We start from the raw sequence: 115,343 nt of genomic DNA on the forward strand, positions 1-115,343 counted from the left end.
ATGAATTACTAAGTAAATTCTCTTCATATAATAGGCTACTCTTAAATGGGCGTAGCGAATGCTTTGATTTCAATAGATTCATGTGTTGATGGTAGGCTTCAAACTCTTCAAAATTTTGCGACATAAGCGCCCAATTATTATTGAAATCTTCATATACATCCATCCTTGTAGGCAGGGTAATAAGAAATTTATTGACTTGTTCAATAGTCGGACGCTCTTTAGGTAGGCTACTTTGTAGCTGAATCAGTAACGTCTTAATATCATCTAAAAGATAAGGATCGATTTTGGATACATCATAACCTGTAAATAAACCATCAAAACAATAGGGAGCTCGAGCTAAATCCCCCAAATTTGTTGCTAATTCCTTATATTTTAAAATTTTCGTTGCGCCAAAAATCTCACCTAAAATTGCTGCTAAAGCATACATATCTGATTGATAAGTACTACCTTTGCCCAGAATAACCTCCGGAGCGATATAATATGGTGTGCCTGAGCACTTTAGATTATTCTTTGAATCAATGTCTTCTGCCAATCCAAAATCTATAAAAATAATATGAAAATGCCCGGTATCAAGCTTTTTATAACAGATGTTCGCTGGCTTAAGATCGCGATGCACCACGTTTTTTTGCTGTAACAAAAGCTTCTCGCTCGCAATGCGTGCAGCAACTTCCAACCGGAAGTTAAACGAATAATTGTTGCTAGGCGTAAAAGGCAATATCTTATCAAGGCTAGTACCACAATCCTCTAGGATTGTAATCACTTTATCTCCAGTCCCAACAACACCTACAACATTTACCCCATGCTTTCTTTGTTTTGCTGCTTCTTGTAAAGTCTGCTCCAAAAGTTTAGGATAGAGCGACTCTTCTCTAGGCAGTTGTATTTTGATTACATCGTTAACAGGGATTAATTGAGCTTGATAACCCTTAATTTTTGATTCATGAGTTACCATTATTTTATATTTTGATTCATTTACTGAACCAAAGCCCCCTTTTCCCTTATGGGTATTATCAATAATATGCCATTGATTGTTCCCCGTTCGGACTAAATCATGACTAAAGGTACATTCGGGAGTACTCGAAAAAAAACTTAATTTTGACGATTTTCCTGAGATTGGACTATTAAGCAGGGAGGGTAAAAATTTTACGCCCTCTTTTTGTTTGAATAAAAATTTGGCAACTTTTTTATGTAAGAAAATGGGACCGCACTTATTTTTCCATACTTCTGCAAAATCAGTAAACTTCATATTTTGTCCGTAACACTTGAAGCAAAAACAGGATGTTCATACTAGCAGTTTCTTCTTCTAAGAAGAAAAAAAATTTAAATCCACTTACGAGAATTTTCGATTCGGGTTAATATAGACCTTTTACAGCATTCGCGTACTATTAAACCCAAAAATGTCCATATCAGTACCTCATAAAAAACGTGTTTCCTGCGTTGTTCCCGTTTACAATGAAGAAGCAGGAATAGCAGAATTCATTGCGGCATTGACTGATACCTTACAAAAACTTGGTTATGCTTATGAAATACTTATTGTGGATGATGGCAGCCAGGACAACACGCCGTTGATTATTCAGCAGTTACGATCTCAATTTGTGCTTCGTTGCATTCGTTTTAGTCGAAATTTTGGGAAAGAAAATGCCATAAGCGCAGGCCTTGATCATGCCCAAGGTGACGCCGTTATCCTTATGGATGCGGATTTCCAACACCCGCTTGAACTATTAGGCCAATTTCTTGCCAAATGGGAAGAAGGCTATGATATGGTTTATGCTGTCCGGCAAAATCGTTCCGACGAATCCTGGTTAAAAAGAACATGCGCCAAAGCATTTTATCAATTTACCTCGCGAATTAATCGGATCAACATTCCAGCAAATGCTGGGGATTTTCGACTGCTGGATCGGAAAATCGTAAAAGCACTGCAGAAATTACCTGAACGCAATCGTTTTATGAAGGGCTTATACAGTTGGGTGGGTTTTAAACAAATTGCAATTCCTTTTGAAGTCCAACCTCGTAAAACCGGTACGTCACAATGGAACTTTTACTCGCTTTTGGATTTGGCAATCACCGGAATTACATCCTTTACAGCATTTCCGTTACGAATGATTGCTATTGGTGGAATTAGCGTTGCAACTCTGGCAATACTCTATGGCCTTTGGATTATTATCAGTACCATGATTTTTGGTATCGAAACGCCTGGTTGGGCAACTATAGTCACCACAATTACTTTTTTTGGTGGTTTGCAATTGTTTGCCTTGGGAGTAGTGGGTGAGTACATTGGTCGAGTTTTTGATGAGGTCAAACACCGCCCCCATTACGTTATTGATGAGGAATCCAGTTTTGATGACAACCCCATTAAAATTAAGGCATAGACTAATTTATTTTATAGGTATTGGTGGTTTTGCTGCTTTATTCCATCTCTTCACTGTATTCAATTTAGTGAAATTTATCCATGTGCAAGCACTAATAGCCAATGTTTTTGCCTTTTTACTTGCCTTTAATGTCAGCTTTTTAGGACATAAATATTTAACCTTTTCTCAGTTGCATGATGAAAAAATCTTGAGCTTGCCGCATTTTTTTCTAGTAGCGGCTTCTGCGGGACTCATTAATGAAATGCTTTATTTTTTATTATTACGTTACACTACTTTAAATTACCTGTTTGCTTTATTTCTCGTCTTGGGATGTGTCTCCGTTTATAGCTTCATCATTTCAAGATTTTGGGCCTGCCGTCAGATTGCAAAATAGCCCCCATAGTCATGTCATCCTAAGATTTTCTCAACCCAGGTCATCCTAAGGCGTTCCCGATCTCATTCCCGCGCAGGCGAGAATCTATCCATCAGGATCGAGGTAAGTTATTGTTCGAAGTAAGATATATAATTTTAAGAGATCAATTCTCGAGAATGCCTAAAAAGGAAACCATCCAATTAAATTTCCACTTCACTTTGTTTCAGTATAATTTCCTCTTCGCCGCGAATGCATTGAATTGTTCTCTTTTTTACATCAAAAACATATTGTAACCTGCAATACTCTCTAGGGTTTGAAAGTAAATTGGGATTAAACACAACGAGATTAATCCCCTGTAGATGTCGAGCAGACGGAACAATCAATAAGGGATGTCCTTCTTGAGCTACCCGTCTGCCTGTTTCTTGGCATTGAGTATAATTATCTGGATCAACAAGCCAGGGGAATTCTGCTTTCTTTCCAGTCAGATCAAGTCCCAATCCCTGGCAATAAACCTTGGCAACTCTTCTGTCAATGATGACCGTATCTTGGGTTTGAAAAACTTCCCAGGAGTCCTTTATTTCTTGAATAAAATGATGGTTTGTTTCATAAATTGTCGTTTTCAATGTTTCTGAACCATACCAACACGCAATTGCACCATCGCTGTAACGCGAGCTGGTTATTTTTTCAAATGGATAGTCAATAAAATCATTCTTACTATAGTCAAATGCGCGTTGAATTAGCGATTGGTGGGTTAATTCAGGATGGGTATAACTTTCTATAGTATTGGCTGCGTCCCAATTTACTGGATCATCACTGAGATCATCAAATAAATCTTGGGATACCTTTATGCCCCTTATATTTCTAAAAACATCTTGTGAGTATTCCCTGACTGTATCAAACAAAGACACGTTACTGACCTCGCATAAAATCCGTGAGCCGTCTTATTTGGGCAATTCCAATATAACCTTGCTCCAGCATAAGGTCTAAAGGGCGAAGATTATGAAGTTTTTGATTTCTCCCTTTTATCCATTGATAGACTACCTCTCGATTATATGGATACAGAATTCTCAAATTTTTGTGAATACCTAAGAGATTGCCTACCCGCTCGATTGTGTCTCTGCCTGATATATGAGCGGTTCCTTTTTTAAATTTGGCAAGTTGCGCAGGACTGATGCCCCCTAATAGTTCACACTCTTCTTCATTTTTCAATTGCCAATGTTTAAAAAGTGCAACCACATTCTGGGTATTGCGTTTTAGAACATCCGCACTTAAATCTTGAGATGTAAAAGGTGCCAAATGTAAATGATTCATGTCGTAAACCCTCTATTTATAGATAATTATAGTATATAAATAGATTTTTACAATAAATTATAATAGATAGAAATTTAGGGCAGAAAGAAAATTGAACCCTATCGTAAAATCGACAGTGAATTGTAGCGATCGTTTTTTATGGATTCCCAAGGGGCTCATGGGTTATCGGGAAGAGAATCGGAATAAATGCCATTCACAATTTCAACAGGCTCACGAACGATGAGACGATTTCCAACCATTTCTTTCACTTTAGGTAATATTGCGTCCACCTTTTCCACGGTGTCGACGAATTGCACAATTAAAGGAAGCTTGCTTCCTATATCCACCAATGATGCAGAGACAATAGGATTGTTATACGTGAATCCGGCAAGTGCACGTAATACCGTCCCCCCTACGATTTCATGCTTATCAAGCATACTTAATAGCTCAAGGTACAAAGGACGATGCTGCCATTTATCTGCTTCATTAATATAGACAGAGACGTTTACATGATTCATATTAGATTGCCCGAGCGAGCACCATGCCCGCAACAACAGCCAATAATGAAAAAAGATTATTGCAAATAAAATTTAGCGCAGCAAGTGCATAATCACTTTGTTCTACCAATACATAAGTTTCGTAACTGTAGCTTGAAAAGGTTGTATAAGCACCACAAAACCCAACAGCTACAAATGAGCGCCATCGTGGATCAACTTCCACTCGCTCTAGAGTCCAGGCAAGAAAAAAACCTAAAATGAAGCTTCCAGTAAGATTAACGATGAACGTTCCAAAAGGAATATCTGCTGATAAATACTTAACAGAAAAACGTCCCACGAAATAACGTAAATTCGCACCAATGATCGCACCACAAGAGATCCAAAAAACGTCATTCAAGGGTTTATTCCTTTTTATTAAAATAGATGATGATTGACAAAAAAGATAATACATTAAAAAGGATAAACGAGTAAAATTAACCTAAGGTTGCTTTAGGAATACTCTAGATGCTCATGTTGCTCTAACTGAATATGAAACTCTTCGCAATCCTTTAAGAACTCATCACTTGAAAAATAATTAAATTCTTTGATCCGCGCTTGAGTGATAGGATCTGAACCATCTGAGTTTTCACCCGGGTGACACATAATTAACGTATTGTCTCTCGCAAAATGCATCCATTTTCTAAATAATTCTCTATAGTTTGTATTGGGTGCAAAATCATAAATCCCAGAGAAGTATCGATTATGTGGGATGTTTAATTGGATGAATTGTTTCATTAAGGCCTTGCCCCCAGTAATACGCAGTACTTTCGCTTTAAACCGATATTGTGGCAAATTAATAGCAGGCCAGGTGGAACGAATAAAGGTTCCATGTTTTTTCAATTTTTGTGTATAAAGATCCAACATCACTTTTCGTATAACGGGGAATTGATGAACATGCTGATGGCCATCAATAAAATCAGGTGGTTGTTGCATGACCTGGGTAAATTGCTCCAGTTGCGCTAAAAATTCTTTTGCAATGAACGATAGTTTCAGTGAGCGCATATGCGTTTTTATCAACAATTCAGCTAAGGTGAAGCTCGATTTTTCAGGAATTGAGGTCAAATTGCCTTCTGTTAGATTGAAATGTAAACCAATTTTGATGCGCTTGCTTTTTTTTAAGGCAAGCAGTTCGGGAGCATAAGGAATAAAATCTGGCATATTCACCATGCAACTTACAGCGGACAACCGACCCATGCGTACTAACTTAAGAATCCCTTCTGAAACCCCGGAATCTAAGCCAAAATCATCTGCACACAAAGTTATGGTTTTCGAATCAAGCACAATGGAGACCAATAGTTAAATAAAGGCATATGATATATCATTTTGTTTATGAAGTCGTATTCTGGATGAACAAACTGTCACTTGCTCGATGTCTACGCTTTGCTGCATTACTAAGGGACCCAACAATTTTTATGCAGTTTCCGACTGTACTTTCACGGCAAAGAAGCGTGCGCCTAAGATATTGATACACAAACCACCGATCACCAATAATCCTGCGGCAAGTTTCCATAGCTGAAACGGCTCACCCAATACTAAAACTGAACTAAGGATAGCAACAATAGGGACCAATAAAGTAAATGGAGCAACAACGCCAACCGGATAGCGAGCGATGAGCCAGTTCCAAACCCCATAACCTACCCAAGTTGAAGCAAACACAATGTAACACAACGACAGAACACCGCGCCAACTTAAATGTTCATAGGTATAAACAAAACGAGCAGGTCCCTCAACTATTAAAGAAAGAAGAAACATAGGTACACATGCAACAAAACTTCCCCAGGCAATAATTGCCATCATATTGTCGGTACTTCCTTTAATTTTCTTAGTGATAAGGTTACCAAATCCCCATGTTGCAGCAGCAGCAAGAATAAAGACGAAACCTGGCAAAGAGATTTCACTATCAAAATGCATGGCAACCAATCCAATTCCAAATGAAGCCACCAAAGCCCCAATAATCTGCCCCATATTGGGTTGTTCACCTAAGAAAATCCCAGCAAAAAACATACTGAAAAATACCTGTGTTTGCATGAGTAAAGATGCCATTCCTGGGGGCATACCAATGTTCATACCCATAAAAAGAAAGGCGAATTGCAAGGCAAACATAACAAAGCCATAGAGGACTATCACTCTGAATGAACCTTGTGGAATTTTGATGAACAATATAGCCGGAACACTCGCCAATAAAAAACGTAGGGCACAGAGCAACAACGGTGAAATTTCTTCCAGTCCAAAAGAAACAAAAAGAAAATTTACCCCCCAAATTACCACAACTAAAAGAGCCAATAAAAGATGTGTAATAGGCATCATTGAGTGATCCGACAAAAACCTTATTTTAGCCTAAACACTGTAATAAAGCCATTTGTTTAGTTTATTTTTTAATCACTTAAGTGATCAAAAAAAGTAAAATTTGCTTACTAATAAGTAGATATATTTGTCATAAAAAATTTAATTCCTATTTTTAATCCATCACGTTAAACTGGCTTACTTTTCTAAAAGAGTTGAAGAAGCTCTGTTAACTGCCATAGAGCCGCCTATTCGAGGTTCCACTGTGCTTCACTTAAGCTGTTCTATGTAATTCCACATTTTATGGTTTAAATTATGAAAGAAATTATTCTTGCTACCAGTAACTCCGGTAAAATTAAAGAATTGCGCGATTTATTAGCTCCTATTAATTGTATTCCTCAAACCGATTTGGGAATTACAGATGCAATAGAAAATGGCTTAAGCTTTGTTGAAAATGCGCTCATCAAAGCGCGTCATGCCAGTTTACATGCAGGAAAACCTGCATTAGCTGATGATTCAGGGCTCGTAGTGCCTGCATTAAATGGCGAGCCAGGAATTTATTCGGCGCGTTATGCAGGTACCCATGCAACCGATGCGGAGAACATCCATTTGTTATTGGAAAAAATAGCCCACGTTCCTGCAAAACAGCGCGAAGCTTGGTTTTATTGTGCCATCGCATTGGTACAACATGCAAAAGACCCTACTCCTATTATCGCAACGGGTTTATGCAAAGGAATGATTCATGACCGCCCTCTTGGGGAAGGTGGATTTGGGTATGATCCCATATTTTATATTCCTGATTTTCAATGCACGGTAGCACAATTACCTGCTAAAATTAAAAATAATATCAGTCACCGCGCACAAGCTTTAAAGCAATTGCGTGATCTACTTAAGAATTGATGATGGATACGGATGCACTCTTTGCGCAAGCATATAAATTTCAGTATGAAGGTCAACTGCCCCAAGCCATTAGCCTTTATGAGCAAATATTGTCCCAGGAGCCCAAGCATCTAAATACCTTACATTTTTTAGGGCTCACTTATGCTCAACTAGGTGACATGGATAATGCAATTCTCTATCTGTTACAAGCACTCTCCTTAAGTCCAGATAATGCCAGCCTGCTTAATAACCTGGCGAATGCATACAAAAAATTACATCAACTTGATAAGGCAGTAGAATATTATCAACAAGCCATAAAACTGCAGCCAGATTATGCCCAAGCTCATAATAACCTTGGAACAGTCTACGCGTTGCAAAATAATTATGCACAAGCATTATTACATTATACTCGTGCAGTACATGCTCAACCTGACTTTAGTGCAGCACATTTTAATTTAGGCTTATTATTGCTGCAAAACAATCAATTAGATGCGGCTAAAATTCAATTTAATAATGTCGTATCCTTAAATCCTTTTCATACAGAAGCACTGTTCTATCTCGGTGTTCTACATCTGGAAAAAAATGCACTTGCTGAAGCAGAAAAAGCCTTTCAAAATGTATTGGAGCAAGACAGTAGACAAATAGAGGCGCTTTCTAACTTAGGTGTAATTGCTTTAAAAAGACAACAAAATCAATTGGCAATCGATTATTTCAGTAAAGCATTAGCCTTGGATAATGAGAATATCGAAGCCCGTAATAATTTAGCCGCTACCTTTATGCATCATGATCGTTTTGAGAATGCGCTTATGCATTATGATGTCTTACTGCAAAAAGACCCTGACAATATTGAATATTTATATAATTCAGGCGTAGCGCAAATGGCTTTAGGCCATTTAAATGAAGCGGTTATTCTTTTCGACCATATACTCGAGTTAGAACACTCTCATACCTCTTCACTCAATAATCTGGCCGCAATTTACATTAAGTTGGAACAAAGAGATAAAGCAAAAGAATACCTCGAGCGTGCGCTAGCGATTAATCCCCAGGATACAATCAGTGCTCATATGTTCCACGCCCTTACTGGAGATGAACAGGCAAAAACCACTCCGGAATATGCACATAATTTATTTAATAACTATGCGCTTTATTATGATCAACATATGAAAGGCACACTGAATTATTCCATACCGCAACACATGGCACGTGTAGTCCACCAACTCGAATTACCAACGAACACCCACACTTTAGATTTAGGTTGCGGAACTGGTTTAACCGGAATCGTTCTTCGGGAGCTCAGTAAACACTTAACCGGTGTTGATATCTCAGAAAAAATGCTGGCTCAGGCCAAAGAAAAAGAAGTTTATGATAATTTGGTTAAAGCTGAAATCAATCAATTTCTGCAGCAAAATAAAGCATTTTATGATCTCATTGTCGCAGCCGATGTGTTACCGTATTTTGGGGAACTTGACACACTTTTTCATACCATTTATCACCACTTAAAACCTAAAGGATATTTTATCTTTACAACGGAGATTGGTTCGACTATCCCCTGGTCGCTTGAAACAAGTGCGCGTTTCAGCCATCATCCTGACTATATTAAAAAATTAGCCGAACAAAATCAGTTTCGGCTGGTAATGCAGGAAAAAATTCCAGCACGCATTCAAAATAAATGTATTTTGGAGGTTATGCTCTATGTTTTAACAGTTTGAGCAACTTAAAGCAAGAAAATAAAATAGTAATATACTATATATAGGGGTTTAGGAAATGACTCTATCGATTTTATGATAGAGCAAGGAGCTTATATGTCAAAGCCCATTAAAGGACTTAAATTTGTCGAAGCGCCGCAACTAACTTCCAGCGAACAGCGCGAGATCGATCGTAAAATTGAGTTTGAAACAGCCAAGTCCTTTCACAGCATGGTCAAACTTGGTGCATTTGCCAATATTTTGGGTGCGTTTTTTTACGTTCTAGCAGTTTATAATACAACCCGGCCTGTATTAATTATTTCATGGTATAGCATTTTGGTGCTTGCAAACTTGCTCAATGTCTTATGGGCCTTTCGTTTCGAATACAAGCACATAACCCGTGAAGAAATTCTTAAATGTCGAAAAGGATTTCTCTATCTGGTTGTTTTAATCTGTCTGATATGGAGCAGTATTGGGATTTTGTTTATGGATGATGGAATGGATCAACGGATGACCACCATTATCTTTTTGTCTGCTGTATTGATTTGTTTTTCCTTCTCAACTGCAATTGATTTAACAATGGGGATCACTAGTATTGTTTGTTTACTTACCCCAACAATTTTATATCATCTGTATCTAATCATTGATTTATTTCATACTGAGGTCAGTCACATTAGCATGTCAGTTGTGGGCTCTTTTCTTGTACTTGGGATATTTATGCTCGTTGCTTGCTTTGTAGGAAATAGAATCATTTTAAAAGTATTTCGTTTAGGTTATGAGAATGCATTACTTAGCCATAAACTAGAAAATATGAATACTTTATTAGAACAACGAGTCAAAGAGCGTACTGAAGAATTAGAACAATCGCTTAAATTAGTCACCTACCAGGCAACCCATGATTTATTAACCGATTTGCCTAATGAACGTTTTCTTTACGAACACATTCAGAATTCCACGGAACGAGCAGTTAAAGAGCACCAAAAATTTGCCATTGCTTGTTTTTCATTAAACAATATGATGAAAATTAATGATAGTATCGGTCATCAAGCATCCGCAACAATAATTCATCGTGTCGCCCAACGTTTTGCTCAATTAGCAGAAAATAATAAAAAATATTTCATTTCTTTATTACGCAAAGATGTATTTGTTATTTTAATTGATCCCATCATTGATCCACTGGAAGCTGAAGACAGCGCTCAAGAATTGTTTGTTGTATTAGAAAATCCTGTGTATGTTGCCCAACAAGAATTAAACTTAACAGCAAGCGTTGGCATCAGCATATTCCCGAATGATGGCCGAGATGTAGATACACTGATTACTAACGCAGAGGCAGCACGAACCTTAGCCACCGAGCGTGGAGGAAATAGCGTGCGTATTTACAATACCGTCATCACTGCAGATGCCTCCAGACAATTGAATATTGAAAATCAACTATATCGTGCCATTGAAAATAATGAGCTCATCTTAAATTACCAACCCTTTATTGATCTAAGAACGGGAACAGTTTGTGGTGCAGAGGCTTTAATACGTTGGAAAAACCCCGTTCTAGGAATGCTCTCTCCATTGGAGTTTATTCCTTTAGCAGAAGCTAACGGTATGATTCTTCCTATTGGTGAATGGGTGTTACACACCGCATGCCAGCAATTGAAACAATGGCATGACAGTGGCTTTAAGTTAGTTATGTCGGTTAATTTGTCAGCAAAACAACTCGTCCAACAAGACCTAGTTGAACGTATCGAGAAAATTTTAGAGCAACTGAAGCTATCCCCCAAGCATCTTGAACTTGAGCTAACAGAGTCCAATGCATTTCAAAACGACGCCATCCCAATTATTAATAAATTTACCGAAATGGGTATCTCACTAACCATCGATGACTTTGGTACGGGTTATTCTGAATTTGGTAATCTGAAACTATTTAAAGTGAATAAAATAAAAATTGATAAAACCTTTATCCAAGATGTTGACGTCAGTATTGATAGTAGAAATATTGTAATTAACACCATAGCCTTGGCCCACCGGATGAACATTGATTGTCTGGCTGAAGGTGTAGAAACGCTTGAACAAATTAAATTTTTAAAAGAAAACGGATGTTACATCATGCAAGGCTATTACTTCAGCAAGCCCTTGGATGTTAAAGATTTTTCTGAATTCTTAAAAGCCCACTCCACAAATACCTATGAAGCGTTAACCAACTGGTAAAAAATAAACATCTATAGTCTACTCCAGGCTACAAATAATATCTCTTAAGATATGGATGACATTATTTACGAGTATTGATAGCATGGTGCAACCAAACGGTGATTTAGCAAATGGAAGTTGCTCATGCAGAACATTGTTAATGTATTACAAAACAGAGCGCAAAAAAATCCTCATCAAGAAGCACTTCTTTACCTAGAAGATGGTGAACATAAAACAGCAGGACTTACCTTAGCAGAGTTGGATTACCAAGCCAAAATTATTGCGGCCCATTTACAAACCCAGAAAATGACGGGCAAATGCCTCATTCTTCTTTATCCTACAGGTGTTGAGTTTGTCACAAGTTTAATCGGATGTTGGTATGCCGGCATCATTGCTGTACCAATCCCCTGCCCTAAAATAGATGAGTTTGCGAAACATGAGGCATTCCTAAACACCATTGCAGAAGATGCTGATATTGCCGCAGTCTTAAGCCTATCTCGATTTTATTCAAGTATTAAAACCACTCTAAAGAGAAAGGTACCGATACTGACTACTGATACGATTAAAACTACATCTGCAAAACATTATCAATCAACCTCTATTAGTGATGAAACCGTAGCCTATTTACAATATACCTCAGGGTCAACTTCTACTCCCAAAGCCGCAATCATCACCCATGGAAATTTACAGCATAGCTTGCAAGAAACGATTAAAGTTTGGCATTACACTAAAAAGAGCATTACCTTAACCTGGGCTCCTCATACTCATGTGTATGGACTAGTATGTGGGATATTAGTACCGCTATATCACGGAACAAAAGCTATTATTGTGCCCCCGGCCGCATTCATTAACAAACCTATTACCTGGTTATCTGCTATATCAACCTATCGAGTAACCCATAGTGGTTGCCCAAACTTTGGCTATGATATTTGCGTGCGAGATATCAAAGAAGCGGAACTTGCACAACTCAATTTAAAACACTGGAAAGTAGCAATTAATGGGGGCGATATTGTTCAATATCAAACGCTTATTGATTTTTCTACTAAGTTTCGCTCTTGTGGTTTTTCATTAAAGCAGTTTTGTTCCGCATATGGCATGTCTGAATTATCAGGCGCTATTGCAGTAACTTCTTTTGGTTCTGAGCCACATTCCTTGTCCCAGCAAAACGATGCGAATCCTCTTCAACGACGATTAGTCAGCAGCGGTAATTTATTAGGAGGATTACAGGCAGTTGCTGTGGATCCTGAAACGAAACTACCTGTTACTGCTGGAGAAACTGGTGAAATTTGGTTATCTGGAAAATCACTAGCTCATGGATACTGGCGACGTCCTGATGAAACACAGGCCGCGTTCCATGCAACCATTCCTGGCAGTGATCTCCACTATTTCAGAACGGGCGATCTTGGATTTATTCTAGATGATGAAATTTATTTAACCGGCAGATTAAAAGAGGTTCTCGTGATGTATGGCAAAAAATATTATCCTCTTGATTTGGAAATCACAGTTGCCCATGCACTCTCTCAGTTCAAGATTAAACTTCCACAAGTAGCCTTTTCAACAGAAATTGCAAACAAAGAAAAAATTATTATTGTACAGGAGCTGGGAGAGGAAACACCTAAATCACTATGGCCTGAGATCAAGAATGCAATTCGTCATGCAATCACCAAACATCATGGTGTGGATATCCATGAAGTGGTTTTAAGCCCTAAAGGAGCCATTCCTAAAACCGGCAGTGGCAAATTACAACGAAAAAAAGCGCAATCATTATTTAATGAGCAAAATCTGGCAGTTTTGGTGCAGGATCTATCTGAGAAGCCAACATCAAGTTACAATGAACATCATAGTAAGCAAAATCACTTCATCACTTTAGTAGCCAATGTACTGAAAATAGACGAGAACGACATCGACTTATATGCGCCCTTGAGTCGCTATTCCTTCGATTCGATTAATATCATTCATCTTACAGCAGTGCTCAATGAAACCTATCAACTTACCTTATCTCCAGCCGCTTTGTATGAATATGCCACTTTGGCAGATTTTTATACTTCTCTATTAGCAGAACGCGGCGTTGAAACAGTGCTTAACGAAGAAAAGCAATATCGTGATGAAACAAATGATGTTGCCATTATCGGAATCAGCGGTGTATTCCCTCAAGCTCCCGATGTAGATACCTTTTGGGATAATTTATCTCAGGGAAAAGATTGCATCAGCGAAGTCCCCTTATCACGCTGGAACTGGCGTGATTTGACGATACAATGGGGTGGTTTTATTGATCATATCGATCAATTTGATGCAACGTTTTTTAATATCTCTCCACGCGAAGCCGAGTTAATTGATCCACAACAACGATTATTTCTCCAAACCATTTGGAAAACAATTGAGGATGCCGGATACAGCACACCAACTCTCGCCACATTGAAAACAGGTTTGTTTGTAGGTGTATTTAATCATGATTACGCCGAACTGCTGCAAAAAAATGAGGTTATGGACGCCTATCTTACGACAGGTACGATGAATAGCATGATTGCCAATCGTATTTCCTACATTTTAAATTTGCGCGGACCAAGCGAGGCAATTGATACAGCGTGCTCCAGTTCTCTCGTTGCTGTTCATCAAGCAGTCCAGGCGCTGTTACACGGTGATTGCGATCTTGCGCTTGCAGGCGGAGTGAATACTTTGATCACGCCCACTTCATTTATTGCCGCCAATCAAGCGGGGATGTTAAGTGTAGATGGACGTTGCAAAACTTTTGATAAAAATGCCAATGGCTATGTACGTGGTGAAGGCGCCGGCGCCATTTTATTGAAAAAACTTCCTCAGGCATTAGAGGATGGCGACAATATTTACGGGGTAATTAAGGGCACTGCCGTAAATCACGGTGGACATGTTAATACGCTTACCGCACCCAATCCTAATGCACAAGCTGAAGTGATCATTGCTGCATGTCAGCGTGCGCAAATACCTGTCGATAGCATTCAATACATCGAGACACATGGAACCGGAACGCCATTAGGTGATCCCATTGAAATTAATGGCTTAAAAAAAGCATTCCAACACCTGGCTTTGGAACAACACCTTGAGTCCTTACCCAAACAATTTTGTGGTTTAGGAGCAGTGAAAACACATATCGGTCATTTGGAATCTGCAGCAGGAATAGCGGGGATCATTAAAACCTTGTTAGCGATGCGTCATGAACTGATACCCGCTAATTTACATTTAAGTGAATTGAATCCTTATATTGAGATTGAGGACAGTCCATTTTATCTCGTGGATCAGCCCACCAAATGGCCAAAGACGGCTAACACTCCGAGAAGAGCGGGCGTGAGTTCCTTTGGCTTTGGCGGTGCCAATGCTCATATTATCCTTGAAGAAGGTCCAGAGCGTACCCAATCCTCATCTCTCAATCACTCTTCTTATCTGATTAACTTATCTGCGATGACAACATCCGCATTACATCAACGAGCAGCTGAGTTGCTCAAATGGTTGGAGCAACAACGAGAGCTACCCTCTTTAGCTTCCCTCAGCTACACTCTGAATGTAGGCAGGCAACATTTTCCCAAGCGTTTTAGCGTGATTGTGAAGACGATTGAAGAATTGAAGGGCTATCTACAGTCTATTTCATCCAGTGAGGATATCGAGCAACACCTGCTCGCAGCAGAACTATCCAATGCAAATAAGCATCCTGCTGATTTAAATCAAATACGCAGTACCTATCTGCAAGGCAAATCAATTGATTGGCACGCAATCTATGGTGATTATCAGGAGAAAATATCGCTCCCTACTTATCCCTTCGCCAAAGAATCACATTGGGTAGAACTCAAAAGTAAATCGCATCAGAGTGTGCATCCATTAATCGATGAGAATATATCTACGCTCTCTGCATCTGTCTTTAGTAAGCACTTTTCAGGAAATGAATTTTATTTGCTCGAGCATCGGTTACATGATGAAGCGGTCTTGCCTGGTGCGGTGTGTTTGGAGATGGTTCGCGTTGCTACCAGTCTAGCTTCAAATAATCAGCACGTACTCACGTTAAGTAATATAACATGGAAAAAGCCGATAAAAACCCTGGACTTGTCCTCTCCCCTGCATGTCCATTTAGCTCCTGAAGCTGATTGTGTCTCGTTTGCATTAACTGATAAAGATGGAACTATTTCCTATATGAGTGGTGAGGTCCATTGTGCAGACAGCGCTCCCAATGCCCATCACATCGCACTTAACATTCAGGAATTAAAATCTGCACTGCCCCAAAATCAAAACCCCGATGCTATTTATGCCTATTTTAAAAATGTAGGGATAACCTACGGCCCGGCTTTTCAGGTCATTGAAACCCTGAATTTTGATGAGAATAACCTGTTGGCAAAACTTACCCTGCCAACAACACTGCCCATTAAAAGCAATGAATTTGTGCTACATCCCTGCTTGTTCGATGGGATTTTGCAGACCACTCAGGTACTACTTAAAAATCGTGAACGGCAATACCTACCCCTTTCTATAAGCCAAATCGATATTTACCAGGCTTTAACCAATACCTGTTATGTACGTGCCAACTTGATTTCTGCTGTTGATAATCAGCATATGCCTGTATTTAATATTCAAGTGACCGATACAGAAGGAAGGCTCTTATTAGTCATTACGGGATTTACCTTATGCGCGGTACAGGCCGCTGTTACACCTGAAGCAACGGTAGCATGTTATTCTCCCCAATGGGACATGCAATCTCTACGTGCCTCAACAAAGGCCCCAGAATCCATCCTGATCTTAGGAAGTAACCTACAATCAATACACGCAATTAAGGAACATGTTTCAGCTCAGACTATCTCATGCCAACTTATACACGATTCTTATCGTGCAGATATCCTAATCGACTCATCTTACGAATGTATTGTTATTGCGCTAGAAGAGGCCAATGATGAGCCCTATTTAGTGAACTCGATTCAAAAACATTTGGAGCAAACCTATTATCTGCTCCAAACGCTAACACGCCAAATGTGTCAATTAAAGCCCAAACATCGAGTGCAATTCGTTTGTATCAGCAAAAACCCTTCAGTTTATTCACGTGCTTTAGTTGGCTTTGCAAAAAGTCTGCATCAAGAACAATCTAATATCTCATGCCGTTTTATTGAACTACATGATCTTAGCCTACTTGCGCAGGAACTAACTCAAAATGAAATTGAAGTTCGCTACGATACAAAGAACCAGCGATACGTTTGTCGTTATGAATCGCTTCCTACACCAAAGGCAATGCTGCCGACGCTTAAGAAGTCTGGGGTTTATTTAATTACCGGAGGAATGGGAGAACTCGGTTATTTGTTTGCCACCTATTTGGCAGAACATTATCAGGCCAAAATCGTATTAACCGGTCGTTCACCTTTGTCGGAGCAGCATCAAAAGCGGATGGCAGCACTCGAAAAAAAGAATGCCTCCGTCGCTTATCTAGCCGCGGATATATCATCCCACGAAGAGGTCCAAGCCCTCATTCAAAAAACTAAAAAGCGTTTTGGGGCAATTAATGGCATTATTCATGCCGCGGGGCTTACCCATGATGGATTTATTGTTAATAAAACCATTCCCGAAATAACCAATGTATTAGCACCTAAAGTGTATGGGACTTGCAATTTACATGCAGCAACTCTTAATGAACGTTTAGATTTCTTTGTGCTGTTTTCGTCTGTCGCTGCTGTGTTCGGCAATGCTGGACAAAGCGATTATGCTTATGCCAATTGTTTTCTCGATGAGTTTGCCTGCGAACGCGAACAACAAAGAACGCTTGGTCATTGTTCCGGGCATACTATTTCGATTAACTGGCCTCTTTGGGAAGAAGGGGGATTACGCATTGCTCCTGAATACCAACAGGTGCTTGAGCAAAACTTAGGTATTATCAGTTTATCTACACAACAGGGATTCACTGCATTCTTGCAGGCATTACAGCATAATACTCCAAATTGTATTGTACTCCCGGGTTACCAACAAAAACTCATGAGTGCCTTGCAAAATAACGCGATGCTCAACCAATCAACAGCGCCTCAACGCCCCGTGCTCAACGCAAATTTTCGAAAACAGACCGAGGATTTTTTAAGGAACATACTGGCTGATAGCTTGAAATGTTCGTCAGAACAGATTGATCCCAAATCGTCTTTCGAAAAATATGGCATTGATTCATTGATGATTATTCAACTCAACCAGCGCTTAGCCCGTGAGTTTAGTGCATTACCTAAAACATTATTTTTTGAATACCGAAATGTAGCCGATTTAGCTGAATATTTCATGGAACATCATGCCCATGAATTAAGGCCCTATTTATCTGATATTTCAACTCATATGATAAATTCAGTTCGTCCCTTGGTCATCTCGCCCAGTGTGCCAAAACATACACCCAAGTCTGAAGATATCGCCATTATCGGGATAAACGGACGTTATCCAGAGGCAAAAGATTTGAGCGCATTTTGGCAGAATCTCTACACGGGAAAAGACTGCATTCGCGAAATTCCCAAGGAGCGATGGATTATGACGGATTATTTTGATGGGGATCAAAATAATCCGGGAAAAACCTACAGTAAATGGGGTGGTTTTTTAACTGATGTGGATCAATTCGATCCTCTGTTTTTTAATATTTCGCCACGCGAAGCTGCATTGATGGATCCCCAGGAGCGATTATTTTTAGAAACAGCCTGGAAAACCATAGAAGATGCCGGATATGCCCATGATGCATTAGCCGGGAAAAAAGTGGGCGTTTACGTCGGCGTGATGTACGGGCAATATCAGTTATTTGGTAATGAATCGACTCACGCTCATCCATTTACAGCAACAAATTCAATATTTGCTTCCATCGCCAATCGAGTTTCCTATTTTTTTGATTTTCATGGTCCGAGTATTGCATTGGATACAATGTGCTCCTCTTCGCTTACTGCAATTCATTTAGCCTGCCAGAGCATTCACGAAGGCGAATGTGAGATGGCACTTGCAGGGGGCGTGAATCTTTCTTTGCATCCCAATAAATATCTGTTGCTAAGTCATGGGAAATTTTTGGCCAGTGATGGGCACTGCCGCAGCTTTGGTGAGGGCGGCGATGGCTATGTACCCGGTGAAGCCGTGGGAGCAGTACTATTAAAACCCTTAGATAAAGCATTAGCCGATGGCGATCTTATTTATGCAGTGATTAAAGGCAGTCAGCTTAATCATGGTGGAAAAACAAACGGTTACACAGTACCTAATCCTAACGCACAAGCTGAATTGCTTGCCGAAACCTACCAAAAGGCCCATATTAACCCAACGCACGTAAGTTATCTCGAAGCGCATGGTACCGGAACTTCACTGGGCGATCCTATTGAAATTGCCGGATTAAATAAAGTATTTCAGAAACAAATGCCGTACCATTGTGCTATTGGTTCAGTAAAATCCAATATTGGTCATTGTGAATCTGCGGCAGGAATTGCCGCAGTCACCAAAGTGGTATTGCAATTACAACATCGCACCTTAGTGCCTTCTCTGCTCTCAGAAACGTTGAACCCCAACATCGACTGGTCTACCACACCATTTCGCGTACAACAAACCGTAAGTGAATGGCAGCCACCATTACCCAATATCCCGCGAATTGCCGGGATCAGCTCTTTTGGTGCAGGAGGCTCTAATGCGCATCTGATTTTATCTGAAGCGCCTGAAGCACTTCCTTCATCTACAAGAAATAAATCGTATTATTTGCTCACCGTATCTGCCAAAACAGAATTGGCCTTAAATCAACGTCTCGATGATTTATTGAGTTGGTTAGAACAAAACCCTTCTGCCCAACTGGAACAAGTAAGTTACACCTTAAACGCGGGCCGAAGTCATTTTGATTGCCGTTGCGCTATGGTGGTAAGCACGCTTGGTGAAGCAATTCAATTAATCCAACGATTTAAAGCACACCAACAAACCGCTGCATTTTTTATTCAAATGAATGCAGAAAAGAATGCTGAAAGCACCCTGATTCATTCCACGGTCCTACCTATAATGATGCAGCAATTGTTGCAACCCAATCAATATAAAGAGACATTACTCGCGTTGGCAAAATTCTATGTCGAAGGTGAGAATCTTGATTGGCAACAAATCCACGCCGATGAATCCAGGAAAAAAATCTCCTTACCTACTTATCCTTTTGCTAAAGAACGCCATTGGTATTCCGATGAAGCACAACTGAACTCTACCGAGAATAGACCAACCAATTTGGCATTAACCCAAAATGCACTCATTGATAAGATTCATTCTTATCTTACGCGACAAGTAGTCCAAATATTAAAAATAACACAACACCGAATTGCACTGGAAAAAAATCTTGGTGAATACGGGATGGATTCCGTGCATTTTATTGAATTGGCTAAAAAGATCACCGAGTACTACCAAATCGAATTTACCCCTGCAGTGTTCTTTACACACAGTAGTGTGCACTCAATTAGCGAATACCTGATTAACCAATTTCCTAAAGCAGTAGCTCAGACTCACCAAGAAATAGCTCATCTGCAAGTGAATGCTCCTAAAATAAAACCAAGACGTATTGCCGCCAGCGACACGGAATCAGTCGCCATTATTGGTATGCAAGGACTTTTTCCACAATCCGATGACCTTGCCACCTTTTGGCAGCATTTAGTTGAAGGCCATGATTTAGTGACCGAGATCCCCAAAGAACGCTGGGACTGGCGTGATTATTATGGAAATGAAGCCCATCAAAGCAATTCCAAATGGGGTGCTTTTATCAACACGTTTGATCAATTCGATGCGGGATTCTTTAATCTTTCGGCCCGGGAAGCGAATCTTATGGATCCGCAACAACGACTCTTCTTGGAAACCGTATGGAAAACCATTGAAGATGCGGGCTATGATCCTTTTGCATTACCCTCACAAAATGTTGGAGTTTTTGCAGGTGTTGAGTTTAGTGAATACCAGACTTTAATTGCCAAACAACAAAAAGAACACCATGGATTTATTGCTACAGGGAACTCGCACAGCATGATTGCCAATCGTGTTTCCTACTTTTTCAATTTCCAAGGGCCGAGTGAAGCCGTCGATAGTGCCTGCTCAAGCTCATTAGTTGCAATTCATCGCGCAGTACAAGCAATTCGCCAAGGCGAATGCGATTTAGCTATTGCGGGTGGCGTAAGCCTTATCTTGAGCCCAGACACCATAGTAGTTACTGGACAATTAGGCGCCCTATCTGCAGATGGTCGTTGCAAAACCTTTGATAAAAACGCAAATGGCTACGTTAAAGGCGAAGGAGTTGCCAGTCTTTTACTCAAACCGTTAAAGCAGGCCCAAGAAGACGGAGATCATATTTACGGGGTCATTAAAGCTTCAACAGTAAATCATGGTGGTAAGGCCCAATCTTTGACTGCACCCAACGCAAAAGCACAAAGTGAGTTGTTGATACGTGCCTACACCCAGGCCGATTTCGAACCAGATACGGTCACCTACATTGAAACTCATGGAACAGGGACCGCTTTAGGTGACCCTGTGGAGATTGAAGGTTTAAAACTTGCATTTTCCTCTTTAATTGCAACGAGAACAAAGCAAAATTCGATTGGGTTAGGTTCTGTAAAGACAAATATCGGTCATTTAGAACCTGCATCGGGAATTGCAGGCATTATCAAACTACTTTTGGCCATGACCCATGAAACACTACCCGGTATTTTGCATTTGCATGAATTAAACCCTTATATCAATTTAGAAAATACTCCCTTCACCATTGTCAAAGAAACTCAGGCCTGGCAACGTATCAAAAATGAAAGCGGAACAGATATCCCGTTGCGCGCTGGAATCAGCTCATTTGGATTTGGTGGAACTAACGCTCATGTCGTGCTTGAGGAGGGTCGCCCCCATCAACGCATTATGGAGAACCAACAGGCTAAACCTTATTACCTAATCACTCTCTCTGCCAAACAGCAGGAAAGCTTGCAGCAAAAAATAATCGACCTGCAGCAATGGCTTAATCAGAATAAAAAAATCATTTCTTTGCCCTCGCTTAGTTTTACCCTCAATATGGGACGAGCTCATTTTGTTTACCGCTGTGCTTTGGTGGTAGATTCTGTGGACTCCTTGTGTCATGCATTGAGTTTATTAATCGACCATGAAATTCCTGAATATTGCATGATGAATGAAGGCCAAACCTGGACGCTCCAAGGGCCAGTATTTGATGAAGTATATCAAGCCGCAATCAAAACCCTGCACCAACCAGAAAATTCCGATCAATATCGGCATAAGTTATTTATTCTGGCTGATTTATACACGAAACATTATGTCATTGACTGGCGCCAAGTGTATGTCGGAGAAAAAATACAACGCGTGGGTTCGTTACCTGCCTATCCATTCATAAAACAACGCTATTGGTATGATCTGGAAACACATTCCATAGCAACACCCCAATCCTTAGATCCAGCTCCAATAGTGAATAAGGGAGCAATGGATTTCTCTAGCCAGACTTTAGCTTATTTACAACATATATTCGCAGAAAAATTGCGTACCTCTCCTGAACTTATCCAAGCGGATGAGACCTATGAAGTTTATGGCGTTGATTCTTTAATTGGTTTAGAAATTACTAATCGGTTGGAAAAAGACTTTGGTACCTTACCCAAAACCTTACTCTACGAACGCAATCGATTAAATGATTTAGCCAAATATTTTATTAAAAATTATAAAGAACCATTGTCAGCGCTCGTATCCAAGAACGATGCTCTGCCGATGGTAGCCCCCCTTGAGGTTGAAACAGTTAAACCAATAACATCTACCTTAAAGCACGCGCCCCATTCATCTCAGGACATTGCCATTATTGGTTTAAGCGGCACATTTCCTATGGCTAACTCCATGGATGAGTTTTGGCAAAACTTAAGTTCCGGACAAGATTGTGTGGGCGAGGTTCCTGCTGATCGCTGGAATTATAAAGATTATCCTGTACTGATCGGCGGTGAAGAACATTATTTCCCCCATGGAGGCTTTATTCCCGATGTCGATAAATTTGATCCATTGTTTTTTAATATCTCGCCCCGCGATGCAGGACTTATGGATCCACAAGAACGTTTGTTCATGCAATCAGTATGGACCACTCTAGAAGACGCAGGTTATACACGGGACAAATTAAAACGAAAAACCAAAAACTCAGTCGGCGTTTTTGCTGGAGTGACTTATAATTTTTATCCATTGTTTATCGCAGAAGAGTGGCAAAAAGGAAATCGGGTGCCATTGGATATCCAATCATTCTCTGTAGCAAACCGAATTTCTTACTTTCTTGATGTAAATGGTCCAAGCTTTGTGGTCGACACAGCGTGTTCTTCCTCTCTAGCAGCAATTCATCTGGCGTGTGAAAGCCTCTTGCGTGGTGATTGTGCCATGGCCATCGCCGGCGGTGTGAATTTGTCATTACATCCGAGTAAATATCACTTTCTGGGTAGTTTTAATTTTATGTCCGAACAAGGCCGATGTGCGAGTTTTGCTGAGGGAGGCACCGGTTATGTACCCTCTGAAGGCGTCGGCTCTGTCTTATTGAAACCTTTAGCGGATGCGATTGCTGATAATGATATGATTTATGGGATTATTAAAGGCAGCAGCATGAACCATGGGGGCAAGACCAGCGGTTATACTGTTCCCAATCCTAATGCTCAAGCAGCGGTGATTTTGCAAGCGTTAAAAAATGCCAATATTGATGCACGAACCATCTCTTATATTGAAGCGCATGGCACAGGAACCGCCTTAGGAGATCCTATAGAGATTCGTGGTTTGCAAGATGCTTTTGAACACTATACGGAAGACAAGCAATTTTGTGCTGTTGGTTCAGTCAAATCCAATATTGGGCATCTGGAATCTGCAGCAGGCATATCCCAATTGGCAAAAGTACTCTTACAAATGCGCCACAAAAAATTAGCGCCTACATTACATAGCACGCAATTGAATCCTTTTATTGATTTTCAAAACTCCCCTTTTTATGTACAACAAGAATGTACTGATTGGCTGCCTGATAATAATGTACCACGACGGGCAGGAGTAAGTTCATTTGGTGCAGGCGGCGCGAACGTCCATATGATTATTGAAGAGTACATACCCCCAATAAAGCAACAGAACACGATGCAGGTTCCATATATCTTTTTATTATCGGCATTAAATGAAGAGCGTTTGACAGCACAAATCCAGCAAATGCATCGTTATCTACAGGGGAACAGACAGCTAGAACATAAAGAATGGCTTAGAGATGTATGCTTTACATTACAAACTGGACGTGAGCACATGATGGCACGATTCGCGGTGATTGCAACAAACACCGGTGAATTACTTGCGGCTCTGGCAACCCATCCTCATCCCCAAGGTACAAACACCTGGATAAATCATCATGCTCAAATTAATCCCCAAAACGTTGATGAATTAATCCGTGATGCACGCTATGAAGAATTAGTCCAGCATTGGGTTAATGGTGCCAAAGTGGATTGGGAGCAATTATACCCAAAACAAGTGCCGAATATTGTTTCTTTACCCACATACCCGTTTACTAAACGACGCTGCTGGATACCTACAAAAGAAGTAGAACCATTACCTGTGGTTCAACCTGTTATGCAACCAGCAATTGAACCCGTGGTTGCTAGCCCTGAAATGATTGATCTTCAAGAGTGGCTTTACAGGACCCAGTGGGAGAAAAACCCTCAAGCAACCCAGCCTGGATTAATGAATAGCGAAGGAAAATGGCTTATTTTCTGTGAACCAGAATCAGTACCTTTCTTGAAACAAGAACTTGGTGCCCATGCAGGTATTTATTGTTTCATTGGCAATCAATATTCCATGATTGAGAAGAATGAATTCGCGCTCAATGCGTCACAAAAAACTGATTATGAAATGCTCCTGGCCACCATTCACGAACAGCACAGAGATAATTTAAAAGGCATCATCTATCTATGTCCAGCGATAACTAACCACGATCATACTACGTCCCGCGGCTCGTCCGCGGGATCCAACGAGACTATGATACTTCTAGATCCCGCGGACGAGCCGCGGGATCTAGGCAGGAGTGAGCCTATATCTTCTGTATATGGCTCAAGTAAAGAAAACCAATCGGATCCTGCCCATTCCTTACTTTATCTGTTGCAAGCCATCGTGCAGCATTCGTGGCCGCAACAATTAACATTTTGTCTCGCATCACAATCAGCACAACAGGTTAATCCTTCTGATACCATCAATATCTGGCAGCATCATCTCTGGTCCATGACCCGTATTTTTGCAGCCGAACAAGCAAAGTATCACGCATTATTGCTTGATTTGGATGTAAATGAAGGTATGGAACATAATACCAAGATCCTAGTCAAGGAATTGGGACGTTATCAAGCAAAAGAAAACCATATTGCGTATCGTGCCAACGAACGCTATACCATTCGCTTCGCTCCTCATGAGGCGCCACAAAGTCATGAGATACCCCCTTCCTGGAAAACTCCTGTTGCTGCATTAGTTACTGGAGGCTTGGGAGCCTTAGGTTATGAAGTAGCAGAATTTATTGTCACCCAAGGAACTCGTTTTGTTTTGCTTACTGGAACAACAGAATTATCAGCAAAAACATTAGAAAAAAATACCTGGCTCAAACAGTTAGAAGCGAAAGGAGCGCAGGTTAGGTATGCTGCGGTGGACGTAGCGAATCAAGAACAAATGCGTCAGGTCATTATAGAGGCCGAAAAAGCATGGCAACAATCCATTGATGGCGTTTTTCATTTAGCAGGGGTCACTACTGATAATGTCACCATTGCCGAGATGGATGAGGCATTATGGCATGATGTGTTACGCGTAAAAGTACAGGGTTCCTTGGTATTGCATGAACTCTTTTTGCAGGCGCCACTATCGTGTTTCGTGCTGTTTTCTTCCATTGCAGCGGTTCCCCATTTTGGTATGGCAGGACTCAGCGCTTATGCAGCCGCTAATGAATTTATGAATGGCCTTGCTTTATATCGTCGTAGTTTGCAACTACCCGCATCAAGTATTAACTGGGTCGCCTGGTCAGAAAAAGGAATGAGCCACAGACATAATCATGATGCCTTTTTAGATGCTGTAGGTATGGCTTCTTTAAGTATTAAAGAAGGCATTGCATTGTTGCATATTCTTCTCAGACTAAATCCTGCTGAAATTACAGTCTGTAAAATTCAATGGAAGAAATTTTTACAAGTAAATGCCTCTGCCAAGCAACTTGATTTCTTTACACATTTTGTTGCTGAATATGCTTCAAATACGCAAGCAACTGTTGTTTCTTCATTAAATCAGGAGGAAATCACAGCATTAGTCCTGAATCTCTTTGCTGCGGTATTAGGATTGGAAGTCACTGAAATTGACAGCGAATCCCCCTTCCAACAATATGGGATGGACTCCATTACTGGCATCGATTATACCGAGCAACTGGGTAAGCATTTCCCCGATGTAGTCGCCCCCATGGACTTATATCGCTACCCTACACTAAAACAACTTACCGATTACATCATGCAACGCGTGCAAATTAATATTGAGCCTGCTTCTGCACCTCTTTTCAAGGTAGAGGAAACGCTTGATCTGGATCAATTAAATGAGGCGCAACTGAATGAATTGCTGGAATTGGAATTAAAAGAATTAGAGCTGGCTTATGAATGATACAACTACTTTAAAAAAATCATTATTAATGATCCAAAAGCTCAAGAAGCTTTTGCAAGAACAGAACGACAAATTATTTGATCCAGTAGCAATTATTGGTATGAGTTGTCGTTTACCCGAAGCGAATAATCCTCAAGAGTTTTGGGAGTTATTATGCGAGGGCAAGAACATCATTTCGCCAATACCTGATGAACGTTGGGAGCTTTTGCAAGGCACTCGAGAGGTCATTCAGCGTGATCCCAATTTGCCTTATTGGGGAGGCTATCTGCGTCAAATTGAAGCGTTTGACGCTTATTTTTTCGGCATTAGCCCTCGTGAAGCAATGCGAATGGATCCACAACAACGTATCTTATTGGAAGTAGCCTATGAATCCCTTGAAGATGCCGGTTTAACCGTTGATGATTTGGCTGGATCCAATATGGGCGTTTTCTCCAGCTTATATGCAAGTCAGTTTAGTCACCTGCAAAAATTAGACTCAGATATGGATGCTTTGTTTATTCCTACCGGCAGCGCCATCAGCATGGCAGCCAATCGTTTATCCTATTTGTTCGATTTACGCGGCCCCAGCTTAGTATTAGATACGGCCTGTTCGTCTTCGCTTATTGCCATTCAATTAGCCTGCTTAAACTTACAAGCCAAACTATGTGATACTGCATTAGTCAGTGCAGTAAATATCAATTTATTACCCTCCATTCATTCTGTTTTGGCTAAAGCAACCATGCTTTCTCCTACCGGACAATGCCATACTTTTGATGCCAAGGCGGATGGTTATGTACAAGGAGAGGGGGCAGGTTCTATTATTTTAAAACCGCTTGCCAAAGCATTGCAGGATAAAGATAAGATCTATGCAGTAATCACTGGTAGTGCGATGAATCAAGACGGTAAAACCAATGGTTTAACTGCGCCTAATGGCTTGCAACAAGAACAATTATTGCGATCCGCTTATCGAATGGCTAAAACAGATCCGGCCCATGTTTCCTATATTGAATGCCATGGAACAGGGACATTTCTAGGGGATCCAATTGAAATTCAAGCATTAGGTGAAGTAATCGGCAAAAATCGTGATGCGAAACAACCCTGTTGGATTAGCTCAGTAAAAACCAATGTAGGGCATTTGGAGCCTGCCGCGGGTATTGTGAGTGTCATTAAAGTTGCTTTAGCTTTAAAAAATGGTTTAATTCCACCCCATCTTAACTTTGCTAATGCGAACCCACATATCCCGTTTGATCGCTATTCTTTGAGTATTCCTACTAAAGCAGAACAATTACCCAGATACAGTGATGTCGGCATTGCCGGAGTGAGTGGTTTTGGTTTCGGTGGTGCCAATGCGCATCTGGTGTTACGTGAATCTCCTTTAAATGAGCAACCCACTTTCACAAACACCGCTCTTAAGGATAATGAGTTATTTACACTTTCGGCAAAAGAGTCCGCTGCGCTAGCTGATTTAATCGGCCGCTGGTGTGATTATTTAAAAAATCATCCTGAGACCAATTTGGCACTGCTTTGTTATAACCTCCACACCAGGCGTTCTCATTATGCAAAACGTTTGGCAATAATTACTGATTCAGTTGCTGATCTTTATCAAAAATTAGTTGCATTACGGACAAATCTTGATGCCCCAATTGAGTCTGTTTTTATCAATGACGAGCAAAAAAAATCCAATCATTCAACTCCAATAACCGAGTTTGCCACCATGGATGTGGCAACCTTAGCAAAAAACTATGTAAATCTTGTACCAATTGATTGGAAAAAATATGAAGCAGAACGCTCTTTTGCACCGCTGGATATGCCGTTTTATCCATGGCAACGTAAACTATATTGGCCAGCCTTAGATCAGGGCTTTAATGAAAGAATCTCTATAAACTACCCTATGCGCGGTAAATCCCTTCCCTCACCTTTAGCAGCACGACAATTTGAATTTGTCTTTGATACAAAAGTGATGCCTGAGGTACAAGATACTTTTTATGTTTTGCATGCAGGTTACTACCTAGAAATGTTGGCCTATGCAGCAAAACAATTACAGCAAACCGTTTCGTTTAAGGTACAAAACCTTAAGTATTTATCGCCTATATTGGTTTTGGAAGGAACCACTATTTTGGTGCATCTCATCATCGAAACCGATAATGAAAGCAACACATCATCGTTTCGCTTTTACAGCAATGATGGCAAAGAAAATTGGATAGAACATGCGACCGGTACTTTAGTCTTGAATAGTTCTACCCCAGTCAACCCACTTGAAACCAAGACTGAACGCATACAACGACTTCCTGTTTCAGGAACTATGGAAACGTTTTATAACCGAATAACAGGCATGGGTATGCCTGCTGGTGATACCATTCGCTGGGCCCATCAATATTGGGCAAATGGTGATGAATTGTTTTGTGAGTTACGCGAACCTAAATCCTCCGAGCGCGGAAAGCAATTTACAACCCGAATGCATCCAGGAATTATTGATGCCTGCATCCAAACAGTCTTTTTATTATTACCTCAACAATTCAACAAACCCTATATTGCATCCCATATGGGTACTCTTGAATTTTATGGATCAATAGAAGACCAGAAATATATATACACCGTATTAAAAGAACTGCATCCCGATGGAAAACACATTATTGCTGATTGGTACTTACTGGATAAAAACTATAATGTCATCGCCATGTGTCATGACCTATGCATGAGTGTCCTCAATGATACGATCCAAATTAATCAAATCATGGATATTCAATCTCAATTTCAGCTCGATTTATCATTGCCCTATGAGGTATGTAAAGACAAATTGATTCATCATTTAATGGAGCGATTTGCCACTATTTTTTCGATGCCTCAAAATGATATCAATCCTTTTCAGTCCTTGCATGAACTAGGAATGGATTCGCTAATGGCTCTGGCAGTAATCCGAATCATAGAAACAACCATGGGGGTCACTTATTCTTTACCCTTGATAATGCAAGGTCCATCAATCAATGAAATTGCAGAGTATGTGTTAGCAAGCCAATGGACAGGCGAAAAACAAGAATCCCCTGAACCCAAAATCCAGATTGATACGCCTTGGATAGCCAATCGAAAAATACAAGCCAATGCCCAAGTACGGTTGTTTTGTTTTCCCTATGGCGGTGGCGGTGCTTCAATTTATCGCGAATGGCAACAGGAATTTCCTGATTCCATTGAAGTATGTCCGATACAGTTACCAGGCAGAGAAAACCGAATGGAGGAGCAACCCCTTGATAACCTCAATACCCTGGTTTCATTATTAGCCAATCAGCTAAAATCTCAATTCAATTTACCTTTTGCTTTTTTTGGCCATAGTTTTGGATCACTAATTGGATTTGAGTTAAGCCGCTATTTACGCATTCATCAGCTCCCCCAACCCATTCATCTTTTTGCATCAGCCTATCCAGACCCACGTGTACCCTCCAAAAGTTTGGATAATCTGCTAAAAAACCTACAACAAATGAATATCAATTTATTTGATTTAACCTCGGAGCGAATCAGTGCCTTGGATGATGAACAATTAACCGCTTTATCCATCGTGTTCAAAGATAATGGGATTGTTGATTACAGCGATGAACGGATGAACAAGAGTATCATCAAAGTGTTATTGCCCATTTTTATCGGCGATATGAACATCGTTAGAAACTATACTTATCGTGATGAGTCGCCCTTAACTTTTGGCACTACGGTATTTTTGGGTAAACAAGATACCTGGGTCTCCCCTGAAGATCATTTTGGATGGGCTGATCATTCATTAGAGCATTGTGAGTTCCAACAATTTGAAAGTGGGCATCTTTTTATAAGAGAAAAAGAAATAAGAACAAAAGTAATCAAAAAAATTACCGAAAAACTTTTGTGTTTTAATGCTGCAGAATGTGAGGTTTAATTCCCAACTTAATAAATCATCCATGTTTAAGTATGCTTGCATGAAAATTATGAACACAAGCATACTAAGATACTATAAAGAAGAAGAACAATTAGCCCAAAAATGATGGCTAAATGGTAAACTTCGAATGTTCTATATTCTTAATCTCTGGTGCATGCTCACGAATACTTCTACAAAGATCACTTATATCTCGGGTCGGTCCTTGAATTGACAACCAACTTAAGATTTGAGGATTGTGAACCATTGCATCGTGGATTCTGTGCCTTCCGGTTTCACCACCAAAAGAATTGTCAGTCAAATCCATATAAACTTCAGCTTGCAGTTTATTCGCACGAATAAAACTTGATAGCATTTCAGCGCCCTCTTGTGTAATTGCATTGTATGCCAAATGAAGCTTTATTTTTAAGCCCTCAGGCATGTGTTCTAAAGCCTTTAGAATAATGGCAAAGCCCTCATCTTTTAGTCCTTGCTCACTTAAATCAAGCTCCAGTTGACACGGAGTCTGTATTGTCTTTAAGGCTTCAAATAATATACTAACTTCTGTTGTAGTGAGATGCTTGACTCCAAATTGTAATGATAATTCCTCGGGGCATTTATTGGATTTTAATGTATTAGCTAAACTACAGATAATGCCTGTTCCATGTTTACTAAATTCATAAGTTAGATTTAAACCATCCTTTTGTGAACCACATTCCATGCCTTCAATTAAAGCTGCAGAACCAAGCTTTGTTGTAGGATTAAATAATAAATTTAACGATAACTTTTTAGTACTTCCGGGTAATTTAAGCATCTCTGCTAATTCAATAACCCCTTTATCTGAAATCTCATTATTGGCCAAGTTTAGCGACACTTTTTCTGGGCTATGTTCTGACTGCAAAGCATGAGCAAACAAAACGGCGCCTTCATTTCTTAATCTATTGCCGCCTAGTCCCAATTTAACTTCAGAAGCATGACAACCTTGAGTAATAGTAGCTGCCAAGATCTCTAATGATTTCATACTAAGAGAAGTTTTGGCGAGTATTAGGTTTATAGAATTTGGACATTTATCGGATTGTAAAAAGGTGGCCAGTTCAGAAATATCTTTATCACTGAGCGGATGATTAGTGAAGTCCAAGCAAAGACTATCCCTTGGATTTTCCATAAGCACTTGACAGATCTCCCCCATCCTATCGGTGACTGGACAGGCCAAAGAGAACTCAAATCGCACACCCTGCTTATTTTTAGATTGGTTAACTACAACATCAAAACCATCAATGTCTTGTACTTTAATAATTCCTGGCATGAGTACATTCCTTAAGATAAATCATAAAAAGATATTTAATCAATAATCAAAGTATATTACAACGCCACAGTGAGTCAAATTAAATCAATTCTGTCATCAGTTTTTCAAGAGCAACCACAAGGAAGTTTAAATTATGTGCTAAATTTAAATTAAGGGAGCAATTAGAATAATTAATGTGCAAGCTAACTAATGAGCATTTAGCTAAATTAATTTAATTGGGTATTTGAATGGCAACTAATAAATTTCATTATATCTGGATGGGTCGTGTGCCTAGTGGCAAATACGAAGATGCATTTAAAAATGGTCCTAATGCTTTAGCCCAACAATTAAAAGATTATGTGATGGACATAAAGAAAAATAGAGATCCAAATGCTCCGAATCCTCAAGATCAAGAAATAATAATGTGGGTACCAGAGGCCATAATTGAAGGAATTAAAGAAGCTGGATATCTCGATCCTGACATTACGCTAAAACCCATTGAAGATCTTTATAAAGATGCCAAACATTTAACTCAAGAAGAACGAGAAAATCTAAAAAAAACAGTGGATTTATTGGGAGAACATAACGCATATTCCGCTCAAAAAGATATTCTGGAAGCGGCAATACTCGAAGAATATGGCGGATACTATTTGGATACTACCTCAATCGTCACATCAATTGAATACTTGATCAATAATCAACCCCAAGACATATGGTTTCCAAGAATTACAGAAGAGGCTGAAAAGTATTATGACGGAGAGACCTATGTCCTGCCTGATGTTTGGGCTATGTATAATCCAACACCTGGTGAAGGTACTTGTAAGGCGATGCTCAATGGCTATATCCAAAGATGTCAGTTTTATTTTCCAGAACACTTTGAAGGTGTTCAACTTGATGTTGAGAAATTAAAAGATAGATCGGGATATAGTCTTATGGAGGATGAATCTTATGGAGCTGGAAGTGAAATTATGTCCTCGGATTATAGAGATGACTTGATCGGACAACTTGTTATTTTTGCGTTATATGATGGACTGCAACAAACAAAAGGGCCCTTAAATAACGCGATAATGCGCCGTTTAAGCTCGTATGCTGAAGATACATCAGAAGGTAAACACATTGAAAAATTCGGCATTGATAAATTCCATAAGGGAACATGGCGACAAGAAGCGATTGCAGATAATTTCGAGGATCGAAAAGAAGAGCATCAAACACAAGTAGCGCTAGACGATCAAATCCAAGAAGTAGCCCAAGACGAACAAATCGAGGAACTCGTCAAACTCGAAATTACATCTCCTTCTCAAGAAATTGCATCCACCCCTCAAGACCGTTTCCATATATTTACAGTACAAGGCGATGATTTTGAAAATTTCAAGGCAAAATATCAATCGTTAAAAGGAGATATTTTGAAAAGTCAGATTATAAGGGATTTTGAAAATAAACTATCCGAAATAGACGATAAAGACACATTAAATCATTTCGTAGCTGATTTCAAACAAAGTACTTCTTATGCCGTGTTGTCGAAAGGACAAGGTTTAACAACCAGGTTTTTTTCATTAGATACAGATTCTGTAACTAAAATTGATGAAATGATAGATGCCAAAATATTTGAGCTAGATGGAAAAAAACTCTCTATTTCCTAGAAAAGGGGCAAGCGTTCGTTAACGTCATGCTCAATACGTTCTTGTCCCCCATCAGCAAAAAAAGCACCCGTTGCCCCCTTCTCTAGACCGAGATAGTTGAAAACTAAGCAAAACTCCAGTTAATTTGTCCGCCAATGGCTGTTGTTTGTGTGTGAGTATGTCCTTTAAGCGCAGTCAAAGGAGTAACTAGATTCACCGACATAGGATTAAAGAACGAATGTCCAACACCCACATCATAGCTTAAGTGCTCATCTTGTTGATAATGAGCACCTGCAGCCAAAATAGTAGCACTCCCCACAGGATCAGCGATGCCGCGATCGCGATCATTGGAGGGAGTACTCATAAATTTAATCCCACCACGTAATAATATTTTTTCAGTGGCCTTATAGGTTGCGCCAACTGCGTAATCAAAACAATTGTGATAATTAAAAGGAATCGTTACTGGTAGTGTTACTCCCATTGGCGTTTCCGTATTTTCCATCGTTATTTGTTTAAAGGTACTCCAATGGGTGTAAAATACTGTGGCCATTCCTGTCCAACGTTTTGTGAAATCATGTTGCAAACTCAAATCGCCTCGGGCTGGTAAAGCCGCCTTTGTTCGTTGTTGGTTGGTTCTAAAAATTGCTACTTCAGGTCCAATTGCAGGAGCATGAACGGTACTATGTCCCGTTGTGGTAAGTGAGATTCGCGAGTAATAACTAAACCCAATCCGTGTTTCTGGGGTAAAATCAAATAAAGCACCACCATGCCAACCATATCCCCAGCCACTTAAATGATTCTCAAGTCTTGAATCAAAAGGAAAAGAAACAGGGGGACCATACATATTATTTAGAGTGAATGCCAAATGCAGCGCATCAAATCCCGCTCCAACAGAAAACCGGTCGGTTATTTTAACCCCTAAGCTTGGGCCTGCATCAATTCCCACAACTTGAGCACGGGTTGTAGCATAACGTGCTATAGAGGATCGCGTAGAACCATAATTCGTGCCCAATCCGAATGGAGTCGTCAGATTAAAACCAAAAGAAATGCGCTGGTTTAGAGGTGCCGAATAATAAAATGAAGGGAGAAAAGCCTTAATTTGGCTCTTCGCTTCTCCCGACTGGACCACAGGGAATGGAAATGGAAATGTCGGGGTCGTTGCGGTTCCTGTGAATCGAGCAGTACCTATGATCCCTAATGCATTACCGACTATTTGTTGATGAGTCAGTTTAACCAGCCCCGCCGGATTTGTATAAGCCGTACTCGCATCACTGGCTGCACTAGCCCAATCGGCATAAGCCACTCCCAGTCCTGATGTATTAACAAAAGGCAGATTAAAATCAGACGTCGCTAAGACTGGTGCAGCCATGAAAAATGAAGAAAGCGTTAGGTATAAATGAGACCGACGCACGTTTTACTCCTTTATATTTTACTATCCCTCAGTAAATTGATAATTAGTTCAATTTCTTCTGTCATCGGCCTACAGTGTTCTATTTTTGGAGAATACTGACGAACCGTGTGATAAATAGATTGTGCTTTTTTACTTGCTTTTTCAATACCCCGTAACTCAAGAGCCTGTGTTGCAGCAAGAAACAAAATTGCGGTGAGTCGCTCCAAATTAGCGACTGACTCTTGAAAATCCAGAGCGGCATGAGTTCCTAAACTATTTACATCCTGATTATCACCCTCTGTAGGTAAAGTAAATGACTGATGTGACTGAGCAAATTTACGATTTTGTACTGCCAGTGCCGCTGACAACAGTTGCATCGAACGAAAACCATTATGCGTTCCTGGATTAGGGACTAAGTTTACCGGTAAATTATGATTCTTACGAGGATGTACTAAGTTTGCAAGTAATGCATGCATCCACGTAGATGCCTGGGCAATATTCATTTTCAAAATATCACATGCATCCGTAATATAATAGCCCATAAAATTTGCACTATGATGAATATTATTCGCTGCGACATCAATGACAGGATTATCATTAACGGAGTTCATTTCATTTTCTATCCATCTAATCGCACGTTCTAAGTTTTCTTGAAAGGGGCCAAATCCTTGAGGAACAGAACGAATAGAATAATAATCTTGCACGGGTTTATAGGTATAATCTGTGGTTCGTAATTCATCTAAATCGGTCAATAATTGGCTGCCTTCCCAGAAATCAATAAAAAATTGATTGATTGTCGTTTCGCCCTTTTGTTTTTTCAGTTGATGCACCATGGGATGATAAGCACTGCTTATTACCAGCAAAGACTCTAAGGTCATCGCAATGGCAGCCAACATTTGATTGAATAGACGGTGCAAATCATAAACGGCCAAACTGGCTATTGCAGTCATAAATGATGTGCCGTTAATGAGGGCAAGACCATCACGCATGACAGGTTTATAAGCCTTAAGCCCTGCTAATTGAATCGCTTCAGGCGCCCGCATTACTTTATTTTGGTAAGTAACCGCAACCGGCTCTCCAATAAGCGCTGCGGCAATCATGGAAAGGGGAATAAGATCACCACTGGCACCAATGGAACCATAGCAACGAACTACGGGAGTAATACCAGCATTTAGAAAATCTAACAGTGAGTTAATTAGTTCGGGATGAACACCAGAATAACCTTGTGCCAAACAATGGGCACGCAGCATCATAGTCACTCGAACGATATGCGGCGCGACAATTGTGCCCAAACCGCAAGAAAGAGAGCGAATGATGTTTTCTTGTCGCTCATTTATCGACTCATAATAGTCCAGTGCCTCAGTATCTTTTAAAGCCGCATCGATATAACGAACTTGATCACCAAAATTTGTGTTAACCCCATAAATGGGTACTCTCGAATCAACATGAACTTTTAAATACTGATATGAAGCTTCGATTACATCCATAGCCTGAGGTGGTAAAGCAACCGCAGATGAATAATGTGCCAATACTTGCGAAGAAGCTATAGTCAAGTGACAACCATGGCCAATTGTGACAAGGGGCATATTTGCTTTACTCATGCTTACCGTATTAGATAATTTGGAAGGATCAAATGACTTTAAATGTTCCAAGCGTAACTCCATTTATCATAAAGATTCATCATAAATTGAACTTAGTGTGTTCTTTTTTAGAATACATTTCAATAAAACTTGATACTTTATTTTTAGGGATGACTTAAAACCCAGGTTAGGGCGATACCCTCGCCCAGGTTCAACGTTCCTAGAATGGCAACTCCAGTGTGTCATCTAATAAATGCATCTGTTTTTTAAATAACTCCTGAATTTGCTCTAAGTTATGTTCATCTTCTGCTTCAAAACGAGCAACAAGACAAGGAGTTGTATTGGATGCACGCAATAAACCCCATCCCTTATCCAATTCCACACGTAAACCATCAATTGCTATAACACGTGCCTGTGGAGGAAATTCTGCCATTTCGTTAAACCGCTTCATAAACTGAAATTTCTCATCATCTGCTATGGCAATTTTTAATTCCGGAGTATTGACGCTATTCGGAATTACTTCAAATTGTTCACTTACTGTCATATCAGAAGCACTAATGATTTCGAGTAACCGGCAAGCACTATAAAGTGCATCGTCAAATCCATACCAACGATCTTTGAAAAATAAATGGCCGCTCATTTCACCAGCCAAAGCAGCTCCTTCTTCTTTCATTATGTGCTTCACAATGGAATGCCCAGTAGGGCACATTTTGGCTACTCCACCCGCTTCTTTGATCACCGATTCTAAATGACTGGAACATTTCACATCAAAAACTATAGTTGCTCCGGGACGACGCGTTAATAATTCACGCGCATAAAGCATCATCAAACGATCTGGCCAAATCATTTCTCCTTTATTTGTGACCAAACCTACGCGATCGGCATCACCATCAAAAGCTAATCCCAAATCTGCCTTATGTGTTGCTACCGCGGCTTTCAGATCAACTAAATTAGCTTCGATGGTTGGATCAGGATGATGATTAGGAAAATGACCATCGACATCGCAATAAAGTTCAATCACATCACAACCTAATTCACGAAGCACTTGCGGCACAATTGGACCAGCAATACCGTTCCCACAATCAACGACAACCTTTAATGGGCGCTTGATTTTTATATCACTTATAATCCGTTGCTTATAGCTAGGCAAAATATCGAATGGCACATCCTTACCTTGACCAACAACGCGTTTCCCTTCCAGAACCATCCGATACAAGATATCAATATCTTCTTGCATTAGAGTCTTACCCAATAACACCATTTTGATGCCATTGTAATTCGCCGGGTTGTGACTTCCTGTTACCATCAAACCACAATCGATACCTTGAGTATGAACTGCAAAATACATCACCGGGGTGGGAGCCTCGCCCAGGTCAAGTACATCAATGCCACTATCTAGTAATCCTTGTTTTAAAGCTGAAGCCATGCCAAAACTGGTGAGGCGACCATCGCGTGCTAAGAAAATTTGCTGGCGTTGCAAATCACGTAAATAACAGGCTAGAGCCAGTCCAATGCTGTAGAACGCATTTTCATCCAATTCTTGACCAATTATGCCTCTAATATCATAAGCACGAAACACAGAGCGAGAAACTTGCTTTTGCTGATAGTTCATTTAATGTCTCCCCGAACTGCCAAATCCACCGTCTCCTCTAGAGGTTTCAGTAAATTCATTAACTATTTCAAAAGCTGCTTGTACAACTGGAATAAAAACTAATTGCGCAATACGCTCTCCAGGATTCACAGTGAAATGTTCAATTCCTCTATTCCAGCAAGAAATCTTAAGTTCACCTTGGTAATCAGAATCAATTAACCCAACTAAATTACCCAAAACGATACCATTTTTATGTCCCAACCCCGAACGAGGTAAAATCACGGCAGCTAATTTGGGATCAGCAATATAAATTGACAGACCTGTTGGCAATAGCACAGTCTCTTGCGGTGCAATTTGAATCGGCTCATTGATACAAACACGCAAATCTAGCCCGGCTGAACCATCGGTCGCATAAGTAGGCAACGGAATTGTGTCACCTATTCGAGCATCAAGAATTTTTAATTGAATCGCTTGCGTCATAATTTTTCCTATTAACATTAATGCGCATCATTTTGCAGAGTTGCAGCAATGATTGCAATAATTTGTCCAGCCAACCGTGTTTTATGGGTTAAGGGCAGCTCGATTTGCTTGTTTTTTGCAATCAAAGTAACTTGATTGACCTCACTGTCAAATCCAAGTCCTTTACCAACTGCATTAGCCACGATCATATCCAGTTTTTTATGCTGTAATTTTTCAGTGGCATAATGTAAAACATCCGTAGTTTCAGCAGCAAATCCAACCACATAAGAAGCCTTAGCTGAATCAACAACACGACTTAAAATATCGGGATTCTTGATCAACTTAAGTGTCATTTCATCATGATTTTTTTTCTTGATTTTCTCAGACGCCGGTGACTCAGCCCGATAATCTGCAACAGCAGCTGTTCCTATAAATATACCATCTGATGGCAACTCCTGCATGACAGCATTCAGCATTTCTTGTGCAGACTCAACCTGAATCCGTTTAATAGTCGCCGAAGCCTGTAAAGAGCTCGGTCCACTAATCAAAGTAACCTGTGCTCCAGCCATGGCAGCAGCCTCTGCTAAGGCATAGCCCATTTTTCCGGAACTATAATTGCTGATATATCGCACGGGATCTATAGATTCACGAGTAGGTCCCGCAGTAACCAGCACTTTTTTACCCACTAATAACCGATGTACCTCATGTAAGCGTAAAGCGCTAATGATTTGCTCCACTTCACTTACGCGCCCAAAACCCTGTTCTCCACAAGCTTGGGAACCTTCTTCAGGGCCCACAAAAATAACTCCACGTTCCTGTAAAAGCGTACAATTGGCTTGCGTCGCGGGATGAGACCACATGCTGCGATTCATCGCTGGACAAACAATCACGGGAACTTCTGCAACAAGATATAACGTTGAGAGCAAATCATCAGCGATACCTTGTGCTATTTTGGCAAGACAATTGGCAGAAGCAGGTGCAATCACCAAATAATCAGCCCAACGTGCCAATTCAATATGCCCCATAGCACGTTCTGCCTGGGCATCAAATAAATTCGTACGTACATCATTTCCTGATAAAGCTTGCATCAATAAAGGACTAACAAATTCCTGGGCTGATTGGGTCATCACCACTTTAACCTCAGCACCTGCTCGAGTTAACTCTCTAATCAGATAAGCTGATTTATATGCAGCCACCCCACCACAAACTCCAAGAAGTACTTTTTTCCCAATAAAATCTTGCATGGTTCAACGTTTTTGATAAGAATAGCTTCGATCAAAGCATAAACTTCGCAATAAAGGAATAGAAAAATGACGGTTGTCCAATCAACACGGCAGTTAGACCTGCGTGAGAAATTACTTACCCACGGTGCACAAAGTCTTTCAGATCCAGAGTTACTCGCAATTTTTATTAGTTCCGGCAGTAATAAAAAATCCTGTGTCCAATTAGCATTTGACCTCCTCAAACATTTGGGAGATTTACGTGCCATTCTTAACGCAGATAAAGAAAGTTTCAAGCAAATCCATGGTTTGGGAGATGTACGCTATGCCCAATTGCAAGCAGTTAAAGAAATGTGCCGTCGCAGTGATTACATTCAGTTGCAAAAAGAAACTCAAATCACCAACAGCAAACAAACCTATGCTTATTTAAAAAAGCGGATGCGCGATTATAAAAATGAAACGTTTGCTGCTCTGTTTCTTGATAATCAACATCGCATCATTGCTTATGAAGAACTTTTTTCTGGCACAATCAATACGGCCACGATTCATCCCAGACCCATCATCGAACGTGTCTTACAACTTAATGCTGCGGCCCTCATCCTTGCCCACAACCACCCATCAGGTCTAGCCGATGCAAGCCATCAAGATATTGTTGTCACTGAACGCATCCGCGAGGCTCTTGAATTAGTTGATGCCCGCTTATTGGATCATCTAATTATTGGTGACAACGAGGTTTATTCCATCTTTGCCGAAAGCAAATCGATATGTTGTAACTAATACTCAATAAGCCCGCACCCGACGCGCTGCGCTGCGTCGGGTGCTTGACATCATCAACAGTTGTACGTTGATTGAGCTTCTACTTGCTTTTGTCGCTCTGAAAACTCACGCAATTGATCTTTAGAAATTGTAATTACAAATTGATTCGAATTTGAATAATTCGTCTCAAGAATAAAAGTGAATTTTTTATTTTCTTTTATTGGCTTATCCTGTTCAAATGGGGTTATTTTTTCAACAAAGTGATACCCGTCATCCAACACTTTGCCAAAATTATGGGTATGACCAAAACCCACCTCCTCCCCAAGTTCGTGTATGCTTAATTTAGCTAAATATTTTACGGCTCTCTCAAGATCTTGTTCGGTAAGTTCCGTCTGACACATATCAGAAAATTTATCTTTAAACGAACTGCTTTTACCTTGTGTACTGGTCTCCATCGAGGACTGAAAGTGTTGTTGTAAAGATTGGAGTTTAGTGAATAACTCTGTATTGCGTGAGGGGTTGTGAGTAATATTTCTTTTTATAAAACTACTGCTTCGTTCACTTTTTATTGAATCAAGATCTTTCTCTTTAATTACAATGTTGCGAAGGCTGTGAATGTGGGCAATGGGTTTACCCACATGGGCACTCATTGTATCAAGTATTTTACTCAGGGTCAGCGGTTCGCTCGGTTGGAACTTAGCATAATGACGGGCTATTTCTGTGGCGATAAAAAAAGCTTTATCTTTATCTTTTTTTAGACTTCTTTGATTGGCCACCAGTGACTCAATAAATGCTTTATTATATTTATCGATTTCTTCTTGTTTCGGTTTATCCAATTCTATATTAAGCCGATGATCGAGTGCATTGTAAAGATTTGCCTGGTCCTGGAATTTAGTAAGAACTGTGTCCACGACGGGCCGATAAGCTTGTAATAACCCCCCAGCATAGACCCAATCGTCCACTGAATCTTTTTTATTCCAGGTATGTTCATGAATACGCGACATTACCCCATTTTGGGCGTAATAGGTTTTAGCAATTTGATTTATTATATCAATTTGACAGTGCCACTCTTCGGGGACAGGGTAAGAACCAAGCGAAAATGCTTCCGTAAGGGATTGATCACCGGCAACTCCGCACACATCAGATAAACGCATTAAATCAAGTGTTGTATCATGAGTAAAACGATTTCTTTGAAATACTCTAAACTCTCGACCAGGATTTGATTCATTCAAAACAATCTCTTTATGCGGCTTTTCTGAGTCTCCAGTATAAAAAACAAGCTTTCCATAGCCTAGTTCTTTTAATTTCGCTTGAAAGTCTTTTTCTTCAAGCATGGATAATACGACCTGATCCTTCTCATTCTTATCTGAAGCACTTACAAAATAATTTGCATGTTTTCCTTCCTCATTACTTGCTGCAAAGACTGTAGCCGCTCTCTTGTAAGAATAAGGGTGGTTATAATAAGAAAAAGCAAAACTGTTTTTTTTAAGAAATGAAGTGGCATCATCCACCTCATTACCAAACACTTGCTTTTTTAAAAGAGGATCGAGTCCGTTCAGTATTTGGCCGCGAGCTTTCAATTTTGCATCGGGGTTCAGACGCGAGAATTCTTTTAAATGCTGTTCAATTAAAATTCCCGGATAATTCTCTCCCACCCCCACATTTCCACTTAAATTAATTATAGGTGGCTCATAAATTGGCTTTTCATAAAGCCCATATTCACCAATAAATATTTTGGGGCAGGTACTTTTCTTATGATAATGATTCAATGTGTTATTAAAAATTGCAGTTTCAACTGCAAGTTGAGCACTGTCACATAGCTCACGGAGCTTATGAGGGTGGAGCTTATTCGTATTAACCATTTTGATTTGAGGATGCGTCACTTGCTCTAAAAAGTCAGGCTCAATCTCGGTTATTTTTTTTATTGAATCAGTTGTCGCTAAAACATAAATCGGAGCATCTGGATATTTTTTCGTCAGAAATTTAGCTATTTTCATTCCAAGAGAAACATCACCATAACCATTCTGATCAATCATATGTAAGACAATGGGACCTTTAAATTCTGATTTGCTTTTAAAATCAGGTTTAAAAACATCTTCAGCCCGTATCATAATTAATAGCCCACAAAATAAGCACTACTATATGATTAATATTAGACCATCCATGGGTGCAGTGTAGGATTTGATTGTCAAATTGAACGGGAGAATATGAAGAATTAAGCCCTGGTAAAATCAAAAGAAATAATTTTCGAAATTTCAGGTTGTTTTAAGGCCAAAGCCAATAAGCGGTCGACGCCTAAGGCCACTCCGCTACAAGCTGGCAAACCATGCTCTAAAGCCTGCAAAAGATATTGATCCGCGTCCACAGAAGGAAAACCTTTTTTGTTTCTTACTTTTTGGTCTTGAACAAAACGATTAGCTTGGGCAGTAGCGTCGGTTAACTCATGGAAACCATTTGCTAACTCTACTCCTTGATAATACACCTCAAAACGTTCTGCCACACCATGATTAATTTTTGCTAAAGCCGCTTGCGATATTGGAAAATTATATACAGCTACCGGGGCGCATTCTTTACCCAAAAAAGGTTCTACAACATGACTCATTAAGAGAAATAGATACTGATCTCTATCCTCTTCTTGAGGAGATAAGACATTATCCAAATCATAACGCGTTAATATTTCCCTAAATTGTGTAATGGGCGCAGATAACGGATCCACATCACAGGCATCAAGAAAAGCCTGTTGATAGGTTTTTTTGATCATAGGCTTAGATTGCATCACCATTTGCAGGAACGCATCCATCTCGTCCATCAAGGCATGATGATCAATACCCAATCGGTACCACTCTAACAAAGTAAACTCAGGATTATGCCAACGACCTAGCTCATCATCGCGAAACACACGGGCTATTTGAAAAATAGAGCCACTCCCTGCAGCAAGCATTCGCTTCATATGGTATTCAGGAGAGGTTTGTAAACAATAAGATTCACCACGAAAAGTAGCTTTGATGTTACTGAGATAAACATCGGTTGTACCATAGCGCGCCATAATTGGAGTTTCTACTTCCAAGTAATCACGCTCAGTAAAAAAAGAACGTATTCTTGCTAATAATTTCGCCCGTTGACGCAAAAGCTCGATCGGTGCTGAAGGCTGCCACATTAATAAAAAATTCCCAATTCCAGTCGTGCTGCTTCAGTCATTCTCTCTTGAGACCAAGGTGGCTCCCAGACTAATTCTACAGAACAATCGCGAACACCTTCAACTTTATTGACCGCTTGTTCTACTGTTCCTGGAAACGTTTGAGCAACAGGACAACCTGGAGTAGTTAAAGTCATGTGGATTACAACATGGGCCTCTTCATCGATCAAGATATCGTAAATCAAGCCCAGGTCATAAATATTGACTGGAATCTCAGGGTCATAAATCTCCCTAAGCGCATTAATAATGGCTTCTTTCAACAACTCCAAGTCCTGTTTTTTCTTAAAACCAAACATAAAGTACCTACTTATATTTTGGTGACTATAATCTAGGCAGTGCAACACTGTCATAACCTAATGATAATAATCTATCCCACGTCCCGCAGCTTGTCCGCGGGATCCAGACATCTTTCGCTCTCACCAGATCCCGTGGACAAGCCGCGGGACGTAGGATTCAACTCAATTACCAGCATAATGTATGTGAAGCACAATAAAACCCAGTAATAATGTCTTCCTATTCTGTTTTCACCACATTACTGTCTTTATTCAATGCCGCTTCCAAAGTATGCCAAGCCAAGGTGGCACATTTTACCCGCGCCGGATAAGCCTTAACTCCGGCAAGGACGGTCAACTTATCCATATAACGTAACTGACTTTCCTCATTTTGCGTCAACATATGATGAAAGCGATGAAACATTTCATGAGCTTCTTCTATGGTTTTTCCTTTTATTGAGTCCGTCATCAAGGAAGCCGAAGCTTGAGATATAGCACAACCACATCCTAAAAAACTCAATTCAGTAATCAAATCCTTGTCGATTTTAACATAAACGGTTAACTTATCCCCACACAAAGGGTTAAAACCATTCGCTTGCACTGTCGCATCCTTCATTTCATAGTGATGACGTGGATTGCGATTATGATCGATAATGATTTCTTGATAAAGCTCTCGCAACTCAGCACTCATGCGAATACCTCTTTAACTCGATGCAATGCTTGTATGCATGCATCAATTTCTTCTTTAGTATTATAAAATGCCAAAGAAATACGTGAAGTGGCAGCCACATTATAAAAATCCATCAATGGCATAGCACAATGATGGCCACTGCGTATTGCAATTCCTTCACTGTCTAAAATAGTGCCAATATCATGCGCGTGAATTGTTCCATGGACAAAAGCGACCACAGGTACTTTTTGTTTGGCGGTTCCAATGATGTTAAATCCGCTTACAGAGCGAACTCCAGCAGTTGCATATTCCAATAATTCCTGTTCATACGCAATGATTGCGTCCTTATCCAACGACTCTAAATAATCGATTGCAGCACCTAAGCCAATTGCTCCGGCAATATTAGGAGTACCCGCTTCAAACTTATAAGGTAAAGCAGCATATTCTGTGGCGTCAAAGGTAACATAATTAATCATTTCGCCCCCACCTTGATAAGGTGACATGGCTTCCAAAAGTTCTTCTTTGCCCCATAGAATGCCAATACCTGTAGGACCAAATAACTTATGTCCAGAGAACGCGTAAAAATCACACCCTAAATCTTGTACGTCTACTGCAAAATGAGGAGCTGCTTGTGCTCCATCTAATAATACTTCGGCACCAACATCATGGGCCATCTTAATCATTTCTTTAACCGGATTAATTGTACCTAAGGCATTGGAGGCATGAGAAATTGCAACAAACTTGGTATTTTTATTTAATTTTTTAGCAAATTCTTCCAAGAGAATTTCACCATCCAAAGAAATAGGTGCAACTTGCAGCCTGGCACCTGTTTTTTTGCATACCATCTGCCATGGAACAATATTGGAATGATGTTCCATATGTGTAATTAATATTTCTTCATCAGGTAAAATACGAGGTGCAACCAAACTTTGGGCTACCAAATTAATTGCTTCAGTTGTTCCGCGTACATAAATACATTCGCGGGGGGAGTTTGCATTAATAAAGCGCTTCACTTTGGAACGCGCAGCTTCATAGCCCTCAGTTGCTCTGACACTCAAAGTATGTACACCGCGATGCACATTCGAATTATCATGCTCATAATAATGAGAAATAGCCTCAATCACCGCTTTAGGCTTCTGTGCCGTTGCCGCGTTATCAAAATAAATTAAATCAGAATCATTTACTTTTTGATGGAGTATAGGAAAATCTCTACGAATTGCATGAATATCCAAGGCGTCCATTAGCTTACCCCAACTGTTGTGTTAATAAATGCCCCATATAATCCGCCAATTGACGATGGGGAATAAGCCGCAGATTATCGCTAGCAAAAGCATGAATTAAGTAGTGCGATGCTTCAAGTCGATCAATTCCACGAGTCGCCAAATAAAATAATGCTTCCTCATCTAATTGTCCAACTGTTGCACCATGAGAGCACAAAACATCATCAGCAAAAATTTCTAACTGTGGTTTTGTATCAACTTCTGCATTTGCTGAAAGTAATAAATTTTTATTTTGTTGTTTGGCATCCGTGTGTTGTGCATTTTTGGCAACAACGACCTTACCATTAAATACTGCACGCGAACGTCCAGTGAGAATCCCTTTATAATCCTGTTCACTACTACAGTTAGGAACCAAATGGTGCACTGTTGTATGATGATCCACATGCTGCCCTTCAGCAGGAGCATAAATCCCATTCATTAAAGAATGAGTTTTTTCTTCTTGCAGATACAAACTGATGTCCGAACGGACCAATTGTCCACCAAGACTTAAGGAATGATTGGCAAACTCGCTACCTGCCAATTGCTTCACCGACAGATGACCTAAATGAAAAGCCGATTTACTCTCCCTTTGAATCGTACAATGTGTTAATTTGGCATCAGCACCGACTACAATTTCAGTTACTTTATTAGTCAGATAACAACAATCAGCCAAACCCTGATAGTCTTCAATTATTGTAGCCTGAGTGTTTGCTTCAGCAATAATTAGATGTCGTAAATAAACTGCCTGATTCGTTTGAGTTTGTATATGTGTTAAAGCGATAGGCTCTTCAATCACAACCCCGGCAGGGATGTAAATCAATAGACCACAATGAATCATAGCCGTATTTAAATAATGAAAACCATGCTCTTGCTTTAAAATGGTTCCCAAATAAGGTTGCAGCAATTCCGAATGGTTCACTAATGCCTCAGCCAAAGGAAGGACTAACACTCCTTTAGGTAAAATTTTGGTAAGTTGTTCTATGCCCAAAATGAGTCCATTTTGGATTGATACATGTTGATTTACTGGTAGATCAGAATTTATTTTTCCATCCTGGGCTACAACCACAGACTCTTGAGGACTATTTCCAGTGCCAGAACGCATAAACGGTTGGTTCAATAAGGCATCAACACTGGTATATTTCCAGTCTTCATCATGACGCGTTGGAAAGCCGTGTCGGTTCAAATCCCTTAATGCTTTAGTCTGCAATTGGGCAAGCCAAGGTAAGGTAGATAAACTGGCTTTTGCTCGTTGTTGGTAAAAATCCAAAATCTCGCTCATATCGTTACACCGTTTCCTCAAGCCAGCTATACCCTTTTTTCTCTAATTCAAGTGCCAATGATTTATCACCAGACATAATGATACGACCATTAACCAGTACATGGATAAAATCGGGCTCAATGTAATCCAGCAAACGCTGATAATGCGTGACTAAAATAATCGAACGCTCAGGCGACCGCATGGCGTTAACCCCTTGAGAAATAATACGCAATGCATCGATATCCAAGCCTGAATCTGTTTCATCAAGAATAGACAGCTTGGGCTCTAAAGCAGCCATTTGTAAAATTTCATTCCGTTTTTTCTCGCCCCCAGAAAATCCTTCGTTGATGCTGCGATACAAAAAGCTTTCATCCATTTCCAGTAACTGGCATTTCTCGCGAATGAATGAGAGAAACTCAATAGCATCAAGGGTATTTTTTCCCTGACCTTTACGTACTGCATTAACCGAGGCTTTGAGAAAATTAACATTAGTTACCCCAGGGATCTCCACTGGATATTGAAAGGACATAAAAACACCAGCTCGTGCTCTTTCTTCGGGAGATAAAGGCGTCAAATCCTGCCCTAAATAATTTATTTCTCCACCAGTCACTTGATACGATGGATGACCAGCTAATACTTTAGACAGGGTACTTTTACCAGAACCATTAGGCCCCATGATGGCGTGAATTTCACCAGGATTCACCTGAAGATCTATGCCCTTTAAAATGGATTGGCCATTTACCTCAACATTTAAGTCTTTGATTTTTAACATATTAACCCACTGCCCCTTCTAAACTTAGACCTAGCAATTTAGTCGCTTCCACCGCAAATTCCATAGGCAACTCTTTTAATACCTGCTTACAAAAACCATTTACAATCATCGAAACAGCGTCTTCGGTATCGATTCCTCGTTGTTGACAATAAAACAGTTGCTCTTCACTAATCTTTGAAGTAGTTGCTTCATGTTCTACCTGTGCCGTAGGGTTTTTAACTTCAATATAAGGAAAAGTATGCGCAGAGCATTCAGACCCCATCAGCATAGAGTCACACTGAGTATAATTACGCGCATTAGTCGCTGTCGGTGCAATACGAACCAAACCACGATATGCATTATGTGCACGCCCCGCACTGATTCCTTTGGAAATAATGGTTGAACGCGTGTTTTTGCCAATATGGATCATTTTAGTGCCCGTATCGGCTTGTTGGTAATTATTGGTTAACGCAACTGAATAAAATTCCCCAACAGAATCATCCCCTTGTAAAATAACGCTGGGATATTTCCAGGTAATTGCTGAACCGGTTTCAATTTGTGTCCAGGAAATTTTAGAGCGCTTGCCGCGGCATGCCCCTCGTTTGGTCACAAAATTATAAATTCCACCTTTTCCTTCCTTATCACCTGGATACCAGTTTTGGACTGTGGAATATTTAATTTGTGCTCCATCCAAAGCAACTAACTCCACCACCGCTGCGTGTAATTGATTCTCATCACGCATAGGTGCTGTACACCCTTCTAGGTATGAAACATAACTGTCTACATCGGCAACGATTAAGGTACGCTCAAATTGTCCTGTAGATGCTGCATTAATCCTGAAATAAGTGGATAATTCCATGGGACAACGCACCCCTTTGGGGACATAAACAAAAGAGCCATCACTAAAAACAGCCGAATTCAAAGCAGCATAAAAATTATCACGGTAAGGTACTACTGAACCTAAATATTGCATAAGCAATTCGGGGTATTTGTGTACGGCTTCAGAGATAGGACAAAAAATAACACCTTTTTCGGCTAATTTTTCTTTGAACGTAGTCGCCACAGAAACACTATCAAATACTGCATCGACAGCTACACCCGCCAACATCTCTTGTTCTCTTAAAGGAATACCTAATTTCTCATAGGTTCTTAGTAATTCGGGATCAACCTCATCCAGACTTTTAGGAGCATCTTTTTTCTGTTTAGGTGCTGAATAATAAGAAATAGCTTGGTAATCCACCGGCGGGTAGTGCACACTGGACCATTGAGGGGTCGACATGGTTAACCAATGCTTGTAAGCCTTTAAACGCCATTCCAGCAAAAATTCAGGCTCGCCTTTAATTGCTGATAAACGTCGAATAACTTCTTCATCCAAGCCAGGCTCAAAAGTATCTACTTCAATGTCGGTGGTAAACCCATGTTGGTATTCTCTATCGAGCAGAGAATTAATTTGCTCACTGCTTTTAGCCACGATTAACTCCACTTGCCAATTGTCGAACTCGTTCCACATCGTATGCTTGCAAGGTGGGTTTCGCCAAAGTGGCCAAACTCACACTATCCAAGGCTGTTTCAATTGCTTGGCTTATTAAGCGCCAATTGCCCTGAATGGTACAAACACCTTGTAATGAACAATCATTAGGTTGCAAACTGCATTCTGTGAAACCGCGATGTTCTTCCAATGCAAAAATTATTTGCGACACAGAAATCTCAGTTGCAGGTCGTCGCAATCGATAACCTCCAGCCACTCCACGTACTGAAGTTAACAAACCTGCACTGGTTAAACGTTTTAAAATTTTACTTACCGTAGGTACAGTTAGATGAGTATGTAATGCGATATCACGAGCATTACACAATCCTTGCGCGTGCTTTGCGAGATAAACCATCACTACTGTTCCATAATCGGCCAACTTGCTGATGCGCAGCATAACACCTCAAACTCGAATAATCTAGTACTAAATAAGTCTTAATTAGAAACAAAAACTCACTTATTTTATTTTCTATCCATATTATAAATATAGTACCAAAATAGTTCTATATCTGGCAAACAAGAATAGTACCTTATTGTTAAGGAATGATGCAAATAAAATATGCAAAAGATAACTTATTAGAGTTGCTTTAGTTTTCCGCTGTTCATTAGCTACATCTTTGTAAATATCATTAACGAAAAAAATTTGTTCCCAACTATACTCATACTATATAGATCCACAAACCAGAGTAATTTCCCATGCATACTTATCAATTATATATGGCGGATGATCTCAATAGCGCAATAACAGAACTACGTGCACAGCTCACAACCCTAAGTACTCAAGTTAAAGAATCTGATGTACATCTATCTAAATATTTTGACGTACCTAAAATAAGCACTGCGCTACACTCAATTTTAGATAAAAACTTTGGCCAAGACACGTTAGAAGAACTAGAACGTCTTACTGCGGCTTTAATTCAAGTGAAAGAGATTGCCGATTTAGGAAAGGAACAATCAGAACCTGTAGCCCAGATGATTAAAACACGTCCCTCTCTAATTCATGCGTTAAATTTAATAAATCAGTTATCTGATGTAATGAAAGAAACAGACCGTCTACTTAATTTGGAGCTTATTGCTAATTCAGATAAAAAGAGCCCTCCAGGAACCATTTTCGCATTTAGCGATCAAAGCATACGATATTCATTAGATACTCATTCTTTTGATTTATACCGAGAATTTAATGCTTAAAGATTTAGCCCCTGGCAGCACAATTCATCCTGACCACTACCAAAAACATCCAGATATCAATCAAACCGTAGTAGAATTAATTGAGCGATTACAAAGAGAATATGGAACGGGCGATCCCAAGGTTGCCGAAACTTTTTTTCAGAAATGTGATTTATTAATCCCTTGCTCCCTCAAAGATGTGGAACATCTCATTAGCAAAAAGGAAGTAATGACCTCAGGCCAAAAAAATGATCCTAAATGGGATATAGAAAAAGTTGTTTTTGATATTGAACTGGAAAAAGAGTACGGCACCGTAGATACGGTAAAAAAAATTAGACATATTTCTGGTCTTCTGCATGTTCCTAATAAACCCGTTGAAATATCTAGACACAGTCAATACTCCCAAGCGTTCCAGGAATGCGGCATCGTTCTAAAGCTGAATCAGGACATGCAAGACCGGTCAACATGGCTGCCGTTTGATACCAACGAGATTTTCAGAGAAACAGATACTCATCGTCTCGGTTATTTTCATGCTTTTGATACGTGTCCAACCCCAACATTCTTGAACCAAAAAAATAACATTAACATTCAGATTTTTGGTGGTGTAAGTAGCCAAGATATTTCAGAAATATGGGTGCCAAAAACGATTGATAAAACCTTATTAGCCCAACTTAAAACCTTACAAATTCCAATTTATCAATATTCTTTATCAATCAAATCACACGATGACTCCTTTTTTAGTAAGGGATCATTTGCTCCCGAGTTCAAAAAAAGGCAATTGATTTATCATCCCACCACCAAGCCTAATGAGGGACTGTGTCCGATCTCCTAGGAAACATAACCAATAAAGGTATAAATGGATACGTACTTCTAAAGATAATCCAGCAAACAGTATTCTAAAGAAGAATACTACGATCTGTAGATTGATTTTAATCAAACAGAATATAGAATGAACTCATTTTAAATAAACAAGGAGTAATTTCATGGGTATGTGTGGCAATCCACTCAATATAGGGTCAGCCTTCGGTTTATTTGCAAGTGGCTATAATTTTTTAACAGATAAAAGAACGTCACGAGTTGTAAACACGCTCTCTTTGATAGGTGCAGCCTATAGTTTTTATACTAACTATAACAAATATAATGAATTCGTCGGAACCTATGCGTTAGATACTCTAGTCCATGGACTAAATCTCCTCTTGATGGACGCAAAAAATCCTCATGTCATTAAAGTATTAGAATATTTAAACGATAGTCAAATTGTCACTAACTTCGGGGCTATTAGTGGTTTTGTGAGTAAAGGCAATCTCTCTAGCGAGCTCGTACTTAAAGCGCAATTAGCCGGAGATGCGTTTACTCATCTAGTAAACCATTTAACCTTGGCTAAAAATGAGGCAGAAGCTAACACTACCGCAGCAGAACCATATAAACTCAAATAACTAAACGTACCCGTTTGCTTGCGAACGGGTATTTAAAGAACATCCATCATTTAGCTTTTACTTAATTTAAAAAGCAAGTAACACAGGTTCCAGGGGCATGATATCCAAATCCTCTAAATCATAAAGCTTGACTCACTTGAACTATGCGAGTTATATAACGTATCATCTCTCTTTTACTTTAGAGTGTTTGCAAAACGATTTCATGCTTGAATCAAGACCTATTAGGAGCAAGACCATGACAGTTGCGCATTATCCAGCCTCACTGGTCAGCAGCCACCTCGTTAATTCGGGAACGATGCTTGTCCCGCAAGGTTACTATCGCTCTAAATTATTCATTGCTCCCTTTTCTACCAATTCTTTAGTTGCAGCAGCAGGCCCTCTTTTATCCTTACTGGAGCGACTCTGTCTTAGTCCCTCTTTGCCTGCTATTGAGAATATCAGAGACAATATCGAGCATGAATTACTCGCTTTTCAAAGTAAAATGGATGCTTCTAAATATCCAGCAGACTTTGCAGCGATCGCTTATTATTTAATGGCTGCAACAATAGATGAAATCATTGGTAAAAATTACATGCGTGTATACCAAATTACCGCTGAATTTAAGGCATTCACTCCACTCACTAATGATAATGCCCAACCACAACAGCGTTTTTTTGAAATCCTTAATTACATTAAAGAACGACCCACTCAATATCTTGATCTGATAGAGCTCGTTTATTTTTTTCTGATTATTGGTTTTGAGGGCCATTACCATCTCAAGGCGGATGGACGGCAGGTATTGGATAATTATATTGAAGATCTCTATCAAATAATTCAGCAAAATCGGTTTAATCAACCGCGCCGCTTATTTAATGAAAACCCTATTCCCAAAATTGTTAAAAAGAATTACAAAGCAGTCATCATTACCTTGGTTACTGCGGTTACTGTGGTAACACTTGCTTTTTTGACCAGCCAATATTTATTGGAAAATAAGGCGAAAACCGTTTTATTTGGACACACCCAACTTGCTCTTCTGGATAGCTAATGGACAATTCTTTACGCGCATTATGTGATGCTATAAAAAAAATACTTTCACAGCTAAAGCCACAAAGCAATCAGCTATCCTTTATAGTGATTACAGGTAGAAATGCTCAAGGAAAATCGGCAGTCTTAAAACAAAGCAATATGGAAGAAATACCCGTTTTTAGCGAGCAACATGCAAAGATTTATTTTAATCAGAAAGGTATTATTATTGAGCTTGGTGAAAATTGGCTCACTAACAGCAAAACATTATTGCTGACGACGTTAAAACAATTAAATCGATGCAACGCTTATCTAAAAATTACCGGACTGGTTTTATGTATTGATGTAAACGACTTACTCATTGCCGATCCAGGACAGTTTGCCGAACAGAAAAAAGCCCATCTACAATTATTGGAACGATTTGGAACAAATCTGGGCTATCCTGTCAATCTGGCACTGATGTTTACCAAAATGGATACTCTCGCTGGTTTTACCGAATTTTATCAATCAGAACATGCGAGTGATTTATCAAAACCTTTAGGGTTTTCGCTCGATTGCAGAAATGAATTAAAGAAAAAAATAGAAGCCTATTCATTACAATTCAACCAGCTCACAGAACAGATCGGCCAACAAGTAATTCATAAAATGCATCCTGCCCGCTCGACTATGCGACGCAGTTTAATTCGGGAATTTCCACTACAGGTCGCAAGTCTTCGTTCCTCTATTCAAGCATTAATTCAAGGAATTTCTCCCCGGCTCTTTAATTTACATTCCATTTATTTTAGTAGTGCGGAGCAAGGTGGAGTGAGCATTGATCGCTTGAATAAGAAAATTCAACATGAATATGCCTTGATGGTACAAGATACGTTTCCGCAAGCGACCAATTTCAGAGCTTATTTTGTTGAAGGTGCATTAAGCACGATTCAGGAACATTGCAGCCAAATTCCACAAGTTAGAAAATTTTCACAAAAACCCATTATTGCGATAACAGCAAGTATTGCTGGAATTAGTTTACTGATTTTAAGCTACAACCATTATAAAACTGCTCATTTACTCGATGAAACAAGCAAAGAATTACTGGCTTACGATGTTCTCAACAGTCAAAAAAATAAAGAAAAGCAGGCCCTTTATCATTTATCAAATGCGGCCAAAACAATGAGCCATATTCCCAGTAATTCCTTATCACTACCAACAGTACATCAATTAAAATATAATTTGCACCATAATGCTGAAAATCGTCTCCAAGGTGAGTTTTTACCCTCATTGACCAGTGAGTTGGAAGATGTAATCAATAATCCAGGAAATACTCCTATTGTTCGCTATAACGCATTGAAAATTTATCTAATGTTAAGCCAACCAGAACATTTCTCGTCGATGCAAGTACAAGATTGGTTCACGAGTCAATGGAAAAACCAACCTGAAAGTGCTTTAAAAAAACAACTGGCACTATTAAAACTTTTATTAAGTAAGCCACCCAAAAATATAATTGTAAAACAGCAGGTAATTACTGATGCAAGAAATTATTTAAATGCATTACCCACCAGTTACCTTTATTATTCCATTGCCAAAGAATTTTTCCCTAATTCAAAACAAAAAATTGCCATTGATGGTTTTGTACTGGCAACTAATGAATTGCCAAGTTACTTTACCAGAGCAGGTTTTAACGAAATCATGCAAAAGATTCCTGACATTAGCTATAGCCTACAAAAGGAAAACTGGGTACTTGGACGCAATGACTTAAATCAATTACAAGAAATGATCACTCAGGCTTATTGTTTTGATTACGTGACCTGGTGGCAAACCTTTATGCGTAAATCACAGCCCTTGCATTACCAAGATTATCAAACTGGACGGCAAGTAGTTAAAAATCTAGAGCAATCTCATTCATTGAGTAAGATAACTGCTCTAATTCAACAAGAAACCAAAGCGGACTTGACCAATAGTTCATCACCTTTTAATCATGCGATAGCCAATCAATTTACTGATTTAAATTTAATGAGTCATTCCAGTACTAAAGAACTCAGCCAAAAAATCGTTGATTTGGAGCGCTTTATTTCAACCTTGTCCATGATAAATGATGGCGGCAGAACCGCATTTAATATCACAAAAACCCGCTTTTCCAGTGAAAGTGCTTCTGATCCAGTAAGCCTGCTTTATAATCAAGCGCGACAATTACCTGAACCTTTAAGTACATGGACCAAACAATTAGCAAGTGACGCATGGGGTATTCTGATCAAAGACAGTCGTGAGTATATTAACCAACAGTGGCAAGAAACTGTTTACAGAGAATTCCAAAGTACTATTGCCAGACGCTATCCTTTTGACTCGTCACAACATGAAGAAATTACGATTAATGACTTTAATCATTTCTTTTCAACTCGTGGGGCTTTAAACACCTTTACTGAAAACTATGTTAAACCATTCCTGGATATTTCCAGCGCAGAATGGAAGCCTAAAGCAGTAAATGACTCCGTATTACCTATTGCATCAGAGACATTAGATGCGCTCATACGTGCGAATATTATTACCAATATGTTTTTCCCAGATCATGGTGATGAGAGCAAAATTGATTTTAGTCTACAAAAAATTAGCCTGGATCCTGTAGTTGCTAATCTAGAACTTGAGATTGGCAGCACCAAATTAACCGATAATCAAAGTACTGAGTCAGTTATTCGTTTTACCTGGCCACAATCTCATGCCAAACTCGCCCTTGATTCAATTGAAGGCAATCATTATGAATTGGCAGAGCAAGGAACTTGGGCTTTATTTAAACTACTTGAGAAAGTGAATGTACTGATTGATGAACAAGACAGTTCTAGCTTACAAATTCTCTTTGAAATAAACAGCAATTCAGGTCGTTACCTCTTAAAAACAAACAATCAAGTAAATCCTTTCACACCAGGAATTTTGAACGGATTTACATTAAAGGAATCTATAGTTTAGCCCTAAAAGAAAGAGTTTTCTCAGCAACTAATGCCGGGGCTGACTAACTTTATTGAGAATTGTCTTTAAAAACTCGTGCCTCATGAATCAACGCGGTCATATCAGCAACATCGGAGTCTTTATCCCATTTAGGATACATTCTCAGATATTCGTCTAAAAGATCAAGTCCTATATTGCCACAAACATAGTTTTTAATCGCATTTAACACCGATATTTTGTCTGAATATTGCTGCATTCTCGGATACATTTCCTTTTGTTGCTTACAATATGCAATTCCCTCTTCAATACGACTCAATAGATCCTGTAATTGAATCAATATTCTTTCCGACTGCTCCGTATGGTGTAGGGCTTTTGGAAAAAAATGGTTAACATTAGCCCCCGAAGCTCCTTTTTGATATTCAGACATAACCTACTCCTTGTGTATTTAACACATAAAGTAATGGTCATATTAAATTTTATTGATTCAATCCATTATGTGTTACGTTATTTTAAAATCCTTCCAGTTTTTTAATTATAGTGCAAAATTAAACCACAAACAGGCAGTTTCATTCGAATTCATATATACTATTGTCTCTATTTAAAAAGAAAGGTCTGATACTATGCGTACGCTTGTTTCCTATTTACTTATTGCATTACTAAGCTTTGGACTATTGGTCAACGAAGCCTCAGCAAAACGTTTTGGTGCTGGCAGAAGTTTTGGCATACAACGTTCACAAAGTGCTCTGTTTTCACCCAACAAGGTACAGAAATCTAGTGTTTTTGGTCAAAGCACAAAAAATACCAGCCGATGGGGAGGATTACTCAGTGGTCTGCTAATTGGTGGCTTGCTTACCAGTTTATTTATGGGACATGGCTTTGCTAATGGGATCTTGACATGGTTGATTTTGGGTGCAGTTCTCTTCTTTATTGTTGGCTTTTTCCGCAAAAGAATGCAACCTGAATTTCAAGCAAATCAAGGACAAACCCGTTCTTTTAACCAAAGTCCTTTTAATAATTTTACTCAATCATTCAATAACAGTTCAGGGAATAATGCTGCGAGCAATGCTACTGAATATCCTATAGGTTTTGTACCTGAAACCTTTTTACGTGAAGCCAAAGTGACATTTAACCGCTTACAAGCTGCTTATGACCAAAAAAATCTTCAAGATTTAAGTGAGTTCACGGCACCAGAGGTATTTGCAGAAATCAAGATGCAATTAGATGAACGGGGAAATGCGGCAAATAAAACAGATGTAATCACCTTAGATGCTGAGTTACTTGATGTTTCAAGACAATCAAATTCGCTCATCGCAAGCGTTCGCTTTACCGGTTCAGTTAAAGAAGATAATGATCCTATAAGTCAACTTGACGAAATTTGGCATTTCCGTCAATTCGCTAATAGTACGCAATGGGTTGTCGGCGGTATTCAGCAAGAAGTATTTCAACCTTAATGTAGTTAACCTCAATGGCACTAAGTTAATTTTATTCCCCTAGAGCCTACGTTCCGCGACTTGTTCGCGGACACCAAGGAATAAAAGCTTCGTAGTTGGCTCCTGCGAACAAGTCGCGGGACGTAGGCAAAGAGGAAATATAGAAAAGTATTCTTAACTTACTGCCATTATAGTTAATCTAGGTATTTCGGTCTCGATACCCCAGGTTATATTTCATTCTTACTTAAACTGCATGTTTGGAACCACTAATTCAAAACAAGGGTTTCATCAAAAATAACAACTTGATTTCGTCCATTTTCTTTAGCTTTGTATAATGCTCTATCTGCTTGATTTACTAAGTTGTTGATATCATAATTCCCATCAAAATAAGAGATTCCCACGCTAATGGTTACATGAACTTTTTGTTCATTCACCGTGAAATAATTTTGAGAAAATTGCAATCGCAAGTCATTGCAAATTTTTTGACTGTTTTCAATAGTTGCACCAGGCAAAATGATTGCAAACTCTTCGCCTCCATACCGTCCAATGATGTCTCGGTTTCGTAAGCTGACCATAAATAAAGAAGACAACTTTTTAATTACAAGATCACCAAATGGATGGCCATAAGAGTCATTTATCGATTTAAAATTATCAATATCAATCATCACAAACGAAAGAGAACTGTTTTGTTGTTTAGATCGTGCAATTTCGATATTTAATCGATTCAAAATACTTGAGTGGTTTAATAACCCCGTCAGGCTGTCCGTAGTCATATAATAATTTAAAATACTGGCACGGTTTGATCGTGAGCGTACTGCGGAAACTAAATCCTGTGGTGAAACAGGTTTAGTAAGATAATCATCCCCGCCTAAGCTAATAGCTGCTAGTTTTTTATTCTTATCATCCTCTGTAGACAGAAAAATAATCGGGATTTTTGTATATCTTCGGTCCTTACGTAGTAAAGCGGCCAGCTCTAAACCAGAACACTCAGGCATGTAAATATCCATTAAAAGTAAATCAGGATGAAATGTTTCAAGCTCTTTTAATAAGTTCAATGGATTAGTAATGGCACGAGTAATCATATCGGCTTGTTTTAAAATCAGGGAGTAATATTCCGTTAATGATTTCGAATCATCCAGAATTAAAATTCGATAGGCTTCATTAACAGATGAACTGCAATTTATATTTAATTCCTGCACCAGATAAGACACATCAAGAGGCTTTTGAAAATATGCCACACAACCCGCGCGTATTGCAGTAAGTCGAGGAAATAAATCAGCATTAGGAATAATACAAAACAATTGAATAGGTGTTTTTTGTTGCTTTTGCACATCAATCAACTGCTCAAGAGCCGATTTTTTTAGGTAATTCGTATCAATAATAATTGCAACAGGTTGATTTTCTTCAATTGAGCTCAATAATGAAGCCATATTTTTTATCGATTGCGCGTGGTAACCTGCTTGTTTTAAGCTTTCGGTAAGTTCGTTAACTAATTCTTTTTCCTGTTCCAATACATACACTAGCTTATTATCTGTAGGTTTTGTTTCATCTGAAAAAATCGGTTTCTTAGGGATTTCTTGAGCCAATACACTTTTCAACTGATTAAAAAAAGAAGTAATTTTTTCCTGATCTCCCTCGGTTAATTTACCCTTAGTGAGAATATCCTTTAACAATATTTCCATCTTACGCGCCGTCTTACTTAATTCAGGATAACCATAAGTTCCCGCAGAGCCGCACAAACTGTGGACGTCACGATGAAAATTCTGAAAGCCTATTAAATCCCATTGTTTGAGTTGGGCATGCCACTGCATCTCTATATTATGAATTTTCTCAGGGAGACTCTTACTATAGAGAACGAAAAGATTATGTAACTTTTTCTGTGTATTTTCATCCATTATATTTCAACCATGCGTTTTTTATTGACGTTGCAAGAGTCAAAGGATCAAAGGGTTTTTTAATAACATCAATTGCTCCCATTGATTTATAATCTGCTATCTCATTACTTTGTATTTTAGCAGTCATAAATATAGCAGGTATTTTTATAAAATCTGGATTCTTACGTAACTCGCGTAAGGTGGTAGGTCCATCCATTTCAGGCATCATTACATCTAATAAAAGCAAATCAGGAGTGTATTCCTTCGCTGCTTCAAGAATTTTTTTCCCGCTAGAACAATATATTACCGAGAACCCGCCAATATCTTCCAAAGCAATTTGGGCAATAGCTCTTATATCCTCTTCGTCCTCAGCATATAAAATCTTTTTAAGTTCTTTATTCGCCATATTTTTCACCTTTAATCAATGACTTAAAGAAGGTTTTTAATAGTATTTAATAAAATTTCATTTGAAGAATTCGACTTCAGTAACGCCTGGGTTACAAACTTTGAGAAATCTTCATTTAATTTGGTATCAGAAAATACAACAACCGGTGCATGATATTTTGAGATCAAAGGTAAAATTTCTGCTCCATTTCCATCGGGTAACAATAAATCTAAGATAACCAAATTATATTTATCTTTTTCAAGCATTTCTTTTGCTTCGTGTAAGTTATTTGCCGTTGAAATATTTGCATGTTTCTCAAGAAGTGTTTCTACAATTTCTTGAGTATCCTTATTGTCCTCAATATGCAATATATGAGGCTTATTTTGAAAGTCCTTTTTTTGAACTTTACTGATTGAGAAAAGCAGCTTATTAAAATCAATAGGCTTATCCAGCCAATCGACGATTGAAACAGCATCACCATTGGATAACTCTTTTCCTGTTTGAGCAATTAGAGAAAGCACGATAATGGGCAAATTTATCGTGCTTTTATGCGAACGTAATTCTCTAATGAATGAAATCCCATCCTGATCAGGCAATATTAAATCCAATAGGAGTGCATGATACTGCTGATGTTCTAATAATCTCCGAGCTTCTGCTGCAGAGGAAGCAATCTCCGCAATAAAACCGGCTGACTCTAAAAGTAACTTCATGTAATTCGATTGATCTTCATCATCGTCACAAATAAGTAAACGCTTTTTGATTTCCGGGATGATTATTGGAGTTTCTTCTTGTATCGTGAGGAGTGATTGTTGTGCTAAAGGCAAGTCAAAATAAAATGTTGTGAGCTCATCGGGCTTACTTTCAAAATGTAATGTCCCACCCAATTTTTCAATAATCATTTTACTAATATTTAACCCTAAACCAGTCCCACCTTTTCCACGAGTAGTAGATGAGTCTCCTTGAGAAAATTTTTGAAAGATACGAGACTGAAATTCAGGAGAAATTCCCTTTCCTTTATTTGCAACGGATACACGGACTAATGAATCCAATTGTTTAATTTTTATAGTAACCATCTCATTTTCATAAGAAAATTTGCATGCATTAGAAACCAGATTTGCTAAAACTTGCATTAACCGGTCTGGATCAACGGTCACTAAAAAATCATTATCCGGAGGTACTAATTCAATTTTAACTTTAAATTTATCCGCATACATTTTGTTAACATCTATAGACTCGTTTACTAGTTTATTTAAGTTTGTTACTTTTAATTCAAAATCCATTTTCCCAGCTTCAATTTTTTCAATATCCAAAATGTCATTGATTAATAAAAGCAAGCGTTCGCAGTTATTGTTGGCTATCTCAAGCAATTTCATTACCTTTTCAGGAAACTTCCCTAATACACCGCTAACCAATAGCCCCAAAGAACCTCTTATCGACGTAAGTGGAGTACGTAACTCATGACTTACTATAGAAACAAATTCATTCTTTAATTTTTCAGTTTGTTTTAAATCCGTTACATCATGGATTACGATAACCGCTCCTAAGTTCTTTCCTTCTGAGTTAATGATCTTTTGTCCATCAATCACTACATTACGAACCCCATTATTTTTAATATGCATCAAGAGTTCAACATCGCGCAAACGTTCACCATTTAATGCTCGCTTAAGTGGAAAATCCTCTGGGGCAATAGGCGTATTTTGCATAGTGAAAAGGGTAAAGTAATCCAATATATTATTAATATTTTTGTTCGTCTTATCTGAATTAATGTACTTCTGAATTGTATGGTTTAGTACGGTAATTCGTCCTTCTGCATTGCAGGCTATAATGCCATCCTCTAAATTATCCAGCATCGCATTAAGGAATTCTTTTTCATTCTCTATAGCGGTGATCATTTTCTTGTAATAATTCGATGCAGTGAGGGCAATAGCAAAAATTAATCCAGTAATTCCGGCAACAAAATAGGCTAAATAATTTTGTTGGATTGCCACATTCTCGCCGGTCATAACGTGAGTTACACCTGGCGTAAATACAGCTGCTGACATTCCTGTGTAATGCATACCGCAAATAGCCAATCCCATTAATAAAGAACTAATAATTTTCAGATTAAATTGTCTTTTACTCGAACCATAGTTACTCTCCAATGCCAGCCACAGTGCAGTTTCTGCCGCCGCAATCCCAATACCAATAGAAAGAAAAAACAAACCTGGTAAATAATGAATATTTACATGAACTTTCATCCCTTCCATGCCCATATAGTGCATGCTGGATATAGCAAGACCAACGATTAAACCGCCTATGGCAAGATGAAAAATCGAATAATCTTTTTTCTGTAAAATAAATAAAGCTAAAGCGGAAGCAAGTATGGCAACAATTAACGAAGCGGAAGTCCAAGTAAAATCATACTCCATGGGCATAGGCATGATAAAGGCGAGCATTCCTACAAAATGCATAGACCAAATACCTGCTCCCATGGCAAAGGCCCCACCTGCGAGCCAATAGATGCGACCATACTTATTTCTTGTAGCAAGAAGCCTTCCCACAAGAGTTAAAGCTACATAAGATGCAAGAACTGCAATTACATAAGATAAAGCTACGAGTTTCAAATCATAATAGCCAGTTATGACATTAGCTGGAGTCGGAGTTGTTTGAAACCATTCAGGTAATAGGTTCATTATTACTTCCTGTAATAGTAAACATCGAGATTATATTTGTTTTTAAACGAATCAATTAAAGCATCTGCTCAAAATGCTCTCTTTAATTATAGACCTTTAGTTGCTTTATAGACTAGGAAATCTTATTTTTGAGCAGGGGAAAGTACTCAAAAACCTGGGCTTGTTGCGCTGTACCCAGGCTCCATGAGTGAAACTTTTAATTTTTTAAGAGCTTAGATGTATTGCACATCAACAATTTCGTAATCCACCATTCCGCCGGGTGTATTTACTGTTACTGAGTCGTCCAATTCTTTACCAATCAAAGCGCGACCAATCGGGGAACTGTACGATATTTTATTTTGTTTAATATCCGCCTCATCTTCACCCACAATTTTGTAGGTGACTGTGGCATCTGATGAGACATGGCATATAGTAACTGTAGCGCCAAAAACCACCTTGCCATTATTGGGCAATTTGCTGATATCAATAACTTGTGCATGAGATAATTTTGCTTCCAACTCCTGGATGCGTCCCTCATTAAAGCTCTGCTGTTCTCGAGCAGCATGATATTCAGCATTTTCTTTTAAATCACCGTGAGCTCGTGCTGTAGCGATCGCTTCAACAATACGAGGTCTATCAACAAATTTTAAACGCTGTAATTCTTCTTTCAGTGCTTCTGCACCTTGTAGTGTCATGGGATGTTTACTCATATCTACCTCAAAAAAAAATTCCCTGGTAATTCCTACCTTTTCTTCAATACAACAAGAAAAAGAGCATTTCACATTAAGTTAAAGAAAACCGTAGTAACGATCGTAGCTTGGATGAAGGTACAAGCCATAACCCGGTAAAAACCTTGGTTCCGCTGCGCTGCACACAGGCTACGATTTAGATTAATGTAAATCCTGCAATCGGGTTACAGTTTCTCTATCCTCATATTTCATAGCCAAGCAAGCAGCCTCAGCTCCTGACAAAGTTGTAGTATAGCTAACCTTATGTTGCAATGCATTGCGCCTGATTGCAAAAGAATCGGCAATTGCTTGCTTACCCTCAGTTGTATTTACAATAAAATCGATTTCATTATTTTTTATAAAATCTAAAACGTGGGGTCGACCTTCGTTCACTTTAAATACCCTACGACAGTCCACTCCCGCTGCTTGTAAAGCCAATGCGGTACCTCGCGTTGCAATTATTTCAAAACCTAATTCAATCAACCGCTTAGCAATTTCACCCACTCGTGTTTTATCTGCATCTCGAACAGAGACAAAAGCGCGACGCCGCTTTGGTATGTTGCAACTGGCTCCCAACTGTGCTTTAGCATAAGCTTGTCCAAAACGTCTGGCAATACCCATCACCTCACCAGTAGATTTCATTTCAGGCCCCAGAATAGAGTCTACTCCAGAGAATTTGATGAAAGGGAAAACTGGCAACTTAATTGAATAAAACGACGGCATATGATGATTTTGGCTCAAACCCTGTTCTTTTAAACTAACACCCAACTTACAAAGTGCAGCAATTTTAGCCAATGGCAATCCTGTCGCTTTGGAAACAAAAGGCACTGTCCTGGATGCTCTTGGATTGACTTCTAAAACATAAATGTCATCCGCTTGAATAGCAAATTGTGCATTAATCAAACCAACAACACCTAAATTCAATGCCATTTGCCGCATTTGCTCCATTAGGTCCTGTTGCACCACCACACTTAAGCTAAATGGGGGTAAGGTGCAAGCAGAATCTCCTGAATGAATACCAGCCTGCTCTATATGCTCCATTACGGCACCAATCAATACCTCTTTACCATCGCATACTGCATCAATATCTACTTCAATTGCATCATTTAAAAATTTATCCAACAAAACGGGTGAATCATTGGATACAGCAACTGCGTGCGATAGATAATGGCGTAAATCATCTTCTTGGTAGACAACTTCCATTGCGCGCCCGCCGAGAACATAGGAAGGTCTAACCACCAACGGATAACCAATATTATTTGCTAAAGCAATGGCCTCTTCCTCGCTACGCACCGTACCATTATCCGGTTGATGTAATTTTAATTCAGTAACTAACTTTTGAAACCGATCCCTATCTTCCGCTCTATCAATAGCGTCAGGAGAGGTGCCAATGATTTTAACCCCATTAGCTTCTAAAGCACGCGCTAATTTTAAAGGAGTTTGGCCACCGTAATGTACAATAACTCCGTCGGGTTTTTCTACATCGACAATACCTAAAACATCTTCTAGTGTTACCGGTTCGAAATACAACCGATCGGACGTATCAAAATCTGTAGAAACTGTTTCGGGATTACAATTGACCATAATGGTCTGGCATCCGGCTTCTCTCAGCGCCATCGCTGCATGCACACAACAATAATCAAATTCTATTCCTTGACCAATACGATTTGGTCCTCCACCGAGGATCATAATCTTTTTCTTGTCTGGATCGGGCCGAGATTCACAACGGGTTTCATAACAGGAATACATATATGCCGTATCACTAGGGAATTCGCCAGCACACGAATCAATGCGCTTATAAACAGGAACAATTCCTAGTTCTTTACGTCGTGCGCGAACCTGCTCTTCAGAACATGCCCATATTTTGGCTAGGTACGCATCAGCAAACCCACGTCGCTTTAACAATCGTAACGTTACTGTATCGATATCTGAGAATGTTTTTCCTGTTACAGAACGCTCCAGAGCTACCAGCTCCTCGACTTGAGCCAAAAACCAGGGATCAACACGGCTTTCTTGATGAACCTCTTCAAGAGACATATCGTTTCGAAATGCATCGGCAATATACCAAAGTCTATCTGGAGTTGGTTCTCGCAAATGTCCTCTTAAACGGGCTAAATCACCTTTAGGAAATAAAGAATGCAAACCACATCGTCCTATTTCTAAACCACGAATTGCCTTTTGTAATGATTCCTGAAAATTAGACCCAATGGCCATAACCTCGCCCACTGACTTCATTTGCGTCGTCAATGTAGCTGAAGTTTGTGGAAATTTATCGAAATTAAAACGTGGTACCTTAGTAACTACATAATCAATACTGGGCTCAAATGATGCTGGGGTTTTCCCACCGGTAATTTCATTTTTTAACTCATCAAGAGTATAACCTACGGCCAGTTTCGCGGCGACCTTCGCAATAGGGAATCCAGTTGCCTTAGATGCTAAAGCAGAACTTCGAGAAACCCTTGGGTTCATTTCAACCACAAGCATTCTGCCATCCTCAGGATTAACTGCAAATTGTACGTTCGAACCGCCGGTATCAACTCCTACAGCTCTTAATACTTTAATAGCTGCATCCCGCATGCGCTGATATTCTTTGTCAGTGAGCGTTTGCGCAGGAGCTACAGTAATCGAATCTCCTGTATGGACTCCCATAGGATCAAAATTTTCAATGGTACAGACAATAATGCAATTATCGTTTTTGTCACGTACTACTTCCATTTCAAACTCTTTCCACCCAAGCACCGACTCATCAATCAGTAACTCATGGGTGGGTGACAACTCCAACCCTCGCGTACAAATTTCTTCAAATTCTTCACGGTTATAGGCGATACCTCCCCCGCTACCGCCCATGGTAAATGATGGGCGAATAATTGCAGGGTAGCCTAGCTGTGCCTGTACCTGAATTGCTTCTTCCATACTATGGGCAATCGCTGAGCGAGGCATATCCAAACCAATTTTAATCATCAATTGACGGAATTTTTCTCTATCTTCTGCACGATCTATCGCTTCTCGGGTTGCACCAATCATTTCAACATTATATTTTGCTAAGATTCCTTCGCGTACCAAGTCCAAAGCGCAGTTCAATGCTGTTTGGCCACCCATTGTGGGTAAAAGTGCATCTGGACGTTCAATTTCAATGATGCGAGCGACCTCTTTCCAGGATACCGGTTCAATATAAGTGGCATCTGCAAGTTCGGGATCGGTCATAATGGTTGCAGGATTGGAATTTACAAGGATCACCCGATACCCTTCCTCCCGTAGGGCACGCACCGCTTGGGTACCTGAGTAGTCAAATTCACAAGCTTGTCCTATCACGATAGGACCTGCTCCAAGGATGAGAATGGATTTAATATCGGTTCGTTTTGGCATATTGACAACAAAAAAGAATAAAATTGACGTATTTTACCTACTTTTGCATAAAGTTTATACCCTTGATGTACAATTAAGTGTATCGATTAGCTAAAATAATTTGTAATCCTGCTTCAGTTAACGATAAATATTTATAATTAGGATCCGCAGTCGTTCGTTCTAACCATTCATTAGCAATACATATATCAGTTAATTTTTGTACGGTTTCCACGGATACCGATTGCTTTATTTTTTGAGAAAGCATTGCAGCTGCATCCTCCTCCATACTTAAAAATACTTGATCGCGAGTTACCCCGCGATTTTTCATTTCATCATAAAATAATTTTAAAATATCAAGTTCATTCATGATGAGTACCTTAAAATAAATTATTTTGAATAATTACAGTATAAGCTTAAATTAATAGTCCGATTATGATTTAGAAGAAAAACAATAATTTCTTTCAAATAGGCTCGCCTACTTTTGCGATGCGTTACATACTTCACGGAGAAAAATTTGATGGTTGAATAGCCTAATACCATTATTATTGCATGACAGGCGACTTACCATCATTCATATTAGAATACTGAGTAGCTAATTCGCCTTCGGATTTTGTTTGATGACTTATCCCTGAACCAAAAAACGATTGCACAGAAGAACCCAATCCCAATTCTATTTGTTGCGAACTCGATAGCAAAGGAAACAATTCCGTCGCTAAAACAGTCATTTGAGCAGCCGCTTCATCTAACTCTTGAGAAGAACAATCTTCTTTGGTAAGAACGTACCAAGTATACCGTGTTTTCATTCCATTATAGGAGTCTGGAGTTTTCAGTAAATCTTTGTTTAGAGGATGTCGCGGTTTTTGTTTTAACCAATGCAATAAACTCTCTTTATCCGTGATGTAACTGTTCGCAGGGACATTATGCCACTTCTTGTCTTTTGAGCATTGATATTGTTTCACCAACAAAATGGGGATGTCCACATCATTATAAGCGATTATTTCATCCTTTATCTTAGTCTTATCATTTTCAACTAAAGCAACACGTACCTCCTCCAGTTTGTTCGACAAATCGTTATATTGCATATAGAGTTTTTTTAAAGAGGCCAATTGCTCTTTAACTTGATGCGATAAAGGGGTGTTAGGATGGGTTAATGCTTTGATGAGTTTGTCGATTTTTTCTAATTGAGTTTTATCTAACAATGTAGAAGTTTTCTTAGTGTCTTTATGTTCCAAGTCCGGAACCTCTAAATCTTCGTGCACTACGACAACATCTTGTAACTCACCTCTAACACGTTGAAATCCATCAAAATCAACATCATCAATTGGTTCTTCTTCATTAATCCCGTTAATAAAAGCATCAATCCGTAAAAACAACTCTTCATTGAACACTCTTTGCGAATGGTATGCACTCCAAAAACCTTCCATTTCATAAAGCAAACCACCCCTAAAACCGTCCCAGAACGATTCGAGCATATTAATTACAGTATCGTAAATTAAATAAGTCGCAGTAATTGCAAGAACGATTGAAATGAGTGCCACTATGATTGGCACTATAACCAACATAGTCAGCAGAAAATTCTTTGTGGGCGACATACCCTCATTTTTAAACATGGAGGCCAAGCTTAGGGGTAAAACGATTATAGCTGCCAACCCAGCAAACCCTGCGAGCATTGTATACCACATATTGTATGCAAGTTTGCGTAACGGCAATATGGTTATACCTAATAAAATCGCTAAAAGATGTTTTAGAATATGCATAAATATATTAAAAATTAATCAGTTAAATGATTGTATGAAAAAATTGCATGGCGAGCAATAAGAACTCTTTGAATCACGCGTAACGCATGTTAACCTTGCATGTTTAGATTTAATACAAGTCGATTTGAGATGGAAGCTGTTGATGTCATTATTATTGGGGCAGGTGCCGCAGGTTTAATGTGTGCTATTGAAGCGGGCAAACGCCATCGTAAAGTTCTGGTGCTGGAGCATGCGAATAAAGTAGGAAAAAAGATTTTAATGTCAGGTGGCGGTCGTTGTAATTTTACTAACTATTATATTGAACCTGAAAAATATACCTCACATAATCCCCATTTTTTAAAATCTGCTTTAACTCGCTATACTCAATGGGACTTTATCGAACTCGTCAAAAAACATAAAATTCCGTTCCATGAGAAAACCTTAGGCCAATTATTTTGCGATAATAAATCAAAAGATATTGTTGATATGCTGCTTAAAGAATGTGCTGCTGCAGGAACTACTATCCACCTCAACACCAGCATAGAACACATTCAAAAATCACAACACTTTAAAATACAAACCACCAAGGGGATATTTAGCTGTCAATCTTTGGTCATTGCCAGCGGTGGTTTATCCATACCTACGATGGGTGCCAGTCCATTTGCCTATAAAGTGGCAGAACAATTTGGAATTAAAGTATGGCCCACTCGTGCCGGACTAGTGCCTCTCACTTTGGATGTATTAGAAAAAGAACGGGTCGCTCTGCTTTCTGGTATTGGTGTTGATAGTTTAGTTAAAAATGACCGCATAGAATTCCGTGAAAATACCTTATTCACTCATCGTGGTTTGAGTGGTCCTGCTATTTTACAATTATCTTCCTACTGGCATGCAGGAGAAAGTATTTGTATTAATTTATTGCCTGAAATCAAACTATTAGAATACTTAAAAAAAGTTCGTCTCGAAAAACCACAAAAACAATTAAACTCAATCTTGTCGGCACACTTACCCAAACGAGTCATTGAACTATTTATTTCACCAGAACTTGCTGAAAAGAAACTTGCGGAACTATCGAATCGTGATTTGGAATCTATAGCAACAGTACTCAACTCCTGGATTGTAAAACCTAATGGGACTGAAGGATACCGTACGGCCGAAGTAACCATTGGTGGTGTGGATTGTCATGCCATTTCTTCTAAAACAATGGAGGCTCAAGATATCCCTGGTCTTTATTTCATAGGAGAAGCCTTAGACGTCACCGGTTGGTTAGGCGGATATAATTTTCAATGGGCTTGGTCATCGGGATGGGCAGCTGGGCAAGTAGTATAATCCTTCCTCCTCATCCCGAAAAAAGTTATCTTACTCTTCTCATTAAATACAAACCCAAAAGGGCAAAAATAAAAGTGGGGCCTAAAGCAGCTAATTCAGATGGCAATTGAAAAACTGAGCTGAGTGGACCAAAAAAGCGGCTTAAAATATGAAAACTAAATCCAACTGCAGCCCCAACTAATAATTTTGATCCCATCGTGCTCGAACGCAATGGGCCAAAAATAAATGGGATGGATAGAATCATCATCACTACCGTCGTAAACGGTTGAATGATGCGTTGTAAAAAAGCAAATTGATAATTATGGGCATTTTGGTGATTTCGCTTTTGTTCACGTATATACCGATTCAGTTCCCTCAAAGTCATTTCATCCGGATCGCTACTACTAATCATCAAGATTTTGGGCTTTACAGATACCTCCCAAGGAAGGGAAGCAATAGTTCGAGCGGTGATTTTATCTGCACTAAAATCTGTTTGTTGGACATAATAGGCCATCCAACCTGTGGGAGTATATTTCGCTTCGCGAATAAAACGAGACATTTTTAAATGATGATGGGCATCAAAATGAAACTGATAAATGTTGTTTAGGGTATTATTTGAGCGTATCAAACCCACTGAAATAAAATCATTGCTATGACGCAACCAGAATCCCTTTGAAGTTCTTAATGTTTGTCCCCCGCTGACTGCAGCAGATTTATAATCGTTCCCATAATGGGATAAGTAGGGCACTATGGTTTCGCCCAGTGCAGTAACGATCACAATGAGTACTACAGATGCTTTTAAAACAGCCCAGGTTATTTGCCCTATAGACATTCCTGAGGCACGCATGACTACTAATTCGCTATTGTTGGCCAAAATTCCCAGGCCAATCAAAGATCCTAGAAGACTTGACATAGGAAAAAATAAATAGACTTGATATGGCATTTGCAACAAGATAAAAAACGTTGCCTGTGCGATACCATAATCAACTCGACCTAAGTCACTTATTTCATTTACAAATAAAATAAAAATTTCTAGACCTACTAACATCAGCGTGACCAACGCAATAGAGCCGAGAACAGTTTTCGCAATATAACGATCTAATATATTCATGCTCATGCCAACTTCACCCGATCACGCCAGATTAGGAATAGCCCAAATATAACAATGATAAGATGCACCCACCATAAACCCAGCCATTGGGGTGATTTTCCCGAAATCATTGCATCACGTCCGATAAACAAAAAATTAGCATACAGGATATAAACAATGATTGCGGGTAATAACTTGGCATATTTACCAGAGCGAGGATTAATACGGCTCAAGGGAACTGCAATCAAAGTTAAAGTGAAAACCATGACGGGCACAGATAAACGCCATTGTAACTCAGCTGCTTTCGCAGCACTTTCATTATTGTAAGGTAATAAGCTTGCAGTACTCATGGTACGGAGATCTTCAGATGCCTTCATTACAGGATGTGGTAATCGCGCTTTATATTCGCCAAACTCCACGACTTGATAATCAGCATGGCCTGGAATTCCCTGATATTCTTTACCATTTTGCAGAATGATATAGTCTTCTCCTGTTTTTGCATCTGTTTCGGCAAAAGCTTGGTCCGCCCATAATACATCCCAACGTAATTGTTTATTGATAACACTCCGTTTGGCCAGAAACACTTGCTCGGCCTTAGCATGGTCACGACTCATAGACTGGACATAAAATACTTCCCGCCCCCCATTGATGGCATGAAAGCGTCCAGGCATGATTGTTTGTACCAAGGTTTGAATCCCTGTAGTACGCAACAGCTTAGAACGTTCAATATAAATTAATGGGCTGACCCAAATCATTACTACCGCCACAACAATCGCCACTACCGTAGCCATGATAAAACTATGTTTTAATAATTGATTTGGTCCATACCCGCAGGCTCGTAATACAGTCATCTCACTTTCAGCATATAAACGCCCATAAGCGAGTAACATGGCGATATAAAAACCTAATGGAATCAATAAACTTAGCAAAGTGGGCAATTCAAGCATCATTAATTTCATAATAATGACGCCCGGAATATTTCCGGAAGCTGCCCGATTGAGATATTGAATGAATTGATTGCTCAGAAAAATTAATACCAGTATGGAGGTTAGCGAAATCAAAGTGAGAAACACTTCTTTAGCTAAATAACGAAAAATGATCACTCAATCAATGCCCCCATTTTAGTAATCTTATTCATAGAATCATTCTCATCTTGAGCATTGTATCCTCTTGTGGAGAACTAAAAAAGCCTTTTCTACCCCCTTGCAGAAACAATCAATTATTTAGCTTATTTTGTTGAAATTGAATCAATTGGTTAATAAGTTTATATAGATAACTACTAAAACAAATAAGTCATTAAGACATAAGGTTTAATTTGCGTCCATCATGAAAATCATCTTAGAGTGAGTCACAATAAGATTACAGGTTTGAACTTTCTCTCCCAGATACATTGCTTTATCCCGATAATAAAATTCGAAACAAGTTAGAAGGACTTTAGGATGGAGTAGTAGGTAAGCTAAAAAAGCAGCCCAAATTTAATTGTGCTGCTTTTTAAAAGAGACATTAATTAATGTTTTACTTCAGTTGCTTTTTTAGCTTCATGAACGAAACCTAACATTGCTTTCTCAACAATTTGAAAAGATTTTTGCATGTAATCTAAAGCCTTGTGACCATTTTCAACAGCTAGATTAATTTGCTTTTCCAATAGTTCTTCAGGTTTTTTAATGCTCGCAATCTCTTCAGGTTTGAGATAATGCATGCCTTGTAACGTTTTTACATTCAATTCAGCTATGGCTTGAAAAGGCTCTTGAAGTTTTTTAGCCATTTCAGTCCATTTTTCAAAATTTTGTTGCGCCATGATATTCTCCTCTATGTTGCATTGCACAATTTAATAATAGTCCATACACACCAAAAATGTCAATGAGTTACGAAAATATTTTTTGCAATGCAGCATAAAAGAGAGTCGGCGATGCTCTGTTTAGGAATAAACAATTTCTCTACATAATCGGGGTTAACTTTTAAATAAATTTTGCCATTGTTGCATCATTGTTTGCATTTGTTGATTCCATGTTTCTGTTGCCTGGCGGTAGGGATTATTTTGTAAAGGTTTCTCCATCGCTTGAAACATTTGTTCCATCATCTGTTTTAAAGAAGCATGCATTGGATGATTTGCGAGAGCAATGATTTGTCGTAAAATATCTGAAGATAAAAATTGGGTTGAACCAGCCTCCATCTCAACGATAATTTGCAGCAAAATGGAATTTGTTATGTCATTTCCGGATAAGGAATCCTCTACTTTAAATTCCATTCCCTCGACAACATAACGCTGTAACTCTTCAAGCGTTATGTACTGACTTGTTTCAGTATCATAAAGCCGACGATTTTTGTATTTTTTTATTAATCGAGTCATAGTTTTTCTCTTGATATTTAGGTGATTTTGAATGGCCCCAAATCTCACCCACGCTACCCCTTCATTACCATTTAAGTTCAAGGAACGGTCTTCCTGCGGATAGACCGCAAGACCCAGACAAAGAAGAATTCCTTAACTAAATGGCGATGAACCTATGACCTTCTCCTGAAACAGGAGAAGGTCTTTAATAAGAAAGATACCATTTTAATACATATGGAGGCCACCGTTGACGCTTAGATTAGCTCCAGTAATATATCGACTCTTCTCACTAATTAAAAACTCTACAGCCCAGGCAATTTCTTGAGTTTCTGCCAAACGTTTAGCAGGAATTTGGGCAATGATCCCTTCTAAGATATCGGGTCGAATGCCTTTCATTAATCGAGTATCTACATATCCTGGAGAAAGACTGTTTACGGTAATGTTTTTACTCATTAATTCCTGCGCCAAACTTTTAGTAAAACCATAAACTCCTGCTTTTGATGCAGCATAGTTTGCCTGCGAAAATTGTCCTTTTTGAGCATTTACCGAAGAAACATTGACGATTCGTCCTGACTCATGTTCTTTCATGTTTTCAACCACATGACGCGTAACATTGAACATACCATCAAGATTAACAGTTAATACCTCATCCCATTGCTGCTTGGTCATTTTTGTAAATACAGCATCACGCGTAATCCCCGCATTATTAATTAGTGCATCAATATTACCGTACTCTTCAATAATGGAAGAAATAACCTTACCGCATTGATCATAATCAGTTACATCCATATGACGAAAATAGATATTCTTATGTCCTTCATCTGCTCGTTCTTTTTTCCATGCTTTTCCTTCTTCATCAGAAACTAAATCAAGAGCAAAAATATGTTTATAAGAAGAGTTCAATTCTTTCGCGATTGCAGTGCCAATATCTCCAGTACCACCAGTAATCAATACAATATTATTATGTTGCATAAGGTTCTCTATGAGTTAGGATGTTGTGAGAATTAATGAAAACTGACTTTAATGCCCAAGGAGTCACCCTGGGCTTAACTTTTACATATACTGTCCGCCATTAATATCTAAATTCGCACCGGTAATAAATCCACTATCAGGAGACGCTAAAAAAGCCACCGCATCAGCAATCTCTTTTGGATACCCCAGGCGACCAACAGGAATACTTGAGATGATTGATTTGAGTACTTCTTCTTTCAAAGAAGCAAGCATAGGAGTTTCGATATAACCAGGAGAAACCGTATTCACAGTGATGCCTTTATTTGCTACTTCTAAGGCAAGACTTTTAGTAAAACCATAGAGCGCGGACTTGGTAGAAGCATAATTACATTGGCCAAATTGACCTTTTCGTCCGTTAATTGAAGAAATACTAATAACCCGACCATAACCTTTATCGAGCATTAAGGGGATTGCATTACGAGTCATATTAAATACACTGGTTAAGTTGGCATCAATCACAGATTGCCATTGCTCTGGAGTCATTTTTCGTAAACTACAATCTTGAGTAACTCCGGCATTATTAACTAGAACATCAACACGACCATAACGCTCCATGACTAAGGCCAATATTTTTTCACAATCAGCAAATTGTGCGATATCGCCGTAAACGATATCAATATCGTAACCCAACTTTTTTTGTTCCTCTTGCCATTGCTTCGCTTCTTCGTGTTTTCCATGTTTGAAATAACACGCTACAACCTGAAAATCGGCAGCTAAACGTTGACAAATGGCTGTGCCTATACCACCAGTACCACCAGTAACTATTGCTACACCTTTCATCATAACCAACTCCCTGTTATTACGACATTAAAATACTACTATAGACAATCAAAACAAAAAAACAAATAAAATTACCATTTCTCACTCGTCCTTTCATCTTCATGAAAAGACATAGTGAGAGATAGAGAAAATTTATCGATATACAGGAACATATCCTTTGATTTGCTGGGCAAATTGTCTCAGTACATCAAGACCTGATTCTTCTGCTTGCCGACACCATTGCTGGAGCGCTTCAATTAGCTCTTTCTGAGTAGATGCCGTCTTCAACCAAATACCTTGTAATGATTGCTTGTAAGCATACACAATACGCAATTGTTCGCGAGCTTCTAACAAATTGGATAAACGAATTTTTGCTTTATTGTTCAAGAGGCAATTCTCACGTCGCAATAAACTTCCAGCACGGGCAAAAAGTTTCTTTTCTTCTTTGTTTTCAACGTGATTATGCTTTTCTTGTTTCAGAATGGGTCTAATCACACTCTTGTAATAATTAGACATTACTTGAAAGCGATTCGAGATCACTGCTTTAACTGTATCTAAATCTACTTGCAACTTGCCTTTTTCCATAGCCAGTTTTGGTGGTAATTTTTTAACTTTAGCAAGACCTAAAAAGGAAAGAATACGAATATACATCCAACCGATATCAAACTCCCACCATTTAACTGAGAATTTGGCTGAAGAAGCGAAAGTATGATGATTGTTATGTAACTCTTCTCCACCTATCCAAAAACCCCAGGGAAAAATATTCCTTGCAGCATCTGGACATTCAAAATTTCTATATCCCCAATGGTGACCGATTCCATTAATGACTCCAGCCGCATGAAATGGTATCCACATCATTTGAATTGCCCAAATCGTAATGCCAGGAACACCAAATAAGAATAAATCGATGAGCAACATGAGCAAAATTCCCTTGGCAGAATGAGGAGAGTAAACTTTTCGCTCAAGCCAATCGGTTGGGGTACCATGAGAGTATTTAGCAACCATTTCTTTATCTTTACGAGCTACTTTATAAAGTTCAGCTCCTTCCCAAAATACTTTTTTGATACCAAAAACTACGGGACTATGGGGATCTCCCTCAACATCTGAGGATGCATGATGTTTACGATGAATAGCAACCCAATCTGCGGTGACCATTCCAGTCGTTAACCACAGCCACAAGCGGAAAAAATGACTGACGATAGGATGCAATGTCATCGCTCGATGTGTTTGATTGCGATGAAGATATAGTGTTACTGCTGCGATAGTAATTTGCGTCATAATCAATGTTGCAATCACATATCCCCAAAAAGACAGGTTTAAATAACCAAAAACCATAATAGCTCCACTTCAAATGCAAAAATGCAATTTAAGAAAAAACTCATCCTTTAGTTTGGGTACCCCCATTTAAGAATTCCAGAAAATCCTTATATCATGTTAAGGATAACACAATTTTACTCTTTACGTTGCAACATTTCATTATGTAGCCGATAATTAATAGATAATAATATAGGAATTATGTTATGAACGATAAATTTTCCCTAGGAAAAATTTTTGAGAATTTAGTGCCTTTCTTAATAGCCGGAGTTGCTATTGCACTATTCTTTGGACTGCTGTTTATGTTTTCCTATGTTTTGATTTGGGGCCTTCTCATTGGTGGTATTCTTTGGATAATCGCCACAATAAAACAATACCTATTTCCAAACAGCTCGGCTAAAACAGAAATAACTACGAAAAGTAAGGGCCGAATCATTGACCATGACGATCAAAAATAATGCCCGAGTTACCTGAGGTTGAGACAACAAAAGAAGGAATTAAACCTCATCTAGAAGGACAAACAATCGAAGGGGTTACGGTGCGTAATTCTAAACTTCGCATCCCTGTTCCTAACAATTTAGATCAATTGTGTGCTGGCAAAAAAATAGTCGGAGTTTCTCGTAGAGCAAAATACATTCTGATTCATCTCTCAAAAGGATATCTGTTAATTCATCTCGGAATGTCAGGGCATCTACGCATAGTAGAAGCTCACAGTGAACCCGAGAAACATGATCACATCCTATTGACGTTGACCAATGGCCTTATGCTTCGTCTGTGCGATCCCAGGCGTTTTGGTTTGTTTCTTTATATCGATGAAAATCCCTATCAACACCAACTACTTGCTCATTTAGGCCCTGAACCCCTTTCTGATGAATTTAATGGACATTACTTAGTTCAAAGAGCCAATAATAAAAATAAACCCATCAAATCATTGATTATGGATAATGAAATTGTAGTAGGTGTTGGAAATATTTATGCAACTGAAAGCCTTTTTTTAGCCAATATTCACCCGGCGACCCCTGCGAAAATGCTTTCTGAATCAAAGTGTCATGCACTTACAACACAAATTAAAGAAGTACTCAAACAGGCCATATTAAGCGGGGGAACTACGCTCCGTGATTTTTATGCTTTTGATGGCAAACCAGGTTATTTCAGTATGTCACTCAAAGTATATGGTCGAAAAAATCAACCCTGCTTGCTTTGCCAACACCCTATAGAGTCACTCATAATTGCTGGGCGTAATTCTTTTTTTTGCCCCAATTGTCAAAATTAATTTTCAGCGGGCATACAGCACTAAACGGCAACTATGCATCTTGAAAAGCATGCCTTGGAGTCTGCTCATTCTATAACTCAATTGCCCAATACTTGATTTTAAATTAACATACAATTGCTTAATTTTATTGAGGTTTTGTATGTTGCGTTTAAAATTAGCAAGACATATCGTCCGACAATATCAAGAAAAAGGAAAAATTCATCTTCCTGATTTCATTATTTACGATTTCGATGAAGAGGAATACAAAACATTTTGGCGAGACATTAAATCGTATCCACGGCAAAGATTATACACAGATGGTATCGACATTTTCCGCGTTAGTTGGTTTCGAACTATTTTTGAATCATTTAAAGGTTGGTTAGGCTTTGAAAATCATTGCCACCCTAATCGAATTGAAATGACTTTAGCTAAGGTCGCCTATACAGGCTATATCAAAGGCTTCAAATCAGTGGAGTTGAATAAAAGTAAGGATGGATTCCCAATCTCTAAACGTTTTATAACATTAACCCACTCACCAAGAACAAATCAAACATCTAGTGATCTGCAGAGATTACTAATGGGTTATTTCATCACTCATTCACACGCCTTTCCAGAGCTCAATGCATCCATTCGGGAAAGTTACCCTTTTGGGCAAATCCTGGTACAAGAATATTTAGCTTATTTAATTCCCTCAATTGACCCTCAAAATAACCAAATAATTAAGGATGCAATTAGCCAAATTCTTTATTATGGACACCGCGTCAGTAAAACACATTGTTTTCAATCCAGTCCCTTTGCTGAAGCCTATGCACAAGCGTTGGCTGCTAAACGTCAATATCAGGAAGCATTAGAATGGTCTCCAGAAGTCAAAAATAAGTTTAAAAAACCGTTTATTGATTATTATTTAGCTCAGGAACAATTTGATCCACAAGCATTAAAAATTGCAGTTGAACTGATTGCTGCATTATCTTTATCACCCAATATGAGCGATCAAGAACAAGCTGTTGAATACATCAAAGCTAATTTTGACGATGAAGAACAAGCAGTCTATTTAATACCCTATCCCAAATTACGTACCCAAGTTGCTAAATCTTTTATAAGTGATGCTAAAAGGGAAAAAAGCAAATGGGGGATTACCAAGTTTCTCACTGGAAATCAAACCATTGAGTGTTTAGCCCAAGCCGTCAGACTTGAACCCCAAATTCTGGATCAAGACGATTCAGTGGAGGACCTCATAATAAAAGAAGAATGGACTTTATATCAATTTGACTGCGCCCTGGAAAATAACCGTTTTGACGACGCAGATACTCTATATACAAATAATCCTGACTTTAAATTTAATAAAAATGGGCTTGAACGCTTACGAGAACATTATTTCGCTCAATTTAAGGCAAATGAATTACAAATAGAAGAAACATTACGAAGTCAAAAGCCTGAAGCAGCGGCACAAATAGCCGCAGAGCAAATAATCCTGGCTTCAAAAATAGCGCGTATCAAACCCCATGATTTTCTGGTCATGGAAGCAACCATAGCTTATGCATCGACTCTTTTAGCAATTGATGAACTCATACACTGTGTAAAAGAATCCGATCGAGCCCAATTGAATAAAGCACAACGTCAACTTAATGAATACCTATTCCTTAATGGCAACAGTGCACTAATACAAGTTTATAATAAATTAGTACTACGAAAAATTGATTGTTTAATTGCACGACTTGGTGTCCCTATTGATTATAACGATCATTTAAGTACGCGAATCGACTTCCTTAAAGAACACACAAACGAAGTAGACGAATTGAAAAAGGAACTCAAAGCTTTTATTGCTCTTAATGAGTCAAAATCAAAAGAAATGCGCCAAATGCTGGCAAAAATGTATTATTTATTGGCTGATGCCCTTGTTTATTTTGAGGAGAAAAAACAAGAATCCATTCCTTACTTCAAAAAAGCGAGTGAATGTATGCCTGAAAATCTTTATTATAAACTACGCTACCTTGAGATCATTGAAGATGAACGAAGACATGAGGCAAGAAGAAAAGTAGGGGATATTGGTCATTTACATGAAACTCATTACCGCAATTACATGCTCGAACGTTGGAGTGAGGACAAAATCATGTCCTCTGGTTTTGACATTCATATGGTTTCTCCCAACGATTCATTTTTCAACTCTATAGGTAGGGCAATAGGATTTTACTAAAATTACATTATAACGAGGATACTTATAGCGAGATTATATTCTTACCTAAAAAACTATCTGGGCAAGCGAATCAACTTGCGCTATATTACCGCTAATTTACTTAACCCTAACGCTAATGAAAATAAATCAATTCCGAACGGCATGGATTCTTTGTAAGATCATATTTTATACGGCATTAACCAGTACGCGCTGTCTTTTTAAATATTTTTTTAGCACCATAAACCGTCAGTGGACGGATAAAGCATTACACCATTGGATTGATCAATTGCTGAATGCAGTACAAGTAGAGCATAAAGTGATAAACCCTTTTAACACTCAACCGCAACCTGGAAAAGCGACGATTATTATGTGCAATCATTCCAGTGCTTATGATATTCCTCTTGCATTTAAAGCATTCCCTAGTCACTCCATTCGCATGCTATCAAAAAAAGAACTCGCAAAAATCCCCTTAATGGGACAAGCAATGAAAGCAGCAGAATTTCCTTTTATTGACCGAAAAAATAGATATCAAGCCGTTAAAGACCTGGCATTTGCGAAGCAATTAATGGAAAGTGGTATTGTCATGTGGATTGCTCCCGAAGGCACTCGCTCCAAAGATGGAACACTCGGCTCGTTTAAAAAGGGCGGATTTATCACTGCAATTCAGTCCAAGGCAACAATTATCCCTATAGGCATACGTGGTGCTAATAATATTTTACCCGCACGCACATTTAATTTTCATTTAAAACAAAAAGCTGAAATACATATAGGTAAACCAATTGATGCATCACAATATACTCTTGAAAACAAAGAAGAACTAATTCAGCAGACTTTTGATGTAATTAAAGAGCTGGTTGGAGAAAATCCATCTAACTAATATAGTTGTAGCCTGGGAGAAACACAGCGAAACCCGGGACCTGGATTTCTCGAGTCCTACTACGCTTCACCCCGAAAATATTACTGAGTGACTAGAACCTTACTCCATATCCACTTGGTGTATTCACTATGGAAGCTGCCAATCCTATAGCCCTCGGATCCGATGCCGCAGTTAAAATATTGGATTTTTTATCCCAGGTAATTGCTTGCATATCACCATAATTTCGTCCTAACTGCATTAAATTGTACCCCATGGCTTTTAATCCTTCCTGTATTGATGGGGGTAAAGCATCAGGTTCAATCTGTATGACATCGGGTAAATACTGATGATGAAAACGCATCGCTGAGACCATACTAATTGCACCGTACGCATCATGAAACACCAATGATGCAATTAACACCATAGTAGGAATACGACTACCACCAGGAGTTCCCAAAATTGCTACACGTCCCGGTAATTCAAGAAAAGTGGGCGTCATACTGGATAATGGCCTTTTACCAGGCGCAATTGCATTTTGATCTGCGCCAACAAGACCAAAAACATTTTCTTCGCCAACTTTACTCGAAAAATCATCCATTTCATCATTCAGCAACACACCTGTTCCGTCAGCTACCACACTGGAGCCAAAAATAAAATTTATGGATAGAGTCGCAGCAACACGATTCCCCTCGGCATCAATAATTGAAAAATGAGTTGTGTGCGTACGCGCCTTTTGTTTCTCTTGATGATTATTCGTTTGCCCTTGCAACACAGAACTGGCAATTGCTTTATTTGGAGGAATTAACGTACTTAACTGCTTTCCATTTTCTGCAGAAAGTAACTTTTCAACAGGAATCGTGACAAAATCAGGATCCCCTAGAAACCGCTCACGCTGCCAATAGGCCAGACGCATAGACTCAACTAAGTAATGTACCCATTGAACTTTTGAGAATGATGACAGAGAATAATGAGACAAGATATTCAGCATGGTCAATAAGGCGACCCCCCCTGCTGAAGGTAGAGGAGCAGTAATAATGAGCATATTATGATACGCCCCAATCAAAGGCTCTCTGACTTTGATGCGATATTTAGCCAAATCCTCAGGCGTCCAAATACCTCCTGCAGCATTCACCCCTTTTACTAAACGTTCTGCAACTTCTCCGGCATAAAATCCTTGCTCTCCTTTTTCTGCAATGAGTTTTAAGGTGTTCGCTAAATCCTTTTGAATTAACCGTTCCCCAATGAGATAAGGACGACCATTATTCAAGAAAATCTTAGCCGTAGATGGATATTTTTTGATTTGCTCTAATCGATCTTCATTCTTTAAAAATGAACTTAGTTGTTTATCAACCAAAAATCCTTCTTGTGCAATCTTAATGGCAGGAGCCAATGTTTTTGTTAAGGGTAATCGCCCATAGTTTTTAGCAATATATACTAATGCCGCAGGCTCCCCCGGAATTGCTGCAGCCAAACCGCCATTTAGGGATAATCCTGGTATTACGCTACCATCTGGTGCTAGATACATGTCTTTTTTCGCAGCCAGGGGTGCAATCTCTCTTCCATCGATAAAAATGTTCTTATGCTGATTTTCTTGATGCAAAAGCCAAAATCCACCGCCACCTAGACCTGAGTGATATGGTTCAACTACGGCTAATACTGCTGATACAGCCACTGCAGCATCAAAAGCGTTTCCACCACTTGCTAAAATTTCAAGTCCTGCATTAGTTGCTAATGGATTTGCACTGGCTATAGCATAGCCCGGCGGAAGAATGTTATTTTGTTTGGCAAAAGTATTTGTGAGATAAAACAATAAATTAATGCTGATTGTAATTAGGAAAAGTACTTTAACTATCCAACGTTCCATGATCATCCTGTCTCTTTTGGAGTTCCCTTACGACACAAGAAGGAACGAACTGAGAAATATCTCCATTTAAAATCGCAATTTCACGCACCAGAGTAGAAGAAATATACATAAAATTTTCTGATGGTGTTAAAAATATTGTTTCTATTTGCTTGGATAATTTTCGGTTCATTCCAGCCAATTGAAATTCATATTCAAAATCAGAAACTGCACGTAAACCGCGTAAGATAATTCCCGCATTCTGCTCTATTACAAAATCGATTAAAAGATTATCAAATCCAACTACACGAACTCCTGGTAAATCTGCTACAGCCTCTTCTACGAGTTGAATCCTTGTTTCCAATGGTAAAAAAGGGCGTTTTGCTTTATTGCTTGCCACAGCAACAATGGTGTCGGGAAAAATCTTGGTTGCCCGACGAATAATATCGACATGCCCATTGGTAACTGGATCAAACGTACCAGGATAAATTGCTTTTAATTTCATGTTAATTAAGACTGATTGCATATGCGAACAGTCTAGCGTATTGTTAATTGAAAAACTACAAAAATGGACTTGAGGTGATAAATGAAAAGTATGAAACAATTAATAATAATTCCCATCTTCTTACTAACTGCCTGTGCGCCCCCCCGCCCTGCAACAGAATTGCCTGAAAACAAAGTGATGCCTGTAGAACAACGTAAAGCAAAAACAGCAACTGTTTCGTCCTGGGAAATTCGCGGTGCTATGGCTGCAAAAAATAAAAGCAAAGGTTGGTCGGCTACTATGAATTGGAAACAAAGCGGCCCTAGTGCTTATCAAATTCGTCTCATGGGTCCTTTAGGCGGTGGCACGGTCCTCATTGACAAAAAAGGAGATACCGTTACATTCCAAGATGGACCTAAAAAGATAACATCACACAATGCCGATGAGCTATTACTTGAACAAACTGGAATCAGACTTCCGGTAAATAACCTTTATTATTGGGTGAGAGGCCTACCTGCTCCAGGCCCTGTTCAAGCAGAGCATCGCGATGATTACAATCATCTGGTCGAATTAAAACAAAATGGCTATACAATTAATTTCACCAAATATACTTCGGTTAAAGGGATTGATCTGCCAAGTATGATTCGTCTCGAAGGAAACGGAGTAATGATCAAAGTAGTGATTCAAAACTGGACAGTGTAAATCCAGGTGCGCGTTTGAATTGAGGCAAAGCGAAGTTTAGGATGTTCTTCCTAAATTTCGCTTTACTTGTTCGATTGCATATGACATTCTTTCCACAATGTCAACTCATACTCTCACTTAAAAATACAAAAAATTATTGCTTTCAAAGTTGACATGTTCCCAAAACCACTGCAAAATACGCAACACATTTGCAGGGAAGAGCGCATTTTATAACGGATGATTGTAAGAATCTGCAAATTTTAGGGGTGTCGCCAAGCGGTAAGGCACAGGGTTTTGATCCCTGCATACCTAGGTTCGAATCCTAGCACCCCTGCCACATTCTTGTTGATTCAAGTAAACAGACAGCAGAAGATAACCTGGAAGGATGCGTCTTGTAATGCTCAAATAATAATAATATCTTTTTGGCTGTCTTCTGCTATGTGTTTAAGTTAAGTGATTAACCTAAATCTAAAGGCTTTTTACACATGTCCACAATGATGATTTTTGCCGGAAACGCAAATCCGGAGTTAGCTCAACAAATCTCTTCTCATTTGAAAATACCTATTGGCCAAGCAACTGTTGGTACGTTTAGCGATGGGGAAACAATGATCGAGATTTTAGAAAATGTCCGCGGAAGAGACGTTTTTATTATCCAATCCACCTGTGCTCCAGCAAATAATAATCTGATGGAACTCCTTACAATGGCTGATGCGCTAAGAAGATCTTCTGCGTCGCGTATCACGGCCGTAGTTCCTTATTTTGGTTATGCACGTCAGGATCGTAGAGTTCGCTCCGCGCGTGTGCCAATTACAGCTAAAGTTGTTGCTGATATGATGGCATCGGTAGGTATTTGTAGAGTGCTTACTGTAGATCTACACGCAGATCAAATCCAGGGCTTTTTCTATATGCCCGTCGACAACGTGTATGCGACTCCGATACTTCTCGAAGATATTCAAAAACAGAATCTGAAAAATATGATGGTCGTTTCTCCTGATGTAGGAGGCGTTGTCAGAGCCCGAGCGGTCGCAAAACGTCTTGATCATGCAGATTTATGTATTATCGATAAACGTCGTAGTGGCCCTAATAAATCTGAAGTAATGCACATTATCGGTGAACCAAAAAATAAAAACTGCATTATCGTTGATGACATTGTTGATACCGCAGGAACTCTGTGCTCTGCAGCGCATGAACTTAAGAAAAATGGCGCCCACAGTGTTAGAGCCTACATTACTCACCCGGTTTTATCTGGCCCTGCAGTCAATAATATTAAAAACTCCGGACTTGATGAAATTGTAGTAACAGATACTATTCCTTTGTCTGATGAAGCACGTCAATGTGAAAAAATTCGCGTTGTAAGTTTATCTGATATGCTGGCTCAGGCAATTAAACGGGTTAACATCGAAGAGTCGGTAAGCTCCATGTTTGCTGAATAAATTTGTAGTTTGGGTGAAAGTCGCTGTCGTATAAAGGTTCCTAATAGAACACCTCGATTACGCTGCGATTCATCCAGGCTGCGCTAAAATCAGGCATCCTATTCCCACTATTCATACCCAATGCAACGATGCATGTTGAACCAGATTTTCATCAGAAAACAGTAAAAAAAAGGAGCTACCAAGCTCCTCTTTTCACTATAAATTTCAGTTAGTCGCGAGTACCAACATATTTATCATCGAAATATCGACGTAGTTTAGTTCTCAAAGTTCCACGACTAATCCCCAGCATAATTGCTGCTCGAGATTGATTGTATTTACAATGTTCCATTACTGCACGGAACAATGGTGTTTCAATCTCTTCAAGTACAAATTGGTATAAGTCAACAGGATCAGTTCCCTTAAGCTCTGAAAAATATTTTTGCACTGAAAGAGTTACGCTTTCGGCTAGAGAAGCGGTGTTATCCACTACTTCATTACTGATTGTTGTCATTATTATTAGCTCCTCCTTTTAAAAACAGTATATTACCGAAACAAGCCCATTGAGACAAGGGCAGATCAGAAAAATCTGTATTAAAAATCAATGTAGAATGTTCAATTTAAGCTCAACAAGTTCTTATAAGAAGTAGGTTGTTTTATACACCCTACTCCTTACAAAATTACTTCAGTTGCATCCTAGAATTTCATCATTGAAGGATCGTAAGGTTTGCCATTAATAGTGAATTTACCTTGGTCTAAACTCACTTCAATTACATAATCCGTACCTTGAACTGTAATTAGCCCACTTTGCTGTAATGCAGTTAGTTGTTTATTAGTTTGCATTTCAGCTAATTGCTCAGGGGTAAGAACAGGTTGAGTTGCTTGGCCTCCAGCTTGGTTTGCTTGGTTTGCTTGGAGTTGTTGGGTTAAGGTTTGTTGCAAATCAGGTTTTTTAGAAATTTGTTGCATCACTGATTGCTTCATAACCGCCTTTACAGCTTCTGCAGGAATTTGCAACTTCGCTTTCCCTTGAATCTTTTGCATCATTTCAAATGGGTTAGCATTTTCACCTTTAGGCAAAGTTACAAAAAGATTACCTTCGATTTGTCCTTGAGGAATCTTTAGGCTAAGTTTAGAAATTTCAAACTCTGCACCCTTGTTAAATAATTTAGGTAGCTCAGGAAGAAGAGCAAGCATTGCTTGTTGGCGTTGGATGTCATTGCCATTTTGCATGGCTGTTGTTTGTTGATTAATTTTAGCCAACACATCCGCGTCAAGATTTCTTAAAGCAACATCCAATTCACCTGGACCATAATTTTGCCCGTTTGCTAATACTGATTTTAAAGCCAGGTTAAAATGAGTATTAAACAGGTGTTGTTCAATATCGCTATCTGACTTGATGATAAGATCATTCAGAGCAAACATTTTTTGTTCTTTTACAAAAACATCAAAAGAAGGAAGAGAGAAATTTGCATCACCCAAATACAAGCCGGCAGGTGTTTCATGTAAATCATAATCACTAGATACCTGGCTTAACGTAATTCGAGTATCTTCTTTAGTAGCATTTAAACCATCCAAAACAATTTTACCCGCAACTTTACTCATTCCAGAAGACATCGTGGTTTTTGAATCCATTCCTAGCCATTCAAGAACACCGGAACCATCTTTTGCAATTAATTTAAAATCAGGAACGTTGAATTCCACTGTACTTTCATTAAGGTAATTAACAAAAATACTTAAATCTAACTGTGGCTTTACAGAGTTTGGAGTAAATTGAGCTTCGAATTGTTGCGTGTATTCTGCTGGAAATGGAAAAACGGCCTCACCATAACCTAATCCAAAACGTAATCGTTTATTGGCATAAATAAACGGACCATGATGGATTGTTAATGGCATCTCCATGCTATAGTCTTGGGCAGGAAGAGTTTTAGATTGTCCATTTTCATCTTGTACTACACGCTCGGGAATATGCAGGCGCCATTTAATTTGAGCTTCGGAGTTAAATAATCCTTTGTTGTATTGCTGAATTTCAGCATATAGTCCATTAGACTGGTCAATTACTTGTACATTCTTTCTGATTGTTCGTTCGGTAAGAACGCCCATACCATAATACCCGCCTAGAATTAGAACGGCCAGGATAATGACTAATCCTGTAAATTTTTTCATTCTCATCTCCATGTTATTAATTCGCATGCAAAACTGCAGCTGAAAGTATAACAGTAAATAACATCAGAGTGCGATAAGCTTATAAAAAAACAGTTGCAACTATTTTCTTATGAATAAGTAAAATTTCAGGCACTTAGGCATGGTTTATTGGCTTGCAGTATGTTTCCTTCACAGTAAATGCCAACACGAGTGCGATTATGGAACAAACCGGTAGCAACTTCAAACCTGCTTGGAAATCAGACAGTAATAACGTTTCGACGTTATAAGCACGGGCCCCAGATACCATGTCTACCAATCGACCAACTAAAGGCTGTAATGACGCCCCTACAAAAATTGATATCATGTTGGTAAATGCAATAGAAGTCCCTATCACCTTTCTGTCATGGATCTCGGTGGAAACGGCGTAGGCAATAGCAACACCTGTATTGGTCAAACCAAAAAGGAAGAATAGTAAATAAGCTGAGTTTTGACTTAAAGTCGGACTAAATACATATAAGGATGTAAAAATGACACCAAATAATGCAGATAGAATCATTAAAGGTTTACGTCGTCCCATCTTGTCTGAAAGCCAACCGGATAAAGGACCACTAATACCCCAGCCGATAAAAATTAATCCCGTAGCAAATGCAGCTGCATGAGCACCTAATCCCCTACCAAATTGTAGATATGCAGGACCAATTGCCTCGCCAATAACAGCTGTTGGGCCAAATAAAAATCCAGCATATAACGCATTCAGCCAAGTTTGTCTGCATGATAATATAATTTTTAAACTCTGGAGAATACTGAGCTGATTTACAGAGCGAATCTCGCTTCGATGCTCACCAGGTTTATCTTGTATAAATTGATATAATAAAGCTGCAAGTGCAATGAACAGAAAAGCAATAATCAACATACTGTGACGCCAGCCCACATTAGTGACTAAAAATGAAACAGGAGCTTCTCCAGCCGCAGCACCCAGCATTCCTAAAGCCTGTGTTAAACCTGCAAGTAAACCCAGCATTGTGGGAGGAAACCAAGATGTTGCCAATCTGAGAGAACAAACAAAAGCAAAGGCAGCGCTAAAACCTATAAGCATCCTACCTATTGAACCCATAAACAGGCTATCTGCAAGACCAAAAACACAACAACCAAAAGCCGTAACCAATGACATCACGGTGAGCAACCAACGTATGCTTAAGCGGTCTACAGTAAGTCCTACCGGAATCTGCATAAGGATGTAAGGAATATAAAATGATGCAGTCAATATACCAAAACCTGCTTCGTTAATTCCGAAATCAATTTGTAAGTAACGATGCATTACTCCAGGGGCAACACGAGCCATATAATCAGAAAAATAGAATGCAGCAGCCAATCCCCATACTAACCAAGCAAATCCTAAATTATTTTTACCGGTATAAATTTCTACTCTTGACTCATGTATTTTGTTCATAAACTCTCTACGCTAATAAGATCCTAATTGGCTTTGAAGGGTTACAACGCACACATCAAAAAACAATCCCAGGATAAAGATTGTCAGCATTTCATTGATCGACTCAATTTTATATCGTGAGGTATATAAAATGAAAAAAACTAAAAATATTTATCCAAAAAATGAGCAATAAATCTGTAAAACAAAACCTACATTATACTGCTGTTGTCATTTATTTCAACACATAGTTTGATTTCATTTTCATAGGTACAGAAAATGGTTATAATTATCGTGCTCTATCTATATGGTATATAATATCCCTAGTATCGCTATATATACACTAATTTCGGTTATTTTCAAACCAAAGTGCGACAATATCGTTCAAAAATATAAAACTAAGGCTTAAAATGAATGCTCTTAACCTTGCAATTAAAGAAGCTCTTGAAGCAGCTGGAAATACTAAAGAAGCAAATAAAGCTTATCTTGAATTTATTAAAGCCAACTTCATTATCCCTGTAGAACAAAGTTTAAATGACGACCAACCCAGGGTTTTATTTTTGCAAGAGGAAGAACATATCTTCCTTCCTGTGTTTACTGAAATGAGCTATCTTGATGCATGGGCTGGTGATATTGCGCAGGAAATTAATTTGCTCAAATTATCTGGTGTGGACTTACTTAAGGGACTTGGTGAGAATGTGACCATATGTCTCAATATAGGGAGTGCTATTTATAAGGAATTTAATCCCTCTGAAACTGCGCGAATGCGGTCTATGGTTCTAAAATTTTTCAAAAATTAACATAAAGTTCGTCTACCCTCCCCCAAATAGAAGAAGAATGTAGTTGGGTGCGCCATACGACATGAGCGTTTGATTATCTTAAGGAGTTAGCGATGAGCAAGCTCCTGATCTATCAGTTTAATTTGCTTACAATGATTGTACCTACTACTGGAGATTTTCTCACTGTGTTCGGAATGACGTATCCGCGTGAGTTCGGAATAATCCACCCCAGCCAACCACGCCATCCTTAGGGTTGCAGCGAAGGATCTCCTGATTTTTTGCTCAGACACCTTCTGGAGATCCCTCTCGCGTGCGGGATGACGTATCGAGGGTGAAGGTAACATATAGAATTATGCTACCAACTCAAACAATTGATATCCGACGATTGCAGAAGCTGCGATTGCACCGCTAATTTCAATCACTAGTGATAAAAAGCCATGCTTATGACCATACTCTTTATCATTTGCAGCCACTTCTTCGTTTGCAGTCAATTCTTCATTTTCTAAAGCATTCAATTCAAATAAAGGATCTTCACCCTCAATTGCATCCCACCATCCTTCTAACCAGTGTTCTGCTTGTTGGGTCCCTTCTCGAAATGGATTATCCTCTTCCGCTACTTCAGCCAGTGCACATTCGTATCCAAATGCGTAACTGTCTTCATAGCTTGGATGTTCAACATTAAAACGTAATTTAATATGTGGTAGTAAGGCTGTTATGTCGTTCATGATTATACCCTCTATTTATTCGCACAGTATTTACCTTTAACACTGCTAATAATTTCTACACTTAAGACAATTTTACGACTTTATATTAACGCTTATTTACCAAATAAAAACATTTACTAATTCTTGACAAATTTTGTTATAGCTTGGAAAAAATAACTTCAGAATCAATTTGGGTTTTATAATTCTATATTATATAAAGCAATAATCGGGCCAAGTTTATTTGTATCTTTAAAAAACAGAAAAAATAGAGTAAGTACAGAAAGAGGGATAAAATATAAATTTGTGGCAGAACTTAACTTTTTGCCGGCAAATTTTGCCGCTAGTACATGTTCTTACTATGGTGCTAAACGATGAAACGCCCAGCGCCCATTTTTTAGATAATAATGAATTCTATCGTGCAAACGGTTATCACGTCCTTGCCAAAACTCGATTTCATCAGGAATAACCATGTAGCCTCCCCAGAAGGTGGGGCGTAATACAGGTTCTTGTCCATGTTTTTGAATTAACTCATTTAGGGCTTTCTCTAATGCCTCCCTTCCCTCAATCGCATGACTTTGTGGAGAAACAATCGCACTGAATTGGCTTTTGATTGGTCTTGTAGAAAAATAAAGATCTGATTGTTCTTTATCAATCGATTTGATTTGACCACGAATACGCACTTGTCTAGCCATTTGTGGCCAGTAAAAATTAAGTGCTACATATGGGTTGTCTTGGATCTGCTTTGCTTTTTTACTTTGATAATTTGTATAAAAAACAAAGTTCCCCCCCTCTAATCCTTTTAACAAAACGACTCGAGAATCTGGAAAACCTTGATTATCTACGGTAGAAAGCACCATAGCCGTAGGATCATTTTTTTCATTTTTTAAAACATCTTCAAACCAAAGCTTAAATTGAACAATTGGATCTTCAGGAAGTGATTGTTCATCTAAATTGAGCTCTCCATACTCTCGTCTTATATCAGCAATGCTTCGAAAATTTGTCATGAAGTACCATATAAAAAATTAGGTTAGTGAAAGTCACCAGCGATATTGATAGTAATTCAGTATGCCTGGGTTATGGATATACCTTAACCCAGGCTATGTCCAAATAAATTACCAGCCAGTAACTTCGGCAATTGCATCACCTAAATCAGCAGGTGAGCGTACTGTTCTTACGCCTGCTGCTTCTAAAGCGGCGTATTTTTCAGCTGCAGTCCCTTTGCCACCAGAAATAATTGCACCAGCATGCCCCATACGTTTTCCAGCAGGAGCTGTTACGCCGGCAATATAGGAAACTACAGGTTTGCTCACATGCGATTTAATATATTCTGCAGCTTCTTCTTCTGCAGAGCCGCCGATTTCACCCACCATGATAATCGCTTCGGTTTTAGGATCTTGTTCAAATAAAGCTAAAGCATCGATGAAACTGGTTCCAGGAATCGGATCACCGCCTATACCAATACAGGTACTTTGGCCAAAGCCTTTATCGGTGGTTTGTTTTACTGCTTCATAAGTTAAAGTTCCAGAACGTGAAACAATACCTACTTTACCAGGTAAATGAATTGAGCCAGGCATAATTCCAATTTTGCATTCGCCTGGGGTAATAATTCCTGGGCAATTGGGTCCGATCAAACGGGCCTGAGTATTATTTTCTAAATAGACCTTGACTTGTAACATATCCAATACGGGAACACCCTCTGTGATACAAACAATTAATTGAATGCCTGCATCTGCGGCTTCTAAAATAGAATCCTTACAGAATGGTGCTGGAACGTAAATCACGCTCGCTTCCGCTTGGGTTTCTTCAACAGCTTCACGCATGGTATTAAATACCGGTAACCCTAAATGCTTTTGTCCACCTTTACCTGGTGTCACACCACCAACCATACGTGTGCCATAAGCAATCGCTTGTTCTGAATGATAAGTTCCTTGCTTTCCAGTAAACCCCTGACACAATACCTTAGTATTTTTATTAACCAATACACTCATTGTTAACCTCGAAATTTAGTAATTAAGCAACAGCTGCCACAATCTTTTTCGCAGCATCAGTTAAACTGGTTGCAGCAATCACATTTAAATCACTTTTATTTAAAATATCAGCACCTAGTTGTGCGTTATTACCTTCAAGACGTACCACCACAGGAATTTTTACATCGACTTCTTTCACTGCAGCCAAAATACCATCGGCAATGAGATCACAACGAACGATACCACCAAAAATATTGACCAAAATACCTTTGACTTTGTCATCAGAGACAATAATTTTCAGTGCCTCACTTACTCGTTCCTTAGTCGCGCCACCTCCAACATCTAGGAAGTTAGCTGGCTCACCACCGTGAAGCTTAATCACGTCCATGGTCGCCATCGCCAGGCCAGCACCATTCACCATGCAGCCAATAGTACCATCTAAAGGAATATAATTTAGCTCCCAGTCGCTAGCACGATTTTCGCGCTCATCTTCTTGAGTTGTATCGCGCATGCCTTTTAATTTGGGCTGACGGTATAATGCGTTGCCATCAATATTAATTTTCCCATCCAAACAAATTAATTGTTCTTGTTTTGTTACTACCAAAGGATTGATCTCTAATAAGCTCAGATCACAATCAACAAACATTTTACCCAAGCCCATCATTAAATGAGTAAATTGCTTAATTTGCTCGTCTTTGAGGCCTAATTTAAATCCAACCTCACGGCATTGAAATGGCATGACACCAACTAATGGATCCACAATTACTTTAAATATTTTTTCGGGCGTTTCTTCAGCTACTTTTTCTATTTCTACACCACCTTCCGTAGAGGCCATGAATACGACACGGCGTGTAGCACGATCAACAACCGCTCCAAGATATAATTCTCTGTCAATATCACATGTTTCCTCAATTAGAACTGCATTAACTGGCTGTCCATGAGCATCCGTTTGATACGTAACTAAGCGAGTACCTAATAATGCTTTGACTGCTGCAGCTAATTCATCTTTATTCGATACCAATTTCACACCACCAGCTTTTCCTCTCCCTCCAGCGTGGACTTGGGCTTTAACAACCCAACGAGCGGTAGACAACTGTGAAGCAACTTGCATTGCATCTTCAACGCTGTAAGCGACTTCACCGTTTGGTACGGGTAAGTTGTAGCTAGCAAATAATTGTTTGGCCTGGTATTCATGTAAATTCATTGCGATTACCTTTCTAAAAAAGCAAAATCCGTCGCTAGACATAAATGTTAATTTATGCATCATATCCCGGGTAAGAATAGGGTCAACCGTGGGATGTACTTAGATAAATTTAAAACCCCTGGGTTCCAGCTGCGCCTTCACCCAGGTACATTCATGCGCTAATGCGAATTTCGCTGTTACATTTCATTAAACATTAAGCAAAAGACGAGCAGGATCTTCCAATAACTCTTTCACACTTACCAAAAACTGTACGGAATCTTTACCGTCAATCAATCGATGATCATACGATAGAGCCACATACATCATAGGACGAATCACGATTTGTCCTTTTTCCACTACAGGTCTATCCTCAATTTTGTGCATTCCCAAAATTCCTGTTTGGGGTGGATTAATGATCGGAGTTGCCAATAAAGAACCAAATACACCACCATTCGTAATGGTAAAGGTTCCTCCTTGCATATCTTCCATAGCTAATTTACCCTCTCTAGCCTTTTTTGCAGCGTCATTAATTGCCAATTCAATATCAGCCATACTCATCTGATCCGCATCACGAATTACAGGTACGACCAATCCCCTCTCTGTAGAGACAGCAATCCCAATATCATAAAAGCCATGATAGACCACGTCCTGACCATCAATAGAGGCATTCACTGCAGGGAAACGCTTTAATGACTCAACAACTGCTTTGGTGAAAAAAGACATAAATCCAAGTTTTACGCCATGTTTTTTCTCAAAACTGTCTTTATATTGAGCGCGCATATCCATAACTGCTTTCAAATTGACTTCATTAAAAGTTGTCAACATCGCTGCATTATGCTGAGCTTCCAATAAACGCTCCGCGATTTTAGCTCTTAAACGGGTCATTGGAACGCGACGTTCTTCACGTAAGCCCATAGGTGCTTTTGGTGCTTGCTCTTTCCCGCTTTCTTTAGATTTAGATGTTTTTTCTCTACTCGATTCTATATAAGCCAGAACATCTTCTTTAGTAATACGACCATCCTTCCCACTACCTTGGATTTGCCCAGGTTGAAGGTCATGTTCTGCCATCATCCGTCGAACTACAGGACTGGTTGACTTATCTTCTTTCGCACTTACTTCATCACGTTCAGACTGTTCACTCGCCTTCGATGCATCAGCTTTTTCTTCTTTTTTGTCTTCTTTAATATCAGATCCAGCACCCGCTTTTATTTTGGCAAGCAATTGGCCAGAACGAACTGTGTCACCCTCTTGAAACATTATTTCAGCCAGTATTCCGTCAGCAGGAGCTGGAACTTCCAGTACGACTTTGTCTGTTTCTAGATCGAGTAAATTCTCATCACGGGTAACTTTATCACCTACTTTTTTATGCCACGCAGCTACAGTTGCATCAGCAACCGACTCAGGCAAAACAGGTACTTTGACTTCAATAGACATGGTTATACCTTCTTATTTTATATTAAATTCGTTAACACATTGTAGTCTGGGTAAAAAGCAAAGCCGTACCCCAGACTACGATAAACTTACAATCAGTCCAATAAAGCTTGCTCTACTAAAGCTTGTTGTTCTTTTGCATGCAGAGCAGGGCTTCCTGCAGCAGGTGCCGCAGCAAACTCTCTTCCGGCATAATGCAAGGTTTGTCCAGGAAGCAAACAATCTATAATATTATGTTGAGAAGAGAACCAGACTCCTTGATTCTGCGGTTCTTCCTGACACCAAATAATCTTCTGGGCCTGAGGATATTTATTTAGCTCCGTCATAAGTGCTTTTTTAGGGAACGGATATAATTGCTCAATTCGCACCAACGCAATATGGTTTAATTCTTTATCACGACGCATTTGCAGCAAATCATAATAAACCTTTCCACAGCACAGTACCACTTTTGTAACTTTTTGTGCATTAATTGCATCAATTTCCGGAATAATAGTGTGAAACTTACCTTTGAATAAATCGTCCAAGGGAGAGACTGCTAATTTATGACGCAGAAGACTCTTGGGTGTCATAACAATCAATGGCTTACGGAAATTACGGATAACCTGTCTTCTTAATAAATGGAAGATCTGGGCTGGAGTAGTTGGCGTACAAACTTGCATATTATGTTGCGCGCAAAGCTGCATGTAACGCTCCAAACGAGCAGATGAATGTTCTGGGCCCTGTCCTTCATATCCATGCGGTAATAACATGACTAAACCACATAAACGGCCCCATTTTTGCTCACCCGAACTGATGAACTGATCGATAACCACTTGCGCACCATTGGCGAAATCACCGAACTGAGCTTCCCAAAGCACCAAGAAATTTGGTGCAGAGGCAGCAAACCCATATTCGAACGCCAATACCGCTTCTTCAGAAAGTACTGAATCGATGACAGAAAAAGGTCGGTCCAATTCATTAGTTATTTGTTCCAAAGGAGTAAACGTTTCTCCAGTTTCAGCATCATGCAGGACAGCATGACGATGAGCAAAAGTTCCTCTTCCAGAATCCTGACCAGACAAGCGTACTCCATAACCTTCTTGGACTAAACTGGCATATGCCATAATTTCAGCATAACCCCAGTTCATCGGTAAGTCACCGGCTGTCATTTTATCACGATCATTTAATAAACGTTGAACCACCGGATGTAATGAAAAGCCTTTTGGTAATTCGTTTAAGATTTTAGCTAATTTTTGTAAGTTTTCTTTTTTGATGGTGGTATCTACTTTATCTGTCCATTTTGCATTCTGATAAGGGGTCCAATCCACTGCATATTTACCTTCATAATCACCATGAACCAAATCCACAACCGCTTTACCCTGATCCAGAGTATCACGATATGCATCTACTAATTTTTCAGCATCTTTACTGGTCAGCAAACCTTCTTGCATCAGTTGCTCGGCATACATTTCACGCAGGGGACGCATGGATTTAATTTTGCGATACATGGCAGGTTGAGTGACTGCAGGTTCATCTGCCTCATTATGCCCATGTCGCCGATAACAAACGAGATCCACTACGACATCTCGTTTAAATTTCATTCTGAAATCAAATGCAAGCTTAGTCGCGAATACTACTGCTTCAGGGTCATCACCATTCACATGTAAAACAGGTGCCTGAACCATTTTGGCTACGTCAGTACAATATAACGTAGAACGTGCATCTAAAGGATTGCTGGTAGTAAAGCCTATTTGGTTATTAATAACAATGTGAACGGTACCACCAGTACAATAACCACGTGCCTGGGAAAAGTTAAACGTTTCCATCACGACGCCCTGACCGGCAAATGCAGCATCCCCATGTATAACGATAGGAACCACTTTTTCTTTTTTATTCAGATCACTACGTCGACCTAAACGAGAACGTACAGAACCCTCTACTACTGGGCCAATAATTTCTAAGTGTGAGGGGTTAAAAGCCAAAGCAAGATGTACTACTGAACCCGAATTTGTTCTTATATCTGAAGAAAATCCTAAATGATATTTCACATCTCCAGTACGTTCATATTTTATTTTTCCTTCAAACTCTTGGAACAGTTGATTAGGTTCTTTACCTAATACATTCACCAAGACATTTAAACGACCTCGATGTGCCATACCGATAACTATTTCTTTAACATTATCTTTACCAGCACACTCAATAATTTCTTTCATCATGGGAATTAATGAATCGCCCCCTTCAAGAGAGAATCGCTTTTGCCCCACATAACGTGTACCTAAATAACGCTCTAAACCGTCTGCAGCAATTAAGTCTTTTAAAATTTGCATTTTTTTTGCTGCATCTAATTTTAGTCGACCGCGTACAGACTCCATTCGTTCTTGTAGCCATTCTATTTCTTCAGTATTAGAAATATGCATATATTCAATACCAATACTGCTGCAATACGTTTCGCGCAACGCTTGATATATTTCATCCAGAGTCATTTCTGGACCATTAAACGTAGTACCTGCAAAAAACTTACGGTTTCTATCGACATCAGATAAGTGGTGATGCTCCAATTCCAATGCAGGCAACGGAGTACGCTCTGTCATTTCCAGGGGGTCAAGTTTGGCTGCATGATGGCCCAATGCCCGATAAGCATTAATCAAATCTGCAATCCGAAATTGTTGGCTGTCTGAAGCTTGGACTACAGGGATGGCTTTTTTATCTGCATTCTGCAAAAAATAATCGCGAATCTCTCTATGTGAGAATTCTTTTTCGGTACTGTTAACCTTAGGCAAAGCACTAAAAACCGCTCGCCAATCGGATGAAACCGAACTCGGGTCAGCAAGATAATCTTCATAAAGACTATCAACATAAGCCATACTTCCGCCAGATAAATAGGAAGAAGCCCATTCTTTTTGCAGATCGGAACTGCTCATTTTCTTTTTCTCCAAAGGGGTATTAATCACTACCACCAGTAAGTTGGGTATTCCACTCATCCCCGTGGATAAAACAGCTATCCCCGCAAGTGCGGGGATCATCCTTATACTGGTTTCGAGCTCATTTAAGAGGATTCCCGTTTTCCGAGAATTATATTTACATGGCTCTTACCAGTACCAATAACAAGAAAAGTACTCTTAGGTCTCTTGTGACAACATTTGTAGGCGAATCTCAGAAATCGCTTTCGTCGGATTGAGTCCTTTCGGGCAGACATTAGTACAATTCATAATACTTCGGCAACGAAACACACTGAACGGATCTTGCAATTTGTCCAAACGATGCGCTGTGGCTGTATCGCGACTGTCTGCTAAAAATCGTCTTGCTTGTAATAAACCGGCAGGACCCACAAATTTTTCAGGATTCCACCAGAACGAAGGACATGAACTGGTACAACATGCGCACAAAATACATTCATATAATCCATCAAGTTGAGCGCGTTCCTCTGGTGATTGCAACCGTTCTTGGGCAGGAGGAACCTCATTATTTTGCAAATAAGGTTCTATACGCTCATATTGTTGATAAAACTGCGTCATATCAACTGCTAAATCTCGAATTACTGGAAATCCAGGTAAAGGACGCACAACAATTTTATCGGTATTCAACTGAGACACATGGGTGATACATGCCAGACCATTTGTTCCATTAATATTCATGCCGTCTGAACCACATACGCCTTCGCGACAAGAACGTCTGTACGTGATTGAGGGATCCTGCTCTGCTTTCAAACGTTCGAGTAACGTGAGTAACATAGGATCACTTTTAGCTTGGATCTCCAATTCATAATCTTTCATATAAGGCTTAGCATCCACCTCAGGATTATAGCGATATATTGATAGGGTCAATTTTCTACTATCTGCTGCCATGTAATGTATCCTCTTTAGTAAACGCGTTCTTTTGGCGCAAAAGGCTCGACGTGCTTAGGTGATGTATTAACGGGACGAAAATCAATTTTCTCACCTTCCTCAAAATATAGCGTATGTTTAATCCAGTTCGCATCATCACGCTTTGGATAATCTTCACGACTATGAGCACCACGACTTTCTGTACGAACAATTGCAGACTGCGCTGTAGCATATGCAGTTGCCATTAAATTGTCCAACTCTAATGCACTAACTCGCTCTGTATTAAATATCTTACTTTTATCTTCTAATTTGGCATGCGCTAAACGTTCCCGCAGAGCCTGAAGACGTTTTAGGCCAGAAGCCATTACTTCGCCAGTTCGGAAGACGCCAAAGTCCTCCTGCATTACACGTTGCATTTCATCATGAATCACTGCTGGGCTTTCGCCTGATGTTGAATCATTCCATCGATTATATCGTTGCAGCGATGGAGCAAGATCATCATCGCTAATATAAGTCATCTCCGGTAATTGATTTGACTGCCATAATTCTTCAACATGCAATCCAGCTGCACGACCAAAAACAACTAAGTCCAGTAATGAATTACCGCCCAAACGGTTTGCACCATGCACAGAAACGCACGCACACTCACCTACGGCATATAAACCCTCTACGATATGTTCCTTACCATTAGTTTTGGTAAGTACTTGGCCATGCATATTTGTAGGTATACCGCCCATACTGTAGTGGCAAGTAGGAACTACTGGAATCGGCTCAACAATTGGGTCAACCCCTGCGAATTTCATAGATAACTCACGAATTCCTGGCAAGCGTGATTTAATAAGATCGGCACCTAGGTGATCCAATTTTAATTTAACGTGATCAATCCCTTTAGGATCAAAACCTTTACCGGCACGGATCTCAAGAGCCATAGAGCGAGCAACAACATCCCGGGAAGCTAAATCTTTAACTCGCGGTGCATAACGCTCCATGAAACGTTCACCGTCTTTATTTATCAGATAACCGCCTTCACCTCGACAACCTTCCGTTACCAAAACACCGGCTCCAGCAATTCCGGTAGGATGGAATTGCCACATTTCCATATCCTGTAACGGGATACCTGCTCTTAATGCCATACCAAAACCATCACCGGTATTAATAAAGGCATTGGTTGTAGATTGGTAAATACGGCCTGCGCCACCGGTAGCCAAAATACATACTCTAGATTGAAAAAATACTACTTCACCTGTTTCGATACACATCGCAGTAACACCGGATATATGTCCATGCGCATCTTTAACAAGGTCAAGAGCGTACCATTCACTAAATACGTGTGTTTTGGCTTTTAAATTTTGTTGGTAGAGGGTATGTAATAAAGCATGTCCAGTTCTATCCGCTGCAGCACAAGTACGTGCTGCTTGATCACCACCAAAATTTTTGGATTGACCACCAAACTGACGCTGATAGATTCTACCATTATCCATACGTGAAAACGGCAAACCCATGTGCTCGAGTTCATATACCGCTTCGGGGCCAGTTTTACAGAGGTATTCAATTGAATCTTGGTCGCCAATATAGTCCGCACCCTTTACGGTATCATACATATGCCAACGCCAATCATCGTCGTGCGCATTACCCAATGCACAAGTAATACCTCCTTGAGCAGATACTGTATGTGAACGAGTTGGAAATACCTTAGATAAAAGTGCGACCTTTAAACCAGAGTTTGCCATCTGCAATGCAGCACGCATCCCAGCCCCACCAGCTCCAATAATTACTGCATCAAATGTGTTACGTGCAATTGCCATGCTACTGCCCCCAAAGGATCATTAAGCCCCAGATGAATTGACTCAGAAGCCATAAAACTACTAACATTTGTACTGATAAACGCAGAGCAGTACACTTCATATAATCGGTAGTTACAGTCCAAATACCTACCCATGCATGCAATGAAAGCGCAAACAATGCGATAAGTGATGCAATTCGAACTAATATATTGGAAAAAAGAGCGTGCCATTGTGCAAAACCCAGTTCAGGGTGCAATAACAAAAAACCAATTATAAAAAAAGAATATGCAGCAAAATAAACTGCTGTAACTCGTTGAATCAACCAATCCTTTAACCCATTACCTGTTAAGCTGGTGACATTATTTACCATATCCAGATTCCTAGAAAAATTGACAAAATAATAGCAAGAAAAATGACTAAAACAGCGGAACGCCTACCAGCATCAAGATGCTCACCAAACCCAATATCCATCAAAAGATGCCTAATCCCTGCAAGCAAATGGTAAATCATCGAGGCTCCAAACGCCCACATGACCATTTTATAAGCAGGATGAGATAGCAAATTTTTCACCTGCGCAAATGCTTCTTCTGATTGTATTGACTGACTAAAAATACACAACATAATGGGTAACAGTAAAAATAAAACTACCCCTGAAATCCTATGTAAGATGGACGCTATAGCCATAGGGGGATATTTTAAACTGCCCAAATCCAGATTTACGGGTCTTTTTTTGTTCACTGTGAGTTTCTTCCTTAATTAGAAAAGTTAATTAAATAGCACAAATGCGAAGTATAGCACTCTGTTTTTATCGTGCAAGATAAGCCCTTGCGTAATCCGAGCAAAATTTAATTTGTCTCCATCTCATTCAAATAATTTTCTTTAGTTACCTTGTTCATTAAAACTGTAATTCAAAATAAATTTTGCAAATACGTTAGATTGTACTTCGATAGCTGACTTAATCAAAAAGAATATTTTTTTACAAATTGTCATTCTATGATGCAAATAAATAAATCTTGTTGCATTTAGAGCTTTTATTGTGCTTATATCTGATGTGCCAAATGAAAAGACCAATCTATTGTATTACTAAGGAAATTTTTGTAAAGATGTCACATACCACTGCAACATAACAAGAATATAAAGTGAATTAATAAAATTCAACTAAAAATAATAGAATAGGCAATAAAAAGTACATTAAAGTCTACTTATCTGAGCATACTTATCTTTTTGGACCTGATCCGGATGTTTTATGTGGCTGTCTAAATGTTTCACGTGGCGATTCGGAAGGATAGCCGTACTTCTCTGCATTTTGTTTGACAATTTGTAAGTAACGTTCACCCCATGCTCCCGGATCAAAGTTAGTTACTACAACGTTATAGGGTAAATTGATAATCGACTCAAAGGCTTTTCTTTGAGGAAGCAAATGCCCACCAAAAGCGACTTGCACTTCTGTCTCTTTATCAATGCCTCCTTCTTTCAATCGCTCAACCAAAATATAAATCATTTTTTCTATGGTCATATAAAGCTTATACATTGACATCCCTGCAGAGACCAGCTCTTCACTTTTAGAAGTAGATAATTTGGATCCTGAATCAAGAATGGAATATACAAATTCCAGATCATTTGTACCAGGAATTAGTTCAGGTTTGAGCATTACTGGAGGTATAAGAAGATCTATAGATGGAGATACAATATAAAGTTGAAAATCAGCCCAATGCCACCAGATTTGATAAACCCGCTCAACCAAAGTCACAGGATCATTTAAATCTTCTTCCATGTGCAACTTGCGCAAGTCAATGCTGTTATCGATGCTATCGATAAATTCTGAGTTTTCGTCAGCAGTAGGAATATCTGGTTCATCAGCCATTTGCTTACCACATGTAAATCAAACCTATATGAGTATATTAGCCCAAATTTATTGAATGAGCACGAAAGTTAAAACAGCTTAAGTAAAAAACCCGTAAAAAAAATTCAATTTGCGACAAACAGCAAACTATAAAAGATATTGATAATATTCAGGGGCACTAGAGCGACACTTAAAGCATGTGCTTTGACAATTTGCCTTTTCCTGACATTTGCGTATTACGCCCTTGCCTATCCATAAATCGAGCATAGGTTGTAATGCAGGAAGATCCAAACTAAATTCCCTAGTCAATTGTTGGGTGCTTACGACACCTTCACGACAAATGTAATCACGTATTTGCAACAGCATCATCCCTCCTTCTGCTGCGTTTGGTGTATTGACGCATTCCTATAACAAAAATGAGGATTAATGCAAGAAGCCCAAACATACTTTGTTCTGAATTTTGAAGCCATTTAGCCGTTTGATAAAATAAAACAGCGGTACCATACGCAACAACAAAAGACCAAATTACAGAAATCCACATATATTTCTTATTTGCTTCTTGGCGAATTACCGCCATGGTAGATACACAAGGGATATAAAGAAGAACAAACAGCAGATAAGCATAAGCCCCTATTTTACCATCAAAGCGCTCTGCCATAACTCCATATACTGACTGAGATACAGGATTATCTGCTGCACTAGCCAATATAGGGTTTACCAAAGCAGAACCCAATTGAGCTAAATTTTGTGGAATTGACCAAAAAGCCGCCTTAATACCCGCCCAAAAATCAAAATGTGCGGCAGCAATTTCAGTCACATGTCCCACTTGTGCATAAAGTGAATTTAACGTACCAACCACCACTTCTTTAGCCAACATTCCCGTTAGTAACCCTACGGTTGCTGGCCAATTATCCTGATTGATCCCCATGGGGGCAAATAGAGGAGTAATCGATTGCCCCATTAAAGAGAGCAAAGATCGAGTGCTGGCTTCACCTGCATTAATTCCACCATCTAAGGTAATGGCATTTAACCCACCTAAAATAACACAAATGGGTACAATTAATTTACCTGCACGCACTACAAAAAAGCGCAAGCGCATAAAAGTCTCTTTAAATAAGCGTTTGAGTGCAGGCTTATGATAAGCAGGCAGTTCCAAAATTAAGGGGGATGCATGTCCCTTTAAAGTAGTTTTACGCAAAAGGAATCCTGTTAATACCGCCATCAAGATCCCTACAAGATACAAAGAAAACACTACGTTTTGTCCACCAGATGGGAAAAATGCAGCAACGAATACTGCATAAATGGCCAGGCGCGCACTGCACGACATGAAAGGGCTCATCATTACAGTTAATAATCGATCGCGTTCTGAATCTAAAGTCCGAGCGGCCATAATTGCAGGAACGTTGCATCCAAAACCAACAATCATCGGTACAAATGACTTACCAGGCAAACCCATCTTCCGCATCGCTTTATCCACAACGAAAGCTGCTCTTGCCATATATCCTGATGTTTCCAACAAAGATAAGAAGAAGAACATAGCCGCAATAACTGGGATAAATGTTAATGTGGTATTAATCCCTTTACCAACACCATTTGCCAACAAAGCAATAACCCAATTAGGTGTATTAATTTGGTGCAATAACCAGGATGTCCCTTGTACGAATATGGTATCGGTACTTATATCAAAAAAATCCTGAAAAGCGCCACCTACATTAATCGCAAATAAAAACATCAAATACATCATCGCAAAAAAAATGGGGAGGGCAAAAAAACGATGCAACATAATCTTATCGAGTTTTGCAGTAAAATGTTCACTGGCATCACTACGTTTTTTCTGCACGAACGTCACTATTTCATGTATTTTCTGATATCGCGCATCTGCCAATAATACATCAAGATTAGGATCTACTTCGTTCAATAAAGTTAAATCCTGAGTAATTGCCTTATCGAATAGTAACTTATCTCCCTCTGCGAGTCTTCGAGCATAATAATAAGCACGCGATTGACTATAACCTTCATGAATTAAGCTGTTTTCCAAGGTCATTAATGTTTGTTGGATCGGGGTGGATAGAGGAAGTGTCAGAGGTGTAACTGCTTGAGGCAATCGAGTCAACTCCTCCGTCAGTTGCGCAATGCCTATTTTTTTATGTGCTTGGATCGGAATAACAGGACAACCTAATTGTTGGGATAATGCTTTGGGATCGATGGATATGCCTCTTTGCTGCGCAATATCCATCATATTCAACGCGAGCAGTACGGGTTTTCCCAATTCCAAAATTTGGGTGGTCAAATATAAATGCCGCTCAAGATGACATGCATCGATCACATTAATGATGCAATCGGCTTCAATAGTTACTACAGATTGGGCAGCAATTTCTTCATCCTGGCTGATACCATCTGCATGGGCTACAAGAGAATAAATTCCCGGCAAATCAGTTACTTCAATTCGTTGCTTCGCGACCCAAAAAGACCCTGTTTTCTTTTCAACGGTCACCCCAGGCCAGTTTCCTATACGCTGATTATCACCCGTTAAGGCGTTAAATAAGGTGGTCTTGCCACAATTAGGATTACCGACCAATAATACATGAGTCATATACGCTCCAAAATCAATTGGCTCGCCTCTTCCTTGCGCAATGTTAAGGCAGTTCCTCTGACTTCAATTTGTATAGGACATCCTAAAGGGGCCATTCGGACAACTAAAAACTCAGTACCGCAAGTTACTCCCAAAGATAAAAGTCTGCGTCGGTATTGCATCTCTGTTGTACCAAAACTGGTTAACCGTACTCTATCGCCTTGTACTAACTCTGTAATATTTATCATGTCCTAACAGCAACTCGTGAAATAACTTATTCATATTAACATAAATGAAATCGAGAATCATTCTCAATTTAGAAAATAATTATACATTTGTTCTAATCTGCAGAACCCCGAACTGTTGGGGCTCCTTTACTCTCAACACCATCAAGAATTATCTGAAATCAATGCCTTAAGTTCTCTTTTGGGATGGCGTGATAAATAATCTACCGACTGCATTTCCAGCAGACGGCTTAATGTACGCTTGAAGGTTTCTTGCATTTCTCCCTCAACATACAACTCCTCAACTGCAACCTCTGCAGAAATAATAATATTAATTCCGCGATCATACATCACATCGATAAAGTGAATGAACATAATTGTTTGCAAAGTATGATTGACTGTTAACGCAGGGATGTTGCTTAGGAAAATAGTGTCAAATTTATCTGCAATCTCTAAGTAATCCAATTGACTTCGGGGCAAATTACACAGAATATCAAAAGCAAACCAAATCGATTGTTCTGCACGCTTAAGGTAAGGGATCTCACGATTTTGTATTGTAATAGTACCATTTTCGTTAAATTCACTCGCTAAAAGCGTGAATTGCTGCTCCATCACCAAATTAGTATGCGCATCTAAAGGAAATAAATAAGCATCAATCAAAGGTGCTCTCCCAATCCGATAATCTCTTTGCTCATTTAAATGCAGCACTTCGCAATTTTCTTTAATTGCTGCAATAGCAGGTAAAAAACGTTTCCGATGAACTCCATTGAGATACAAATCATCTGGGGGTATATTCGAAGAAATAACCAAAACAACGCCATAAGCAATTAAAGATTGCAACAATTCCGCTAAAATCATGGCATAAGCAACATCATGAACCATAAACTCGTCAAAGCAAAGTACCCGTGTTGTTTTGGCCAAATCTTTAGCGATTTGCCGAAGAGGATTTTTCTGTCCTTGCAATCGTCTTAACTGAGCATCAACTTGCTGCATAAAATGATGGAAATGGAAGCGAGCCTTCTTTTTCTCTTCGAGACAATCATAAAACAAATCAATTAAGTATGTTTTTCCTACCCCTACAGGACCATAAAGATATACCCCTTTAATTCGAGGTTTGATTAATGGATAAAGCCAGGATGAATTCGATTTCTTTACGTGATTCGCTAGATCTTCCAAATGCGCCAAGATGTCGCGTTGCAAAGGATCATCATTGATGTCACCACGTTGAATCGCGGCTTCATATTGAGTAATCAAATTCATTATACAATAACCTGAGATCGAATATATTCCAGGAGCTTTGCTTTCAGCTCAATTAATTTACCATGAAAAAAGTGGCCTGTGTTTGCAAACTGAATCACCGGTAGTTCAGCTTCGGCAGCAAAATCAAAAACTAAAGCCGGGGGAACGACTTCATCTTCATCACCCTGAACAATAAGCCAAGGAGATGGGGCAGAATTAAATTCATGATAATTATAATGATGCACTGCCGGAGCTACCGAAATTAATAATTTGGAGTCCGATTGGGCCGCAGCGCGGTACGTCACATAAGAACCAAAGGAAAAGCCTGCAAAAATAAGTTTCTTCTCGGGAGACTCCTTTTGCCATTCACGAACCAACACCAGCATATCCTCACTTTCACCGACCCCAGCATCATAGGATCCTTCCGACTGGCCCACTCCACGAAAATTAAAACGTAATGAAGGAATGCCTAATTCTCTAAAGACACGTGCTAGTGTAGTCACTACCTTATTATTCATTGTGCCCCCCTGCAGGGAATGAGGATGTCCTAAAAAGGCGATGAAATCCGTATGATTCTGCTCTGGAACAGTTAGAACCGCCTCTAGTTTGCCAATCGCTCCTTGTAAAAATAAAGGATGCTCGCCCGGAAGCGTTAATTTTTCAGTGATTTGCATAAAAACCCTGTATTTTAAAGACATCTTCTCACACAACTTATTGAGCGTTCCACAATGAACTAGTTGCTGCGCGAAACATTAATGATAACTCAGAATGATAGATGAACAAAATGCATCAAATGCAAAATGAAGGGCTACTTGTAAAAAATAAGCATCGTAACCTGGATGCAGCGTAACGAAACCCGAGATTAAAAACGGTTTATTTATGCTGGAAACTTAGGTTCCACTCTCTAAACCTAGAGAACAATGTGTTTCCTCCCACTTCTCAACCATTCGAATTTCAAATATGATAACCATTGTGAGTCAGCAGTACAGATTCATAATGCGCTGACCTTTTGGCAGCGACTTCATATTTAATTTTTTTTGGAGGACTTGATCCATGCGACAGGTACCTATAACGTGTTTCGCTTTTCACCATAATGCTTACTCTTTTTTATTAAGGAGTAACCCAACATGAAAATTCATGATTTCAAACGTAAAAAAGAAGAACAGCAAAAAATTTCGGTAATCACTTGTTACGATTATCCATCTGCCTGCGTTGTAGCTGAATCAAATATTGATTGCGTTCTGGTTGGCGATTCTGTAGCTATGGCAGTCCATGGACATGAAACAACCGTTACAGCGACCATGGAGATGATGATACTTCATACCCAGGCTGTAGCACGTGGACTAAAACACCAATTTTTAATCAGTGATCTGCCCTTTTTATGCCATAAAAGTTCACTCAGTCAAACTGTTGAACATGTAAAAAGCTTATTACAAGCAGGTGCACAAGCCGTGAAAATTGAAGGCGGGGATGCAGATACGTGCCAAACCATTTCTTATCTCGTCAATGCAGGTGTTCCCGTTATCGGACATATCGGTTTAACCCCTCAATCCATTCATCAATTAGGTGGTTATAAGGTGCAGGGAAAAAACCAAGAGCAAGCAGAGCAGCTAATTCAGCAAGCTCGCCAGTTAGAGGCGGCTGGATGTTCTGCCATAGTCATCGAATGCGTTCCCCAACAACTTGCGCTGACAATAACCAAGTCATTAAGTATACCTACCATTGGTATTGGAGCTGGTTCTCATACTGACGGACAAGTACTTGTTTGGCATGACATGCTGGGTTTACAAACAGAGTTTAATCCTAAGTTTGTTAAACGATACCTTCAGGGTAAAGAAATTATATTGGCTGCATTAAATGCTTATGCTCAACAAGTTCAACAGGTTAGTTTTCCAACCGCGGAACATTCATTTTAATTGGAAATTGAGCAGAATAATTATTACTAAATTTTTTTATCAATGAGAATTATTCTGTCTCATCCATAGTAACTATAGAAACATGGTAGCCTGGGTAAATGTAACGTCACACCAGATTATGCGTCACTTCACTCAGGCCACAATTCAGATGGTTACCATATTTCAGGAGTAACTCATGCAAGTTTTTCACGATCTCAACGAATGGGTTAGTTTTCGTAAAACTTTATCCCCTCAATCAACTCTAGGCTTTGCACCTACCATGGGTAATTTGCATGCAGGGCATGCATCTTTGTTTTTAGCCAGTCAAAAAGAGAATCACTACACTGTTTCCAGTTTATTTGTAAATCCCACCCAATTTAATCAAACTGAGGACTTTAAACATTATCCTCGAACATTAGACGCAGATCTTAAAATTATGGAAGATGCTGGTGTCGATTTTTGCATTCTTCCCGATGAACAATCAATGTATGCCGATGAATACAACTATCGGGTGCATGAACACCAACTGTGCCAACTCATGGAAGGAACCCATAGGCCAGGACATTTTAATGGGGTATTAACTGTCGTTATGAAATTATTGAACTTGGCTAAACCTCATAGAGCATATTTCGGTGAAAAAGATTATCAACAATACTTGTTGATTCAAGGAATGGTTAATGCTTTTTTTATGGACATTGAAATTAAAGCATGTCCAACGATCCGTGAGCCGAGTGGATTGGCTTACAGTTCACGGAATAACCGTCTCAATCAAGAACAAAAGGTGTTAGCTGAAGAGTTTGCCCAATTATTTCAGCATAAAGATTTAACATGTGAGCAAATTATCGAAAAACTAACTCAAAAAGGAATTACTGTAGAGTATGTGGAAGACCATAAAGATCGTCGTTTTGCTGCGGTACGTATTGATAACATCCGCTTGATCGACAACTATTTATTGAGGTAAGTCCTATTATTGTAGCCAGAGTGAAGCGAAGCGGATACCGGGTTGCGCTTCGCATCACTCTGGCTAAATTACTACAATAACTCGGGAAGCCCTTCTGGACTTTCTTCGGGGGCAAGTTGTCGAGCCACTTGTGGGTATGGCATCCCAAGTGCTGTTGATTGGGCGGGTATACCAGCCCAATGGGTATTTTCAGGTAAACGCTCCCCCTTCATGAGTAAAGAGAGACTACCCAAAGAAGAGTTTTCCTCCATCAAGGTGTTGTAGAGAACAATTGAACCAACACCCACATTACATCCAGAGCCAATAGTGACATTCGAGACTTTAAATATTCTATCCTCATAAAGATGGGTTTGAATTATTGTCTCGGCATTAATACATACGTCATCACCAATTGTAATTAAATCAAATTCCGAAAACTCGGCACTATCTGTGAAAACTCTCTTCCCCGCTTTAGTTCCTAAACAACGATGCACCCAAAGTGCAAAAGGAGTCCCTAAAACTTTATTAGTCCAATGTGGGTTCGTATAATAGTTATACGAATATTCAATCACATCATTTTTCCAAATAAAGGGATCCCAAATAGGTTTGGTTAAAGGTTTTAATTTACCTAACATTATCCATTTTAAGCCCACCAATACGCCAACAAGACAGACGGTAATGAACATTTCTACAGGTGGAAGAACCAGGGCTGTAACAAACCAGGAGTATTCGCTTAACATGTAATCCAAGACATAAAGCATGTTGAATAATGCAATCAATGAAAATGTCGATGGCAAAATAATACGTATCAACTCAATGAATAAGCGCATGAAATAGAGTTTTTTGGAGGGATAAAACGTATCCTTATCAGAAAAACCAACAAATAACTCTCGCTTGGGTAAGAATACAGCAGGCGAACCTAGCCAAGCAGAATGAGGCTCTGCTGCCCTGCCGTCAGATGGCGTCACCGATAAACACCCTAATAGAGCGCCCTCACCAATGGATTTCCCCGCAGGTAATAAACTGACATTCCCCACAAAGCCTCTGCGTCCAATGGTCACCGGAGCAAAAGAAATTAAGCCATTATAAACACTAGGCCAAGCTAGAGCGACAGAACTTGCGGTAAAACCCCCTTCTTCGATAGTGACTAGGTCAGGAATAATATGCGGTGTTTCCCCCATTTCTACGCCTTTACCTAATTTTGCGCCTAGTAATCGTAAAAAAGCGGGCATAAACAAAGTGTCTGCCATTATTGAAATTTCGTCACCATCCAGTAATTTTACGATGATCCAATGACGGAAATAATAAAAGCTCTTTAAGGGATAATTACCAGGTTTTATCTTATCCAAAATAATCTTTTTACAGAGCACAATGCATAAATAATATAACCCTAAAAACAGGGTCGCCCCTAAAGGAATAGCAAAAAACATTGTGGTCAAATAACGACTCTGATCATAGTAATAGCTAATCAAAGAGATTGATGGAATTAAGCATAAATAATAGACCACCATGACAAAAACGACGCCTAAGTAATGCAAAATACCAAAAAGGGTATTTTCCAACATGGTAGATTCTTCAACCGCAACTTTTTTCCGAGTAATATGGTCGGCAGGAATAATACCAGGCATCGCTGGGGAGCCGGAAAAATAGGATCCTTGAGGAATTAAGCCTTGATCAGGCAACATGGACATTTCATCTAAGATGGCATGATCTTCAAGTTGAGTATTCAACCCAACTACCGCACGTGAACCGATATAACAATTATTACCTATATTGATGGAACCTATTTTTAACCAACCATCCTCAATGATATAACCGTTAAGTCTACTGTCCGCACCAATAGAAGTATTGTCTCCTATGGTTAACAAATCATGGGCAGAAATCTGCATCGACCCCAAATAACAGTTCTTACCTATTTTCGCTCCTAGTAAGCGATAATAGATACCGGCCAATGGCGAACCAACTAAGAATTTAGCTAAAAACAAATTTTTTTGCAGCCTTTGTACTAACCACCAACGATAATAGAACCATCCCCAAAGAGGATACTCGCCAGGCTTTATTCGTCCCAATAATATCCATTTCAATCCAATCGTGATAAATAATGAAATGATTGGCATTGATAAAAATAAAGCTAAAAAGGCAAGCTGTAATTCTCTAGAAATAATTGAATACTCAGAGCTAACCCAGCTGTAACACAAAATAACGGCTAATAGTTGTAGGGTGCCCACTGCATATTGCAATAAGCAACCAAAAAATTGGCCTACACCACATAAATAATATTTCCACTGTGGCACTTTGTACTTTTTCTTGGGTGCTTGCTCATCAATTTGTGGATTAATGAGAGGATCATTAAACTTCTGCTCTAATTGCTGAATGGTGGGATTTTTATATAAATCCAAAATTGAGATATTTTTTAAGGCAGGTATTTTGCGTAAATTAGAGATTACCTTTGCTGCATGCAAGGAATGACCACCCAATTCATAGAAAAAGTCTGCACTTACTGAAATATTTTTACAATCAAATACTTTTTCCCAAACTGAAGCAATTTCCTTTGCTAGATCAGACTCAGGCGCTATATAAACCGTCTCTGACTTTTGCGCGGGCTTAGGAAGCTCTTTGCGATTCACTTTACCGCTGGCTAAAACTGGGAACGTTTCTAAAATTTCGATTAGCGATGGAAGCATGTAATCGGGTAAGCGCGACCGTAAAAAAGATTTAAATTCATTGACGTCAAATGCATTTTGTACATCAAGAATCAAATAAGCAACGAGGGTAGGTTGCTCGAGGGTCTGCAAAGAAACCACAGCTTGTTTTATTCCAGCATATTGCATGATTACCGTTTCAATTTCGTTTAATTCAATACGAAATCCACGCAATTTGATTTGATCATCTATTCGTCCTGCAAAGAGAAGATCTCCGTTGGGCGCTCTTGAAACTAAATCCCCTGTTCGATATAGGCGTTGATTTTTATTTACCGGATTTGAAACAAATTTCTTTGCGGTATCTTCAGGTCGATTGACATAACCACGAGCCAAAGCAACACCAGCAATACACAACTCGCCTTCCTCTCCTTCAGCTACTTCTTGTAATTGGTCATCAACAATGAGGACTTCGTAACCCGGCAAGGGTTTACCAATGGTCACATCTTGCTCAGGATGACATTCTGCATAAGTTGCTATAATCGTTGCTTCCGTAGGGCCATAAGTATTGATAATCCGCAGCCCCTCTCTACTCCAACGCTTCACCAAGCTGGATGTGCAAGATTCTCCTCCTAAGATGAGTATGCGAAGATCAGGTAATTGACCTTCTAGAGTAGACAATAAAGTAGGTACTGTTGAAAAAACGCTAACTCGATGTTGTTGTAAAAAGGAAACTAGACCTAAGCCTGATCGCACTTCTTTTGCAGTACAGGCAACCAGGGTAGCTCCATTGGCAAAAGCCATCCAAAACTCTTCCAAAGAAGCATCAAATGCCAAAGAAAAGCCTTGATATACCTTATCATTACTCTTTATATCATAAAGTTTGCTTGCAACTTCAACATAATGACAAATACTACGCTGGGTAATTTCTACCCCTTTAGGTTTTCCAGTGGAGCCTGAAGTATAAATGATGTAACACAAGTCATTAGCACTTAAGTCTTCTTGAAGAATTAATCGATGTGTAGGACGTCTAGAAATTTCTTCAGCCAGTTGATCTACTGCATAATAGGTTGGCCATGCCAAATTTTTCTGGGCCAATTGCAAAGACGAAGTTAAAACTGCATCAAAAGGTAGATCAGAGAAAATATAATTAATTCGATCGTCGGGATAATCTACTTCAATAGGGACATAAGCTGCACCCGTTTTCAATGTCGCCAATATAGCAACATAGCATTCTATAGATCGCTCTAATAGAATGCCTACAATGCTACCCTTGGAGACTTTATTCTCATGGAGATAATGAGCCAATTGATTAGCGCGATTTTCTAACTCTTGATAGGAAATAAATGCATTATCGCAAATCAAAGCAATATTGTCTGAACAATTATCAACGGATTGCTCGAAGAAGTGATGCAATTTCATAGTGTTATGACCGGGTGAAAAACTCAAATTGGGATTAGCTCCTAATAATCGGGTAAATTTTCCACAACTTGGTTTGTTTTGTCGCCTATTCTTAATAAAGAAGCGAGTAAGAACTTACATTCACTCAATATATTATATTTAATGTCAAGTGTAAAAGACTTATGGAAAAAAACACAGAAACAGAAGCAAGATTATTTTTTCGGCATTATAATTCTTTATTGTCCAATAATCGAGCCCCATGGTACCGAGTTTTTAAGATTTATTTCGCAACGATCTAAAAAAAGTCCTTAAATATGCATAACAACGAAGAGAATTCCGGGTGTCACATCGCCTCACCCGGCTCCCTATTCTCTTCGCTCAGTGATAAAACTATTTTCTCAAAACTTCCTGCAAGAAATTGATCATCGCTTGCCAAGAACGTTGAGCGGCAACTGCATTATAAATCGTTCCCAATTGAGTATCATGTGCCAATGGGTTAGTAAACGCATGCTGTACATGTCCATACATATGCATTTGCCAATCTACATTCGCATCAGTCATTTCTTTGCAGAAGGCCTGCGCTGTATCGGGTTGAACCATAGGATCATCATAACCATGCAATGCTAGAACTTTAGCTTTAATCGGTTCAGATTTCATAGTTCCAGGCTTGTGCAGCAAACCATGAAAACTTACTACCCCCTTGAGAGCTGCTCCAGAACGTGCCAACTCAAGAGCACACATACCCCCAAAACAAAAACCAATAATCGCGACGTGCTTACTATCCACCTCAGGCATAGAACTTACAGCAGTCAATCCAGCTTGAACACGACGTCGTAATAGGGCCTGATCAGAAACCAAAGGAGTCATTAAAGCCTGTTTTTCTTCTGTTGTAGAACCAAGCTTGCCGTGGCCATACATATCTACAGCAAAACCAACATAACCCATCTCCGCAAGTGATTTCGCCTTGTCACATGCAAATTCATTACGACCAGACCAATCATGAACAACCAGCACAGCAGGACGCGGAGCAGCAAAGGATTTGTCATAAGCCACAAATCCTTGAAGTTCCTGTCCCTCGTCATGATAAATATAATTTGAAGTATGCATCTTAAGCCCCCTGAAATAAACCCGAATTAACGTTTAGGAGCTCTAGTTTATAAAATTGAGCTAAAGAGATAAAGTTATGAAATACATTAAGTTCTATTGCTGCTCCCTAACAATATTTCATTTTGCCTCCTTTCTTTTTTTAACGTAAAAACGCTCGCAGACATAAACCCATCAAACTAAAAAACAATAAAATATTATGTTGATAAAATGTTTCATTTTAGATGCTACACTTAAAGTAAACTCTGAAGGGGATATAATTATGATAACTTCATCATTAATCCGTGTACGAGATATGTTACATGCACAATTGTGTTACCAAGCGTTTATTACTCCTATCTTTTTTCCTTTGGAAAAGCAGTACAGAGATTTTGCCAAATTGGCTTGCGAGTTTATTGAGGGAAAACGTACCGAAGTAATTCACCAAGAATTTCCTCGGCACCATGTGTTGCATCGTTTTGTACCACAAAAGAACTCAAAAGGGAAAAAAATACTGATTACTCATGGATGGATATCACGTGCGGCCTATATGGCTCGCATAATCCAGGCGCTATATCAGCAAGGTTATGAAGTATATGCTCTTGATTTTCCCGCACACGGAGAAGCAAAAGGATTACAACTACCTTGGACTGATGCAGTTGCTATTCTGAAAGATACCATCAATCAACATGGACCTTTTTATGCGGTTATTGGACATTCTTTTGGTGGCTCGATGCTCCTTAACACGCTCAATGTAGCGGGTCAACTTCCTGAATGGCAATTAAATCAAAAACCTGAACGTGCAATTTTAATTGCCTCACCCACCCAGATGCGCAGTCCTGTTAACCGGATTGCCAAAAAATTTAAACTAAGTGGTCATGGTTACCTACAGTTACGTCAGGTAATGAAGCAACAAGCCCAGTTTGATATTAATTTAATACGGTTACACCATTTCATTGCTCAATCTCCTGACATTTCCTTTTTATGCATTCACGGGGAATTAGATGATACAATTAGCACTAAAGAATCGATTGAGTTCTGTGAAAAATATTCAAATTCTAGACTATGCTTACTTCCTGATGCAAATCATGTAAGTGTCTTATTGGATGAACGAGTGGGACCACTGGTTTGTAATTTTTTGGAATGAACTTAGCCAGAATAAAGCAAGTCGGGTCCAGTTTCTTATCATAGATTTCCTGGGATCCGCTTTGCTTCACCCAGGCTACATATAATTGAAGGAATTACTCACTTTCTATATATTGTCGCAGCTTTTTCATAGCGTTTTTTTCAAGCTGTCGAACTCGTTCAGCAGATACACCATATTTCTTAGCTAAATCGTGTAATGTTAGTTTATCTTCAGCTAACCAACGTTGCTGTAAAATATCCTGACTGCGCTCATCTAACTGGTCCAGAGCAAACATTAGTCGTTCACGTCCGTGATCGCCTGCATTTTCTTTTTCTAACAATACAGAAGGATCATCATTCGCATTAAATAAATAACGCTCTGGTGCTGTATAAAACTCATCATGTTCATCGGCGTCAGGAGCGTCATAAGGTGTATCCATAGCGTTCAGACGTTGTTCCATGACGAGTACGTCTTCGCAGCTTACGCCCAAATCATTTGCGACAGCATTCACCTCTTCATTACTCATCCAGCCTAAACGATTTTTCATTTGGCGAAGATTAAAAAATAATTTACGCTGCGCTTTGGTTGTTGCAATTTTAACTATACGCCAGTTGCGTAAAACAAACTCATGAATTTCTGCTTTTATCCAATGCACCGCAAAGGAAACAAGACGTACGCCCATCTTTGGATCGAAGCGTTTTACCGCCTTCATCAAACCAATATTGCCTTCCTGAATTAAATCGTTCAGAGGTAAACCATATCCTAAATAACCACGAGCGACTCGAACAACGTAACGTAAATGAGCAAGAACCAAACGTCGTGCAGCTTCAATATCCCCTTCGGCATGAAAACGCTCGGCATAAGCGATTTCTTCCTCTAAGGATAACATAGGAATTTGATTGACCCTGTGTATGTACGAATCAAGACTGCCCACAGGTAAATTCATTTCGGCAAGTTGCAAATATTGACTCATGCTTCTTCCTTTAAAAATTTCTCTGTAAAAACAAGATAAACTATAAGAGAACAACTCATAATTGTGGTTCAATGGAAGCCAATTGTCGTTTTACAGATAAACGTGCCCCCATCCATCCTAGTATAATTGCAAATAAAAAAAGTA

Annotated in this window: 89 protein-coding genes and 1 tRNA gene (2 of these 90 running past the window's edge); 28 read left to right on the forward strand and 62 right to left on the reverse strand. The window is 39.2% G+C overall.

From position 1 onward, the window contains the following. Positions 1-1,243, reverse strand: partial view of a protein kinase domain-containing protein gene (locus ACWTEW_RS16005; RefSeq protein ID WP_454782660.1) — the 5' portion only. 563 nt of this gene lie to the left of the window's left edge; only the first 1,243 of its 1,806 coding nucleotides appear in the window; the start codon lies at positions 1,241-1,243; its stop codon lies beyond the left edge, outside the window. Between the two features lie 151 nt (positions 1,244-1,394). On the opposite strand from ACWTEW_RS16005, the gene ACWTEW_RS16010 reads away from it, so the two are divergent. Both ACWTEW_RS16010 and ACWTEW_RS16015 read left to right on the forward strand, forming a co-directional pair. Continuing rightward, positions 1,395-2,366, forward strand: coding sequence for a glycosyltransferase family 2 protein (locus ACWTEW_RS16010; protein ID WP_454782661.1), 972 nt, complete (start codon positions 1,395-1,397; stop codon positions 2,364-2,366). Continuing rightward, positions 2,338-2,739 carry a GtrA family protein gene (locus tag ACWTEW_RS16015; RefSeq protein WP_454782662.1) on the forward strand — a complete coding sequence of 134 codons (402 nt, stop codon included), beginning with the start codon at positions 2,338-2,340 and terminating at the stop codon, positions 2,737-2,739. The genes ACWTEW_RS16010 and ACWTEW_RS16015 overlap by 29 nt, the downstream gene beginning before the upstream one ends. Positions 2,740-2,918: 179 nt before the next feature. Here ACWTEW_RS16015 and ACWTEW_RS16020 read toward each other — a convergent pair whose 3' ends face one another. The 6 genes from ACWTEW_RS16020 to ACWTEW_RS16045 form a co-directional block, all read right to left on the reverse strand. After that, positions 2,919-3,626: an RES family NAD+ phosphorylase gene (locus tag ACWTEW_RS16020; RefSeq protein WP_454782663.1), complete on the reverse strand. Its 708-nt coding sequence runs from the start codon at positions 3,624-3,626 to the stop codon at positions 2,919-2,921. A 1-nt stretch (position 3,627) separates the two neighbouring features. Further along, positions 3,628-4,029, reverse strand: coding sequence for a hypothetical protein (locus tag ACWTEW_RS16025; protein ID WP_454782664.1), 402 nt, complete (start codon positions 4,027-4,029; stop codon positions 3,628-3,630). Between the two features lie 155 nt (positions 4,030-4,184). Continuing rightward, entirely contained in the window at positions 4,185-4,526 is a 342-nt protein-coding gene (locus ACWTEW_RS16030; RefSeq protein WP_454782665.1) for a DUF190 domain-containing protein, read from the reverse strand. A 1-nt stretch (position 4,527) separates the two neighbouring features. Next, on the reverse strand, positions 4,528-4,902 hold the full coding sequence (crcB, locus tag ACWTEW_RS16035) for a fluoride efflux transporter CrcB (protein WP_454782666.1): 375 nt from the start codon (positions 4,900-4,902) through the stop codon (positions 4,528-4,530). 92 nt (positions 4,903-4,994) lie between these two features. After that, positions 4,995-5,825 carry a ChbG/HpnK family deacetylase gene (locus ACWTEW_RS16040; protein ID WP_454782667.1) on the reverse strand — a complete coding sequence of 277 codons (831 nt, stop codon included), beginning with the start codon at positions 5,823-5,825 and terminating at the stop codon, positions 4,995-4,997. Positions 5,826-5,954: 129 nt separating this feature from the next. Then, entirely contained in the window at positions 5,955-6,848 is an 894-nt protein-coding gene (locus ACWTEW_RS16045; RefSeq protein WP_454782797.1) for an EamA family transporter, read from the reverse strand. Between the two features lie 294 nt (positions 6,849-7,142). On the opposite strand from ACWTEW_RS16045, the gene rdgB reads away from it, so the two are divergent. From rdgB to ACWTEW_RS16070, 5 genes are all read left to right on the forward strand, one after another. Further along, entirely contained in the window at positions 7,143-7,727 is a 585-nt protein-coding gene (rdgB, locus tag ACWTEW_RS16050) for an RdgB/HAM1 family non-canonical purine NTP pyrophosphatase (RefSeq protein ID WP_454782668.1), read from the forward strand. Between the two features lie 2 nt (positions 7,728-7,729). Further along, on the forward strand, positions 7,730-9,415 hold the full coding sequence (locus ACWTEW_RS16055) for a tetratricopeptide repeat protein (RefSeq protein ID WP_454782798.1): 1,686 nt from the start codon (positions 7,730-7,732) through the stop codon (positions 9,413-9,415). 93 nt (positions 9,416-9,508) lie between these two features. Then, positions 9,509-11,590 (forward strand): putative bifunctional diguanylate cyclase/phosphodiesterase, encoded by a 2,082-nt coding sequence (locus tag ACWTEW_RS16060; protein ID WP_454782669.1) that lies wholly within the window; start codon positions 9,509-9,511, stop codon positions 11,588-11,590. Positions 11,591-11,713: 123 nt separating this feature from the next. After that, complete coding sequence (locus ACWTEW_RS16065) at positions 11,714-26,176, forward strand: SDR family NAD(P)-dependent oxidoreductase (protein WP_454782670.1); 14,463 nt, start codon at positions 11,714-11,716, stop codon at positions 26,174-26,176. Further along, positions 26,169-30,053, forward strand: a complete 3,885-nt coding sequence (locus ACWTEW_RS16070) for a beta-ketoacyl synthase N-terminal-like domain-containing protein (protein WP_454782671.1) — start codon at positions 26,169-26,171, stop codon at positions 30,051-30,053. Before ACWTEW_RS16065 ends, ACWTEW_RS16070 begins: the two co-directional genes overlap by 8 nt. A 109-nt stretch (positions 30,054-30,162) precedes the next feature. Here ACWTEW_RS16070 and ACWTEW_RS16075 read toward each other — a convergent pair whose 3' ends face one another. Further along, positions 30,163-31,335 (reverse strand): leucine-rich repeat domain-containing protein, encoded by a 1,173-nt coding sequence (locus ACWTEW_RS16075; protein WP_454782672.1) that lies wholly within the window; start codon positions 31,333-31,335, stop codon positions 30,163-30,165. A 227-nt stretch (positions 31,336-31,562) separates the two neighbouring features. On the opposite strand from ACWTEW_RS16075, the gene ACWTEW_RS16080 reads away from it, so the two are divergent. After that, the gene (locus ACWTEW_RS16080; protein ID WP_454782673.1) at positions 31,563-32,954 is read left to right on the forward strand and encodes a hypothetical protein; all 1,392 of its coding nucleotides are present in this window, start codon (positions 31,563-31,565) and stop codon (positions 32,952-32,954) included. 103 nt (positions 32,955-33,057) lie between these two features. On the opposite strand, the gene ACWTEW_RS16085 is transcribed toward ACWTEW_RS16080, so the two are convergent. From ACWTEW_RS16085 to coaBC, 5 genes are all read right to left on the reverse strand, one after another. Further along, a complete protein-coding gene (locus tag ACWTEW_RS16085; RefSeq protein ID WP_454782674.1) occupies positions 33,058-34,344 on the reverse strand; it encodes an OmpP1/FadL family transporter in 1,287 nt (428 codons plus the stop codon). Positions 34,345-34,355: 11 nt separating this feature from the next. After that, positions 34,356-35,975: an HAL/PAL/TAL family ammonia-lyase gene (locus tag ACWTEW_RS16090; RefSeq protein ID WP_454782675.1), complete on the reverse strand. Its 1,620-nt coding sequence runs from the start codon at positions 35,973-35,975 to the stop codon at positions 34,356-34,358. 148 nt (positions 35,976-36,123) lie between these two features. Next, positions 36,124-37,515 carry a phosphomannomutase/phosphoglucomutase gene (locus ACWTEW_RS16095; protein ID WP_454782676.1) on the reverse strand — a complete coding sequence of 464 codons (1,392 nt, stop codon included), beginning with the start codon at positions 37,513-37,515 and terminating at the stop codon, positions 36,124-36,126. Further along, positions 37,516-37,974 (reverse strand): dUTP diphosphatase, encoded by a 459-nt coding sequence (dut, locus tag ACWTEW_RS16100; protein ID WP_454782677.1) that lies wholly within the window; start codon positions 37,972-37,974, stop codon positions 37,516-37,518. It lies immediately after the preceding gene. A gap of 17 nt (positions 37,975-37,991) precedes the next feature. Continuing rightward, on the reverse strand, positions 37,992-39,197 hold the full coding sequence (coaBC, locus tag ACWTEW_RS16105; RefSeq protein ID WP_454782678.1) for a bifunctional phosphopantothenoylcysteine decarboxylase/phosphopantothenate--cysteine ligase CoaBC: 1,206 nt from the start codon (positions 39,195-39,197) through the stop codon (positions 37,992-37,994). Positions 39,198-39,263: 66 nt separating this feature from the next. On the opposite strand from coaBC, the gene radC reads away from it, so the two are divergent. Beyond that, positions 39,264-39,950 (forward strand): RadC family protein, encoded by a 687-nt coding sequence (gene radC / locus ACWTEW_RS16110; RefSeq protein WP_454782679.1) that lies wholly within the window; start codon positions 39,264-39,266, stop codon positions 39,948-39,950. A gap of 53 nt (positions 39,951-40,003) precedes the next feature. Here the strand turns inward: radC and ACWTEW_RS16115 are convergent, their stop codons facing one another. The 9 genes from ACWTEW_RS16115 to ACWTEW_RS16155 all read right to left on the reverse strand — a co-directional run bounded on the left by ACWTEW_RS16115 (position 40,004) and on the right by ACWTEW_RS16155 (position 49,260). Further along, positions 40,004-42,040: a hypothetical protein gene (locus tag ACWTEW_RS16115; protein ID WP_454782680.1), complete on the reverse strand. Its 2,037-nt coding sequence runs from the start codon at positions 42,038-42,040 to the stop codon at positions 40,004-40,006. A 104-nt stretch (positions 42,041-42,144) separates the two neighbouring features. Then, a complete protein-coding gene (gene epmA / locus ACWTEW_RS16120) occupies positions 42,145-43,086 on the reverse strand; it encodes an elongation factor P--(R)-beta-lysine ligase (RefSeq protein WP_454782681.1) in 942 nt (313 codons plus the stop codon). After that, on the reverse strand, positions 43,086-43,421 hold the full coding sequence (locus tag ACWTEW_RS16125; RefSeq protein ID WP_454782682.1) for an SUF system Fe-S cluster assembly protein: 336 nt from the start codon (positions 43,419-43,421) through the stop codon (positions 43,086-43,088). The genes epmA and ACWTEW_RS16125 overlap by 1 nt, the downstream gene beginning before the upstream one ends. Before the next feature lie 217 nt (positions 43,422-43,638). Then, positions 43,639-44,088 (reverse strand): Fe-S cluster assembly sulfur transfer protein SufU, encoded by a 450-nt coding sequence (gene sufU / locus ACWTEW_RS16130; RefSeq protein ID WP_454782683.1) that lies wholly within the window; start codon positions 44,086-44,088, stop codon positions 43,639-43,641. Continuing rightward, positions 44,085-45,308: a SufS family cysteine desulfurase gene (locus ACWTEW_RS16135; RefSeq protein WP_454782684.1), complete on the reverse strand. Its 1,224-nt coding sequence runs from the start codon at positions 45,306-45,308 to the stop codon at positions 44,085-44,087. The genes sufU and ACWTEW_RS16135 overlap by 4 nt, the downstream gene beginning before the upstream one ends. 4 nt (positions 45,309-45,312) lie before the next feature. After that, on the reverse strand, positions 45,313-46,605 hold the full coding sequence (gene sufD / locus ACWTEW_RS16140) for a Fe-S cluster assembly protein SufD (RefSeq protein ID WP_454782685.1): 1,293 nt from the start codon (positions 46,603-46,605) through the stop codon (positions 45,313-45,315). A gap of 4 nt (positions 46,606-46,609) precedes the next feature. After that, positions 46,610-47,356 (reverse strand): Fe-S cluster assembly ATPase SufC, encoded by a 747-nt coding sequence (gene sufC / locus ACWTEW_RS16145; RefSeq protein ID WP_454782686.1) that lies wholly within the window; start codon positions 47,354-47,356, stop codon positions 46,610-46,612. A 1-nt stretch (position 47,357) separates the two neighbouring features. Further along, positions 47,358-48,806, reverse strand: coding sequence for a Fe-S cluster assembly protein SufB (gene sufB / locus ACWTEW_RS16150; RefSeq protein ID WP_454782687.1), 1,449 nt, complete (start codon positions 48,804-48,806; stop codon positions 47,358-47,360). Further along, positions 48,799-49,260, reverse strand: coding sequence for an SUF system Fe-S cluster assembly regulator (locus ACWTEW_RS16155; RefSeq protein ID WP_454782688.1), 462 nt, complete (start codon positions 49,258-49,260; stop codon positions 48,799-48,801). The genes sufB and ACWTEW_RS16155 overlap by 8 nt, the downstream gene beginning before the upstream one ends. 299 nt (positions 49,261-49,559) lie before the next feature. On the opposite strand from ACWTEW_RS16155, the gene ACWTEW_RS16160 reads away from it, so the two are divergent. From ACWTEW_RS16160 to icmF, 5 genes are all read left to right on the forward strand, one after another. Then, positions 49,560-50,051: a hypothetical protein gene (locus tag ACWTEW_RS16160; RefSeq protein ID WP_454782689.1), complete on the forward strand. Its 492-nt coding sequence runs from the start codon at positions 49,560-49,562 to the stop codon at positions 50,049-50,051. Continuing rightward, entirely contained in the window at positions 50,044-50,862 is an 819-nt protein-coding gene (locus tag ACWTEW_RS16165; RefSeq protein WP_454782690.1) for a hypothetical protein, read from the forward strand. The genes ACWTEW_RS16160 and ACWTEW_RS16165 overlap by 8 nt, the downstream gene beginning before the upstream one ends. A gap of 151 nt (positions 50,863-51,013) precedes the next feature. Continuing rightward, complete coding sequence (locus tag ACWTEW_RS16170; protein WP_454782691.1) at positions 51,014-51,466, forward strand: hypothetical protein; 453 nt, start codon at positions 51,014-51,016, stop codon at positions 51,464-51,466. Between the two features lie 235 nt (positions 51,467-51,701). Next, complete coding sequence (icmH, locus tag ACWTEW_RS16175; protein ID WP_454782692.1) at positions 51,702-52,490, forward strand: type IVB secretion system protein IcmH/DotU; 789 nt, start codon at positions 51,702-51,704, stop codon at positions 52,488-52,490. Then, positions 52,490-55,411: a type IVB secretion system protein IcmF gene (gene icmF, locus ACWTEW_RS16180; protein ID WP_454782693.1), complete on the forward strand. Its 2,922-nt coding sequence runs from the start codon at positions 52,490-52,492 to the stop codon at positions 55,409-55,411. Before icmH ends, icmF begins: the two co-directional genes overlap by 1 nt. Positions 55,412-55,460: 49 nt before the next feature. Here icmF and ACWTEW_RS16185 read toward each other — a convergent pair whose 3' ends face one another. Beyond that, entirely contained in the window at positions 55,461-55,817 is a 357-nt protein-coding gene (locus ACWTEW_RS16185) for a hypothetical protein (RefSeq protein WP_454782694.1), read from the reverse strand. 193 nt (positions 55,818-56,010) lie between these two features. Here ACWTEW_RS16185 and ACWTEW_RS16190 point away from each other — a divergent pair, with 193 nt between their 5' ends. Then, a complete protein-coding gene (locus ACWTEW_RS16190; protein WP_454782695.1) occupies positions 56,011-56,841 on the forward strand; it encodes a Tim44 domain-containing protein in 831 nt (276 codons plus the stop codon). A 245-nt stretch (positions 56,842-57,086) separates the two neighbouring features. On the opposite strand, the gene ACWTEW_RS16195 is transcribed toward ACWTEW_RS16190, so the two are convergent. From ACWTEW_RS16195 to ACWTEW_RS16225, 7 genes are all read right to left on the reverse strand, one after another. Continuing rightward, the gene (locus ACWTEW_RS16195; RefSeq protein ID WP_454782696.1) at positions 57,087-58,715 is read right to left on the reverse strand and encodes a diguanylate cyclase; all 1,629 of its coding nucleotides are present in this window, start codon (positions 58,713-58,715) and stop codon (positions 57,087-57,089) included. After that, positions 58,708-59,100: a response regulator gene (locus ACWTEW_RS16200; RefSeq protein WP_454782697.1), complete on the reverse strand. Its 393-nt coding sequence runs from the start codon at positions 59,098-59,100 to the stop codon at positions 58,708-58,710. The genes ACWTEW_RS16195 and ACWTEW_RS16200 overlap by 8 nt, the downstream gene beginning before the upstream one ends. 23 nt (positions 59,101-59,123) lie before the next feature. Continuing rightward, positions 59,124-61,751, reverse strand: coding sequence for an MHYT domain-containing protein (locus ACWTEW_RS16205; RefSeq protein ID WP_454782698.1), 2,628 nt, complete (start codon positions 61,749-61,751; stop codon positions 59,124-59,126). A 212-nt stretch (positions 61,752-61,963) separates the two neighbouring features. Continuing rightward, positions 61,964-62,440: a transcription elongation factor GreA gene (greA, locus tag ACWTEW_RS16210; RefSeq protein WP_454782699.1), complete on the reverse strand. Its 477-nt coding sequence runs from the start codon at positions 62,438-62,440 to the stop codon at positions 61,964-61,966. Between the two features lie 180 nt (positions 62,441-62,620). Then, complete coding sequence (gene carB, locus ACWTEW_RS16215) at positions 62,621-65,824, reverse strand: carbamoyl-phosphate synthase large subunit (protein WP_454782700.1); 3,204 nt, start codon at positions 65,822-65,824, stop codon at positions 62,621-62,623. Positions 65,825-65,897: 73 nt separating this feature from the next. Further along, positions 65,898-66,170 (reverse strand): hypothetical protein, encoded by a 273-nt coding sequence (locus ACWTEW_RS16220; RefSeq protein ID WP_454782701.1) that lies wholly within the window; start codon positions 66,168-66,170, stop codon positions 65,898-65,900. Positions 66,171-66,345: 175 nt separating this feature from the next. Further along, a complete protein-coding gene (locus ACWTEW_RS16225; RefSeq protein ID WP_454782702.1) occupies positions 66,346-67,560 on the reverse strand; it encodes a coiled coil protein in 1,215 nt (404 codons plus the stop codon). A 129-nt stretch (positions 67,561-67,689) separates the two neighbouring features. Here ACWTEW_RS16225 and ACWTEW_RS16230 point away from each other — a divergent pair, with 129 nt between their 5' ends. After that, on the forward strand, positions 67,690-68,865 hold the full coding sequence (locus tag ACWTEW_RS16230; RefSeq protein WP_454782799.1) for a BaiN/RdsA family NAD(P)/FAD-dependent oxidoreductase: 1,176 nt from the start codon (positions 67,690-67,692) through the stop codon (positions 68,863-68,865). Positions 68,866-68,890: 25 nt separating this feature from the next. On the opposite strand, the gene lptG is transcribed toward ACWTEW_RS16230, so the two are convergent. From lptG to ACWTEW_RS16265, 7 genes are all read right to left on the reverse strand, one after another. Then, positions 68,891-69,961: an LPS export ABC transporter permease LptG gene (gene lptG, locus ACWTEW_RS16235; protein ID WP_454782703.1), complete on the reverse strand. Its 1,071-nt coding sequence runs from the start codon at positions 69,959-69,961 to the stop codon at positions 68,891-68,893. Beyond that, positions 69,958-71,037: an LPS export ABC transporter permease LptF gene (gene lptF, locus ACWTEW_RS16240; RefSeq protein ID WP_454782704.1), complete on the reverse strand. Its 1,080-nt coding sequence runs from the start codon at positions 71,035-71,037 to the stop codon at positions 69,958-69,960. Before lptF ends, lptG begins: the two co-directional genes overlap by 4 nt. 404 nt (positions 71,038-71,441) lie before the next feature. Next, complete coding sequence (locus ACWTEW_RS16245) at positions 71,442-71,732, reverse strand: phasin family protein (protein WP_454782705.1); 291 nt, start codon at positions 71,730-71,732, stop codon at positions 71,442-71,444. Between the two features lie 153 nt (positions 71,733-71,885). Continuing rightward, on the reverse strand, positions 71,886-72,284 hold the full coding sequence (locus tag ACWTEW_RS16250; RefSeq protein WP_454782706.1) for a polyhydroxyalkanoate synthesis regulator DNA-binding domain-containing protein: 399 nt from the start codon (positions 72,282-72,284) through the stop codon (positions 71,886-71,888). Positions 72,285-72,488: 204 nt separating this feature from the next. Continuing rightward, complete coding sequence (gene phbB, locus ACWTEW_RS16255) at positions 72,489-73,235, reverse strand: acetoacetyl-CoA reductase (RefSeq protein WP_454782707.1); 747 nt, start codon at positions 73,233-73,235, stop codon at positions 72,489-72,491. 81 nt (positions 73,236-73,316) lie between these two features. After that, positions 73,317-74,057, reverse strand: coding sequence for an acetoacetyl-CoA reductase (gene phbB / locus ACWTEW_RS16260; RefSeq protein ID WP_454782708.1), 741 nt, complete (start codon positions 74,055-74,057; stop codon positions 73,317-73,319). A 129-nt stretch (positions 74,058-74,186) separates the two neighbouring features. Continuing rightward, a complete protein-coding gene (locus ACWTEW_RS16265) occupies positions 74,187-75,368 on the reverse strand; it encodes a DesA family fatty acid desaturase (protein WP_454782709.1) in 1,182 nt (393 codons plus the stop codon). A 185-nt stretch (positions 75,369-75,553) separates the two neighbouring features. On the opposite strand from ACWTEW_RS16265, the gene ACWTEW_RS16270 reads away from it, so the two are divergent. The 4 genes from ACWTEW_RS16270 to ACWTEW_RS16285 all read left to right on the forward strand — a co-directional run bounded on the left by ACWTEW_RS16270 (position 75,554) and on the right by ACWTEW_RS16285 (position 79,649). Then, positions 75,554-75,805: a hypothetical protein gene (locus ACWTEW_RS16270; protein WP_454782710.1), complete on the forward strand. Its 252-nt coding sequence runs from the start codon at positions 75,554-75,556 to the stop codon at positions 75,803-75,805. Beyond that, a complete protein-coding gene (gene mutM, locus ACWTEW_RS16275) occupies positions 75,805-76,620 on the forward strand; it encodes a bifunctional DNA-formamidopyrimidine glycosylase/DNA-(apurinic or apyrimidinic site) lyase (RefSeq protein ID WP_454782711.1) in 816 nt (271 codons plus the stop codon). The genes ACWTEW_RS16270 and mutM overlap by 1 nt, the downstream gene beginning before the upstream one ends. A 139-nt stretch (positions 76,621-76,759) precedes the next feature. Next, positions 76,760-78,793: a hypothetical protein gene (locus ACWTEW_RS16280; protein ID WP_454782712.1), complete on the forward strand. Its 2,034-nt coding sequence runs from the start codon at positions 76,760-76,762 to the stop codon at positions 78,791-78,793. 115 nt (positions 78,794-78,908) lie between these two features. Continuing rightward, a complete protein-coding gene (locus ACWTEW_RS16285; RefSeq protein ID WP_454782713.1) occupies positions 78,909-79,649 on the forward strand; it encodes a lysophospholipid acyltransferase family protein in 741 nt (246 codons plus the stop codon). A gap of 91 nt (positions 79,650-79,740) precedes the next feature. Here ACWTEW_RS16285 and ggt read toward each other — a convergent pair whose 3' ends face one another. Together ggt and coaD are read right to left on the reverse strand one after the other, a co-directional pair. Beyond that, complete coding sequence (ggt, locus tag ACWTEW_RS16290; RefSeq protein ID WP_454782714.1) at positions 79,741-81,492, reverse strand: gamma-glutamyltransferase; 1,752 nt, start codon at positions 81,490-81,492, stop codon at positions 79,741-79,743. Then, a complete protein-coding gene (coaD, locus tag ACWTEW_RS16295; protein WP_454782715.1) occupies positions 81,473-81,994 on the reverse strand; it encodes a pantetheine-phosphate adenylyltransferase in 522 nt (173 codons plus the stop codon). The genes ggt and coaD overlap by 20 nt, the downstream gene beginning before the upstream one ends. A gap of 60 nt (positions 81,995-82,054) precedes the next feature. Between coaD and lolB the strand changes: the two genes are divergently transcribed. The 3 genes from lolB (at position 82,055) to ACWTEW_RS16310 (ending at position 84,066) form a co-directional block, all read left to right on the forward strand. Further along, on the forward strand, positions 82,055-82,654 hold the full coding sequence (gene lolB, locus ACWTEW_RS16300) for a lipoprotein insertase outer membrane protein LolB (RefSeq protein ID WP_454782716.1): 600 nt from the start codon (positions 82,055-82,057) through the stop codon (positions 82,652-82,654). Between the two features lie 241 nt (positions 82,655-82,895). Beyond that, positions 82,896-82,970, forward strand: a tRNA-Gln gene (locus ACWTEW_RS16305). A gap of 148 nt (positions 82,971-83,118) precedes the next feature. Next, the gene (locus ACWTEW_RS16310) at positions 83,119-84,066 is read left to right on the forward strand and encodes a ribose-phosphate pyrophosphokinase (protein WP_454782717.1); all 948 of its coding nucleotides are present in this window, start codon (positions 83,119-83,121) and stop codon (positions 84,064-84,066) included. Positions 84,067-84,274: 208 nt separating this feature from the next. Here ACWTEW_RS16310 and ACWTEW_RS16315 read toward each other — a convergent pair whose 3' ends face one another. The 3 genes from ACWTEW_RS16315 to ACWTEW_RS16325 all read right to left on the reverse strand — a co-directional run bounded on the left by ACWTEW_RS16315 (position 84,275) and on the right by ACWTEW_RS16325 (position 87,637). Next, positions 84,275-84,556: a helix-turn-helix domain-containing protein gene (locus ACWTEW_RS16315; protein ID WP_003633193.1), complete on the reverse strand. Its 282-nt coding sequence runs from the start codon at positions 84,554-84,556 to the stop codon at positions 84,275-84,277. Between the two features lie 182 nt (positions 84,557-84,738). Further along, positions 84,739-86,208, reverse strand: a complete 1,470-nt coding sequence (locus ACWTEW_RS16320) for a YdgA family protein (RefSeq protein ID WP_454782718.1) — start codon at positions 86,206-86,208, stop codon at positions 84,739-84,741. Between the two features lie 133 nt (positions 86,209-86,341). Beyond that, entirely contained in the window at positions 86,342-87,637 is a 1,296-nt protein-coding gene (locus ACWTEW_RS16325; RefSeq protein WP_454782719.1) for an MFS transporter, read from the reverse strand. 386 nt (positions 87,638-88,023) lie between these two features. Between ACWTEW_RS16325 and ACWTEW_RS16330 the strand changes: the two genes are divergently transcribed. Together ACWTEW_RS16330 and ACWTEW_RS16335 are read left to right on the forward strand one after the other, a co-directional pair. Next, entirely contained in the window at positions 88,024-88,413 is a 390-nt protein-coding gene (locus ACWTEW_RS16330; RefSeq protein ID WP_454782720.1) for an SseB family protein, read from the forward strand. Positions 88,414-88,505: 92 nt separating this feature from the next. Next, positions 88,506-88,643 carry a hypothetical protein gene (locus tag ACWTEW_RS16335; protein WP_454782721.1) on the forward strand — a complete coding sequence of 46 codons (138 nt, stop codon included), beginning with the start codon at positions 88,506-88,508 and terminating at the stop codon, positions 88,641-88,643. Positions 88,644-88,742: 99 nt separating this feature from the next. On the opposite strand, the gene ACWTEW_RS16340 is transcribed toward ACWTEW_RS16335, so the two are convergent. The 16 genes from ACWTEW_RS16340 to ACWTEW_RS16415 all read right to left on the reverse strand — a co-directional run bounded on the left by ACWTEW_RS16340 (position 88,743) and on the right by ACWTEW_RS16415 (position 105,816). Further along, positions 88,743-89,117 (reverse strand): transmission trait enhancer LetE, encoded by a 375-nt coding sequence (locus tag ACWTEW_RS16340; protein ID WP_454782722.1) that lies wholly within the window; start codon positions 89,115-89,117, stop codon positions 88,743-88,745. A 335-nt stretch (positions 89,118-89,452) separates the two neighbouring features. After that, complete coding sequence (pdxH, locus tag ACWTEW_RS16345) at positions 89,453-90,100, reverse strand: pyridoxamine 5'-phosphate oxidase (protein WP_454782723.1); 648 nt, start codon at positions 90,098-90,100, stop codon at positions 89,453-89,455. A gap of 108 nt (positions 90,101-90,208) precedes the next feature. Further along, positions 90,209-91,084, reverse strand: a complete 876-nt coding sequence (gene sucD, locus ACWTEW_RS16350; protein WP_454782724.1) for a succinate--CoA ligase subunit alpha — start codon at positions 91,082-91,084, stop codon at positions 90,209-90,211. A 22-nt stretch (positions 91,085-91,106) separates the two neighbouring features. Beyond that, a complete protein-coding gene (gene sucC, locus ACWTEW_RS16355; RefSeq protein ID WP_454782725.1) occupies positions 91,107-92,267 on the reverse strand; it encodes an ADP-forming succinate--CoA ligase subunit beta in 1,161 nt (386 codons plus the stop codon). Positions 92,268-92,453: 186 nt separating this feature from the next. Beyond that, complete coding sequence (gene odhB, locus ACWTEW_RS16360; RefSeq protein WP_454782726.1) at positions 92,454-93,680, reverse strand: 2-oxoglutarate dehydrogenase complex dihydrolipoyllysine-residue succinyltransferase; 1,227 nt, start codon at positions 93,678-93,680, stop codon at positions 92,454-92,456. Between the two features lie 92 nt (positions 93,681-93,772). Then, a complete protein-coding gene (locus tag ACWTEW_RS16365; RefSeq protein WP_454782800.1) occupies positions 93,773-96,577 on the reverse strand; it encodes a 2-oxoglutarate dehydrogenase E1 component in 2,805 nt (934 codons plus the stop codon). A 198-nt stretch (positions 96,578-96,775) separates the two neighbouring features. After that, positions 96,776-97,501 (reverse strand): succinate dehydrogenase iron-sulfur subunit, encoded by a 726-nt coding sequence (locus ACWTEW_RS16370; RefSeq protein WP_454782727.1) that lies wholly within the window; start codon positions 97,499-97,501, stop codon positions 96,776-96,778. A gap of 14 nt (positions 97,502-97,515) precedes the next feature. Then, positions 97,516-99,285 carry a succinate dehydrogenase flavoprotein subunit gene (gene sdhA / locus ACWTEW_RS16375; RefSeq protein WP_454782728.1) on the reverse strand — a complete coding sequence of 590 codons (1,770 nt, stop codon included), beginning with the start codon at positions 99,283-99,285 and terminating at the stop codon, positions 97,516-97,518. A gap of 1 nt (position 99,286) precedes the next feature. Continuing rightward, a complete protein-coding gene (gene sdhD / locus ACWTEW_RS16380) occupies positions 99,287-99,634 on the reverse strand; it encodes a succinate dehydrogenase, hydrophobic membrane anchor protein (RefSeq protein ID WP_454782729.1) in 348 nt (115 codons plus the stop codon). Next, positions 99,628-100,002, reverse strand: coding sequence for a succinate dehydrogenase, cytochrome b556 subunit (sdhC, locus tag ACWTEW_RS16385; RefSeq protein ID WP_454782730.1), 375 nt, complete (start codon positions 100,000-100,002; stop codon positions 99,628-99,630). Before sdhC ends, sdhD begins: the two co-directional genes overlap by 7 nt. Positions 100,003-100,480: 478 nt before the next feature. Then, entirely contained in the window at positions 100,481-101,128 is a 648-nt protein-coding gene (locus ACWTEW_RS16390; protein WP_454782731.1) for a virulence factor, read from the reverse strand. A 126-nt stretch (positions 101,129-101,254) separates the two neighbouring features. Beyond that, on the reverse strand, positions 101,255-101,473 hold the full coding sequence (locus ACWTEW_RS16395; protein ID WP_454782801.1) for a FeoC-like transcriptional regulator: 219 nt from the start codon (positions 101,471-101,473) through the stop codon (positions 101,255-101,257). Beyond that, positions 101,454-103,700, reverse strand: coding sequence for a Fe(2+) transporter permease subunit FeoB (gene feoB / locus ACWTEW_RS16400; RefSeq protein WP_454782732.1), 2,247 nt, complete (start codon positions 103,698-103,700; stop codon positions 101,454-101,456). Before feoB ends, ACWTEW_RS16395 begins: the two co-directional genes overlap by 20 nt. Beyond that, positions 103,697-103,927 (reverse strand): FeoA family protein, encoded by a 231-nt coding sequence (locus ACWTEW_RS16405; RefSeq protein ID WP_454782733.1) that lies wholly within the window; start codon positions 103,925-103,927, stop codon positions 103,697-103,699. Before ACWTEW_RS16405 ends, feoB begins: the two co-directional genes overlap by 4 nt. 141 nt (positions 103,928-104,068) lie before the next feature. Further along, entirely contained in the window at positions 104,069-105,163 is a 1,095-nt protein-coding gene (gene zapE / locus ACWTEW_RS16410; RefSeq protein ID WP_454782734.1) for a cell division protein ZapE, read from the reverse strand. Continuing rightward, complete coding sequence (locus tag ACWTEW_RS16415) at positions 105,163-105,816, reverse strand: alpha/beta hydrolase (protein ID WP_454782735.1); 654 nt, start codon at positions 105,814-105,816, stop codon at positions 105,163-105,165. Before ACWTEW_RS16415 ends, zapE begins: the two co-directional genes overlap by 1 nt. A gap of 453 nt (positions 105,817-106,269) precedes the next feature. Here ACWTEW_RS16415 and panB point away from each other — a divergent pair, with 453 nt between their 5' ends. Together panB and panC are read left to right on the forward strand one after the other, a co-directional pair. Beyond that, on the forward strand, positions 106,270-107,058 hold the full coding sequence (panB, locus tag ACWTEW_RS16420) for a 3-methyl-2-oxobutanoate hydroxymethyltransferase (protein WP_454782736.1): 789 nt from the start codon (positions 106,270-106,272) through the stop codon (positions 107,056-107,058). A gap of 175 nt (positions 107,059-107,233) precedes the next feature. Beyond that, positions 107,234-107,998, forward strand: coding sequence for a pantoate--beta-alanine ligase (panC, locus tag ACWTEW_RS16425; RefSeq protein WP_454782737.1), 765 nt, complete (start codon positions 107,234-107,236; stop codon positions 107,996-107,998). Between the two features lie 71 nt (positions 107,999-108,069). Here panC and ACWTEW_RS16430 read toward each other — a convergent pair whose 3' ends face one another. Together ACWTEW_RS16430 and ACWTEW_RS16435 are read right to left on the reverse strand one after the other, a co-directional pair. Further along, positions 108,070-112,038, reverse strand: a complete 3,969-nt coding sequence (locus ACWTEW_RS16430; RefSeq protein ID WP_454782738.1) for a Pls/PosA family non-ribosomal peptide synthetase — start codon at positions 112,036-112,038, stop codon at positions 108,070-108,072. Between the two features lie 369 nt (positions 112,039-112,407). Beyond that, on the reverse strand, positions 112,408-113,124 hold the full coding sequence (locus ACWTEW_RS16435) for a dienelactone hydrolase family protein (RefSeq protein WP_454782739.1): 717 nt from the start codon (positions 113,122-113,124) through the stop codon (positions 112,408-112,410). Positions 113,125-113,383: 259 nt separating this feature from the next. Between ACWTEW_RS16435 and ACWTEW_RS16440 the strand changes: the two genes are divergently transcribed. Then, a complete protein-coding gene (locus tag ACWTEW_RS16440) occupies positions 113,384-114,247 on the forward strand; it encodes an alpha/beta hydrolase (RefSeq protein ID WP_454782740.1) in 864 nt (287 codons plus the stop codon). A 94-nt stretch (positions 114,248-114,341) separates the two neighbouring features. On the opposite strand, the gene rpoH is transcribed toward ACWTEW_RS16440, so the two are convergent. After that, positions 114,342-115,199, reverse strand: a complete 858-nt coding sequence (gene rpoH, locus ACWTEW_RS16445; protein ID WP_454782741.1) for an RNA polymerase sigma factor RpoH — start codon at positions 115,197-115,199, stop codon at positions 114,342-114,344. A gap of 55 nt (positions 115,200-115,254) precedes the next feature. Continuing rightward, on the reverse strand, positions 115,255-115,343 hold the 3' portion of the coding sequence (gene ftsX / locus ACWTEW_RS16450) for a permease-like cell division protein FtsX (protein ID WP_454782742.1). The gene runs 841 nt beyond the window's last position; only the last 89 of its 930 coding nucleotides appear in the window; its start codon lies off the right edge, out of view; the stop codon is at positions 115,255-115,257.

The organism is Legionella stuttgartensis (assembly GCF_977063405.2).

Excerpts from the sequence above, each read along its gene's own strand:
- ACWTEW_RS16010 (WP_454782661.1), top strand. The coding sequence starts at position 1,395 with ATGTCCATATCAGTACCTCATAAAAAACGTGTTTCCTGCGTTGTTCCC.
- ACWTEW_RS16015 (WP_454782662.1), top strand. The coding sequence starts at position 2,338 with ATGACAACCCCATTAAAATTAAGGCATAGACTAATTTATTTTATAGGT.
- ACWTEW_RS16025 (WP_454782664.1), bottom strand. The coding sequence starts at position 4,029 with ATGAATCATTTACATTTGGCACCTTTTACATCTCAAGATTTAAGTGCG.
- ACWTEW_RS16030 (WP_454782665.1), bottom strand. The coding sequence starts at position 4,526 with ATGAATCATGTAAACGTCTCTGTCTATATTAATGAAGCAGATAAATGG.
- ACWTEW_RS16045 (WP_454782797.1), bottom strand. The coding sequence starts at position 6,848 with ATGCCTATTACACATCTTTTATTGGCTCTTTTAGTTGTGGTAATTTGG.
- rdgB (WP_454782668.1), top strand. The coding sequence starts at position 7,143 with ATGAAAGAAATTATTCTTGCTACCAGTAACTCCGGTAAAATTAAAGAA.
- ACWTEW_RS16055 (WP_454782798.1), top strand. The coding sequence starts at position 7,730 with ATGGATACGGATGCACTCTTTGCGCAAGCATATAAATTTCAGTATGAA.
- ACWTEW_RS16060 (WP_454782669.1), top strand. The coding sequence starts at position 9,509 with ATGTCAAAGCCCATTAAAGGACTTAAATTTGTCGAAGCGCCGCAACTA.
- ACWTEW_RS16065 (WP_454782670.1), top strand. The coding sequence starts at position 11,714 with ATGCAGAACATTGTTAATGTATTACAAAACAGAGCGCAAAAAAATCCT.
- ACWTEW_RS16070 (WP_454782671.1), top strand. The coding sequence starts at position 26,169 with ATGAATGATACAACTACTTTAAAAAAATCATTATTAATGATCCAAAAG.
- ACWTEW_RS16075 (WP_454782672.1), bottom strand. The coding sequence starts at position 31,335 with ATGCCAGGAATTATTAAAGTACAAGACATTGATGGTTTTGATGTTGTA.
- ACWTEW_RS16080 (WP_454782673.1), top strand. The coding sequence starts at position 31,563 with ATGGCAACTAATAAATTTCATTATATCTGGATGGGTCGTGTGCCTAGT.
- ACWTEW_RS16095 (WP_454782676.1), bottom strand. The coding sequence starts at position 37,515 with ATGAACTATCAGCAAAAGCAAGTTTCTCGCTCTGTGTTTCGTGCTTAT.
- dut (WP_454782677.1), bottom strand. The coding sequence starts at position 37,974 with ATGACGCAAGCGATTCAATTAAAAATTCTTGATGCTCGAATAGGTGAC.
- coaBC (WP_454782678.1), bottom strand. The coding sequence starts at position 39,197 with ATGCAAGATTTTATTGGGAAAAAAGTACTTCTTGGAGTTTGTGGTGGG.
- radC (WP_454782679.1), top strand. The coding sequence starts at position 39,264 with ATGACGGTTGTCCAATCAACACGGCAGTTAGACCTGCGTGAGAAATTA.
- ACWTEW_RS16115 (WP_454782680.1), bottom strand. The coding sequence starts at position 42,040 with ATGATACGGGCTGAAGATGTTTTTAAACCTGATTTTAAAAGCAAATCA.
- epmA (WP_454782681.1), bottom strand. The coding sequence starts at position 43,086 with ATGTGGCAGCCTTCAGCACCGATCGAGCTTTTGCGTCAACGGGCGAAA.
- ACWTEW_RS16125 (WP_454782682.1), bottom strand. The coding sequence starts at position 43,421 with ATGTTTGGTTTTAAGAAAAAACAGGACTTGGAGTTGTTGAAAGAAGCC.
- sufU (WP_454782683.1), bottom strand. The coding sequence starts at position 44,088 with ATGAGTGCTGAGTTGCGAGAGCTTTATCAAGAAATCATTATCGATCAT.
- ACWTEW_RS16135 (WP_454782684.1), bottom strand. The coding sequence starts at position 45,308 with ATGGACGCCTTGGATATTCATGCAATTCGTAGAGATTTTCCTATACTC.
- sufD (WP_454782685.1), bottom strand. The coding sequence starts at position 46,605 with ATGAGCGAGATTTTGGATTTTTACCAACAACGAGCAAAAGCCAGTTTA.
- sufC (WP_454782686.1), bottom strand. The coding sequence starts at position 47,356 with ATGTTAAAAATCAAAGACTTAAATGTTGAGGTAAATGGCCAATCCATT.
- ACWTEW_RS16155 (WP_454782688.1), bottom strand. The coding sequence starts at position 49,260 with ATGCTGCGCATCAGCAAGTTGGCCGATTATGGAACAGTAGTGATGGTT.
- ACWTEW_RS16160 (WP_454782689.1), top strand. The coding sequence starts at position 49,560 with ATGCATACTTATCAATTATATATGGCGGATGATCTCAATAGCGCAATA.
- ACWTEW_RS16165 (WP_454782690.1), top strand. The coding sequence starts at position 50,044 with ATGCTTAAAGATTTAGCCCCTGGCAGCACAATTCATCCTGACCACTAC.
- ACWTEW_RS16170 (WP_454782691.1), top strand. The coding sequence starts at position 51,014 with ATGGGTATGTGTGGCAATCCACTCAATATAGGGTCAGCCTTCGGTTTA.
- icmH (WP_454782692.1), top strand. The coding sequence starts at position 51,702 with ATGACAGTTGCGCATTATCCAGCCTCACTGGTCAGCAGCCACCTCGTT.
- icmF (WP_454782693.1), top strand. The coding sequence starts at position 52,490 with ATGGACAATTCTTTACGCGCATTATGTGATGCTATAAAAAAAATACTT.
- ACWTEW_RS16185 (WP_454782694.1), bottom strand. The coding sequence starts at position 55,817 with ATGTCTGAATATCAAAAAGGAGCTTCGGGGGCTAATGTTAACCATTTT.
- ACWTEW_RS16190 (WP_454782695.1), top strand. The coding sequence starts at position 56,011 with ATGCGTACGCTTGTTTCCTATTTACTTATTGCATTACTAAGCTTTGGA.
- ACWTEW_RS16195 (WP_454782696.1), bottom strand. The coding sequence starts at position 58,715 with ATGGATGAAAATACACAGAAAAAGTTACATAATCTTTTCGTTCTCTAT.
- ACWTEW_RS16200 (WP_454782697.1), bottom strand. The coding sequence starts at position 59,100 with ATGGCGAATAAAGAACTTAAAAAGATTTTATATGCTGAGGACGAAGAG.
- ACWTEW_RS16205 (WP_454782698.1), bottom strand. The coding sequence starts at position 61,751 with ATGAACCTATTACCTGAATGGTTTCAAACAACTCCGACTCCAGCTAAT.
- greA (WP_454782699.1), bottom strand. The coding sequence starts at position 62,440 with ATGAGTAAACATCCCATGACACTACAAGGTGCAGAAGCACTGAAAGAA.
- carB (WP_454782700.1), bottom strand. The coding sequence starts at position 65,824 with ATGCCAAAACGAACCGATATTAAATCCATTCTCATCCTTGGAGCAGGT.
- ACWTEW_RS16220 (WP_454782701.1), bottom strand. The coding sequence starts at position 66,170 with ATGAATGAACTTGATATTTTAAAATTATTTTATGATGAAATGAAAAAT.
- ACWTEW_RS16225 (WP_454782702.1), bottom strand. The coding sequence starts at position 67,560 with ATGCATATTCTAAAACATCTTTTAGCGATTTTATTAGGTATAACCATA.
- ACWTEW_RS16230 (WP_454782799.1), top strand. The coding sequence starts at position 67,690 with ATGGAAGCTGTTGATGTCATTATTATTGGGGCAGGTGCCGCAGGTTTA.
- lptG (WP_454782703.1), bottom strand. The coding sequence starts at position 69,961 with ATGAGCATGAATATATTAGATCGTTATATTGCGAAAACTGTTCTCGGC.
- ACWTEW_RS16245 (WP_454782705.1), bottom strand. The coding sequence starts at position 71,732 with ATGGCGCAACAAAATTTTGAAAAATGGACTGAAATGGCTAAAAAACTT.
- ACWTEW_RS16250 (WP_454782706.1), bottom strand. The coding sequence starts at position 72,284 with ATGACTCGATTAATAAAAAAATACAAAAATCGTCGGCTTTATGATACT.
- phbB (WP_454782707.1), bottom strand. The coding sequence starts at position 73,235 with ATGCAACATAATAATATTGTATTGATTACTGGTGGTACTGGAGATATT.
- phbB (WP_454782708.1), bottom strand. The coding sequence starts at position 74,057 with ATGATGAAAGGTGTAGCAATAGTTACTGGTGGTACTGGTGGTATAGGC.
- ACWTEW_RS16265 (WP_454782709.1), bottom strand. The coding sequence starts at position 75,368 with ATGGTTTTTGGTTATTTAAACCTGTCTTTTTGGGGATATGTGATTGCA.
- ACWTEW_RS16270 (WP_454782710.1), top strand. The coding sequence starts at position 75,554 with ATGAACGATAAATTTTCCCTAGGAAAAATTTTTGAGAATTTAGTGCCT.
- mutM (WP_454782711.1), top strand. The coding sequence starts at position 75,805 with ATGCCCGAGTTACCTGAGGTTGAGACAACAAAAGAAGGAATTAAACCT.
- ACWTEW_RS16280 (WP_454782712.1), top strand. The coding sequence starts at position 76,760 with ATGTTGCGTTTAAAATTAGCAAGACATATCGTCCGACAATATCAAGAA.
- ACWTEW_RS16285 (WP_454782713.1), top strand. The coding sequence starts at position 78,909 with ATGAAAATAAATCAATTCCGAACGGCATGGATTCTTTGTAAGATCATA.
- ggt (WP_454782714.1), bottom strand. The coding sequence starts at position 81,492 with ATGGAACGTTGGATAGTTAAAGTACTTTTCCTAATTACAATCAGCATT.
- coaD (WP_454782715.1), bottom strand. The coding sequence starts at position 81,994 with ATGCAATCAGTCTTAATTAACATGAAATTAAAAGCAATTTATCCTGGT.
- lolB (WP_454782716.1), top strand. The coding sequence starts at position 82,055 with ATGAAAAGTATGAAACAATTAATAATAATTCCCATCTTCTTACTAACT.
- ACWTEW_RS16310 (WP_454782717.1), top strand. The coding sequence starts at position 83,119 with ATGTCCACAATGATGATTTTTGCCGGAAACGCAAATCCGGAGTTAGCT.
- ACWTEW_RS16315 (WP_003633193.1), bottom strand. The coding sequence starts at position 84,556 with ATGACAACAATCAGTAATGAAGTAGTGGATAACACCGCTTCTCTAGCC.
- ACWTEW_RS16320 (WP_454782718.1), bottom strand. The coding sequence starts at position 86,208 with ATGAAAAAATTTACAGGATTAGTCATTATCCTGGCCGTTCTAATTCTA.
- ACWTEW_RS16325 (WP_454782719.1), bottom strand. The coding sequence starts at position 87,637 with ATGAACAAAATACATGAGTCAAGAGTAGAAATTTATACCGGTAAAAAT.
- ACWTEW_RS16330 (WP_454782720.1), top strand. The coding sequence starts at position 88,024 with ATGAATGCTCTTAACCTTGCAATTAAAGAAGCTCTTGAAGCAGCTGGA.
- ACWTEW_RS16335 (WP_454782721.1), top strand. The coding sequence starts at position 88,506 with ATGAGCAAGCTCCTGATCTATCAGTTTAATTTGCTTACAATGATTGTA.
- ACWTEW_RS16340 (WP_454782722.1), bottom strand. The coding sequence starts at position 89,117 with ATGAACGACATAACAGCCTTACTACCACATATTAAATTACGTTTTAAT.
- pdxH (WP_454782723.1), bottom strand. The coding sequence starts at position 90,100 with ATGACAAATTTTCGAAGCATTGCTGATATAAGACGAGAGTATGGAGAG.
- sucD (WP_454782724.1), bottom strand. The coding sequence starts at position 91,084 with ATGAGTGTATTGGTTAATAAAAATACTAAGGTATTGTGTCAGGGGTTT.
- sucC (WP_454782725.1), bottom strand. The coding sequence starts at position 92,267 with ATGAATTTACATGAATACCAGGCCAAACAATTATTTGCTAGCTACAAC.
- odhB (WP_454782726.1), bottom strand. The coding sequence starts at position 93,680 with ATGTCTATTGAAGTCAAAGTACCTGTTTTGCCTGAGTCGGTTGCTGAT.
- ACWTEW_RS16365 (WP_454782800.1), bottom strand. The coding sequence starts at position 96,577 with ATGAGCAGTTCCGATCTGCAAAAAGAATGGGCTTCTTCCTATTTATCT.
- ACWTEW_RS16370 (WP_454782727.1), bottom strand. The coding sequence starts at position 97,501 with ATGGCAGCAGATAGTAGAAAATTGACCCTATCAATATATCGCTATAAT.
- sdhA (WP_454782728.1), bottom strand. The coding sequence starts at position 99,285 with ATGGCAATTGCACGTAACACATTTGATGCAGTAATTATTGGAGCTGGT.
- sdhD (WP_454782729.1), bottom strand. The coding sequence starts at position 99,634 with ATGGTAAATAATGTCACCAGCTTAACAGGTAATGGGTTAAAGGATTGG.
- ACWTEW_RS16390 (WP_454782731.1), bottom strand. The coding sequence starts at position 101,128 with ATGGCTGATGAACCAGATATTCCTACTGCTGACGAAAACTCAGAATTT.
- ACWTEW_RS16395 (WP_454782801.1), bottom strand. The coding sequence starts at position 101,473 with ATGCTGTTGCAAATACGTGATTACATTTGTCGTGAAGGTGTCGTAAGC.
- feoB (WP_454782732.1), bottom strand. The coding sequence starts at position 103,700 with ATGACTCATGTATTATTGGTCGGTAATCCTAATTGTGGCAAGACCACC.
- ACWTEW_RS16405 (WP_454782733.1), bottom strand. The coding sequence starts at position 103,927 with ATGATAAATATTACAGAGTTAGTACAAGGCGATAGAGTACGGTTAACC.
- zapE (WP_454782734.1), bottom strand. The coding sequence starts at position 105,163 with ATGAATTTGATTACTCAATATGAAGCCGCGATTCAACGTGGTGACATC.
- ACWTEW_RS16415 (WP_454782735.1), bottom strand. The coding sequence starts at position 105,816 with ATGCAAATCACTGAAAAATTAACGCTTCCGGGCGAGCATCCTTTATTT.
- panB (WP_454782736.1), top strand. The coding sequence starts at position 106,270 with ATGAAAATTCATGATTTCAAACGTAAAAAAGAAGAACAGCAAAAAATT.
- panC (WP_454782737.1), top strand. The coding sequence starts at position 107,234 with ATGCAAGTTTTTCACGATCTCAACGAATGGGTTAGTTTTCGTAAAACT.
- ACWTEW_RS16430 (WP_454782738.1), bottom strand. The coding sequence starts at position 112,038 with ATGAAATTGCATCACTTCTTCGAGCAATCCGTTGATAATTGTTCAGAC.
- ACWTEW_RS16435 (WP_454782739.1), bottom strand. The coding sequence starts at position 113,124 with ATGCATACTTCAAATTATATTTATCATGACGAGGGACAGGAACTTCAA.
- ACWTEW_RS16440 (WP_454782740.1), top strand. The coding sequence starts at position 113,384 with ATGATAACTTCATCATTAATCCGTGTACGAGATATGTTACATGCACAA.
- rpoH (WP_454782741.1), bottom strand. The coding sequence starts at position 115,199 with ATGAGTCAATATTTGCAACTTGCCGAAATGAATTTACCTGTGGGCAGT.